At 38.4% G+C, this 87,996-nt stretch carries 87 protein-coding genes, 3 tRNA genes, 1 other RNA gene, 1 pseudogene and 1 other annotated feature (1 of these 93 cut by a window edge); of the genes and pseudogenes, 72 read left to right on the top strand and 20 right to left on the bottom strand.

The window, feature by feature from the left end:
- Nucleotides 1–385: 385 nt before the first annotated feature.
- Complete coding sequence (locus AC6UD8_RS06450; protein WP_500699768.1) at nucleotides 386–1,438, bottom strand: lactonase family protein; 1,053 nt, start codon at nucleotides 1,436–1,438, stop codon at nucleotides 386–388.
- Nucleotides 1,439–1,678: 240 nt separating this feature from the next.
- Here AC6UD8_RS06450 and AC6UD8_RS06445 point away from each other — a divergent pair, with 240 nt between their 5' ends.
- From AC6UD8_RS06445 to whiA, 4 genes are all read left to right on the top strand, one after another.
- Nucleotides 1,679–3,022: a glutamate--cysteine ligase gene (locus AC6UD8_RS06445; protein ID WP_500699769.1), complete on the top strand. Its 1,344-nt coding sequence runs from the start codon at nucleotides 1,679–1,681 to the stop codon at nucleotides 3,020–3,022.
- A gap of 94 nt (nucleotides 3,023–3,116) precedes the next feature.
- Complete coding sequence (rapZ, locus tag AC6UD8_RS06440) at nucleotides 3,117–3,998, top strand: RNase adapter RapZ (RefSeq protein ID WP_500694289.1); 882 nt, start codon at nucleotides 3,117–3,119, stop codon at nucleotides 3,996–3,998.
- On the top strand, nucleotides 3,999–5,006 hold the full coding sequence (gene mgfK, locus AC6UD8_RS06435; RefSeq protein WP_500699770.1) for a gluconeogenesis morphogenetic factor MgfK: 1,008 nt from the start codon (nucleotides 3,999–4,001) through the stop codon (nucleotides 5,004–5,006). It begins immediately after the preceding gene.
- Between the two features lie 11 nt (nucleotides 5,007–5,017).
- Nucleotides 5,018–5,953: a DNA-binding protein WhiA gene (whiA, locus tag AC6UD8_RS06430; protein ID WP_500696826.1), complete on the top strand. Its 936-nt coding sequence runs from the start codon at nucleotides 5,018–5,020 to the stop codon at nucleotides 5,951–5,953.
- Between the two features lie 67 nt (nucleotides 5,954–6,020).
- On the opposite strand, the gene clpP is transcribed toward whiA, so the two are convergent.
- The 4 genes from clpP to AC6UD8_RS06410 all read right to left on the bottom strand — a co-directional run bounded on the left by clpP (nucleotide 6,021) and on the right by AC6UD8_RS06410 (nucleotide 9,655).
- Nucleotides 6,021–6,614 carry an ATP-dependent Clp endopeptidase proteolytic subunit ClpP gene (gene clpP / locus AC6UD8_RS06425; protein WP_500694292.1) on the bottom strand — a complete coding sequence of 198 codons (594 nt, stop codon included), beginning with the start codon at nucleotides 6,612–6,614 and terminating at the stop codon, nucleotides 6,021–6,023.
- Nucleotides 6,615–6,712: 98 nt separating this feature from the next.
- Nucleotides 6,713–8,629, bottom strand: coding sequence for an asparagine synthase (glutamine-hydrolyzing) (gene asnB / locus AC6UD8_RS06420; RefSeq protein WP_500696827.1), 1,917 nt, complete (start codon nucleotides 8,627–8,629; stop codon nucleotides 6,713–6,715).
- Between the two features lie 201 nt (nucleotides 8,630–8,830).
- Nucleotides 8,831–9,487 carry a helix-turn-helix domain-containing protein gene (locus tag AC6UD8_RS06415; RefSeq protein ID WP_500696017.1) on the bottom strand — a complete coding sequence of 219 codons (657 nt, stop codon included), beginning with the start codon at nucleotides 9,485–9,487 and terminating at the stop codon, nucleotides 8,831–8,833.
- Nucleotides 9,488–9,583: 96 nt separating this feature from the next.
- A tRNA-Arg gene (locus AC6UD8_RS06410) sits at nucleotides 9,584–9,655 on the bottom strand.
- Nucleotides 9,656–9,891: 236 nt separating this feature from the next.
- On the opposite strand from AC6UD8_RS06410, the gene gap reads away from it, so the two are divergent.
- The 12 genes from gap (at nucleotide 9,892) to AC6UD8_RS06350 (ending at nucleotide 21,542) form a co-directional block, all read left to right on the top strand.
- Nucleotides 9,892–10,896, top strand: coding sequence for a type I glyceraldehyde-3-phosphate dehydrogenase (gap, locus tag AC6UD8_RS06405; protein WP_500696018.1), 1,005 nt, complete (start codon nucleotides 9,892–9,894; stop codon nucleotides 10,894–10,896).
- 89 nt (nucleotides 10,897–10,985) lie between these two features.
- Nucleotides 10,986–12,203 carry a phosphoglycerate kinase gene (locus AC6UD8_RS06400; protein ID WP_500694296.1) on the top strand — a complete coding sequence of 406 codons (1,218 nt, stop codon included), beginning with the start codon at nucleotides 10,986–10,988 and terminating at the stop codon, nucleotides 12,201–12,203.
- 113 nt (nucleotides 12,204–12,316) lie between these two features.
- Nucleotides 12,317–13,084, top strand: coding sequence for a triose-phosphate isomerase (gene tpiA, locus AC6UD8_RS06395; RefSeq protein WP_500694419.1), 768 nt, complete (start codon nucleotides 12,317–12,319; stop codon nucleotides 13,082–13,084).
- A gap of 86 nt (nucleotides 13,085–13,170) precedes the next feature.
- A complete protein-coding gene (gene eno, locus AC6UD8_RS06390) occupies nucleotides 13,171–14,490 on the top strand; it encodes a phosphopyruvate hydratase (protein WP_500694297.1) in 1,320 nt (439 codons plus the stop codon).
- Nucleotides 14,491–14,593: 103 nt separating this feature from the next.
- Nucleotides 14,594–15,547 (top strand): LPXTG cell wall anchor domain-containing protein, encoded by a 954-nt coding sequence (locus tag AC6UD8_RS06385; protein ID WP_500699771.1) that lies wholly within the window; start codon nucleotides 14,594–14,596, stop codon nucleotides 15,545–15,547.
- 86 nt (nucleotides 15,548–15,633) lie between these two features.
- Nucleotides 15,634–15,870, top strand: coding sequence for a preprotein translocase subunit SecG (gene secG, locus AC6UD8_RS06380; RefSeq protein ID WP_500694299.1), 237 nt, complete (start codon nucleotides 15,634–15,636; stop codon nucleotides 15,868–15,870).
- A gap of 116 nt (nucleotides 15,871–15,986) precedes the next feature.
- Nucleotides 15,987–18,326 (top strand): ribonuclease R, encoded by a 2,340-nt coding sequence (gene rnr, locus AC6UD8_RS06375; RefSeq protein ID WP_500694300.1) that lies wholly within the window; start codon nucleotides 15,987–15,989, stop codon nucleotides 18,324–18,326.
- 11 nt (nucleotides 18,327–18,337) lie between these two features.
- Entirely contained in the window at nucleotides 18,338–18,811 is a 474-nt protein-coding gene (gene smpB / locus AC6UD8_RS06370; RefSeq protein WP_500694301.1) for an SsrA-binding protein SmpB, read from the top strand.
- 82 nt (nucleotides 18,812–18,893) lie between these two features.
- Nucleotides 18,894–19,595, top strand: coding sequence for a uracil-DNA glycosylase (locus tag AC6UD8_RS06365; protein WP_500699772.1), 702 nt, complete (start codon nucleotides 18,894–18,896; stop codon nucleotides 19,593–19,595).
- A 2-nt stretch (nucleotides 19,596–19,597) separates the two neighbouring features.
- Nucleotides 19,598–20,572, top strand: coding sequence for a phosphate acetyltransferase (pta, locus tag AC6UD8_RS06360; RefSeq protein WP_500699773.1), 975 nt, complete (start codon nucleotides 19,598–19,600; stop codon nucleotides 20,570–20,572).
- Nucleotides 20,573–20,587: 15 nt separating this feature from the next.
- The gene (gene tsaE, locus AC6UD8_RS06355) at nucleotides 20,588–21,067 is read left to right on the top strand and encodes a tRNA (adenosine(37)-N6)-threonylcarbamoyltransferase complex ATPase subunit type 1 TsaE (RefSeq protein WP_500699774.1); all 480 of its coding nucleotides are present in this window, start codon (nucleotides 20,588–20,590) and stop codon (nucleotides 21,065–21,067) included.
- Nucleotides 21,054–21,542, top strand: coding sequence for a GNAT family N-acetyltransferase (locus tag AC6UD8_RS06350; RefSeq protein WP_500699775.1), 489 nt, complete (start codon nucleotides 21,054–21,056; stop codon nucleotides 21,540–21,542). Before tsaE ends, AC6UD8_RS06350 begins: the two co-directional genes overlap by 14 nt.
- Before the next feature lie 18 nt (nucleotides 21,543–21,560).
- Here AC6UD8_RS06350 and AC6UD8_RS06345 read toward each other — a convergent pair whose 3' ends face one another.
- Both AC6UD8_RS06345 and AC6UD8_RS06340 read right to left on the bottom strand, forming a co-directional pair.
- Nucleotides 21,561–22,094, bottom strand: coding sequence for a 3'-5' exonuclease (locus tag AC6UD8_RS06345; protein WP_500694306.1), 534 nt, complete (start codon nucleotides 22,092–22,094; stop codon nucleotides 21,561–21,563).
- A gap of 14 nt (nucleotides 22,095–22,108) precedes the next feature.
- Complete coding sequence (locus tag AC6UD8_RS06340) at nucleotides 22,109–22,879, bottom strand: exodeoxyribonuclease III (protein WP_500699776.1); 771 nt, start codon at nucleotides 22,877–22,879, stop codon at nucleotides 22,109–22,111.
- A 100-nt stretch (nucleotides 22,880–22,979) separates the two neighbouring features.
- Between AC6UD8_RS06340 and murB the strand changes: the two genes are divergently transcribed.
- The gene (murB, locus tag AC6UD8_RS06335; RefSeq protein WP_500699777.1) at nucleotides 22,980–23,879 is read left to right on the top strand and encodes a UDP-N-acetylmuramate dehydrogenase; all 900 of its coding nucleotides are present in this window, start codon (nucleotides 22,980–22,982) and stop codon (nucleotides 23,877–23,879) included.
- Nucleotides 23,880–23,894: 15 nt separating this feature from the next.
- Nucleotides 23,895–26,006: a cation:proton antiporter gene (locus tag AC6UD8_RS06330; protein ID WP_500699778.1), complete on the top strand. Its 2,112-nt coding sequence runs from the start codon at nucleotides 23,895–23,897 to the stop codon at nucleotides 26,004–26,006.
- A 37-nt stretch (nucleotides 26,007–26,043) separates the two neighbouring features.
- On the opposite strand, the gene AC6UD8_RS06325 is transcribed toward AC6UD8_RS06330, so the two are convergent.
- A complete protein-coding gene (locus AC6UD8_RS06325; RefSeq protein ID WP_500694310.1) occupies nucleotides 26,044–26,694 on the bottom strand; it encodes a DUF1361 domain-containing protein in 651 nt (216 codons plus the stop codon).
- Between the two features lie 167 nt (nucleotides 26,695–26,861).
- Between AC6UD8_RS06325 and cdaA the strand changes: the two genes are divergently transcribed.
- From cdaA to AC6UD8_RS06265, 12 genes are all read left to right on the top strand, one after another.
- Entirely contained in the window at nucleotides 26,862–27,710 is an 849-nt protein-coding gene (cdaA, locus tag AC6UD8_RS06320; RefSeq protein WP_500694311.1) for a diadenylate cyclase CdaA, read from the top strand.
- Nucleotides 27,711–27,712: 2 nt separating this feature from the next.
- Nucleotides 27,713–28,684 carry a CdaR family protein gene (locus AC6UD8_RS06315; RefSeq protein ID WP_500694312.1) on the top strand — a complete coding sequence of 324 codons (972 nt, stop codon included), beginning with the start codon at nucleotides 27,713–27,715 and terminating at the stop codon, nucleotides 28,682–28,684.
- A 17-nt stretch (nucleotides 28,685–28,701) separates the two neighbouring features.
- Entirely contained in the window at nucleotides 28,702–30,054 is a 1,353-nt protein-coding gene (glmM, locus tag AC6UD8_RS06310) for a phosphoglucosamine mutase (protein ID WP_500694313.1), read from the top strand.
- Nucleotides 30,055–30,255: 201 nt separating this feature from the next.
- Entirely contained in the window at nucleotides 30,256–32,073 is a 1,818-nt protein-coding gene (gene glmS / locus AC6UD8_RS06305) for a glutamine--fructose-6-phosphate transaminase (isomerizing) (protein WP_500699779.1), read from the top strand.
- 145 nt (nucleotides 32,074–32,218) lie between these two features.
- A complete protein-coding gene (locus AC6UD8_RS06300) occupies nucleotides 32,219–33,364 on the top strand; it encodes an ABC transporter ATP-binding protein (RefSeq protein ID WP_500699780.1) in 1,146 nt (381 codons plus the stop codon).
- A 57-nt stretch (nucleotides 33,365–33,421) separates the two neighbouring features.
- Nucleotides 33,422–33,736: a hypothetical protein gene (locus AC6UD8_RS06295; RefSeq protein ID WP_500696028.1), complete on the top strand. Its 315-nt coding sequence runs from the start codon at nucleotides 33,422–33,424 to the stop codon at nucleotides 33,734–33,736.
- Between the two features lie 102 nt (nucleotides 33,737–33,838).
- On the top strand, nucleotides 33,839–34,882 hold the full coding sequence (locus AC6UD8_RS06290) for a lactonase family protein (RefSeq protein ID WP_500699781.1): 1,044 nt from the start codon (nucleotides 33,839–33,841) through the stop codon (nucleotides 34,880–34,882).
- 95 nt (nucleotides 34,883–34,977) lie between these two features.
- Nucleotides 34,978–35,805, top strand: coding sequence for an HAD-IIB family hydrolase (locus AC6UD8_RS06285; protein ID WP_500699782.1), 828 nt, complete (start codon nucleotides 34,978–34,980; stop codon nucleotides 35,803–35,805).
- A gap of 50 nt (nucleotides 35,806–35,855) precedes the next feature.
- Complete coding sequence (locus tag AC6UD8_RS06280; RefSeq protein ID WP_500694319.1) at nucleotides 35,856–36,104, top strand: hypothetical protein; 249 nt, start codon at nucleotides 35,856–35,858, stop codon at nucleotides 36,102–36,104.
- An 87-nt stretch (nucleotides 36,105–36,191) separates the two neighbouring features.
- A complete protein-coding gene (locus tag AC6UD8_RS06275; protein WP_500699783.1) occupies nucleotides 36,192–36,512 on the top strand; it encodes an ArsR/SmtB family transcription factor in 321 nt (106 codons plus the stop codon).
- Nucleotides 36,502–37,104 (top strand): cation efflux transmembrane domain-containing protein, encoded by a 603-nt coding sequence (locus AC6UD8_RS06270; protein WP_500699784.1) that lies wholly within the window; start codon nucleotides 36,502–36,504, stop codon nucleotides 37,102–37,104. Before AC6UD8_RS06275 ends, AC6UD8_RS06270 begins: the two co-directional genes overlap by 11 nt.
- An 81-nt stretch (nucleotides 37,105–37,185) precedes the next feature.
- Nucleotides 37,186–38,526: a dihydrolipoyl dehydrogenase family protein gene (locus tag AC6UD8_RS06265; RefSeq protein WP_500699785.1), complete on the top strand. Its 1,341-nt coding sequence runs from the start codon at nucleotides 37,186–37,188 to the stop codon at nucleotides 38,524–38,526.
- A 58-nt stretch (nucleotides 38,527–38,584) separates the two neighbouring features.
- Here the strand turns inward: AC6UD8_RS06265 and AC6UD8_RS06260 are convergent, their stop codons facing one another.
- Entirely contained in the window at nucleotides 38,585–39,466 is an 882-nt protein-coding gene (locus AC6UD8_RS06260) for a 3-hydroxyacyl-CoA dehydrogenase (RefSeq protein ID WP_500696034.1), read from the bottom strand.
- A gap of 157 nt (nucleotides 39,467–39,623) precedes the next feature.
- On the opposite strand from AC6UD8_RS06260, the gene AC6UD8_RS06255 reads away from it, so the two are divergent.
- The 9 genes from AC6UD8_RS06255 (at nucleotide 39,624) to AC6UD8_RS06215 (ending at nucleotide 47,903) form a co-directional block, all read left to right on the top strand.
- On the top strand, nucleotides 39,624–40,151 hold the full coding sequence (locus AC6UD8_RS06255) for a GNAT family N-acetyltransferase (RefSeq protein WP_500699845.1): 528 nt from the start codon (nucleotides 39,624–39,626) through the stop codon (nucleotides 40,149–40,151).
- Nucleotides 40,152–40,186: 35 nt separating this feature from the next.
- Entirely contained in the window at nucleotides 40,187–40,942 is a 756-nt protein-coding gene (locus AC6UD8_RS06250) for a sulfite exporter TauE/SafE family protein (RefSeq protein ID WP_500699786.1), read from the top strand.
- Between the two features lie 25 nt (nucleotides 40,943–40,967).
- Nucleotides 40,968–41,714, top strand: coding sequence for a sulfite exporter TauE/SafE family protein (locus tag AC6UD8_RS06245; protein WP_500696847.1), 747 nt, complete (start codon nucleotides 40,968–40,970; stop codon nucleotides 41,712–41,714).
- A gap of 23 nt (nucleotides 41,715–41,737) precedes the next feature.
- Nucleotides 41,738–42,487, top strand: coding sequence for a sulfite exporter TauE/SafE family protein (locus AC6UD8_RS06240; protein WP_500699787.1), 750 nt, complete (start codon nucleotides 41,738–41,740; stop codon nucleotides 42,485–42,487).
- Between the two features lie 46 nt (nucleotides 42,488–42,533).
- Nucleotides 42,534–42,742, top strand: a binding site (T-box leader).
- Nucleotides 42,743–42,785: 43 nt separating this feature from the next.
- Nucleotides 42,786–44,183, top strand: a complete 1,398-nt coding sequence (asnS, locus tag AC6UD8_RS06235) for an asparagine--tRNA ligase (RefSeq protein WP_500699788.1) — start codon at nucleotides 42,786–42,788, stop codon at nucleotides 44,181–44,183.
- Nucleotides 44,184–44,303: 120 nt separating this feature from the next.
- The gene (locus AC6UD8_RS06230; RefSeq protein WP_500699789.1) at nucleotides 44,304–45,704 is read left to right on the top strand and encodes a DHA2 family efflux MFS transporter permease subunit; all 1,401 of its coding nucleotides are present in this window, start codon (nucleotides 44,304–44,306) and stop codon (nucleotides 45,702–45,704) included.
- Between the two features lie 207 nt (nucleotides 45,705–45,911).
- Nucleotides 45,912–46,415: a C40 family peptidase gene (locus AC6UD8_RS06225; protein WP_500699790.1), complete on the top strand. Its 504-nt coding sequence runs from the start codon at nucleotides 45,912–45,914 to the stop codon at nucleotides 46,413–46,415.
- Nucleotides 46,416–46,493: 78 nt separating this feature from the next.
- Nucleotides 46,494–47,078: a YdeI/OmpD-associated family protein gene (locus AC6UD8_RS06220; protein WP_500699791.1), complete on the top strand. Its 585-nt coding sequence runs from the start codon at nucleotides 46,494–46,496 to the stop codon at nucleotides 47,076–47,078.
- Between the two features lie 165 nt (nucleotides 47,079–47,243).
- The gene (locus AC6UD8_RS06215; protein WP_500699792.1) at nucleotides 47,244–47,903 is read left to right on the top strand and encodes a hypothetical protein; all 660 of its coding nucleotides are present in this window, start codon (nucleotides 47,244–47,246) and stop codon (nucleotides 47,901–47,903) included.
- Nucleotides 47,904–47,958: 55 nt separating this feature from the next.
- On the opposite strand, the gene ssrA is transcribed toward AC6UD8_RS06215, so the two are convergent.
- Together ssrA and AC6UD8_RS06205 are read right to left on the bottom strand one after the other, a co-directional pair.
- Nucleotides 47,959–48,326: a transfer-messenger RNA gene (ssrA, locus tag AC6UD8_RS06210) on the bottom strand.
- A gap of 49 nt (nucleotides 48,327–48,375) precedes the next feature.
- Nucleotides 48,376–49,149 (bottom strand): Cof-type HAD-IIB family hydrolase, encoded by a 774-nt coding sequence (locus tag AC6UD8_RS06205; RefSeq protein ID WP_500699793.1) that lies wholly within the window; start codon nucleotides 49,147–49,149, stop codon nucleotides 48,376–48,378.
- 117 nt (nucleotides 49,150–49,266) lie between these two features.
- On the opposite strand from AC6UD8_RS06205, the gene AC6UD8_RS06200 reads away from it, so the two are divergent.
- The 3 genes from AC6UD8_RS06200 (at nucleotide 49,267) to AC6UD8_RS06190 (ending at nucleotide 53,525) form a co-directional block, all read left to right on the top strand.
- Nucleotides 49,267–50,436, top strand: a complete 1,170-nt coding sequence (locus tag AC6UD8_RS06200; RefSeq protein ID WP_500699794.1) for a class I SAM-dependent methyltransferase — start codon at nucleotides 49,267–49,269, stop codon at nucleotides 50,434–50,436.
- Nucleotides 50,437–50,533: 97 nt separating this feature from the next.
- Nucleotides 50,534–51,898 carry a glucose-6-phosphate isomerase gene (locus AC6UD8_RS06195; protein ID WP_500699795.1) on the top strand — a complete coding sequence of 455 codons (1,365 nt, stop codon included), beginning with the start codon at nucleotides 50,534–50,536 and terminating at the stop codon, nucleotides 51,896–51,898.
- A 61-nt stretch (nucleotides 51,899–51,959) separates the two neighbouring features.
- Complete coding sequence (locus AC6UD8_RS06190; protein ID WP_500699796.1) at nucleotides 51,960–53,525, top strand: RNA-directed DNA polymerase; 1,566 nt, start codon at nucleotides 51,960–51,962, stop codon at nucleotides 53,523–53,525.
- 81 nt (nucleotides 53,526–53,606) lie between these two features.
- Here AC6UD8_RS06190 and AC6UD8_RS06185 read toward each other — a convergent pair whose 3' ends face one another.
- Together AC6UD8_RS06185 and AC6UD8_RS06180 are read right to left on the bottom strand one after the other, a co-directional pair.
- The gene (locus AC6UD8_RS06185) at nucleotides 53,607–53,921 is read right to left on the bottom strand and encodes a hypothetical protein (protein WP_500699797.1); all 315 of its coding nucleotides are present in this window, start codon (nucleotides 53,919–53,921) and stop codon (nucleotides 53,607–53,609) included.
- 115 nt (nucleotides 53,922–54,036) lie between these two features.
- On the bottom strand, nucleotides 54,037–56,097 hold the full coding sequence (locus AC6UD8_RS06180; protein WP_500699798.1) for an NlpC/P60 family protein: 2,061 nt from the start codon (nucleotides 56,095–56,097) through the stop codon (nucleotides 54,037–54,039).
- Between the two features lie 366 nt (nucleotides 56,098–56,463).
- Here AC6UD8_RS06180 and AC6UD8_RS06175 point away from each other — a divergent pair.
- The 3 genes and pseudogenes from AC6UD8_RS06175 to AC6UD8_RS06165 all read left to right on the top strand — a co-directional run.
- Nucleotides 56,464–56,613: pseudogene (locus AC6UD8_RS06175) on the top strand (MerR family transcriptional regulator); the annotation flags it as partial.
- Between the two features lie 300 nt (nucleotides 56,614–56,913).
- Entirely contained in the window at nucleotides 56,914–57,408 is a 495-nt protein-coding gene (locus AC6UD8_RS06170; protein WP_500696048.1) for a DnaJ domain-containing protein, read from the top strand.
- Nucleotides 57,409–57,539: 131 nt separating this feature from the next.
- Nucleotides 57,540–58,007 carry a DUF2798 domain-containing protein gene (locus tag AC6UD8_RS06165; RefSeq protein WP_500699799.1) on the top strand — a complete coding sequence of 156 codons (468 nt, stop codon included), beginning with the start codon at nucleotides 57,540–57,542 and terminating at the stop codon, nucleotides 58,005–58,007.
- 63 nt (nucleotides 58,008–58,070) lie between these two features.
- Here AC6UD8_RS06165 and AC6UD8_RS06160 read toward each other — a convergent pair.
- Nucleotides 58,071–58,143, bottom strand: a tRNA-Gln gene (locus AC6UD8_RS06160).
- A gap of 117 nt (nucleotides 58,144–58,260) precedes the next feature.
- Between AC6UD8_RS06160 and AC6UD8_RS06155 the strand changes: the two genes are divergently transcribed.
- From AC6UD8_RS06155 to AC6UD8_RS06145, 3 genes are all read left to right on the top strand, one after another.
- Nucleotides 58,261–58,334, top strand: a tRNA-Glu gene (locus AC6UD8_RS06155).
- 93 nt (nucleotides 58,335–58,427) lie between these two features.
- On the top strand, nucleotides 58,428–59,450 hold the full coding sequence (locus tag AC6UD8_RS06150) for a linear amide C-N hydrolase (RefSeq protein ID WP_500699800.1): 1,023 nt from the start codon (nucleotides 58,428–58,430) through the stop codon (nucleotides 59,448–59,450).
- Between the two features lie 74 nt (nucleotides 59,451–59,524).
- Nucleotides 59,525–60,529, top strand: coding sequence for a serine hydrolase domain-containing protein (locus AC6UD8_RS06145; protein ID WP_500699801.1), 1,005 nt, complete (start codon nucleotides 59,525–59,527; stop codon nucleotides 60,527–60,529).
- A 45-nt stretch (nucleotides 60,530–60,574) separates the two neighbouring features.
- Here AC6UD8_RS06145 and AC6UD8_RS06140 read toward each other — a convergent pair whose 3' ends face one another.
- A complete protein-coding gene (locus tag AC6UD8_RS06140; RefSeq protein WP_500699802.1) occupies nucleotides 60,575–62,965 on the bottom strand; it encodes a Xaa-Pro dipeptidyl-peptidase in 2,391 nt (796 codons plus the stop codon).
- Nucleotides 62,966–63,088: 123 nt separating this feature from the next.
- On the opposite strand from AC6UD8_RS06140, the gene AC6UD8_RS06135 reads away from it, so the two are divergent.
- Nucleotides 63,089–63,445: a DUF1516 family protein gene (locus tag AC6UD8_RS06135; RefSeq protein WP_500699803.1), complete on the top strand. Its 357-nt coding sequence runs from the start codon at nucleotides 63,089–63,091 to the stop codon at nucleotides 63,443–63,445.
- Between the two features lie 39 nt (nucleotides 63,446–63,484).
- Here the strand turns inward: AC6UD8_RS06135 and AC6UD8_RS06130 are convergent, their stop codons facing one another.
- Together AC6UD8_RS06130 and AC6UD8_RS06125 are read right to left on the bottom strand one after the other, a co-directional pair.
- Entirely contained in the window at nucleotides 63,485–64,189 is a 705-nt protein-coding gene (locus AC6UD8_RS06130; RefSeq protein WP_500699804.1) for a type 1 glutamine amidotransferase, read from the bottom strand.
- A complete protein-coding gene (locus AC6UD8_RS06125) occupies nucleotides 64,189–65,541 on the bottom strand; it encodes a MurT ligase domain-containing protein (protein WP_500694345.1) in 1,353 nt (450 codons plus the stop codon). Before AC6UD8_RS06125 ends, AC6UD8_RS06130 begins: the two co-directional genes overlap by 1 nt.
- Before the next feature lie 230 nt (nucleotides 65,542–65,771).
- Between AC6UD8_RS06125 and AC6UD8_RS06120 the strand changes: the two genes are divergently transcribed.
- The 23 genes from AC6UD8_RS06120 (at nucleotide 65,772) to AC6UD8_RS06010 (ending at nucleotide 85,414) form a co-directional block, all read left to right on the top strand.
- Complete coding sequence (locus AC6UD8_RS06120) at nucleotides 65,772–66,344, top strand: thymidine kinase (RefSeq protein ID WP_500694424.1); 573 nt, start codon at nucleotides 65,772–65,774, stop codon at nucleotides 66,342–66,344.
- Nucleotides 66,345–66,364: 20 nt separating this feature from the next.
- Nucleotides 66,365–67,453, top strand: coding sequence for a peptide chain release factor 1 (prfA, locus tag AC6UD8_RS06115; protein ID WP_500694425.1), 1,089 nt, complete (start codon nucleotides 66,365–66,367; stop codon nucleotides 67,451–67,453).
- Entirely contained in the window at nucleotides 67,437–68,288 is an 852-nt protein-coding gene (prmC, locus tag AC6UD8_RS06110) for a peptide chain release factor N(5)-glutamine methyltransferase (RefSeq protein WP_500699805.1), read from the top strand. The genes prfA and prmC overlap by 17 nt, the downstream gene beginning before the upstream one ends.
- Before the next feature lie 15 nt (nucleotides 68,289–68,303).
- Nucleotides 68,304–69,317, top strand: a complete 1,014-nt coding sequence (locus tag AC6UD8_RS06105) for an L-threonylcarbamoyladenylate synthase (protein WP_500699806.1) — start codon at nucleotides 68,304–68,306, stop codon at nucleotides 69,315–69,317.
- Between the two features lie 36 nt (nucleotides 69,318–69,353).
- Nucleotides 69,354–70,598, top strand: coding sequence for a serine hydroxymethyltransferase (gene glyA / locus AC6UD8_RS06100; protein ID WP_500699807.1), 1,245 nt, complete (start codon nucleotides 69,354–69,356; stop codon nucleotides 70,596–70,598).
- Between the two features lie 71 nt (nucleotides 70,599–70,669).
- Nucleotides 70,670–71,302: a uracil phosphoribosyltransferase gene (gene upp / locus AC6UD8_RS06095; RefSeq protein ID WP_500694349.1), complete on the top strand. Its 633-nt coding sequence runs from the start codon at nucleotides 70,670–70,672 to the stop codon at nucleotides 71,300–71,302.
- A gap of 298 nt (nucleotides 71,303–71,600) precedes the next feature.
- On the top strand, nucleotides 71,601–72,311 hold the full coding sequence (gene atpB / locus AC6UD8_RS06090; protein WP_500694350.1) for a F0F1 ATP synthase subunit A: 711 nt from the start codon (nucleotides 71,601–71,603) through the stop codon (nucleotides 72,309–72,311).
- A 20-nt stretch (nucleotides 72,312–72,331) separates the two neighbouring features.
- Nucleotides 72,332–72,544, top strand: coding sequence for a F0F1 ATP synthase subunit C (gene atpE / locus AC6UD8_RS06085; RefSeq protein WP_010021947.1), 213 nt, complete (start codon nucleotides 72,332–72,334; stop codon nucleotides 72,542–72,544).
- Between the two features lie 41 nt (nucleotides 72,545–72,585).
- Entirely contained in the window at nucleotides 72,586–73,104 is a 519-nt protein-coding gene (atpF, locus tag AC6UD8_RS06080; protein WP_500694351.1) for a F0F1 ATP synthase subunit B, read from the top strand.
- Nucleotides 73,091–73,633, top strand: a complete 543-nt coding sequence (gene atpH, locus AC6UD8_RS06075; protein ID WP_500694352.1) for an ATP synthase F1 subunit delta — start codon at nucleotides 73,091–73,093, stop codon at nucleotides 73,631–73,633. The genes atpF and atpH overlap by 14 nt, the downstream gene beginning before the upstream one ends.
- A gap of 36 nt (nucleotides 73,634–73,669) precedes the next feature.
- Nucleotides 73,670–75,205, top strand: coding sequence for a F0F1 ATP synthase subunit alpha (gene atpA, locus AC6UD8_RS06070; RefSeq protein WP_500694353.1), 1,536 nt, complete (start codon nucleotides 73,670–73,672; stop codon nucleotides 75,203–75,205).
- A 22-nt stretch (nucleotides 75,206–75,227) separates the two neighbouring features.
- Entirely contained in the window at nucleotides 75,228–76,154 is a 927-nt protein-coding gene (locus AC6UD8_RS06065; RefSeq protein WP_500694354.1) for a F0F1 ATP synthase subunit gamma, read from the top strand.
- Between the two features lie 23 nt (nucleotides 76,155–76,177).
- The gene (gene atpD / locus AC6UD8_RS06060) at nucleotides 76,178–77,602 is read left to right on the top strand and encodes a F0F1 ATP synthase subunit beta (protein WP_500694355.1); all 1,425 of its coding nucleotides are present in this window, start codon (nucleotides 76,178–76,180) and stop codon (nucleotides 77,600–77,602) included.
- A 13-nt stretch (nucleotides 77,603–77,615) separates the two neighbouring features.
- Nucleotides 77,616–78,044: a F0F1 ATP synthase subunit epsilon gene (locus tag AC6UD8_RS06055; RefSeq protein ID WP_500694356.1), complete on the top strand. Its 429-nt coding sequence runs from the start codon at nucleotides 77,616–77,618 to the stop codon at nucleotides 78,042–78,044.
- A 125-nt stretch (nucleotides 78,045–78,169) separates the two neighbouring features.
- A complete protein-coding gene (locus AC6UD8_RS06050) occupies nucleotides 78,170–78,400 on the top strand; it encodes a DUF1146 family protein (protein ID WP_500694357.1) in 231 nt (76 codons plus the stop codon).
- Between the two features lie 21 nt (nucleotides 78,401–78,421).
- Complete coding sequence (gene murA, locus AC6UD8_RS06045; protein ID WP_500694358.1) at nucleotides 78,422–79,714, top strand: UDP-N-acetylglucosamine 1-carboxyvinyltransferase; 1,293 nt, start codon at nucleotides 78,422–78,424, stop codon at nucleotides 79,712–79,714.
- 106 nt (nucleotides 79,715–79,820) lie between these two features.
- Nucleotides 79,821–80,834: a rod shape-determining protein gene (locus AC6UD8_RS06040; protein ID WP_500694359.1), complete on the top strand. Its 1,014-nt coding sequence runs from the start codon at nucleotides 79,821–79,823 to the stop codon at nucleotides 80,832–80,834.
- 13 nt (nucleotides 80,835–80,847) lie between these two features.
- A complete protein-coding gene (gene yidD, locus AC6UD8_RS06035) occupies nucleotides 80,848–81,123 on the top strand; it encodes a membrane protein insertion efficiency factor YidD (protein WP_500699808.1) in 276 nt (91 codons plus the stop codon).
- Nucleotides 81,124–81,165: 42 nt separating this feature from the next.
- On the top strand, nucleotides 81,166–81,381 hold the full coding sequence (locus AC6UD8_RS06030) for a DUF2969 family protein (protein WP_500696062.1): 216 nt from the start codon (nucleotides 81,166–81,168) through the stop codon (nucleotides 81,379–81,381).
- Between the two features lie 31 nt (nucleotides 81,382–81,412).
- Nucleotides 81,413–82,609 carry an FtsW/RodA/SpoVE family cell cycle protein gene (locus AC6UD8_RS06025; protein WP_500699809.1) on the top strand — a complete coding sequence of 399 codons (1,197 nt, stop codon included), beginning with the start codon at nucleotides 81,413–81,415 and terminating at the stop codon, nucleotides 82,607–82,609.
- A gap of 102 nt (nucleotides 82,610–82,711) precedes the next feature.
- Nucleotides 82,712–83,848: a D-alanine--D-alanine ligase family protein gene (locus AC6UD8_RS06020; RefSeq protein WP_500699810.1), complete on the top strand. Its 1,137-nt coding sequence runs from the start codon at nucleotides 82,712–82,714 to the stop codon at nucleotides 83,846–83,848.
- An 80-nt stretch (nucleotides 83,849–83,928) separates the two neighbouring features.
- A complete protein-coding gene (locus tag AC6UD8_RS06015; RefSeq protein ID WP_500696064.1) occupies nucleotides 83,929–84,507 on the top strand; it encodes a DNA-3-methyladenine glycosylase I in 579 nt (192 codons plus the stop codon).
- 37 nt (nucleotides 84,508–84,544) lie between these two features.
- Entirely contained in the window at nucleotides 84,545–85,414 is an 870-nt protein-coding gene (locus AC6UD8_RS06010) for a helix-turn-helix domain-containing protein (RefSeq protein WP_500696065.1), read from the top strand.
- A 20-nt stretch (nucleotides 85,415–85,434) separates the two neighbouring features.
- On the opposite strand, the gene AC6UD8_RS06005 is transcribed toward AC6UD8_RS06010, so the two are convergent.
- The 3 genes from AC6UD8_RS06005 to AC6UD8_RS05995 all read right to left on the bottom strand — a co-directional run.
- Nucleotides 85,435–85,926: a universal stress protein gene (locus tag AC6UD8_RS06005; protein WP_500699812.1), complete on the bottom strand. Its 492-nt coding sequence runs from the start codon at nucleotides 85,924–85,926 to the stop codon at nucleotides 85,435–85,437.
- Nucleotides 85,927–86,285: 359 nt separating this feature from the next.
- Nucleotides 86,286–87,569 (bottom strand): replication-associated recombination protein A, encoded by a 1,284-nt coding sequence (locus AC6UD8_RS06000; protein ID WP_500699813.1) that lies wholly within the window; start codon nucleotides 87,567–87,569, stop codon nucleotides 86,286–86,288.
- Nucleotides 87,570–87,583: 14 nt separating this feature from the next.
- Nucleotides 87,584–87,996 carry the 3' portion of a YueI family protein gene (locus AC6UD8_RS05995; protein ID WP_500699814.1) on the bottom strand. 46 nt of this gene lie beyond the right edge of the window, so 413 of the gene's 459 nt are visible here — the last part of the coding sequence; its start codon lies off the right edge, out of view — the gene reads right to left on this strand; the stop codon is at nucleotides 87,584–87,586.

The following is an 87,996-nucleotide window of genomic DNA, read 5'->3' as shown; positions in this document are numbered from 1 at the left end:
CTGTCACTTCTCAGTTTCTTTGGCTTAGGGAAATGGTTTAAAGACCGAAAAGAAACCAAGTAAGTTTGTGATTTAAAGATTAAGCGAGATTAATAAGTTTAAAGGCTAACATCCATTTTGGGTGTTAGCCTTTTTATAAATTCATACTTTCAAGGACTCATACCGATATTTAATCTGTGTGAGTCTTTTTTCTTACCGGAAATGTGTTTGGTATTAAACCATTTACCATATTTCTGAAATGTTTGCTTTAATGTTAAAAGAATATTTAGTCATAATAAAAAGCTCCAAATCAGTTAGTTTTTACCTAACCATTTTGGAGCCTATTAATGTCTAAAAATTACAGAGCACTTCATAAATTAATAAAATGTTTTTTAATGACAAATTATTAGTCAACGTTTTCACGTCGAACCACACAGGTACCTTCAGGAACTTCGAAATCTTTTTGAATCAAAGTTAATTTTCCGGTATCGGCGTCTCGTGAGTAAAGAGTAGCATTGTCACTGTTTTGGTTAGCAACGATAAACATTGATTCATCGGCACTAAAGTTAAAGTCGCGAGGGAACTCACCTTCACTTGAAATCAATTGAATTCGTTTTAAATCACCATTTGGTTTAATCTTAAAGACCGCAATTGAATCGTTACCACGGTTTGAGACATAGACAAAGCGGTTGTCCTTTGAAACTTTGATTCCAGCAGCACCGTTGTGACTTTCCCAATCGTCAGGAATGGTTGAAACAATTTGTTGAACCGTGAATAATCCAGCCTCTTCGTTGTAGTCAATCACAGCAACTTTACTGCTTAGTTCACCAACAAGGTAACCCTTGCCAGTTCCTGGAACAAAAGTAATGTTTCGTGGTCCAAAGCCAGGGTGAGCGTTGACTTCGCTGACTAAGTTTAATTTACCTTGATCAGAAACATCATAGAGGTAGACGCGGTCAAGACCAAGGTCACACACTACCAGTCGATTATCAGGAGTTAGATTGGCATAATGAGGGTGTGGCCCGTCGGCCTGCTCAGGAAGTGGCCCAGGAATTCCATTATCTTGGGCACGATCGGTAAGCTTTAAAGTGCCATCTGCTTGGATTTTGTAAACGCTGGCGTGTCCCATGTGGTAGTTGGCGGTAAAGACAAATTGGCGTCTTTCGTCAATGGAAACAAAGGCGGCTGAAGTACCTTTTTCGATGCATTCCTGCATTTCTTTAGCTGGGATGGTTTTACCATCGAAAGTTGCTACTCCACCACGGAGTTCTGGTTCGTCCATATTACGATCAACGGCGTAGATCTTGTGGGCTTTTGACTCGGCAAGATATGTAGGACTCCCAATCTCGGCTACTAATTGAGTGTTTTGTAATCTTTTTTTGTCGGTATCTAACTCGATTTGGTAGATCCCCTGGCTAGCATTAATGGTGTAAGTTCCAATTAAATATTTTTCAATCATGATCTCAATTCCCTCCTAATATATACAGTTTCATTTTGCCACAAAAGTGATCCTTTTGCAGTCGAAATGTATTTTTATTTATTCAAGTTTCAAATTTTATGGATGGTAAAAGTAGTAATCGTGACGGAAATGAAATTAGTTTAGTAAATTCTATTGACGTGTCACATGAGCGGTGTAAACTATTGGAAATTTCACCTATCAACTAATCGTGAAATTATCAACAGGTTTGGAGGGATGAAAATGGGAAGTAAAGCAAAATTTGTTAACTCACCAAACGAACTTTTTGCTGGTTCGTTTGGCATCGAGATCGAGGAGGAACGGGTTGATCTGAATCGTGACAGTCTCTCTCGCTATGCTCACAGACGTGAACTAGGTGATCGACGAGGGAAAACCCACTTTCAGACTGACTTTGCTGAGTGTATGGAAGAATTAGTTACGGATAAACACACGACCACCAAAGGAGTGCTCCTACAAATGCGATCACTTCAGTCTATTCTTCATGGAACACTAGAACCAAGTGAGATTATTTGGCCGATGTCGATGCCACCCAAACTTGATGAAGATGATGTTAATTTTGTAAGAAAGACGTTTAAGCGTTTTTGGATGGATGATTATCGCAAATGGCTCGTGAGACGCTACGGAATTTTTCGTCAAATCATGTGTGGCATTCATTTTAACTATTCACCCAGTGCTCAAATTATTGAGATTTTTCAACGAAATTATTCTATTGATAGTCAGAAAGGGGCACAGTCAGAGCTGTTGTTTCAAATTGCTCAACAATTGGTAGGATATCGTTGGCTTTTAACGTACCTTTTTGGGGCAAGCCCGCTATCAGAAAATCCAGAAGATCACTTATTCGGTGCTGAAAAAAAGATTGTCCCAGTCCGTTCTTTACGTTCCAGTCAATACGGATACGAAAACTTGGATAATATCCATGTTTCTTACGCTAGTTTGAGTCAATACGTAAACAACTTGCAGCATGAGGTTAATTCCCACAAATTATTTTCCGAGAGCGAGTTTTATGGTCCGGTGCGTTTAAAGACTAAAGATGGGATTAATTCTGTTAAGGAAGAGGGATTCGACTATCTTGAACTTCGGACCCTTGATCTTGATCCATTTGACTTTTTAGAGATTAATTTAAAAACTTTAAATTTCATCCATCTTATAATAGTTGACGGGATTGTTAATCCTCAGAAATGGACTAACGAAAGTTTAAATGAAGCAAAAGATCAAAATAATCGGGTCGCTTTACAATATCCAACTGCTCCGTTACCACCATCTTTACAGAGTAAGACTTATCAGGTCTTGGATCAGCTTGATGAATTAATTGAACATGCTCCTAATGATTTAAAACCAGAGCTAGCTCAAGCTAATAAGGCCGCTAGAAATAAAGTTGATAATCCAAACTTGACACCATCCGCAAAACTAATGAAATATGCTGAGAATCGCTCATTAATGAATTTTGGAATTCAGCGCGGTGAGCAACTAAAAAAAGAGTATGAAAATCAGAGCCTTGAGGATGCTTTTCCTGGGGTTCAACCAGATACAGTTAATCAATATATTGAGAAACAAAAGGGAGTTTAATGAGTATTCATTAACTCTCTTTTTTGAATCATCCTGAGACTATATAAATGACACACCCGGTATGTTATACTTATAAGAGTTTGGAGGCATCAAAATGGCAGATAACGAACAATTTGTGATTATCACGGGCATGAGTGGAGCAGGTAAGACACTGGCCATGCAAACATGTGAAGATTTAGGGTACTTTTGCGTTGATAATATCCCACCTTCTTTAATTCCGAAGTTCATGGAATTGGTTCACACTTCTAGTGAAATTAAGAAGGTTGCTTTAGTAATTGATTTAAGGGCCCCAGCCTCATACCACGAAATTGTTGATACTTTGGTTAATATGTCTAACGACAAAGACACTGAGGATCAGGTGATTTTTCTCGATGCCTCTGACGAAAAATTAGTGTCTCGATATAAAGAAAGCCGGAGAACCCATCCCTTAGCACGAAAAGGGCGGGTAGTTGATGGAATTGAAAAAGAACGAAAATTAATGAAAAGGGTCAAAGACTCTGCTGATCTTGTAATTAATACAAGTGATTTGACCCCACAGGAATTACGTGAGGAAATCATTCATAAGTTTAAGCTCTCTCATTCAGAGCCATTTCACGTTGAATTAATGTCATTTGGATTTAAATATGGGCTTCCAATCGATGCTGACATTATTTTGGATGTGCGTTTTTTAAAGAATCCATTTTATGTGGTTAAGTTAAGAAGTAAGACTGGAAAAGATCAAGATGTTTATGACTACGTTATGAACCAAGATGAAGCTAATGAATTTTATGAAAAAGTCTTTGACCTCGTTAAATTTACGTTACCTAAATTTAAAAAAGAAGGAAAATCGACTGTCACCATGGCAATCGGTTGTACTGGCGGTCAACATCGTTCGGTTGCAATGGTTGAACGATTGGCTAAGGATATCAAGGATCAACTTGGATATCCAGTTAATGTCACCCATAGAGACATTAACCGTCACAAAGGGGTTAAATAAATGATCGATAAAGTAGGTAAAAGAATCGGACGTCCTAAAATGGTTGTAATTGGCGGAGGAACCGGTTTACCTGTAATTTTAAAAAGTTTAAAAAAGCGTGATGTTGATATTACCGCCGTTGTTACGGTGGCTGATGATGGAGGATCATCAGGGATCCTTAGAAACTACATTAATGTTTTGCCACCGGGAGATATTCGCAATGTTATAGTGGCACTTTCGACGTTGCCTCAGATTGATTTGGATATCTTTCAGTATCGCTTTGAATCTTCCGACAAGTTTCTTGCTGGGCATGCCATTGGCAATTTAGTAATTGCGGCGCTTTCTGAAATGAGTGGCGGCTTTTTTGATGCCATCCAAAAGTTGACCGACATTATGAAGGTCGACGGGCATGTGTATCCGGTGTGTGATGAAAGTTTAGAACTACACGCTGAGTTTTCCGACGGGACGACCATGTCTGGAGAATCTGAAATTACCAATTCTGACAAAATGATTAAAAAAGTGTGGGTTGAATCTACTGATGGCAATAAGAAGCCAGAGGCAGTTCCAAGTGTGATCAATGCGATCATGAACGCTGACCAAATTGTTTTGGGACCGGGGAGCTTGTTTACTAGTATCTTACCAAATCTGATGGTTGATAATGTTGGTAAAGCGGTCACTGAGACCGATGCGGAAGTTGTTTATATCTGTAATATCATGACCCAAAAGGGTGAAACCGATAATTTCACTGACGCTGATCATGTCCGGGTTTTAAATCGTCATTTGAAAACTAATTTTATCGATACCGTTTTGGTTAACAATAAAAAAGTCCCAGCGAGTTATATTGATCATCAACGCTGGGGTGATGAAGCTCAACCAGTGAAATCTGATTTTAAGGGTTTAAAGAAACAAGGTTGTCGGGTAATCTCTTCTGATTTTCTTGAATTAAGAGACCACGGAGCTTTTCATAATGGACTATTAGTGTCCGACGAACTTATTCGTTTATTAGGACAACCTAAAATTCGCCATTAGGGGATGATTAGATGTCATATGCTAGTGACGTCAAAAAAGAATTAACTAACCTAGAAGTCCATCGAGCTAACGCAAAAGCGGAACTGATGGCATTGATTCGAATGAATGGAACACTTAAAATATCCGAAAAACACCTGGTGTTAGATGTTCAGTCCGAAAATCCAGCAATTGCTAGACGACTGTATCAACTTTTACTTCAGTTTTATCACGTTGAAGGAGAAGTTCTGGTTCGAAAAAAGATGAAACTAAAAAAGAACAATCTATACGTGGTGCGTTTGAATCATCATGTAAGAGCAATCTTGGATGATTTGGGCATTTTGGATGGAAACAAGATTATTGAACGGGTGCCATTAGAGTTACTTAAAGATGATGGGCAGGTTCGTTCTTACTTACGTGGTGCATTCCTAGCGGGGGGATCCGTTAATAATCCAGAAACATCTCGGTATCACCTTGAAATTTATTCAACGTATGAGAATCATAACGAAATGATTGCGGAGATGATGAATCGTTATCATTTGGGCGCTAAAACGACTACGAGACGAAGCGGATGTATTGCGTACCTGAAAGAAGCTGAAAAGATTGCGGATTTTCTGCAACTAATTGGGGCCACTAATTCTATGTTAAAATTTGAGGACATTCGAATTGTTAGAGACATGCGGAATTCCGTTAACCGACTCGTAAACTGTGAAAATGCCAATATGAATAAGGTAGCCAACGCATCAACTAAGCAAATTGAAAACATTCAGTTTATAAAGGAAACCGTGGGGCTTAAAAAGTTGCCACCAAAGCTTCGAGACGTTGCCGAGGTTCGCATGAAGCATCAAGAAGTGAGTTTAAAGGAGTTAGGTGATTTGGTTCCAGGAGGACCGATTTCTAAGTCCGGCGTGAATCATCGGTTACGCAAGATTAATGAGTTTGCAACTCAATTACGTTCCGATAATGCCTAATGAAACGAACAAAAAAGCAGCAATTAGAATAATTCTAATTGCTGCTTTTGTTATAAACAGGAACTAATTATTTTTTGTCAGAACTGTTTTTCATGATACCGTCAATCAAACCGTAATCAACTGCTTCGTCAGCGGTAAGATAATTGTCTCGTTCAGTATCACGGTTAACTCTTTCAAGGGGTTGACCGGAATTTTCGGCAAGTAATTCATTAATCATCTTACGGGCACGCAAAATTTCTTTTGCGGCGATTTCGATTTCAGTTTGTTGACCTTGAGCACCACCAGATGGTTGGTGAATCATGATTTGAGCATGTGGCAATGCAAAGCGCTTCCCTTTGGCACCAGATGAAGCCAAGACACTGGCCATTGATGCTGCCATCCCCATTACGATGGTTTGAACATCGGCGTGGATGAAGTTCATCGTATCGTAGATTGCCATTCCAGAAGTGATAACACCACCTGGTGAGTTGATGTACAAGTAGATATCTTTGTCAGAGTCTTGAGCATCCAAGAACAATAGTTGAGCAATAATTGCGTTAGCCATATCATCCTGGATTTCACCGGATAACATAATGATTCGGTCTTTTAGAAGACGTGAGTAAATGTCATATGCACGTTCACCTTGTGGTGAGTTTTCGATGACAGTTGGAACTAAATTCATATCCATACTCCTCCTTTGATAATTTCAAATTATATCAAGTTATAGAAATCATTCTACATTAAAGGTCAATAAAGGTCAAAAACTTTGCTTGATGATAATTATGCAATTGATTCACGTGAGTATTTGTGTAAATCAACTTCTTTATTGTAGTTCATCTTGGTGTCTTCTGGGAAGTAAACACCATACCAAAGAATGAAAGTGTAGATGGTAAAGATCTTTTGCATGCTGGATTTACCTTCCATGTGTTCTTTCAGGATGCGGTCTAATTCGTCCACATTAAAGAACTTTTGGGCAATATCGGAATGAAATGCTGTTTCGATTTTATCATGGTATTTGGGTTCTTTGATCCATTGTGCGATTGGGGATGGGAAACCTAATTTTTCTTTGTCGGCAACAACCTTCGGTACTTGTGAGGAAGCTGCCTTTCGAAAGGCCACCTTAGTGATTGGATTGCCGTCTTTATCAAATGAAATTCGGGTCTTAGTTGGCATCGTTTTGGCGAATTCTGCTACGTCTTTGTCAACTAGTGGAGTTCGAACTTCAAGACTGTTAGCCATGCTCATCCGGTCAGCCTTTTGCAGGATATCAAAGGGTAACCAGGTGTTAATGTCAAAGTACTGTTCCTGCGTTACTTCGTCCTTGCCAGCCACTTCATCAAAGATATGCTTAGTGTACTGACCAGTATCGAAGTTAAGTGATTTATCTTTTAAGACGCGCTCACGATCGTGTTCGTCAAACACGTAGTTAACCCGATAGTATCGTTCATACAACGGTTGAGCACCACGGATTAAGAAACGACGACCGTGAAAACGTGGGAGTGATGAGGCGATTTTACCGAGAGCGGTTCTAACAAACTTTGGTACCATCTTTTGGTACTTCTCAAAGGTAAAAGCTTCAAGGTACGTATTGTATCCGCCAAAGAATTCATCAGCACCTTCACCGGATAATGAAACAATTAGGTCTTTTCTAGCACTATGTGACAGGTAGTAAAGTTGTGGAGCAGAAGGATTAGACAGTGGTTCGTCCATGTAGTACATCATAGTAGGAAGGAAATCGAAGTAATCCTCACCATCAATTGTGGTGGCCGTGTTCTTTTGTCCAATTTCTTTCGCAAACTTAGTTGACCATTTTAATTCACTGTACTTAGAACCGTTAAACCCAAGTGAAAATGATTGCATGGGTTTAATCTTAGCGGCTTCATTGAGCACATAACTGGAATCGACACCGCTTGAGAGAAAACTACCCAAAGGAACGTCAGACGCCATGTGTGCCTTAACACTGTCATCAACTAATCCTTCGATCTTTTTAGCGTCCCCATCAATGGTTTGCGAATTATCAATGTGATCGTAGTTGTACTTGTAGTATGTGTCAGTGGTAGTTTTACCATCTTTATAGATGAAATACTGTCCTGGCATCACCTTATAAACGTTTTTAAACATTGTTTCTGCTGATGGGATGAATTCAAAACTTAAGTGAACTGGTAATAATTTGGTATTCAGTTCCTTTTTAAAATTAGGGTTTGCCAAAAAGGCTTTGATTTCGGATCCCCACATGAAGTTCGTCCCATCATCATAGTAGTAGAGTGGTTTGATACCAAAGTGGTCTCGAGCTCCGAAGACCTGGTGTTTCTTTGAATCGTAGATTGTAAATGCAAACATTCCGCGAAGCTTTGAAAGTAATTTTTTCGGACCCCATGCTTCGTATCCGCGAATTAAAACTTCTGAATCACAGTCAGTATCAAATTTTTGACCTACTGCAATTAATTCTTTTTGTAAATCTTTATAATTATAAATCTCACCATTAAAGGTTAAAACGTCGGTATCATTATCACCAAACATTGGTTGATGACCATTGGCTAAGTCAATGATTGATAAACGACGAAAACCCATTGATATTTCATCATTTTGGAAGAAACCATCATCATCTGGTCCACGGTGTTTAATTCTTTTAGCCATGCTTTTGATAGTATCCTTCGGGATATTATTTTGGTTAATATAACCAGTAAATCCACACATAGTATCCTCTCCTTTTCAATTGCTTATTAAATTGATTATTTCTGCTAACCAAACTCCATTAACTATCTTAAGTTGTTCGCACACAAAAGGCTAGCTATGTATGGCTAGTCTCAATAAAATATTAATAAATTTGTCTATTTAACGGTTACATTATGGGTTACATTGCTTACAGAACAGCCCTGGTTAGCCGGAACTGTCTAATTAATTTTTAGACGAACGCTTAACCGTCATCCGCTTTAACGGAAACAAGATTCCAAGAATCAAGCCAATACTTAATGTAAATGAAAACATAATTATACCAATAATGGTTCCGACTTTCATCATTAAATCATGACTAAGCATGGCATCAAGATTGATAACACAACCAATTATAAAGATTACTACCCATAATATCGGAGATAAAATCTCGACCTTTTTCATTAAAGGTTTGTCTTGTGTAATGGTTTTCCAGTTCTTCTCATAGAGAATAATGATGCAAATGTCAATCACGAAGAGGGGGATTAACCAAAGGTCACGTAAATTAAAGGGCAAAATAAATAATATTATCCCAATTACGAGTAAGACCAGCTCAAAAAAGTAAGCATACTTTGAGATATAACCATACCGTTTTATCCGGATCATCTTTTGTCTAAAACTTAATTTTGGTTTGTGGTTATTTTCAGGGTTGTGACCGGTCAGGTTACTGACTGGAACTTGATAAAGGGTAGCAAGGTTGCTTATCGCATTTTGATCAGGCTTACTTCTACCATTTTCCCACGCTGAAATGGTTTTTCTTGAAACGTTAATTTTATTGGCAACTTCTGCTTGAGTTAATTGATTTTGTTTTCGATACTTTTTAAGGTTTGCGTTTAATTTCATATATAAGTTCCTACAGTTCGACTTAACCTCTATTATAACGGTAATGGTCAATTGAAAGAAATTAAAAGCAGTGAGCGAGACTCTCTCACTGCTTTATGCGCATGGACGGAATCGAACCGTCATCTCAAGAACCGGAATCTTACGTGCTATCCATTACACTACACGCGCAACACAATATTAAATATAGTAGATTAGAGGAAAAAACTCAAGATAATAATGGTTTTTAATTACAAATGGGGTTTGTTTTTGCTATACTATTTTTGGTAATGAATTTCGAATTCATTGTCACAATTTTATCGCTTGTAGCTTGTCATTTGGTGTTTTTAATCACTGACATGATTTGGCAAAAGTGTTAAGATGTGAATGTATTAAAATTTGATTATTCCAAAAGGAGGAAGCATATTATGACTACAAAAATTGGTCTTAATGGTTTCGGAAGAATTGGTCGTCTAGCATTCAGACGTATCCTTGAATTGAATTCAAGTGATATCGAAGTTGTAGCAATTAATGATTTAACTACCCCTTCAATGTTAGCTTACCTACTAAAATATGACTCAGTTCATGGTCGCTTTGACGGTGACGTTTCAGCTACTGAAGATGCAATTATCGTTAATGGTACTCGTATCCCAGTTTATGCAGAACGTGACGCAAAGAACATTCCTTGGGTTAAAAATGATGGTGTTGACTTCGTACTTGAATGTACCGGTTTCTACACATCAAAAGAAAAAGCACAAGCTCATCTTGACGCTGGTGCAAAGCGTGTCTTGATTTCAGCACCTGCTGGTCAAATGACTACTGTTGTTCCTGGTGTTAACATGGATGATTTGACTTCAGAAGACAAGATCGTTTCTGCTGGTTCATGTACCACTAGTTGTTTAGCACCTATGGCTTACTGGTTGAACAAAGACTTTGGCGTTAAGTTAGGTACTATGACTACTGTCCATGCTTACACTGCTTCACAAGCACTTCAAGATGGTCCACGTAGCGCTAAGTTACAAAACAACCGTGCTGCAGCTATTAACACTGTACCTCACTCAAGTGGTGCTGCTAAAGCTATCGGTTTGGTTATTCCAGAACTTGATGGTGTCCTTAAAGGTCACGCACAACGTGTTGCCGTAGCTGATGGTTCATTAACTGAATTAGTAGCTGTCTTAGACAAGAACGTTACTGCTGAAGAAGTTAACGATGCTATGAAGAGTCATGCAAACGATGCCTTTGGTTACGCTGATGACTACATGGTTTCAACCGACGTTATCGATGACTCACACGGATCAGTATTTGATCCAGGTCAAACTGAAATCACCCAAAGTGGTGACACTCAATTAGTTAAGACTGTTGCTTGGTACGATAACGAATGGGGCTTCACTTGCAACATGGTTCGTACCTTGTTGAAATTTGCTACTCTATAATTTTAGATTGCAACTTTGAAAAGGCGGAGGAGGGAAATCTCTTCCGTCTTTTCCTTTATAAAATATAACTAACACTGGAGGCAATCACGATGGCAAAAGTAATCGTTGATGATTTAGATGTTCAAGGTAAAAAAGTTCTGATGCGTGTTGATTTTAACGTTCCAATTAAGGACGGTAAAATTGGTGATGACAACAGAATCGTTGCTGCTCTTCCAACAATCAAGTACGTAATTGATCATGGTGGTAAAGCAATCTTATTCTCTCATTTAGGCAGAATTAAAACAGAAGATGATAAACCCGGTTTATCACTTCGCCCAGTTGCAGAAAAATTAGCTGAATTGCTTGGCAAACCAGTTACATTTGTTCCTGTTACTGAAGGTCCGCAGCTTGAAGAGGCAATTGACAACATGTCTGACGGCCAAGTCCTTTTGGTACAAAATACTCGTTATGAAGATGTTGTTAATGGTAAGAATGTTAAACGTGAATCTGGTAATGACCCTAAGTTAGGGGAATACTGGGCTTCACTTGGTGATGAATTCATTAATGATGCGTTTGGAACTGCTCATAGAGAACATGCTTCAAACGTTGGGATCGCTAAAGCAATGGAAAAGGCTGGTAAGCCAGTTGCTGCCGGATACTTAATGGAAAAAGAAATTAAGTTTTTAGGTAACGCTGTTGATAATCCAAAGCATCCATTTATCGCAATTCTTGGTGGTGCTAAAGTTTCTGACAAAATTGGTGTGATCGATCACTTATTGGACAAGGCTGATAAGATTATTATCGGTGGTGGAATGACCTATACATTCTATGCCGCTAAGGGAATCCCAGTTGGTAATTCACTTGTTGAAAAAGATAAGATTGATGTTGCTAAAGATATCCTTAAAAAAGGTGGCGACAAGATCGTCTTACCTGTTGACTCAGTAGTAGCCGACAAGTTTTCAAATGATGCAAAGGCTGAAGTCGTTGATGGTGGAATTCCAGACGGCATGATGGGTCTTGACATTGGTCCTAAGAGTATTAAATTATTCGAAGACGTTTTAAAGGACGCCAAGACCGTTGTTTGGAACGGACCAATGGGTGTTTTTGAATTTCCTAAGTTTGCTAAGGGAACCTTGGCAATTGGTAAATTCTTGGGTACATTAACTGATGCTACTACCATCGTTGGTGGTGGAGACTCAACCGCTGCTGTTAAGGAATTAGGTGTGGCTGATAAGCTTACCCATATCTCAACTGGTGGGGGAGCTTCGCTTGAATATCTTGAAGGTAAGACTCTTCCAGGGATTGCATCAATTTCTGATAAAAAGTAATTTAAAAGTCACCGATTTAATCGGTGACTTTTTTGTTTGTATCAATTTTCTAGCTTATTGCTTCTCTTTCGGCTAAAATGTAGGTAAAGATGAATTATGAGAGGAGAAGTATCATGCGTATTCCCTTTATTGGTGGGAACTGGAAAATGAACTTGTCTTTAGATGAAGCAGTTCAATTTGTGATTGATATCAAAGATAAAATACCAGATCCTAAAAACGTTGAAACGGCTCTTGCAGCTTCACCGTTGTTTCTTGAATCAATGCTTAAAGCCAACGGATCGAGTCCATTGCACGTAACAGCTGAAAATTGCTTTTACAAAAATGAGGGTGCTTATACTGGGGAAGTTAGTCCTAAAGCTCTCAGTCAGATGGGAATCCCGTACGTGATCGTTGGTCATTCTGAAAGACGTCGTTACTTTAACGAGACTAATGACATCATTAATAAGAAGGTTCATGCGGTTTTAAATAACAATATGAAGCCGATATTATGTTGTGATGAAACGATGGGACGACTTGAGACTGGTGATCGAATCCACTGGGTAGTTAACCAGGTTACAGCTGGTTTAAAGGGTGTTTCCGAAAAAGACGCTTTAAAGGTCGTTATTGCCTATGAACCAAGTTGGGCAATCGGGACAGGTCATAGTGCTTCAACTACCGAAGCGGAAGAGGGATGTTACCTAATTAGACAAACTTTAGCTGACATTTACTCGGATGATATTGCTAACCAGATTCGAATCTTATATGGTGGAAGTGTGGACCCAAATAACATCATCTCGCTTATGAAACAAATTGATATTGACGGGATTTTAGCCGGTAAAAGTAGTCTTGAACCAAAGGAATTTTTGGAGCTTGCGAATTACCAAGATTTGCAAAATAATTAGTTATTATGATTGCAAGTTAAAGCCTAAACTAATAGAATTAAGTTGACCTTTAAATATAGGTAACAAATTCACTAAGGAGAGATAACATGTCAATTATTTCTGATATTTATGCTCGCGAAGTATTGGATTCACGTGGAAATCCAACTGTTGAAGCTGAAGTTTACACAGAAGACGGTGCAATGGGCCGTGGAATCGTCCCATCTGGTGCCTCAACTGGTGAACACGAAGCCGTAGAACTTCGTGACGGAGACAAAAATAGATATATGGGTAAGGGTGTTACTAAAGCTGTTAGCAACGTTAATAACATTATTGCCAAACAAATCGTTGGTTTCGATGTAACTGATCAATTAGGTATTGACCAAGCTATGATCAAACTTGATGGCACTCCAAATAAGGCTAAGTTAGGTGCTAACGCAATCTTAGCCGTTTCAATTGCTGCTGCTAGAGCTGCAGCTGACGAACTTGGCGTTCCATTATATAACTACTTAGGTGGTTTCGATGCACATGTTCTTCCAACTCCAATGATGAACGTTATCAATGGTGGTAAGCATGCTAACAACAAGGTTGATTTCCAAGAATTCATGATTATGCCAATTGGTGCAAAATCATTTAGAGAAGCTGTTCGAATGGGATCAGAAACATTCCATAACTTGAAAGCAATCTTAGCAGAACGTGGATACTCAACTGCTGTTGGTGATGAAGGTGGATTTGCACCTGATTTGAAGAATAACGAAGAGCCATTTGAAATCTTAGTTGAAGCAATCAAGCGTGCTGGGTACAAGCCAGGTAAGGACATTTCAATTGCCTTTGACTGTGCCGCTTCAGAATTCTACAATGCCGACACTAAGAAGTACAACTTGGTTGGTGACGGTAAATCATACAATGCTGATGAATTCATCACTTTGCTTGACAGCATCGTCGAAAAATACCCAATCATTTCAATCGAAGACCCATTGGATGAAAACGAATGGGAAGATTGGCAAATGGCTACTAAGCGCTTAGGTAAGAAAGTTCAAATCGTTGGTGATGATTTGTTCGTTACTAACACTGAGTACTTGTCAAAGGGTATCAAGATGAACGTTGCTAACTCAATCTTGATTAAACTTAACCAAATCGGTACTTTAACTGAAACTGTTAATGCCGTTAACATGGCTAAGGAAGCTAGTTACACTGCAATTATTTCTCACCGTTCTGGTGAAACTGAAGATACCACTATTTCAGACTTAGTTGTTGCTTTAAACACTGGCCAAATCAAGACTGGTTCAATGAGTCGTGGTGAAAGAATTGCTAAGTACAATCAATTGATGAGAATTGAAGATCAATTAGGATCAGTTGCTGTGTACAAGGGAATTAACTCATTCTACAACTTGAGTCCAGAAGCAAAAGAAGCAATCATCAAAAAATAATTGATTTAAAAAACATCTTCGTTATGAAGGTGTTTTTTTATACATAAATTTAGTGAGTTCGTAAACCTTCCTCGTATTTAATCACAGAAAGAGGAGGAGAAACATGAATATTACAAAACAATTTTCATTATTTTTAGCATTAATTGCAATTACAGTTGGATTATCACTGAGGATTTTTACTCCAAATGTGAGGGCAAGCGAATACACCATTACTGCTCATAAACATTGGGTAAATAAGGACGGAGAAAAGGATTCATCGTATGCCTTTGACATTGCCAGAGTGAACGTCAAAAATCGAGCTGATATCAAGGCGCCACTAATTCCTGGGTTTCATTTAGATAAAAGTATTCCACCAATCTATGTGGGAAGCGACGTGGTCGTTTTTAACTACAACAAAGACGAAGATTTGCCGATTCCGTCACCTCACATTCCGATTAAACCAATTCCAAGTAACGATCATCCAGATACTGGTGGAACAGTTCCATCCAATGATCATAAGCACGATCGTCCCGTTGAACCGGCTGATAATCGTAAACCAATCGTACCAGCTGAACCGACCAAAAAAACCGCTCATTCTCAAGATCTGCCAGATAAACAACCTCATGAATCAGGTAGAATCGCCCCAGATAAAAAGATAGCTGGGAATCACAGTGAGCCAATGGCAAAACGTATCAGTCAGAGTAGTAAGAAGCAGAAAGATCAGCATGAACCCACGAAGAAGGTACTTGAAAATGGGATGAATCCAGTGTTGTTACGTGGTAAAAAAAGATCTGGGCGTTGTCCTGTTCAAATGCCAAATGAAAACGGAATTAGCAAGTATAATCGACGTAATTTCACTCATCACGCTCCGTATCTAGATGCGAACCACGATCCAATGGCAACGGTTCACGTGAGAAGAAGTAAACATGGGGTAAACAGAACACATACGAATCGCCAACCTGCTAAAAGGTTACCTCAAACCGGGGAACGCACCAGCAAACTTCTTTCACTGATTGGAATGGTAATTTTGCTGTTCAGTTCGATTTTGTATATTAGGACCAATCGAACTGAGAAATAATGATGGACTGGAAATAACTCCTAGTTTATGCTAAACTAATTAAAGTATTGATAAGCCTGTTTAGCTGATGGGTAGGAGGCATTTTTTTGAATAATCTTTTGATGATATTATTATGGATCGTTAGTATTCTCATTATTGGTGCAGTTTTAATGCAACCTTCTAAAAATAATGATGCAATGTCATCACTCTCTGGTGGTGCAAACGATTCTTCCTCTGAGTCCAAGCCGAGGGGCTTTGAGGCATTTATGCAAAAAGTGACTGTGGTACTAGGAATCTTTTTCTTTGGTATCGCATTAATTCTAATGTGGATTTCATCACATTAATAAAAAACCTCCTGTTAAACAGGGGGTTTTTGCATTTAAAGCGGATTACTAGCGTTTATTAAAGAATGAGATTTATAATTGACGTATAAGTCAATTGGATTGTAGAGGAAAATATATTGCAAGATAATAAGTTAAAAAATGAAATTGAGCAGGAGTTACAATCACATCCTGATCAAAGTTATAGTGTCGAAAAATTAGCTGATGATTTGAATTATCATGGATCATCAGCTTTCAAATTAATCGTTTCAGAGCTCGCTTCACTGGAACGAGACCGTGCCGTTGTGGTTACTGAAAATGGTGATTTTAAGGTTAATCCAAGTGAGTTGAAACTAGAGGGGATTTTCCACTCTAATCCAAAGGGATTTGGCTTTGTTAGATATGATGATGAATTACCTGATGCCTTTATCGCACCTGATGAAACGATGCATGCGATGAACCTGGATAAGGTTGAGATTCAGATTACTAAGCCAGGTGAAAAAGATTCTGATCGGGGACCACAAGCTAAAGTGGTTAGTATTTTAGAACACCATTACACTCATGTGGTTGGTGAATTTCGTAAGACTGATGATGATCATGGTTATCTTGGTCAGGTTGTTTTAAAAGACAAAAAATTAGCAGGATTCAAGTTCTACGTGGTAGATGCTGGTCTTCATCCTACTCCAGGAGAAGTGGTTACTGCTGATATTACGGAATATCCAAGTAACGAGCATCCAGATTACATGGTTGGAATTGTGAAACAAGTAATTGGAAGTGTTGATGACCCTGGAATTGATATTTTACAGGTTGTCTATGCTCATGATGTTCCTTCCCAATTTCCAGAAGATGTTCTAGAAGAAGCAGATGCTATTCCGGACCATGTTTTGCCTGAGGAAACCAAAGGACGAGAAGATATTACCGATCAGACGTTAGTTACCATTGATGGAGAATCATCCAAAGATTTGGATGATGCCGTCACGGCATGGAAATTACCAAATGGCAATTATCATTTAGGGGTCCACATCGCTGACGTTAGTCACTACGTTAAACAAGGAACACTACTTGATCGTGAGGCGTATAAACGTGGAACCTCAGTTTATTTAACCGACCGAGTTATTCCAATGCTGCCTCGCCGTCTATCAAACGGGATTTGTTCGTTAAACGAGGGACAATTACGGTTATGTTTAAGCTGTGATATGGAAATTAATCCCCAAGGGAAAGTTGTCAAAAAGCGGATTCATCCGAGTGTTATGAAGTCGAAAGCTCGAATGACATATACAGCTGTCAATAATATTCTTGAATCACATGATAAGAAAACGAGAGAAGAATACCATGATTTAGTACCAATGTTTGAAACCATGGCTGAGTTACACCGAATTTTATACAAGCAAAGAAAGCGTCGTGGGGCGATCGACTTTGATGATGACGAAGCAGAAATCATCATGAACAAAGAAGGTAAACCCGTTGATATTAAACTTAGAACGAGAGGTTTAGCCGAACGAATGATTGAATCATTCATGTTGGCTGCAAACGAAACTGTTGCTGAAACTTACTATCGACTTAAAGTTCCGTTCATTTATCGTGTCCATGAGACGCCAGATCCAACGCGAGTTAAGGACTTCTTTGAATTCCTAACTGCCTTTGGAATTGAAGTAAAAGCTGACCCCGATCATTTAACTCCCAAGACTTTACAGAACATTTTAAGTAAAGTACACGGACTTCCTGAAGAAACAATGGTATCAGTAATGATGCTTAGAAGTTTACAACAGGCCAAATATAGTGATAAGTGTGTGGGACACTTTGGATTAGGTGCCAAATACTACACCCATTTCACTTCACCAATTCGACGTTATCCTGATTTGTTTGTCCATCGTTTAGTTCATTATTATGAAGATAATGGGATTAATGATGTTACCAAGCAAACCTATGCTGACCAGGTTGGAGAAGTTGCGGTTCACTGTTCAGAAACTGAGCGTCGCGGTGTTGACACCGAAAGAGACGTTGATTCGATGATGAAGGCTGAGTACATGACTCAACATATTGGTGAGGAATACGATGCAGTTGTATCTTCAGTGATGAAGTTCGGAATGTTCGTTGAACTTCCAAACACCGTTGAAGGTCTTATTCATATCAGCAAGATGAATGATGATTACTATGAGTACGTTGAAAAGTACTTGGCGCTTGTTGGTAGAAATACCAGAAGAACTTATAAGATTGGACAAACATTACGGGTTAAATGTGTTGCGGCCGACGTTGATCAGATGACCGTTGACTTTGAGATCGTTAAACCAGAAGATGCTCCATTGAGTGAACTTCTCCCAAAACAGGAACATAAAAATGATAAGCACCATCACAGTGGCAAACATTCTGATGGGAAAAATCGTCGTCAGAGTTATAAGAATCAAGATCGTAGAAAGAACGGTAAAAAAGGTCATTCGTTTAAAATCAGAACCAAACCATCTAATAGTCGCAAAAAATAGGGGATGGGAACATGGCTAGAAAAAAGCATCAACCAACTGAAAAGAACGTAATGGCAACTAACCGAAAGGCCCGACATGATTACTTTATTTCTGATACTTATGAAGCTGGCATCTCACTAACGGGAACTGAGATTAAATCAGTTAGAGAACGCCGTATGAATCTAAAGGACGGATTCGTGCAGGTGAGAAACGGACAAGCTTATTTGATGAATGTCCACATCAGTGAGTATGCGCAAGGAAACCAGTTTAATCATGATCCATTGCGTAATCGAAAGTTGTTGTTGCATAAAAAAGAGATCAAAAAACTTGGTGAAGCGACTTTGACTAAGGGAATTACCATTGTTCCCTTAAAAGTTTATTTAAAACATGGCTACGCTAAGGTGCTGATTGGGGTTGCTAAGGGGAAGCGTGAATATGATAAACGTGAAACCATAAAGCAACGTGATACCCAACGGCAAATTGATCGCGTTATGAAACATTATTAATTAAAAGAGAGTGCTATTGCACTCTCTTTTTGCTTGCCTAAAAATTCACATTTTATGGTAGAATAAATTGGAGGTGTTAATAGTGAAACCGTTTATTCATAACGACTGGTGGCCGATTCTGGAGCCAGAATTTGAGAAACCATATTATCAAAAGTTAAGGCGTTTTTTGGTTGAAGAGTATAATAACAAGACGATTTATCCAGAAATGCACCATATTTTTCAGGCATTTGAATGGACCCCATTTAGTAAGGTGAAAGTCGTTATTCTGGGACAAGATCCATATCATGGTCCTAATCAAGCCAATGGTCTTAGCTTTTCGGTAATGCCAGGCGTAGCTGTTCCACCATCTTTAAAGAATATTTATAAGGAATTACAAAGTGATTTGGGAATTAAACCAGTTAATCACGGTTATCTAAAGAGTTGGGCTGAGCAAGGGGTATTGTTGTTAAACTCCGTTTTGACCGTTCAAGATGGAGTGGCTTTTTCTCATCGTGGCAAAGGATGGGAAAGACTCACTGATTATGCTATTGAACAATTGTCAAAGCGTCCTGAACCAGTTGTCTTCATCTTATGGGGAAGGGCTGCTAGGGATAAGATTAAGTTGATTAATACTGACACTAATATTGTGATTCAATCGGCTCATCCCAGTCCCCTTTCTGCGAATCGAGGTTTTTTTGGTTCAAAACCGTTTTCAAAGACGAATGAAGCACTAAAAGCCATGGGTGAGACGCCGATTAACTGGAAATTACCGGAACACGTCGCTGCCACTAATAAGGAGAGTTAATTATGGACCTTTTTGATAGTTTGAAAGCAAAGATTAACGATAAAAACATTAAGTTAGTATTCCCTGAAGGGGAAGATCCAAGAATTATTGAAGCAACTAGTCGGCTTAAAAAAGATAATTTGGTTGAACCAACGTTATTGGGTGATCCCCACAAAATCAAACAAGTTGCTAAAGAAAACGGAAATGATTTGGACGGAATTACCATCATTGATATCAAAAACGTTGACTCTGACACGTTCAACGAGATGGTTAGATCACTTGTTGCACGGCGTAATGGCAAAACGGATGAAAAAACAGCTCAGCAATGGTTGAAAGATCCGAATTATTTTGGCACGATGATGGTATACATGGGAACCGTTGACGGAATGGTGTCCGGTGCGGCTCACCCGACTGGTGATACGGTTCGTCCTGCACTTCAGATTATTAAAACTAAACCAGGTGTGAAGTTGATTAGTGGTGCTTTTGTCATGCAAAAGGGGGACACACGTTACTTGTTTGCAGATTGTGCCATTAACATTGAACTTGATGATCAACAACTTGGTGAAGTTGCCGTTGAAAGTGCACATACAGCCCGGTTGTTTGATATCGATCCCAAAGTTGCCTTACTTAGTTTTTCAACCAAGGGTTCAGCTAAGGGACCAGAAGTCGATAAAGTTCAAAGTGCAACCAAGATTGCCCAAAAGTTAGATCCAGATACTCCAATTGATGGGGAACTCCAATTTGATGCTGCGGTTGTTCCCGCGGTTGCAAAGAGTAAGGCACCGGGTTCAAACGTTGCTGGTCAGGCAACCGTTTTTGTCTTTCCAGAGCTTCAGTCAGGAAACATTGGTTACAAGATTGCCCAGCGTTTAGGTGGATTTGAAGCCATTGGGCCAATTCTTCAGGGATTGAATCAACCAGTTTCTGATTTGTCGAGGGGATGCAATGCTGAAGATGTTTACAAGGTAGCCATTATCACGGCTACTCAAGCACTTTAATTTGAGGCGATTGAATTGATTAAATTTAAGGTTGATAGTCCCGATCAAACTGAAAAATTAGGCGAAGAACTCGCCCCGGATTTAAAAGCTGGAGACGTTATTTTACTCGATGGCGACCTTGGTGCGGGAAAGACTACCTTCACAAAAGGACTTGGGAAAGGTCTCGGAATTAAGCGAAACATCAAAAGTCCGACTTTTACCATTATTCGGGAATACAAAAATGGACGGTTGCCCCTTTATCACATGGACGTTTATCGTCTTGAAGAGGGAGGAGCCGACGAATTAGGTCTGAATGAATATTTTAACGGTGATGGAGTCAGCGTCGTTGAATGGTCCAAGTTTGCGGAGGAAGAACTTCCCGACCAGTATTTGAGAATCAGATTTACTAGAAATGATGATCTGGGGGATAACGATCGGACAATTGAAATGACTGCTAAGGGACAGCATTTTGATTCAATTTTAAAGTCAGGAGACTTAGTGCTTGGCAAAGGATAATGAAGAAATTACGATTCGTGCTGCTAAATCGGACGATTCCGAAGAACTAATCGAGCTAATGAAACGATTAAGTCAAGAATCTAGTAACTTTACGACGGATGTTCAGATTGATCAATTGACCGCTGAAACCGAAGCAGATGCCATTGACGCGGTGAATGCCACTGGGACTAACATCATTTTAGTGGCAGTTGCTGGGACGAAATTAATTGGAGTCTTGAGTGTTAGTCAGGTTGACGAGACTGCTGGGGAACTTGGTGTCGCCGTTTTAGCTGATTATCAGGACATTGGACTTGGAACCCATCTGATTCAGGAAGCCATTGACTGGGTGGCCACTTTTAGTCACCTTAATGAATTGCGATTAACAGTATTAAAGTCCAATGTAGGGGCTTTTCGATTGTACAAAAAATTAGGATTTATCACTAGTGATCAAAACGATCATGTTATTGAAATGAAAATGAACGTAAAAAAAGACTGAGAAAATATCTCAGTCTTTTTATATTAACTTAACGAACGGTTTAACAGCGTTTTTGCCAAACTGCTGGTATTCATAAATCAAGATGTTAGCACACGCTAAGCTGTCATCTAATGCATTATGATGGTGTTTTAATTCAATTCCTAAGTTCTCACTAACCGTGTTCAACTTATGGTTAACAAATCCAGGGTAAAACTTTTTGGAAGTCTTAACGGTATCAAGAGTCTGATAGTGTGGTTTTGATAAACCATACCTTTCCAGACTCTTTTTTAATACACTATTATCAAAATTATTGTTGTGGGCAATCACCAGCTTATTTCTATCAAAGAGGGGGCTAATTTGATCCCACACCTCTGGAAAGGTTGGTGAGTCAATTACATCTTTTTCATGAATACCATGAACATTGATATTGCGCCAGTTAAACTCACATTCGGGGTTAATTAATGAGTAAAACTCATCAACGACTTCGTTATTTCTTACTACCGTTAATGCGACCGAACAAGCACTGGCTCGTTGGCCCGCAGCAGTTTCAAAGTCAATTGCCGCAAAATTCATTTAACAATTCTCCTCTAATTAATCTTAAGTCCATCAGTAATTAATTGGATCGGAGCATGATCTGAGCCGGTTACCTCACCAAGAATGTTTGACTCGGCAACGTCATCTTGAATTGAGTTAGAAACCAAGAAATAATCCATTCTCCAACCACGATTTTGGGCTCGCTCGTCGTAACGGTAACTCCACCAAGTATAGGCACCACTTTGGTAAGGGTGAAGTGCTCTAAAGGTATCTACAAATCCAGAAGCTAATAATCGACCAAAATCGTCACGTTCCTGTTGGGTGTAGCCAGCCTTGTGGTGATCTTCTTCTGGGTCATCAATGTCAATTGGTTGATAAGCAACACTCATATCGCCGCCAATCACGACCGGCTTTCTTTCAGCAAGTTTACTTACAAAGGTAATAAATTTTTGGTCCCAATCAAGACGGTAGTCGAGTCTTTGCAGCTCTTCGCCTGAATTGGGTACGTAGGTATTAATTAAATAAAAGTCAGGATATTCGAGTGTCAAACAACGGCCCTCGGTGTCAGTGTCACTTCCATCAACACCATAAAACACGTTATCAGCTTTATGCTTTGTGAAAGTAGTTACGCCTGAGTAGCCGGGGCGTTCCGCTGAGTCCCAGTACTGGTAATAGTCACCTGGTACTTCTAAAGCAATATCATTTTCGTGAACTCGAGTTTCTTGAACATTAAAAAAGTCAGCATCAGTTTCATTAAAAAATTCGTAAAAATTCTTTTTAACTGCTGAACGTAAACCATTTACGTTCCATGAGATAAAATTCATTGTATCCCCTCCTTTAATGCCAGTATAGCACGATCAGAAGTGTTTAAATAATGATAACGTGCTAGAATGTAATATGGACAATTAGAAAGGAAAATGACGAATGACTGAAGATTTAACAAAAAAATTCAAGGATATTAAAATTTTAAAAGATGAACCACTTTCCAAGTATTCTTGGACTAAAACTGGTGGGAAAGCTGATTTTCTTGCATTTCCTTCATCATTTAAAGAAACCGAAGAATTATTAAATTATACAAATGAAATTAAAATGCCGTTTACTGTGCTGGGAAATGCCAGTAATCTAATCGTACGAGATGGTGGAATTCGTGGGTTAACCATGATTTTGACCCAAATGAATAACATTAGAACTGAAGATCATCGGGTAATTGCCGAGGCTGGGGCTGCTTACATTGATGCAACTAAGGCTGCTCAAAAAGCCGGTTTGACTGGATTAGAGTTTGCTGCTGGGATTCCTGGCAGTGTCGGTGGCGGAGTGTTTATGAATGCCGGTGCTTATGGGGGAGAGACCCAATATGCACTTGAATCAGCCACGGTTTTGACGCGTAAGGGTGAGATTATTGTTTTAAACAACGACCAGTTAGACTTTGGTTATCGTCATAGTAGTATTCAAGACTATGGGGACGTTGTTTTGGAAGCGACCTTTAAACTTGAACCCGGGAATAAACGTGAGATTCAAAACGAGATGGATCATTTGAACTACCTGAGAAGATCAAAGCAACCCTTAGAATGGCCTTCATGTGGGAGTGTTTTCAAGCGTCCTAAAGGATACTTTGCCGGAAAGCTGATCCACGATGCTGGACTACAGGGATATCGCTCTGGCGGAGCTGAAGTGTCAAAAAAACACGCCGGATTTATCATTAACGTTGGTGGTGCCACCGCTACTGATTATTTGAATGTGATTAAGCACGTTCAGGAAACCGTGTATAAAGATAATGGGGTTCACCTTGAAACTGAGGTTCGAATTATTGGTGAGCCAAAATAGGAGGAAACATAGCTTATGGTAATAGTTGAAGCAGTCATCACATTAATAGTTTTAGTCCTGCTTTCTAGCATTATCTCTCACTATGTCACTAAGATTCCAGTTAGTTTGATTCAAATTTTGCTTGGTTTAGGATTAGCACTATTCTTTAAATTCAAAATTGATTTAAACACGGACTGGTTTTTATTGCTGTTCATCGCACCATTGCTATTTAATGATGGTCGTGACTTTCCAAAACGAGAACTTTGGGAATTACGTGGTCCCATTTTTGAAAATGCCATCTGGTTGGTGTTCATTACAACCATTATTGGCGGTTATTTCGTTAATTTGCTGGTACCATCAATGCCACTGGCAGCCTGTTTTGCTCTAATTGCGATTTTGTCTCCAACCGATCCAATTGCCGTTCAGTCCATCTCAAAGCGTGTTCATCTTCCAAGTAATATTTTGCATCTAGTATCAGGTGAGAGCTTGATTAACGATGCTAGTGGACTAATTGCGTTTAAATATGCGATTGCTGCAGTTGTCACCGGTTACTTTTCTTTGGAACACGCTGCGGTTGATTTTGTTTATACCGCACTAGTGGGTTTGATCATTGGAATTGTTGGAATGTCTTTAATTATTGTTCTTCGTAATTTGTTATTAAAGGTACACTTCAATGACGTGATTTTTAACGTCGTCCTGCACATCTTGACACCGTTTATTATTTATGTAATTGCTGAAGATCTTCTTCATGCTTCAGGAGTTATTGCGGTGGTTGCCGCTGGGATTATTGATCACTTACAGACTAACGTTACCAATACCAAGTCACCAGAAGTCAACTTGTTGACCAATCGTACTTGGGATGTCATTGTTTACTGTTTAAACGGGATTGTGTTTTTAATCTTAGGTATTGAATTACCGGTTGCTACTAGGGTGGTCATCAATGGATCGGAATATCGAACTTTAGCTTCGTTTGGGATTGCTTTTGCCGTTTGGGTGGCTCTTTTGGTAATTCGAGTGGTCTGGATTTTAGGATACGAATTCTTTTCGTACTACATTACTAAACGGTCCAATAAGAAGCCCAGTTTGTCGGTTGCGCTATTGGCTGGAATTTCCGGGGTTCGTGGTGCCATTACCATGGCAGGAATTCTTTCGGTTCCCGCATTCTTATCGAATGGAAAGGAGTTTCCCGACCGTTCTTTGATGCTTTTTATTGCCGCAATGGTTATCGTGATCAGTTTAGTTGCGGCTACCATTATCTTGCCAATCATTTCCCCAGATGCTAGTTCACTTCAGACCCGAGCCTCATTGATTGATAAGGATGAAGATGATGATGAGACGGAAGATGAAGAAGATGAGCAGGAGGGCTATATTTCGGAAGATGCTGCTCGGATTTACATCGTAAAGAGTGCCATTGTCAGTCTTGAAAATAATAAGACCAATGATAATGAACGAGCGGTATATGATATTGTTTTGGATTATCAGGTTGAGTTACGAAAACTTTTAAGAAAGACGAGAGACGATAGTGCAGAAAGTACGTCTCTCAATGAAGAACTTAGTTTGAGACGAGTTGCTTTAAAAGGAAAACGTGACGCGGTTAAAGATTTGTATCGTGAACAACAAATCTCAAAAGATACTTACTGGATTGCAAATCGAAGGATTAATCGTGAGGAACGTCGAATGTTTGCAAATGGTTACGACGGCTATCGAAAAAACCACTGGTACTATCCGGGATGGTTTTCATCGATTCTTCATTCCATTAAAACCTGGCAGGTAAGTGAATCAGAAAGTAAAAAGACCAAGAGTGAATTACGCCTTGTTACGATTGTTGGTGATCAGGCCGCCATTGATGCTATTTCAGACTTTTTAAGTCGAAGCGATATTAATGGTCAGGACTTTGACTCACAAATTGTTCACTTTATTGTCACTTTCTATCAGAGTCAGATTGAACGGGCCAATTCATACGATGATCCCGACGAAGATGATGAAGTCTTTGAGTATCAGTTATTAAGATTGCGGTCGGTTGCACTGGAAGCAGAACGTCGCGCTGTGGAACAATTGATTAATAATAAAAAAGTTAGTCACGCGATGGGGCTTCACTTGCGTCAGGACATTAATTATAAGGAAACGCTAATGTTGAATGATAACTAAAAAATCCTCCACTTATTGATAAGTGGGGGATTTTATATTATTCCTTATTATTACTGATAATGGAATAAATCCAGTAGATCATTAACTGTAGAACGGTCATCAAAAATACGAATACGACCATGTGCATATTCCACATGTTTAAAAATGGTCGAATGTACATCCTAGGTGAAAGGATGAGGTAAATTGTGTGGACTCGCATAAACCGTCCAATGAATAGTCCGATGGAACTTGCAACCGTTAGAATCACAATTGTAACGAAGTTAGAAAAATTACCGGATAAATGAATTTTAACGTCAATGGCCTTAGCAACGTGGACTAAACTCCAGAAACCGATAAAGGCACAGCTTAATGCACTGATCATCAGACATGTGTATAAAAACCAGACGTGCGGATCAAGTCGAAGTAATCCATTGGCTTCATCAGGATGTAGCCAAGCGAGATGAAGTAGGTCGGTCAGAATGTAAGGTGAATTGGGATAGAACAATAACCACAGAAGTGATAGGATCCAGAACACGAAACTATTTTGGTGTGGTTTGTTACCGATGTGGAAACTAAGTTCAATTGGGATGTATCCTAAAAGGGTGTTGAGCGCTAAAAAACCGAAGCGTGTATCACGTAGAAACATGAATAAAAGCACGATCCACCCGATGAAAAATATTCTAACTTGCCATCTTTTATTTTGTGACATTATAATTTGACCCCTTTTCTTCTATATATAAATTAAACCCCAAATTAGCAAAAAAAACTAGAAATTTAACCATAGAATTTAATTTTTTTAACATTTGGAATTAGTTAACTGCCTTTATTTCAGCAATAATTCAGTGATATAATAATATACAAATTGGAGGTCGTTCTATGGGGATTGATTGGAGTAGCTTATTTACATTACATAACCTAAGCAACTTAATTGATATATTGGTTGTCTGGCTCGTGATATACGAGTTAATCATGCTTCTTCGTGGCACTCGGGCAGTGCAACTTTTTCGCGGCATTATTGTAATTATTATCGCTAAAATTGCCAGTTGGTATTTAGGACTGACGATGGTATCTTGGATTCTTGATCAAATTATCAATTGGGGAGTTATTGGATGCATTATCATCTTCCAACCTGAAATTAGACGCGGACTTGAAAAATTAGGACGCGGATCACTATTTAGAGCAACCCAGAATCAGGATGAAAAAGCCAAAAAAATGATTAATGCTTTAGATGGAGCAATTCAATACATGTCCAAGCGTCGAATTGGAGCGTTAATCACCATTCAAATGCATACCGGGCTAGAAGAATACATTGAGACCGGGATTAAGCTTGATGCTGACATTTCAAGTCAGTTATTAATTAACATTTTTATTCCCAATACGCCTCTTCATGACGGAGCGGTCATCATTAAGGATGATAAGATTGCTGCAGCGGCTGCCTACTTACCGTTATCGCAGAGTAATTTGATCCCTAAGGAATTGGGGACTCGTCATCGTGCGGCGGTTGGAATCTCGGAAGTTTCCGATGCTTTAACGATTGTTATCTCAGAAGAAACGGGAGAAGTTTCAATTACTAGAAACAATGAGCTTCTTCGTGGGATGACTCAGGAGGATTACCTGAAATACCTGAGAAGTCAGTTGATTCCTCGTGATCGACAAGAGCAACATCCAACGATTGTGACTCGTGCGATTAGTTTCTTTCAGAAGCATTTCGGAGGTGACAAGTAGCCATGAAAAAATCTTTTCGGAGTAAATTATTCTATGCTATCTTGGCACTAGTCTTTACAATTGCATTGTTTTTCTATGTTCATGATGGCAAAAATGATATGGGTCTCACTAACAGTACCAGTAATTCGACTAAAAGCACCCAGATGGCAGCTAATAAAACCAAGACACTGTCAGTTCCATTACAGCTCAACGTAAACTCAGACAAGTATTTTGTAATTGGTTATCCAGAAAAAGTTAACGTCCAGTTGTCAGGACCGTCGGCGTTAGTCACTACAACCGCTAATACCCAGAACTTTAAGGTGTACGCTAACCTTAGTAATTTGGGGCCCGGAGAACACATCGTTAAATTACAACAGCAGGGTCTAAATTCTGACATTAAGAGTAAGATTAAACCTGCTCGCATTAAAGTTAACATTCAACCACGCCGGACCGTTAAGTTCCCCGTAAAAGCTGTCTACGACAAGAAAAACATTGCTTCTGGTTATAAGGCCGGAAAGCCGTCGTTAGACGTCAGTTCTGCAAAAGTGACTGGACCGAGTGATCAAATTAATCGAATTGATTCAGTAGTTGCTAAAACTAACTTGAAGCCTAACACCAAGCGTGATATAAAACAGGATGCGGTGATTGAGGCTTTAGACAAAAAAGGAAAGACCATCAACGTTATTATTACCCCATCAACAAGTTCGGTTGATTTACCGGTTTCAGCGGGTGATAATAAGAGAGTACCAGTCAAGGTTAATTTAGTTAATAAGCAGGCAAGTAAGACCTATGACGTTAAGTGTGATCCATCTGATGTGTTATTGTTAGGTGATAAAGACACGATTGATGGGATTAATTCGGTTAATGCCGACGTTGATGTCGAAAACATGTCTGGTGATAATACTAAGACGGTTTCACTTGATGCGGGTAACTCCAAAGTAAGTGGCTTGGATCCGGAAACGGTTAAAGTACAGATTAACGCAAAGAATAAATAATAAAGTGAGGACTATATATGAAATATTTTGGAACAGATGGAATTAGAGGAGTTGCGAATAAAGACTTAACCCCAGAATTGGCCTTTCGGGCTGGTCGTGCAGGTGGTTATGCTCTGACTAAGCACAGTGTTCAAGATCATCAGCCGCGTGTCTTGGTATCAAGAGATACACGAATTTCTGGACAGATGTTGGAAGATGCTTTGGTAGCTGGAATGTTGTCTGTTGGAATTGAGGTGGTTCAACTCGGAGTTGTCACTACCCCCGGAGTAGCATACTTGGTTAGAGATCAAAGTGCTGATGCCGGAGTTATGATTACGGCTTCACATAATCCCGCTGAGTTCAATGGAATTAAATTCTTTGGCGGTGACGGATATAAATTGTCCGATGACATCGAGGCTGACATCGAGAAGATTCTTGAAAGTGATACTGATGACTTACCACGTCCCTCAGCAAAGGGATTAGGCACTTCAGCAGAGTACACCGAAGCATCGCAAAAGTATCTTCACTTTCTGTCCCAAACGATTCCAGATGAATTAAGTGGGATTAAGGTGTCAGTTGATGCCGCAAATGGGGCTACCAGCAACTTGGTTCCCCGCCTTTACGCTGACCTTGGCCTTGACTTTAAAACAATGGCGACCTCACCTAATGGACTAAATATTAATGATAACGTCGGTTCCACTCACCCAGAACAGTTGCAAAAAATGGTTGTTGAAAATGGTTCCCAGTTAGGAATTGCCTTTGATGGTGATGGTGATCGGTGCATTGCTGTCGATGAAAAGGGAAACATCGTTGATGGTGATAAGATTATGTACATCTGTGGTAAGTATATGGATGCTAATGGTCGATTAAAGCATGACACCATTGTTACGACAGTGATGAGTAACCTCGGAATGTACAAAGCCATGGAAGCCAACGGCTTAAATAGTGTGAAAACTAAAGTTGGAGATCGATACGTTGTTGAGTCAATGAAAGCCAATGGTTACAATCTAGGTGGCGAACAATCTGGTCACATTGTGTTTTTGGATTTTAATACCACTGGAGATGGGATGCTAACCAGTCTGCAATTAATGCATATTATGAAAGAAACCGGTAAACCGCTTTCCGAATTAGCAGACGAAGTGAAAAAATATCCTCAAAGTCTTGTTAACGTGAAGGTTTCTGACAAAAAGCACGCGATGGATCATGACAATGTTAAAAAGGCCATTGATGATGTTGAAGATGAAATGAATGGGAATGGTCGTGTCTTGGTTCGACCAAGTGGGACTGAGCCGCTGCTAAGAGTTATGGTGGAAGCTCCGACTCAAAAAGAAAGTGATAAGTATGCGAACAAAATTGCCGACGTTGTTAGAGACGACATGGGAATTGAATAAAGCAATCACGAATTAATAAAAGAGTTAACGTTTGTTAACTCTTTTATTATGCTTAAATTTTTATTAAATTTCGTTCATCGGTGCTATACCAATTCTAACTTATATTTGACAAACACTTGTGAAACCATTATTATCAAAGATGTTAAGTATATAAATAAAATTTAAATACATCTATACCAATTTTAAAGAGAGGTCATTCCCATGTGCGGAATCGTTGGAGTTACAGGCAATAAGAATGCGACATCCATTTTAGTTAATGGATTAGAAAAATTACAATATCGAGGATATGATTCAGCCGGAATCTTTGTGGAAGGAAAAGACCACAAAGATTATTTAGTGAAAACAACTGGAAGTATCGACGATTTAAAGAAAAAAATTGGACCAGAGGTTCAGGGAACTGCCGGAATTGGGCACACTCGTTGGGCCACTCATGGTGGAGTGAACATTGAAAATGCTCATCCACAATTCTCAGATGACAACCGGTTCTATCTGGTTCACAATGGTGTGATCGAAAACTATGAACAACTGAAGAAAGAATACTTATCAGACGTTAAGTTTCATAGTCAAACTGATACCGAAGTGGCGGTTCAATTGGTTGATAAGTTTGTGACTGAAGACAAAATGAGTACAAAGGATGCCTTCATTAAGATGCTTTCACTCCTTAAGAATTCTTCATATGCTTTCATTTTAATGGATAAAGAAGATCCAGATACTTTATATGCAGCCAAAAACAAAAGCCCCATGTTGATTGGATTATGTGACGGTTTCAACGTAGTATGTTCTGATTCAATTGCTATGTTAGACGTTACTGATACTTTTCTTGAGGTGGTTGATGGTGACGTTGCGATTGTAAAGCCTGATAAGGTAACCATCCTTGATGAAAACCGTAAGCCAGTAGAGCGTCATCAGTTCAAGGTAACCATTGATCCAAGTGCGTCTGATAAGGGGACTTATCCTTACTACATGCTTAAAGAGATTGATGAACAACCCAATGTCATGAGAAAATTAGTTAAAGAGTACTTTGATGCAGATGGAAACATGAACGTTGGTTGTGGCGTAATGGATACCATCCTTGATTCAGATCGAATCTATATCGTGGGTGCTGGTACCAGTTATCATGCTGGATTAGTCGGTAAAGATTTGATGGAGAAGTACACTGGAATTCCAACTGAAGTGCACGTCTCATCCGAGTTTGCTTACGAAGATCCATTGCTTTCTAAGAAACCATTCTTTATCTTTTTGACTCAAAGTGGGGAGACCGCTGACAGTCGGGAAGTTTTAGTGAACGTTAACAAGCATCATTTTCCTAGTTTAACCATTACTAATGTTGCTAATTCGACATTGTCACGCGAAGCAACTTACACGATGTTGCTTAATGCTGGTCCAGAAATTTCAGTTGCTTCAACTAAAGCATATACTGCTCAAATTGCAATCCAAGCCATTTTGGCAAAGGCCGTTGGTATGCGGGGTAATCGTCAGGTCGCAAAAGATTTTGATTTAGCACGACAATTGGGTTTGGTTGCGACTGGGATGCAGTCAATTGTTGAAGAAAAAGATAAGATTGATGAAATTGCTAAGAAATATTTCGTTGATGCTAAACAGGCCTTTTACATCGGCCGTGGGGTTGATTACACTGTTTCCCTTGAAGCAGCGTTGAAGTTAAAAGAAATTTCTTATGTCCATGCGGAAGGCTTTGCTTCTGGTGAACTTAAGCACGGAACGATTGCATTGATTGAAAGGGGCACTCCAGTGATTGGTATTATCACCCAGAAGAAGACCGCTGGATTAACTCGTAGTAATCTGGAAGAAACTGCAGCTCGTGGTGCCAGTGCTTTGACGATCGTGCGACAAAGTCTAGCTCAAGATGGTGATACGTTTGTGATCCCGGACGTTGATGAGTTGTTAACACCGCTGCTTAGTGTCATTCCAGCTCAACTAATTGCTTATTACACTAGTTTGAACAAGGGATTGAACGTTGATCGTCCAAGAAACCTTGCTAAAAGTGTTACAGTTGAATAATGTTTTTAAGAGCTACCATTCTTGGTAGCTCTTTTATTATGTTGTTGAAGCATCGTTGAGTACTGAACTTTCTTTACATTTTAGTAATTTTCTCGTATTATTTTATTATCGTGTCAGTTGTAATTTTGAATTTAGGAAGTAAACCATGACTGAAAAAAATTATAAAATTAAAGTACAAGATGTCACCAAAGAGTATGACATGTTCAAGACTCAATCTGACAAATTAAAGTCGTTTTTCTCATTATCAAAGAAAAATAAAACCCCACATTTTTGGTCTTTGATGGGAATTTCATTTACCGTTCAGCCTGGTGAAGCATTGGGAATTATTGGTGTAAATGGTTCGGGAAAGTCGACCATTTCTAACATTATTTCCGGCATTATTCCGCAAACGACCGGCCAAGTTGATGTGCGCGGAGACACTTCGATTGTTGCGATTAACGCTGGATTGAGAAAGAATTTAACTGGCCGTGAAAACATCCGAATGAAGTCATTGATGCAGGGACTTACAAACCACCAAATTGATGACATGATGGATGATATCATTGCCTTTGCTGATATTGGTGATTTTGTTGATCAACCAGTAAAAGACTATTCTAGTGGTATGAGGTCCCGACTTGGCTTTGCCATTGCCGTTCACATTAAGCCAGACATTTTGATTATTGATGAAGCCTTGTCCGTTGGTGACGATACCTTCTACCAAAAATGTGTTGATAAGATTGATGAATTTAAAGAAGAAGGTAAGACCATCATCTTTGTATCTCATTCACTAAAGCAGGTGCGTTTGTTGTGTGATCGAGTTGCTTGGATTAACTACGGGAAGCTACGGAAAATTGGTCCGATGGAAGAAGTCGTCTCCGAATACCAGAAGTTCATCAAGTGGTTTAAATCGTTAAGCAAAAAAGAGAAAAAACAGTTCCAGAAAAAAGAAAAGACCATTCAGAAGAATTTTGATATTGATAAGTATCAAAAGGAAATTACTAATGAGTATGCTGAGGATCACCCGAATGATCCTAATCCAGCACGAACCATCCATAAGCGGTTCTATAGTGAAGTTATTCAAGAAAAGATGCCATTGACCACTAAGATTATGACGTGGGCGGTTTTCTTTGCCATGATTTTCTTTTGCTTGGTAAATGTATCTGGTCATCCAACGATGGCGGTTGTTAGACATCCAAGTTATATCATTCACCCAAGTAAGAAGATGAGGTACCAGAAGAAGAATGGTAAATCAGTAATGGTCACCAAGCATGAATACAAACAACTTGAGAAACATGCCTGGGGACAACGATAAAAATTTTGCTATTATTCAAAGTGAATAATAGCATTTTTGTTTAGGAGGAAGATTTAGATGGCAATGAAGAGTCATGAAACATTTACATTGATTGAGGAAATTACGCGATTAGATGGTTCTAAGTACCTTGAAATCAGCAACATGGTGCAGAACGGACGAGCTGAGCTTGCTGCAGAACGAAAAATGATTAAACAGGTTCGAATCCTTCAACTAAACATTCCTCACTCCGTTCATGTCATTAATTACGAGAACTATGTTAACCAGAATTATGTGATGCCAAAGGAAAACTTTGACCACTTTGAGGAGTGGAAACGAACCCCAGCAATGGATCATGAAGTCCAGATGATTTTAAAAGAGAACCATATTGGTTAAATCAATTGGCTAATCTTTTTGTGAATTAAATCATTAATATTTGTTATCACCAACCACCAAATATGGCATAATGAGTATGAATAATATTTGGAGGTGTTGATGATGACTGAAAAATTTTTAATTGGAACTTATACCCAAAAAACTAGTAAGGGCGTTTATCAAATTGAATTAAACAAAGACAAAAAACAGCTGGAAAATGCTCAGCTAATTGCGCAAATTAGCTGTCCAACCTATGTTGTTGAGTCTGATGACCATAAAATTTATGCGATTGATCGTAATCAAGATGAATCGGAAACACGTGGTGGGATTGCTGTTTTTGATAGCAGCACCATGCCAGCTAAATTAATGCAAGAAGACATTGAAGTGGGTCCCTCACCAGCCTACATTACTGTAGACGAAGGACGTAAGATGGTCTATACAGCAAATTATCATACTGGTAATGTCATTGCGTATCACATTGAAAGTGACGGGACTGTCAAAGAATCACAGCGAATCCATGACGATGGAATGACCGGTCCACTACCAGAACAACAAAGTGGTCCTCATCCACACTATGCCGATCTAACTCCTGATGATCGCTTAGTGATTTGTGACCTGGGATTGGATCGAGTTTATTTGTATGATGTTTCTGACGCGGGTGAGATTACTCCTGTTAGTGAGATTCAGTTGTCACCTGGATTTGGTCCAAGACACATTGCTTTTGCTGAATCGACGGGAAAGGCTTACTTAATTGGTGAACTAAGTAGTAAGATTGCAGTTCTTGATTATAATGAAGAAGCTGGCATCTTTACCGTCCAACAGGTTGTTAAAACTATTCCCAATGACTACAAAGATGCTAATGGTGGAGCTGCAATTCGAATAACTAACGATGAGAAGTTTGTGTATGTTTCTAATCGTGGCAATGATTCGATTGCTGTTTTTAAGGTCCTAGATGATGGTGACTTAGAGCGAATTCAAGTAATTTCAACTGAAGGGGAATTTCCGCGTGATTTTAACTTTAATTCAGATCAATCCTTTCTAATTGCTGTAAATCAAAACACTAATAACGCAACCTTGTACGAGCGAAATCATGAGAATGGTAAGTTGTCTGTCATTCAAAAGGATTTTGCGGTACCAGAGGGAACCTGTGTTGCTCCTCGAAAATAGTTAATTTAATGAAAAGTTAATGCTTTTATAGCGTTAACTTTTTTCATTCCCTTAACAAATTGATATAATTAATTTAAATAGGTGGGGTGGAGATTTTGATTAAATTAATTGTGACAGATATGAACAAAACCTTTTTAAATGAAGCTAATCGATATGATGAGATTAAGTTTTTAAAAACGTTTCAAAAGATGAAACACCAAAACGTTAATTTTGCCGTCGCTAGTGGCGGACCGAATGATAAATTACAAAGCCTGTTTATTGATTATCGGGACCAAATGGATTTTATTTCTCAAAATGGTTCAGTAATTTATCGTGGGAATGATTTAGTCCATGCCGAATCGCTGAATGATGATCAGATTAAACAGACCTTAAAGATGCTTTATGATGATTTTGGCCCTGACATTGTCGGGGTTAACGTATCTGGGCTTAAGCATACTTATGTAGATAAAAGGCTACCCGAAAAAATGTATCAGCTGATGAAACAATACTACAGTAATACGGTCCGTTTGAATGATTTGGCTAACATCACAAGTGAGAACACTGATGATCAATTAGTAAAAGTTGGTGTGACGTTTAAGCAAGGTGCAAACGTGATGCGAAAAGTTCATGAAATGCGACAGATGCTTCCAGATAATCTTGAGAGTTTGAACTCTGGCTTTAATACCGACCTAATTGGTGTAAAGGGGATCGACAAAGCAACTGGCGTGCGCTATTTGATGAAAAAATATGATGCCAATCCTGAAGAGGTTGTCACATTTGGGGATAATGAGAATGATTTAGGAATGTTGGATTTAACCCCGAATAGTTATGCTATGAAGAATGGCATTCGGGAGGCAAAGGACGCCGCTGGTCACGTTACTGAGTTTGATAATAACGATGATGGTGTTCTAAGGACAATTGATACCATTTTAAATAATCAGTAGTTTCATTTAGTAAGGTAATGACAGTACAAATATACGTGAGGCGATTAAAAATGAATAACGAAGAATTAAATAACATTGTTGAAGGACGTTTGGATAAGTACTTTGAAAAATATCCAAGTACTCCTGATGTTGAGATGTACAAGATTGAGTTGAAACGTTCAATCGTAAAAGATGCCTTAGCTAAGATTTCAGATGAAGTTACGATTAACGATGCAATTAACCAGGCTTTTTCTGACTTTGGTGACATTGATCACGCTATTAATCAAATTGTTTTTAAAAGTCATGGAATCAAGGATTAAAATGAATTAGCCGTTGTGGCTTTTTTTATTAGGATACATATGATAATGTATTCATATGAAATAAATTACATATATAAGGAGAAAATCATGGATTCTAAGATTAATCCCAAAAAATTAGAAGAAGCTCATGAGTTATTTAAAATTTTGAGTAATCCGGCTCGGATTCAAATGTTAGTGTTGTTAGAAAATCACTTACTCAACGTTGGTGAGATTAGTGAGGAACTTGGGCTTGAACAATCAGCTACTTCTCATCAATTGGCAATGCTTAAAAAGCATCAATTGGTAAGTAGCGAACGGAAGGGTAAGTCAAATTATTATCGCCTGGATGATCCTCATATTATGGACATTGTAAATGAAGGACTAGCTCATTCGGATCACGTGGTAAGGGGTGTCAAACATGGAAACTAAAAACGTGGTTGGATATGGAATGATAATTGAGATGGTTGCGATTGCTTGGATGATAGTAGAATTTTCGGTTGGCTTAAAGGCCGGGATCGATGCCCACTCAATTGTATTAATTGCGTTTGGTCTTGATAGTTTGATGGAGATTATTGCTGGATTTGTTTTACTATTTCGTTTGGAAATTGAGTTTAAAGGGAGTTCAAAAATTGACATTAATCGAGTGGATAAGGTTGCCACGAAGATCGTTAGCATCATTTTGCTCCTTCTGTGTGTCTATATTCTAGTTACTTCTGGATATAATTTGTTTCAGCATGAAGGTGCTGATGGCAGTCTGATGGGGATCATCATTTCTATTTTGTCTCTTATTATCATGCCAATGATTGCCTATGCTAAGTATTGGATTGGGAAAGTAATTGGTTCTAACGCTTTAATTCAGGATGCCATGTGTAGTGTTACGTGTACTTATCTTGCCGGGACGGTGCTTATCGGAGTTTTGCTTAATTATTTTTTCTATATTTGGTGGATCGATTCAGCAGCAGCAATTCTAATTGTTTTCCTTATTGGTAAAGAGGCATTAGAATGTCTTGTGGAGAGCTAATCTTGACAAGTGCAATTATAGAACTATAATAATAATTGTATAAAGTTTAGTTGTACAAAACTAAAAGGTGAGGTGTTAAGTATGAGTGAAAACAATTATCAATTTGATGTATTGTATTTAGGAAGTGGACATGGTGCTTTTAACGGTGCTATTCCATTGGCCCTAAAGGGTAAAAAAGCTGGCATTATTGAAGTTGGCAAGATTGGTGGAACTTGTCCTAACCGTGGATGTAACGCTAAGATTGCTTTAGACTTCCCAGTTAAGATGAAAAAAGACGTTGATAACTTCCAAGGACACGGCTTAGATGGAACTACTAAGATCAATTGGGCCGATAACGTTAAGCATGAAAAAGAAGTCATCAGTCAATTACCTGGTGGAATCGAACAGGGTCTAAAGAGTGTTGGCATCGATGTGATCCATGGGTATGGAAAGATCGTTGATGCGCACACCATCGACGTTGACGGTACCAAGTACACTGCTGATAAACTTGTTGTAGCAACTGGAGCTCATTATCACAAGATTGATATTCCCGGTGCTGAGTTGGCATACGATGGAACTGATTTCTTGAACTTAGAAAAACAACCAGAACACATGACCGTTATCGGTGGTGGATACATTGCCATTGAATTTGCTACAATCGCAGCAAATGCTGGAACTAAGGTAACCATCCTATTGCACCATGACAAGGCTTTAAGAAAGTTTTATCAACCATTTGTTGAGTCATTACTTAAAGATCTTGAATCTCAAGGAGTTCAAATCATTCGAAACGTTGATCCTGAATCAATCGAAAAATCAGGTGATGGTTTTGTAGTCAAGACTAACAAAGACGACATTGACTCTGATTGGGTTCTTGACGCAACTGGCCGTGATCCGAACGTTGAAGGATTCGGTCTTAAAGAAGTTGGCGTTGATTACGATAAGAACGGAATCAAAGTTGATGATCATCTTCAAACTTCAGTTGACAGCATTTACGCTGCTGGCGATGTTCTTGATAAACAAGTTGGTAAGTTAACTCCAACCGCTATTTTTGAGTCAATGTACCTTACCAAGTTATTTACTGGTGCTACTACTGATCCAATTAAGTATCCAGCTGTTCCAAGTGCAGTTTTCTCATCACCACGAATTGCTGAGATCGGTGTTAGTGTTGACGAAGCTAAGGCCAACCCTGATAAGTATGATGTTAAAGAATCAGACCTTGCCACTGATTGGTTCAGATTTGCAATGCAGGAGAACAAAGGTAAGACCATTTCAATCACCGACAAACAAGGTTACCTAGTAGGTGCTACTGAAATCAGTTCTGAAGCTGATAACGTTATTAGTACTTTGGCACCATTTGTTGAGTATCACATCTCACCAGAAAAGATGAGCGAATTGATCCCATTGTTCCCAACACTTGGTTCTGAGACTTTGAATCATCTATAAAATTAAAAATCTATAAAATAAAAAGTTCGCCAAATGGCGAACTTTTTTTTATCTAATTCTATTTAAGAAATTCTGGTTTTCTGAAATCAGGATCTGGATAAGTGTAAAAGCCCTTACCGGATTCAAGACCAATGTTACCTTGGTCAATCATATCCTTGAATTTTTCGGAAGCTTTTTTAACTTCTGGGTTAGTTGACATCTTAGTGATATCATACATGGTTTTCATCCCAATAATGTCCATAATAGCGAATGGACCAAGTGGTGCACCAGTTCCAATCATCCATGCCTTATCGATCGTTTCAGGATCAGAAACGCCATTGTTCCAGAGGACTAAAGCATCTGATAGAAATGGTACTAACAGTGAGTTCAATAGGTAACCAGGTTGTTCCTTGTTAACTAGGATTGGAACCATTCCGATTTCGCGTGAAAACTGTTCCATCTCTTTTGGAAGATCCTTATTAGTTTTAGATTGTGACATGATTTCAGCGGTATTGTTTTTCCAAATTGAGTTAGCGAAGTGGTAACCCAAATACTTGTCAGGGCGACCAGTAGTATCAGCAAACTGTGATGGTAGTAAAGTCGAAGTGTTAGTGACGATAACAGTATCTGGATCAGCTAAATCGTTGAACTTTTTGTAAAAGTCATTTTTAACATCTGGATCCTCAGAAAGAGCCTCGATAACTAAGTCAGCACCCTTAAGAGCGGCCTTTAAATCAGTGGTGTAATGGAGATGTTCCTCTGCGTTCTTGACCTGTTCATCGGTAGCTCCAATGTCTTTTTTTACTGCTTTTTCCCAACGAGCTACTCGCGCCTTAGCACGATCGAGTGAGCCGTCTGAACGGCCCCAAATAGTAGTGTTTTTTCCGTGAAAAGCCGACATGAAAGCAATTTGTGAGCCTAAGGTGCCTCCACCGACAATGACAACGTTATTGAATGTCATGGTGATTTCCTCCTATATATTTACTTATTATCCACTTCTATTTTATGCTAGTGAAAGCGCTTAAGCAACCTTCTTTATCTGTTATAAATGACAATGGTTGCAAGCCAGAGTAAATTAGTTAAAATATTAACTAAATTGTTAATGGAGGTTCAAAATGATGAGTGAGATTAGAAGGGTAACGATTGATGATATTAGTGCTTTACGAGCCATTAGTCGGGAAACGTTTGCCGAGACGTTTGGAACCGAAAATAAACCTGAAAATTTAAATCAATACTTGGATAATGCTTACGATCCGGAAAAATTAAAGAATGAAATTTCTGATCCTAATTCTCAATTTTATTTTGCCTACGTTGATGGAAAGTTAGCTGGTTATCTAAAGTTAAACGTTGATGATGCTCAATCTGAAGAAATGGGTCCGCATCTCTTAGAAGTAGAACGAATTTATTTGAAAAAAGAATTTAAACGTCACGGTCTAGGAACCGAATTGATTGATTTGGCTGTTAATGAGGCGCAGAAAAAAGGGAAAGGAAAGGTTTGGCTTGGTGTGTGGGAACATAATAATGCTGGACTGAAGTTTTATCAAAAAATGGGATTTAAGCCGGTAGGGGATCATGTATTTCAACTTGGCGAGAGTGCTCAGCGTGATTTGATAATGGAGAAGCCAATTAGTGGTAACATTAAGTAAGTAGTTAATAATCTTAATTGGGAAAGTTGGTTCTTTTGTTGTTATTTAATGGCATTTTTCTTTTAATTGCTAGCATCATTGCCGGAACGTTGAGTAGTGTCGTTGGCATGGCAAGTGTGATTCTTTATCCGGCGCTTTTGTTTGTTGGATTACCACCAATTATGGCAAACGTCACGATCACGGTGGGAATTATTTTTAGCGGAACAAGTGCCGTCTTGTCATCAAGACGAGAGCTCAAAGGACAGGGTTCGGTCACTCTTCACGTTATGCTATTTGCGGTCATTGGTGCGGTTATTGGATCAATTATCCTGTTACATAGTTCCAATAAGAGCTTTCAAGATGTTGCTCCCTTTGTCATCTTACTGTCCGGAGTTTTAATGTTAATTCCAAAACGACAGTCAACGTTTGCTTCTGAAAGTATTTCAAAAACAGCGAGTGCAATTGCCGCGATTGCCATTGTGATTGTCGGGATTTACGTTGGCTACTTCGGTGCCGGCGGCGGAGTGTTAATGGCTGCCATTTTGATTCGAATTATCGATGCACCATACGCCATTTGCAATGCGGTCCGAAATGTGACGACTTTAACCATGAACGCAGTATCAGCTGTCATCTTTATTTTTACGACACCAATTAGTTGGAGTGCTTTAGTGGTGCTTGCCATTGGGCTGTTTATTGGTGGGTACATTGGTCCCATTATTGTCAGAGTGATTCCATCAGCTGTAATGAAATACACGGTTGCGATCGGTGCGATTATCCTGGCTGCTTTCTTAGCATATCAGGCATATTTTTAAAAAAGATGAATGTAGGGAAAATATTATGTGGAATTTAATTTTTTTAGTAGTGGCAGGAGTTGTTAGCGGGGTGCTTGAAAGTACGGTTGGACTGGCCAGTTTAGTTGCTTATCCAGCGATGCTTCTGGCAGGATTTGCACCGATCGTTGCAAACGTCACCAACACGGTTGGCTTTGCCTTTAGTGATTCAAGTGCCATTTTAGCGTCCCAAAAAGAACTTAAGGGACAAAGTAAAGTCATCTTTAAAGTCACCATCTGTGCTGGAATTGGGACCATTATTGGTTCTTTAATTTTACTTAACAGTTCGAATAAAAGTTTTGAAAATGTTGCCCCAATCATCATTATGATTTCGGGAGTTTTGATGTTGCTACCAAAGAGTCAAAAACAATTATCTGAGACGCATATGACCGTATGGGGAAAGATAATTACCGCCATTGCACTTCTTTTTGTTGGGATGTATTTAGGTTACTTTGGTGCTGGCGGAGGAGTCATGTTGATTGCGATTTTACTTCGAGCCGTTAATCAACCCTATGCTGTTTGTAATGCAATCCGAAATTTTGTTTCTTTAATTTTGAACTGGATTTCGGCCATCATATTTATGTTTACAATGCCAATCAATTGGGTGGCTTTGATTGCCATCACAGTTGGGTTACTAGTAGGTGGATATATTGGGCCGTCAGTCGTACGTCATATTCCATCCAATGTTATGAAGTATGGGGTTGGGATCGGTGCCATTGTATTAGCGATTTGTTTAGGAATTAAGACTTATTAATAAAACAAGGAGAAAGTGGAAGTTTGATTTTAAAGTATTTCTTATTGATTTTTGCTGGGATTTTAAGCGGAATTATGGGAACCGCTGTGGGACTTGCTAGCGTTATTTCATATCCAGCAATGTTGGCTTCCGGACTATCACCAATCGTTTCCAGTGTGACTAACATCGTTGGTTTTGCGTTTAGTAACATGAGCGCAGTGGCTTCATCTCAAAGAGAATTAAAGGGTCAAGGTAAGACCATTTTAAAAGTGGTTATTTTTGCTGGAATTGGGTCTGCACTCGGTTCCCTGATTCTTCTTCGTAGTTCCAACAAAAGTTTTGCAGATATTGCACCAGTTGTCATCATGTTGTCTGGGATTTTGATCATGCTACCGAAGAGTCAAAAGCAGTTAATGAAAACCCATTTGGGATTATGGAGTAAGACCATTACCGCCATTGCACTGACGTTGGTTGGAATGTACTTAGGTTATTTTGGTGCTGGTGGTGGAATTTTGATCATGGCGATTTTAATGCGAGCCTTAAATGAGTCATATGCCGTGGATAATGCCATTCGAAATGTGATGTCACTAGTTATGAATTGGATCTCGGCTTTGATCTTTATTTTTACAATTCAGATTAACTGGCCAGTTCTGATTACGCTAACGATTGGATTGATGATTGGCGGATACATTGGACCAGCCATCGTACGTCTCATCCCATCCAATATCATGAAGTACGGGGTCGGAATCTTGGCAATTTTATTGGCCATTTATTTAGGAATTAAAACTTACTAATCATGTTGCAACCAGCCTGTGATTATGGTACTTTTAAATCAAATAAGATATGACAATAAAGAGGACGAGTACCATTAATTTCTTTTATAGCGAGTCGAAGTTGGTGAGAGTTCGATAAAGAGTTAATGGGGAAAACACCTTGAGTTTTAAAGCTTGAACGAAGTAGGGCTAACGGTCTCAATCCGTTATCATTGTGTGAGTTGGTTTATGTTACATAAACAATATGGGTGGTACCGCGATGACCTCGTCCCTTTTTGAGATGAGGTCTTTTTTATTGTCTAAAAAGGAGTTGTTAAGTATGAAAGAACAAAACGTTTTAGCAAAAGATTTGTACACTAAGAAACACGATTTTGGTGATGAATCAGTAGTTTTAGAGGGATGGATTCGAACCATTCGTAATTCTAAAAAAATTGCCTTTATCGAAATCAACGACGGTTCATACATTAAGAATGTTCAGGTAATTGTCAAGAGTGATCTAGATAACTTTGATGACATCATCAAACTGCCGATTAGTTCAACTCTGAAAGTAATTGGAAAATTCGTGGACACTCCGGACGCCCCACAGCCATTTGAAATTCATGCGGAGCAAGTTAAGATTGAGGGTGTTTCTGATCTAGACTATCCACTGCAAAAGAAGAAGCAATCACTCGAGTACCTTCGTTCTATTGCACATTTACGTCCTCGAACCAATACTTTTTACGCTGTTTTCAAGATTCGTTCGATGGCAGCCTTTGCGATTCATGAATACATGCAAAAACACGGCTTTGTCTATGTAAACACTCCGATTGTTACTAGTAGTGACACTGAGGGTGCTGGTGAGATGTTTCAGATCACTAGTTTAGATCAAAATGACCTGCCAAAGGATGAGAATGGTAAAGTCGATTACTCAAAGGATTTCTTTGGTCAAGAGACGAACTTAACCGTTAGTGGACAATTACCAGTCGAGGCATTTGCTTTGGCATTTAGAAACGTATATACCTTTGGCCCAACTTTTAGAGCTGAAAATTCGCATACTAAACGCCACGCTGCCGAATTTTGGATGATTGAACCAGAAATGGCCTTTGCTGATCTTGATGACATTATTAAGACGTCTGAGGACATGTTAAAGTATGTTATTAATTATTTACTTGAAAATGCTGCAGAGGACCTCCAGTTCTTAAATGATAACGTCGACGACAACTTACTTAAGTTGCTTCAAACTACTGTGAACGAGAAGTTTGCGCGGATCACGTATACTGATGCCATTGACTTACTTGAAAAAGCCGACGTTGAGTTTAAATATCCGGTTAAGTGGGGGATTGATTTAAAGGCTGAACACGAACGTTATCTATCCGAAAAAGTGTTTGGCAAACCCGTGTTTGTAACTGATTATCCACGTAATATCAAGGCCTTCTATATGCGTGATAACGACGATGGTAAGACGGTTGCTGCTTCAGACCTTCTGGTTCCAAGAATTGGTGAACTAGTTGGAGGAAGCCAACGAGAAGAGCGTGAGCAAGAATTGGCTGACAAAATGGATGAATTTCATTTATCAAAGGATGAGTACGAGTGGTACCTCGAATTACGTAAATACGGTGGCACTAAGCACTCTGGCTTTGGAATTGGCTTCGAACGATTACTGATGTATGTCACTGGGATGGATAATATTCGCGATGTTATCCCTTATCCAAGAACCCAAGGTAGTATTAAATTTTAGACTAAAATGAGCCCATGAGAAATCATGAGCTTTTTGTTATCTTTTGTAACAATTCAAATGAAAAAATGATAGTCTATAAATAGTTATTAAATTAGTACAAATCGAAAAGGAGCGCTTTATATGGCAAAAAGTAATGGACTTAGTAGATTAGAAAGATTTTGGTTTATTACCATCATGTTAATCGGTACTTTCACCATGTCGATTAGTCAGTCATCACTATCGACGGCTTATCCCACATTGATGAAGTACTTTGATATTTCAGCATCAACCGTTCAATGGTTAACAACTGGCTTTATGATCATCATGTGTATCATGATGCCGATTAGTCCTTGGCTTTTGAACAACATGAGTTTTAAGAAACTCTTTATGGGAGTTTTACTGATGTTTGATCTAGGGACGTTAATCATTTTAATTAGCAATAGTTTTGCGTGGGTGCTGATTGGAAGAGCATTAGAAGCAATTGCCGTTGGAATTTTGTTTCCATCGTATCAAACGGTATTACTAAATATCACGCCGGAAGATGATCGAGGAACGATCATGGGAGTTGCTGGATTGGTCATGGGTTCAGCTCTGGCGTGTGGACCAATCATTTCCGGAATCGTTTTGAAGTTTACTACATGGCGTGGCTTGTTTGATGTCTTCATTGTGATTATCACTGCTGTATTCCTGATTTCATTCTTTGTGATGAAAGACGTTATGCCACGAATTAAATCAAAGTTAGATTGGCTTTCGATCATCTATTCATTTGGTTTGATTGGGATCTTGTACGTAATTAGTGAAATTGCTAAACCAAACAATAACTATGGAATACTTTTACTCATCCTGGTTATTAGTATCGTTTTGATTGCGTTGTTTGTTTTCCGTCAGTTTAGAATCAGCAATCCACTATTGAATCTAAACGTGTTAAAGACGTTTAACTATGATTTGGCGGTACTCTTAACCGGATTCTCATACATTTCATTGATTGTAGTTACCATTATCTTCCCGTTGTACTATCAACAGGTATTGGGAGTATCACCATTCATTTCCGGGATGGCACTAGTTCCTGGAGCTGTTTTCTTAAGTATCTTGAACCCAATCACGGGTACGATTGTTGATAAAATTGGATTTAAGCCAGTTATGTTAACAGGAATGTTGATGATTGTGCTGGGCTGGGCCATTTTAGCCTTTTTCCCAATTTACAATATTTGGGGCATGATGGTTCTGGCAATGCTAATTGAGGGTGGAAATGCCTTTGTCATGATGCCTGCGGTTACGCTTGGGGCCGATTCACTGCCGGAAGATTTGATTTCTTATGGAACGGCTTTAATTACGACGGTCAGACAGGTACTTGGGTCAACTGGAGTTGCGGTTGCTACGATTGTATTAGTGAGAGCAACTGGATTCTTCAAACTTAGCATGCCGGCAATGCCAGCTCAGGTTAATGGATTCCACATGGTTTACTGGGTCTTCTTGGTAATTGCGGTTATCGGACTACTGCTTGCGGTTATGATTAGAACGCCAAAAAAAGATCAAAAATAAATTAAAAACGTATTTTAGGTGGAAATCAAATGATTTCCATCTTTTTTTGCTTAAAAGTAAACTAATTTCACAAAGTAGCGCTTAAATTACTGAAATTAATGGATTTGCAATCGTGATGTAATCATTTGGTATTAATCCTAACCTATCATAGAAAGTGTAGGATGATTGTAAAATAATGCACAATAAATTAATAAAAGAGCTGGTAAGATGTTCAAAGGATTAATCAGAAGTGTAACAGTAGCGATTGCGTCGTTAGGTTTATTTGGTGTCGTAAACATCGCCACTAACCAAAATCAAGTATCCGCAAGTAAAGCCCATTTTTCAAACGTTAAGCGGGTTGCGACTAGTGAGCTTGGTAAATCATATTCGTACGGTGCAGTCGGACCCAACAGTTTTGATTGCTCTGGCTTTACTCAGTATGTCATGAAAAATGGTGCTAATCGTAATATTGTAAGAACAGCACAGGCTCAATACGATGCTTATAAGCATGTTAGAAAGAGTAAAATCAAAAAAGGTGACTTAGTCTTCTTTGGTTCAAGTAAAAGTGACATTTACCACGTTGGGATTGCTTTAAACAAACACCAAATGATTGATGCACAAAATCGTGGAGTGGTGATTGAGCCAATTCACGCCCCGTGGTGGCATTTAGTGGGTGTTTCGCGTCCAGTTTCATTTACTAAGAAAACAGTTCAAAGTCCCGTTAGGTTTTAATGAGCCTGACGGCTTTTTTTGACTTCTCCAACTTTGCTGATTACTATGTAGGCAAATGTTGAAGGGAGTGCATTTCAAGTGCTAAGAAAAGACGAGCCATTTTTACCAATCACATCAAGAAGGGAACTTCGGGACTGGTTTGCTGAAAATTGCAAGAGAGAAAATTGTCTGTGGGTTCCAGTCAGCATGAGCAAAACCAGTGAAGAAAAGATGTTTTATTTGGATATCGTCGAAGAGGCACTGTGTTTTGGCTGGGTCGATGGTTTGCATAAAAGTTCGGATGAAACGGGACTAGCACAACGATTGACTCCTCGAAAGGAAAACAGTAACTGGACCGAGCTCAACAAGGAGCGGGCTCGAAGACTAATTAAACTAGGTTTAATGACTGAAGAAGGTAAACGAGTGTTACCAGATTTGTCTCCTAAATCGTTTAAGATTATTCAGCCCGTTAAACGTGCTTTAAAACGTGATCCGAAAGTATGGGATAACTTTAACCAGTTTCCCGATTTGTACCAACGAGTTCGCGTTGATGGTGTTCAGTCCCGGTTGAAATTTAGTAAACCCCAATCATATAAACATCGGTTGCATAAGCTAGTAAAGAAGACGAGAGCCAATGAGATGTATGGTGGTTGGTGTGATGATGGAAGATTGTTGCATTATTAAGTTTTATTAGATTCAATGTTTACATCTGGCATTTGTATCTGAATTTAAACTTAATTATTGTTTCATAAGAAGAATGACTAGTTCAATTTTTGTATTAAGTATTAATTAATCCTGATATACTTGTTTTATTAAATATTTTAGATAATCAGTGAGGAATTAATTCAAATGGCTAAAAAATATTTCATCAGTGGGACACGTACCAGTCATACGTATCAGTTTTATAAGGAACGCAGAAATGATCCAAGTTGGCGGGAAGATTACTTAGAGGTTAAATCAAAACGAAGACGTAATTTTCTGATGAAATTAGTTTCAGGGGTTGTGATTGTATTGATTGGGTTCTTTCTGTTTAACCATTATGCTGGTGCTTTAATAAATAGAATACAAAATGAGTTTAGACGGAATCCTTCATCAATAATTTCAAATCGAACTTCCAATCAACATAATTCAGCACAAATAACTCCTAATTCTTCTCAAGCAGAAACAGGAGCAACTCCAGCAAATAGTAACAATAATCAGGCTGAAAATGATGTTAAGCAAACAAGCACTTTGACAGAGCCAATTGCTAAACAAATATTAGAGAAAGAAACACCTTATTTCCAAAATACGACTACTAATAAAATTAGTTATTGGAATTATGGTGGTAAACTATCTGGAGATCAGACGGGATATTGGTTTATAACTCAAAACGCTACTAGTGATATTGGATTAGAGGGGACCGTTAAAGATAATGGGGACGGAACTGCTCACATATCAGAAAACGTTGTTTCAAAAGCAACCGGTCCACATTCTTCAAATTTAGAAAAAGATGTGACAATTCCACGTTAAGCTTATAAAACACAAAAAAGCGAACCAATCAATTTAATGACTGGTTCGCTTTTAATTATGGAGGCGGCGGGATTTGAACCCGCGTCCGAGCATATTGCCTCCTGAACGTCTACATTCGTAGGCTAATCATTTGAAATTCACTGTACAATCCGCAATTAGTCAATGCTAGCATGCAACAGCTAATCTGATTAATCTCTTCATACTACTTCAGATGGGAGCAGTAAGCGTATCCTATTAAAGGTAGGACCTAGGACTGATCCATAGGAAAAATCAGCTAGATCTACGTCAAGCGCTTATTAGGCAGCTACGGCGTAAGAATTGTTATTATTTTTTGCAGTTATAATTAAACTGAGCGATTTGACGCATCGTCGTACGGAATGCAATTCAGGCTCAAACTATACCCGTCGAATCCATAACGCCCCCGACAGACACATTACTACTATACCATGATATCTGCCTAATTTACAGTAATTTAGATCAGGTTAAAATGCTTCAGTCCGTTGACAATTCCGTGGTCGGTATTTTTAGTGGTAATGAATTCACCATGTGGTTTAACGTTTGGAAGTCCATTACCCATTACGACCGGATGATCAACGTAGTCTAACATTGGGATGTCGTTATTACCGTCTCCAAACGCGTATGTTGGGATTCCAGTTAGTCCAGCAGTGTTTATTAATTGCTTGATTCCAGTAGCCTTAGAAACGTTATGAACGACCACATCAATTGAATAGGGCGAGTTACGGTAAAAGGTTAGGACATCTCCAAAGTTTTCTACGTAGTCAGTATCCAGATCAGTGTTGGTAACCACCATCATGTTAATAGGATTTTCGTGCCAATACTTTTTTGTGACAATGGTTGGAAGTGGAGCATGGACGTGTTCAAAGGCTTTAACTGCCAATTCATCGTGATTGGTAATGGCACCACGTTTTTGGTTCAGTAAAACTAATGTATTATCGTGTTTTTTAACAAAGCTATACAAACGATCAATGATTTTGGGGTTGATTGTATTAGAAAAGACTTCTTGGTTTCTTAACATTCCAAAATCACCGTTTGCGGCTACCACGGAATCAATCTTGGTTTTCTCTAACGTATCTCTGATTTCAAAAAGATTCCTTCCGGTTGAGATTACCGGAAGGCCACCGTGTTTTCTGATTTCATCCATTGCGTTTGCAACTTCATCGTTCACCTTTGAATTTTCATCAAACAAGGTCCTATCTAAGTCAAAAAATACTAAATATTTATACATAATCGAATCTCCTTTGCTTATTATTTTAACATATGACCTACTTTGCAATCCTACTAATTAATCGTGATTACATGTACAATGAGATAGGAAGCGATTTTTAGAGGAGAATAAAATAATATGAAAAAAGTTGAAATAACCGGTAAAGCCGTCAAAAAGTTTGAGGGCGGTTATCCACAAATTAGTGAAAAAGATTTAGTTAACGAAGCGGATTTTAGCAACGGCGAGGTCGTGGCTTTAACTAAGGGTGATCATTTCGTTGCCAGTGCGTACTTTGGCAAACAAGCTGGGGGAATCGGTTGGATTTTGGATCGCAAGGAAAATCAATCTATCGACGATCGTTTCTTTGTTCATTTATTTAGTCAGGCCTTCAGTAAAAGGATCTTACTTCAAAATGAAGGCATTGATATTCATCGCCTGTTTAACGGACAGGGAGACGGTTTGGCCGGAATTACGATTGACAGCTACGATGGTCAAGACGTGATTACTTGGGAAAATGCTGGAATTTACCAATTGCGAAATCAGTTGATTCCAATCATTGTTAATCAATTGGGGAGTTACCAGAATTTATACGAGTATCAGCAGTTTGAACATGGTTCTGAAGTCAAGTCAGTTGAAAATGCTAGTCCCGATCCAGTAGGCTCGGCCAATGTCTTGGAGGGTGAAGTAACGTATCCAATTAGTTTACAGAACGCCAAAACGACAGGATTAGACATCATTTATCGCGATGTAAGACAGGACGTTTTTGATCAATCACAAGATAAAGTTGGTCTAAATCTATTTTATGAGGGAACCGGAGTTGCTAGTGCCATGATTGGTGGTGGTAGCGTTAAGACCGTTAATGTTGATGATAGTAATCGTGCTAAATCTCAATTGATTAATGAAATTGATGCTAATGGATACGTGATCGGTGCCCAAGAGGTCAGAAAAATGAGTGTCTTTGGGTATTTAGACTATGCGCAAAAGCATGATTTGAAGTTTGACTTAATCACCGTTAACGTGCCTGTCTTTGTTAGAGATAAAAAGAATCGGTTTGAGATTAAGCGTGACTTACAAGATCTCGTTAGTGCGGTAAGTCAAGTTGCTAGTAAGGATGCGTCCGTCTTCTTTACCACAGATACCAATAAAATGAATTCGAAAAAGTTTCGGTCTGAAATCTCGGATGCATTTGCCGCAAACGGTGTTAACGTTAATTTTGGAAAAACTTACTCTAACCCAAATGATTTTCCGATTGACCATGATTATGAACGTGAGGGATCGTTTAAAGGGATCAATGTGCGGATTAAATAAGAACTAATATAATAAAATTAACAGAGCAAAAACAGCATTATGTAATTAATTTTTGTTGTATAATGTAAGCGATATTATAGAAAGTGGGGATAGTGTAATGGCTTATTTGAAATTTGATGATTCTAAGTTAAGCAAGTTTGTACATCCGGATGAGTTGCCTGAGATTCAAGCGATGGTAACTGCAGCGGATAAAGAGTTAAGGGATGGCACTGGTGCTGGAAATGATTTCCGGGATTGGTTAGATCTTCCAGAAAATTATGACAAAGATGAGTTCGCAAGAATTCAAAAAGCGGCTGACAAAATCAAGTCTGATTCAAAGGTTTTAGTTGTAATTGGAATTGGTGGTTCATACTTAGGTGCTAAGATGGCCGTTGATTTTCTGAATGGTACTTTTTACAACTCTGAACCTGATGACAAACGTCGTGGTGTCAAGGTTGTCTTTGCGGGTAATTCACTCAGTGCTCCATACATTCATGATTTATTGAACTACATCGGTGACGATGACTTTTCAATTAACATCATTTCTAAGTCTGGAACAACCACTGAACCAGCAATTGCTTTCCGAATTTTCAAGGAAAAGTTAGTTAAAAAGTATGGTGAAGATGAAGCTAACAAACGAATCTATGCTACTACTGATGCTCATCGGGGTGCTTTGAAACAAGAGGCCGACGCTAACGGCTACGAAACCTTTGTAATTCCAGATGGTGTTGGTGGACGTTACTCAGTTCTTACCCCAGTTGGTTTATTACCAATTGCTGCTACCGGTGCTGACATTAGTCAATTAATGAAGGGTGCACTTGATTCTTCTAAGGAATACACCAATCCAGATGTTAATAAAAACGATGCCTATCGTTACGCTGCGTTGAGAAATATCCTTTACAGAAAGGGTTATACCACTGAATTACTCGAAAACTACGAACCAAACATGAGAATGTTCTCAGAATGGTGGAAGCAGTTAATGGGTGAGTCAGAAGGAAAAGACCAAAAGGGAATTTATCCATCATCAGCTAACTTTACAACTGATCTTCATTCATTAGGTCAATACATTCAAGAGGGACTCCGTGATCTGATTGAAACGGTTGTTAAATTAGATAAGCCTGATGACGATATTGCGATTCCCAAGGAAGAGTCAAACCTTGATGGTCTTAAATACCTTCAAGATGACACGGTTAACGAAGTTAATACCAAAGCCTATGAAGGGGTTGTTTTAGCTCATACCGATGGTGGGGTTCCAGTTATGACCGTTCATATTCCTGATCAATCAGAATATTCACTCGGTTACTTGATTTACTTCTTTGAAGTTGCGGTTGCTATTTCTGGTTACCTAAATGGCATTAATCCATTCAATCAACCAGGCGTTGAAGCATACAAGAATAATATGTACGCACTATTAGGTAAACCTGGTTACGAAGAATTAACCAAGAAACTGGATGCAGAATTAAAAAAAGAAAACGATAACTAGATAGATAAAAAGAACGAATTCGGTTGTCCGAATTCGTTCTTTTTGTTAATAGGAGAATGAATTGATAGATAATCAAAGCAAAGTTCCTAAAAGTTTATTAGAAATGGATAAAGATGAAGCAAGAAGATACTTTCTTAAGGAAACAAGTTATGTTCCAATTCAACTGCCATCTTATTTTAAATTTAATGAGGTATTAGAAAATGCTGACAAGTTACTTAGGAATCACAACAATGATATTGGTAACATTTCAAAAGAAAGAGATTCTCTTTCACATGAATCTCATGTTAATTATTCATTATTGATGAATAAGGATGGGATGTATGCATGGAGAAAACTACAGATTGTACATCCAGTTGCCTATGTGGACTTAGTTAATATTATAATAAGTAATTGGGAAGAAATAATTAATAAATTTAAAGAATTTGAAGATAATAAAAAGATTAGTTGTATTAGTATTCCCATAGAATCTAAAACCAATAAAACTGACAAAGCTGAGACCATAACTAATTGGTGGAAAAATATAGAACAGAGTTCTATAGAATATGCCCTAAAGTATAAATATTGTATAAAAACTGATATTGTTACTTGTTATGATTCTATTTATACACATAGTATTCCGTGGGCGTTACAGGGTAAAGAAAATGCTAAAAACAATAGAAATAGTGGCGTAGGAAACAGAATAGATGAAGCAATAAGACATATGCAGTATGGACAGACCAATGGTATACCTCAAGGTGGTGAATTATTTAATTTTATAGCTGAAATTGTCTTAGGGTATGCGGATAGTGAATTATCTTCTTGTATAAAAGATAGATTCGGTCAGGATTTGGTAGATTATAAAATAATAAGATATCGAGATGATTATAGGATTTTTGTTAATTCAAGGGAAGATGGAGAAAAGATAATTAAAATGCTAGCTGATGTTTTATCTGAATTAAATTTTCATCTTAACTCTAAAAAAACTAGTTTTTCATCTGACATTATCGGAACTTCTATAAAAAAGGATAAATTATATTGGACACAACAAAGACCACTTATTCAAGTTAAAAAGTTTAATAAACAATTAGTTTATCAAATGACTTTACAAAAACATTTATGGCAAATATACGAATTAGCAACGAAATTTCCTAACTCAGGAAGTGTGACAGTATCTTTAAATGAATTTATTCAACGATTATCTAATGAATTAAAAATAGATGATTATAATCAATTGATTAGTATTTTGGTTAATATAATGCTGATATCGCCCAAATCAATGCCACAAGAAGCTGCTGCTATAAGTCGGATTCTTGAGATAGAATCAAATTCAGATAAAACATCAAATTTCAGTAAAGAAAATAAAACAAATAAAATAGTGAAAGATATTATCAAAAAACTAGATGATATTCCTAATACAGGATTTGTTGATATATGGCTACAGAGGCTTAGTATACAAGCAGAAAAGAAAGATAATTTTAATGATCCTTTGTGTAAAAAGGCTGAAGGTTTTCAAAAAAATATTTGGAACTCTGATTGGCTAAGAGATGGATTTGATGAAAATTCAATTGTGGATAAAAAAGGGATCAAAGAATTAAGCTTTGCAATATCAAAGAATGAAGTAAATTTGTTTAATAATTATCCGTATTAATAAAAATAGTGTTTAATCTATTTGAATAGATTAAACACTATTTTTATTTAAAAACATGCTTTTATAAACTATTAAATCTAGTTATTCCCATTTTCCTTCAAGAGTACGTAGCTTCTTAATTAAGCGTTGTTGTGCTCTTTCAAGATCATTCATTTGATCATCAACGTGACGGTTTTTGTCCATTCCACGTTTATCATCTCGAGTCGGCTTAGCAACCTTAGTATCACGTAAGTTATTGGTCTGATTTTCATTTTCAATCAACTCTTTCACAACGTCCATTCGTTCGTTGTAGTTAGCTAGTAAATCAGCATTGAATTTATCTGAGTTTTCTTTTTGGAACTTTTCTTGATCCTTGATTAATTTTTTAAGTTCTTTTTCTTTTGAGTGTGCGTCCATATTGTCATACCTCCAATATAAAAAGAATAGCACTAATGCTGTTTCAATAGCAATCTAATTTTATAAATAAAAATGGTCTTCCGATTAATCGGAAGACCATTTATTAGTTTAGATATTATTTGTCAGTATCTTTACGTCTGAAACCAAGTACTGCGGCAAGAGCAACCATGATAGAACCAATGGCACTCATAAGTAGTGTACTTGCTTGACCAGTTTGTGGCAAGATGTGACCATTCTTTTGGTCATTGTTTTTAACTGCAGAAGCTTGACCGTTATCCTTAGTAGCAATGTGTGAAGTTGTCTTATCATCATTGTTTACCTTAGCAGCAGTTTCTTTATTTGAAGCATTCTTGTCAGAAACTTCTTTGTTTGAAACAACCTTAGCGGAAGTCTTCTTGTTAAGAGCTGCCTTTTGGTCAGTTGACTTCTTTGAAGCGTTCAAATCAACTGTGTTCTTCTTAGCAGTAGTGTCATTTGACAAGTTACTTACTTGTTCTTTAGGTGCTGCTGGAGTTTGTTGAACATTTTGTTGAACGTTAGGAGTCGTCTTTGAAGTTTTAACAGTCTCGTTAGTGTTGGCACTAGTATTTGATGATGCCTTTGTTGGTTGAACATTCAAGTTAACCGTCTTAGTGTTATTTTGTGATACAACACTAGTAGTTTGTTGTTTGCCATTTGAAGCAGTTGGAGTTGGTGTAACACTAGCTGATTTCTTAACATTGTTCAATTGAGTAGTAGGGACATTAGCTCTCAAGTTGTAAGTGTATGCTCTGTTATTAGCAGGTCTTGCAGCTGGAGTGCTTACGTTTTGTTGAACGTAGTTAACTCTTGGAGTATATGAATTGTTGTTAGTGTTTTGGCTTGGTGTGTAAGTACTTGCGCTTCCACCGTTAAATCCGTTAACACGTCCGAATAATACGGTACCAGGGAAGTAGCTTAGTGAATCGTTGTAAATAACACCACGGTTTTGAGCATCAAGCATTAAACCGTTACCTAAGTAAATTCCAACGTGGTAAAGATCTCCACCGTTAGAGAAGAATACTAAATCACCTTTTTGAGCCTGGCTACGTGAAATGTGTTGTGTAGCAGGGTATTGACTGTAAGTAGTTCTTGGAAGACTGTATCCAGCCTTGCCAAATACGTATTGAACGAATCCAGAGCAATCAAATCCAGCTGGTGTACTGCCACCCCAAACATATGGAGTTCCAACATATTGTCTACCAATGTTAACTACTTGATCGGCATTAGTATTTTGAGCTCTAAAGCTGACATTTTGAACTCTAAAGTTAGTTGCGGCTGCACGAGCAGCACTTAATTGAACGTTTGAGTAAGAATGAGCTGCTGGGGTAACATTGTTGTTTTGAGTGTTAGTCTTAACAGTTTCAGTCTTAGCTGATTGTGCAGGGGTAGTAGTGTTAGCATCAGCTTGTTTTGCATTGTTGTTTGAAACGGGTGCTTGCTTAGCAGGTGATTGTTGAGTAGTTTCAGATTTAGTAGCTGGGGTTACATTATTTTCAGCTTTTTCAGTATTTACTGATTGTGCTTGTGTAGTAGCTTCGGCTTTAACTGAATCATTGTTAGTAGTCTTTTGGTCAGCGTTGTTGTTTTGCTTGTTATCTGCTTTAGCAGAAACAGCGTTGTCTAAATTATTAACGTTAACATCAGTTTTAGCTGATTGTGCAGGAGTAACAGCTTCTGCAACCTTGTTTTCAATCTTGTTTGGTGTAACAGTTGATGTTTGGTTATCGTTTTTAACGGCATCATTGTTAGCATCATTTTGATTGTTTTGGTTGTTTTCAGCTACTTGATTATTATCAGTAGTTGCTGATTGATCGTTAGTAGTTGTAGCTTTTGTTGCATCATTAGTGGTGTTGTTTACATCATTGTTTGAAGCAACATTAGTTTGAGTAGTGGCATCTTTAGTAGCATTAGCATCGTTTGTTTGATTATCAACGTTAGTGTTAACTTTGGCTGCGCTCTTAGATGAGTCATTTTTAATAGTGCCGTTATCTTTCTTGGCACTTTGAGTAGCTTGTGCGTTATTTCCTAAGGCGTCAGCGTTAACAACGCTGCTGGTAGTTAGAAGGCCACCGGCAACCATCGTAGTTGCAAGGGCAGCAAACATCCATCTCTTACCAGCTTTGTACATTTTATAGTGTAATTTATCATTATTCATATATTTAATTTCCTCCTTTGGAATATATAAACAATAACATCAAAACTATGTGAAAAAAAGAGTTAAACTCAAGCGTAACTATAATGATATAGTGCGAAACATTCAGGAAATAGTTTGTTAAACTAGTAATGTTTCAGTAACATTGTCGTAATATGACTGTGCTACTTACAAAATATGACTAAACGGCTTGACTACGACGTTATGTGACAGTTAGTAATGATTTATATGGAGGCAGTATTCATGCACAAAATAAAAGATTTAGCTGTCATGACGGGCATTACAGCTCGTATCCTTTAATACTATGGGTGAATAGATTTGTTGATCGTTGAACGAGATTTAGAATCTAGTTATTGAAGATATAATTTTACTGATGTTTTAAGACTACAGTTGATTTTGTTTTACAAAAGTTTTGGTTTTGACTTAAAAGAAATTAAAAAAATTATGAACAATCAAGATTTTAGTTTTCACAATAAAGTACTGATTCAAGGGATGTTTTGTCTGAAAAGACCCAATTAATGAAAAGTATTTGAATTTTTTTGCTGTTAATTTATTAAAATAATCATTAAGGAATAAAAATACTTATTATAAAAAATACTTATTATAATGGAAGAAAAATCTACAAATTACACAAAAATCAATTTTAAAAATATTATGATAGTAGGATTGGAACTGGTGCCACAGAAATTTTGGCTCAATCAATTCAAAAATATGCAAAGTAATGACCCTAACCCCAAAGACGTTTTATTAAACACTGATTAACCGAATTGTTCAATGTTTGGTAGAATTAGTGTAAATACATTTAAGAGGGGGATTATGATGGCATATGGAAACTTAGACTATTATTATGCAATATTAGGATTACCCACAACAGCAGACAAACAAGAAGTTGACCGAGCTTATCGCAAATTGGCTAAGAAGTATCATCCTGATGTTAATCATTCTCCTGATGCTGCCTCCAAGTTCAAAGAAATTACCAGTGCGTATGAAATTATTAAAGAAAATAATTATAGTTCTGGATCATATGCAGGATCAAGTCAGTCTAGTTATGAATCACATTCTAATGAGTCTAACGCTAACAATGATTCTTATCAGCAAAACACTAATTATAATTATTCTAATTACCAGCAACAAAATCAAAATCATGAACCTCATCATTTCACTGAAGCTGACATTGGTAAGGTAATTTTCTGGATTGCAATCGCAATTTCGATTGCGACGGTAGTGATTGTCATTAAGGTCTTACCCCTTAGTATTACTTATGCGGTTTTGATTGTGTGTGGAATTTTGTATTACTTCTATCAGAAAAAGTGATTAATTATAAAGATCGAGCATAAAATGTTTGGTCTTTATTTTTATTAATTAAGTTTTTAGTGTAATAAAAACTTACATGAAAAAATTCTTTGTGGTAGATTAATCATTGCTGAAAAATTAGGAGGTTAAGTATGCCAAAGGATTTTAAGGAAGAATTATTGTTTACTGGATTAATGGCAGGTATGATGGTGATCGTGATGGAAGCCTATAACATTGCACTCGGGAGTGGGGTTGATTCCACTTTTGTTAAAAGTGTGTTAATGGGTTATCCATTTGCGTTAGTTATTGCGGCTATTTGTGATTTACTTTTTGTGGGACCACTTGCAAAAGGAATCTTTTTCAAATTTATTTTTACTGAAAAAATGGAAGAGAAGCCACTTTTGATTTCTTTAGGAATTTCAATTTTGATGGTTTTAGGAATGGTAACTTGCATGTCAATTTTCGGAATTGTAGTTGAAGGCGGATTTTCTAGTCTTAATCTAGCAACGTTTGGGATGACATGGATTAGAAACTTGATTTTGGCTCTGCCATTACAACTTCTGATCGTTGGACCAATTGCTAGAATGGTTTTGGGTAAAGTTCAAGAAATCAGGAATTAGAATCAATTCAATACTAAAAGAACCATTTCAATAGTTATTGAAATGGTTCTTTTAGTATTATAGTTGAGTATACTGGGCTCGAACCAGTAAATTGCGGATTCAGAGTCCGCTGCCTTACCAATTTGGCGAATACTCAATAATTGAACAACTAATATACTACAATTCTTTATGGACAGTTGTCAACAGAAAATTTTGCATTACTTTGTTGACAGACCGGTTTAAATTGGGTAAACTATGTAATTGTTCAGTTTATTGCCCGTTGGTCAAACTGGTTTAAGACGTCGCCCTCTCAAGGCGGAGCTATGAGTTCAAGTCTCATACGGGTAATTCAAATATGATAATGCCCTCAAACATAATTATGTTTGAGGGCATTTTTTATAAATAAAATTTTTTATAAATAAATATGAGGAGGATTTGGATATGTGTACTTCAATTATTATTAAATCTACGGATGGTCATCCGTTTTGGGGCCGTACGATGGACTTTATGGTTTCACTTTTTGATTCTCATAACGAAAAAGCGGCTGTCTCAACTAAAATCGTAAATATTCCCGCAAATCAGATAATTCAGTCAAAATTAAAAAACTGGCGTAGCAAGTATGCAGTTATGGGGATTGGACCTGACGAAGGGAGTCTTCTGTTTGATGGGATCAATGAAAAGGGAATCACCGGAGATCTCCAGGTTCTTCTGGAAACCACTCATGGAAGTGAAACAGATTTAAAAGCTCGTAATCTAACACCAGTTTTTGGTGAGGAATTTGGGACATATGTTTTAACTCAATGTGCGACGCTTGATGACATCAGAAGACTCGCTAAGACCACTGGATTGATTGATAAAGCTTATGTTTTTCATGGAAAAGCTGGCAAGCTTCATCTTCATTACACCTTTTCTGATGAAAACGGGAATTCCATTGTGCTTGAAGCAACGGACAATGGTGTATTTAAAATATACGATAGTATTGGGGTGATGACCAATAGTCCACGATATTCATTTCATACTACTAACCTCAGAAATTACGTTTCGTTAAATGCTTATAATCAGAAGCCGACTAAGATTGGTGGAAAATTACCGGTTAATCCAATCGAAGGTGGTACTGGATATGGAATGTTTGGGCTTCCAGGAGATTATTCTTCACCATCGCGGTTTATTCGGGCAACTTTTATCTCTAAAAACATTGATGAGTTTTCAGATGATGAAGGAATAAGCACTTTATACAATTGCTTTAAGCCATTCATCGTTCCAAAGGGTATCAGTCGAAATCCTGATTTTCCGCAACAGTGTGATTTTACTCAGTATTGGGTTGGTTATGATGTTAAGAACAGGACCTTGTATTTACAAACACCAAGCTGTCCGACGATGACCCGTGCTACTCTTGATCCTAACCGCACTGAAATTGAGAAATTTGACGTTGATCAGACGTGGAAAGTTAATGAGCTTCAGTAAATTCAATTTGGAGGCAATTTGCTCTCTTAATTTTTAGAGAAATTGGTATAATTGAGGTTATTAGGAGAATAAAAATGAATTTTTCAAAGACAAAAGCTAAAATAAAAAAAATGATTGAAAGCCAGAGTATTCCAGGAGCGGCATTTTCGTTTATCACTGGGATGAACGTTGAAAGTGATGAAATGGGATTGAAGCAAGTGGAGCCAACGAAAGAAGTCGTTGGACCAAACGACGTTTACGATATTGCTTCTTTGACTAAAGTTGTCGGGACCCTGCCGGTTATCATGCGATTACTTCAAGATGGGCGAATTCACTTGGATGATTCTGTTTCCGACTATTTACCAGAATGGAAGTATCCGGAGGTTACAATTCGTCACTTGTTGACTCATACGTCCGGGATTGAAGGGTACATTCCCAATCGAAATCTGATGAACATCAATCAGCTTCGTGAGGCTCTTTTAGGTCTTCATGTGGGCAATAATTTTAACAAGCAAATGAAATACGAAGACGTGAACTATATTTTCTTAGGATGGATTGCTGGGTTGGTAATGGGAATTCCTATTCAACCACTGATTACGCAAATGGTCCTAAAACCACTTGGTTTAAATGACACGACTTTTCACCCAGAAGTGCAACGTTCTGTTCCCACTACATACAATGAAGAAACCCGTACTAATTTGCAGGGTGAAGTTCATGACCCGAAGGCGCAAATCTTGGGCGATGATTGTGGTTCAGCTGGGATGTTTAGTACTTTAAATGACTTGTCTCGTTTTGCCCAGTGGATGCTTCAGGTTAATAGTCGTAGTAGCATCTTTAATAATGAGACGTTTGATGAATTGTATACCGATCAGACGCCGATGGAAGATGGCACCCGGTCATTTGGATGGGCTTTAGCTGATTACGAAGGCCATCCATACATTTGGCAGTCTGGTTATACAGGGGTGGTAATTGTACTCAATCGGGACCAGAAGAGTGGTTTTGTCTTTTTGTCTAATCGGGTTCACCCCCACTTAAGTGATCATTTCATGGAAGATCGAAATGACTTAATTAACACCTATCTTTACGAATTATTTAATTAGATAAAAAAACACGTTTACCTTATTTTTAAGGCAAACGTGTTTTTCTTATTTATGAGGAACTTTAAGATAACTGTTTTCTAGATCAATGGTGTACTCAATCTCTTGGTTCCCACGCTGAGTCATCTGAAAGTCAGTTCCGTATAGTACTAGTCCAAGCTTTCTGCCAGCTGGAAGGTGATAGAAGGTTGGTTGTAACGTTAAGTCAACATCATAAAATTGGTTTGGGACCAATTGATCGTTTTGATAAGCGGAATGGCGATTCTGAAGGTTCATATGTCCAAACGAGATCATTTTATTTGGTGTTGAATGCTTATTTAAGGTGAATTCCCGTAGATCATCCGTGTACCATCTGTGCCCTAGTAGAATTCCCTTGGGCTCAAGAATGGTAGGGGTAACATTTAATCTTTTAGCATCCCCGTAATCAACCAATTGAGCTGACAGGATTCCGACGTTCTTAGACGTGGCAATACGCAGGTGAAGAATACTAAATCCCGAAATGATTTGCTCTTCACTAAGAGGTAAAGTCTTAAAGATCAAACGGTGTCCCTTTAACGGACTGTTTGGATCAAGTAAATCTTTTTCCCACCGTGTTGGATGAGAACAGTATGCCTTAAATCGCGACAAATCCAACTGATCTTGGTATTTAAGTTGGCCTTTGTTTGAAGTTTTGCTTAGTTTTTCATCATTTAAGTAGTATTTTTTACTATGATTATCAAGCCAGTTATTCTTTTTGTTCCACGTTTCCGGCTTGACGTTGTCTTGTACAATCATATTTGGAATTTTATTCATTACATCGTTTTCAATCCCATATAACTCATGTGAAATCCACATGTTGACGATATCGTTGAAATCAAACGAACGAAAGGCGTTGATGTAAATGTGTTGACCTTGGTGAAGGATAATCTTTTGATTGATTGGAAGAGACTTGATTCCTTGCCATAGTTTAGCTGCGTTGACTGGTTTAACATTCCAATCGTTCAGGCCCTGCACAAGCAAGACATCGGCTTTAATGTTTTTAACGTTGTTTCGGTAGTTTCTTTTGTCCCAAAATTCGTTGTAATTCCCGGTAGTAAGGTCCATCTGTTTTTGCATAATTGATAAGTAGCGATCAAAGAAAGGACGGATCTGGAAATTATCACCAGGATTGAGACTTCTACTGAATGTCTCGGCCGCTAAAACGTCAGCGTCTTCTCCCTGAAATCCACCCGGAGCCATTACCAGACCATTTTCACGATAATAGTCGTACCAAGAAGAGATGGCGGCTTCTGAAATAATGGTTTTAAGGCCGTTCACTCCAGTGGTTGCTGCAGCATTGGCAAGGGTTCCTAGGTATGATCGTCCGGTCATTGCTACGTTACCATTGGACCAGTCAGCTTTGATCTCGATGTTGTCCATTCGGTTGGTGAATGCTCGCCGTTTATGATTAAGCCATTCAATTACTGCAACTGTTGAATCTGTTTGTTCGGGGGAACCACACGTCTGAATTCCGTCAGAATCTTTGGTTCCAATACCAGCTGAATAAACTACTGCATATCCCCGCATTAAGAAGTAGTCATTTAAGGTATAACCCGGCTTTGCAACGTGTCCCTCAATGGCTTCATCGGAAAAACCCTTTGGTGTTCTAGTACTAAATTTTTGGGGTTGTTCTTCATACATAATGTCAGAATAAATGGTATCATCTGGTTCCTTTCGAATAATTGGTTTGTTTACATCATGAGTGATTTGGTCTCCAAGCGCATCGTTTGTCCCTTGGTAGTACGGACTAGCCGTATAAAGAGTTCCTAGCTTGAAGCTAGTTTGGGGACGAGTAATCTCAACTTTGATTAGATCAGCTTTTCCGTCCTTATCAGAATCAGTGTCGGTTTCAACGTAGACTGTCTCATAAATGAGGTCTTCTGGTTCAAAAATGGCCTGCGCTTTGCCATTAAAGAAGAGGGGCTTATCTTTTGGAAATCCCTTAAAGAATCCCTGGTTTGCTAAGTGATCAAGGTATGTTTGACCAGTCTTGTTATGAGTGGTTAGTAGAAGGTACCAAGCTTGAAGTAAGTCGTCTATGTCCCACTGATCAGGTTTATTGAAGTACTCCAAGTTAATTTTTTTCATTGCTTTCAGTGGTTCATCAACCTGAAAGTCGACGTCTGCTTGAAATTCAAGCAGTTGGAGGGCCACTAGATAGAAAACCCGTTGGTTGACTTCACCATTATTTTGCAAATAATCACCAAGTCGTTTATCTGGAGTCGCTAGTCGATTATTCAATTGCTCCATTTGACCACTTTTATTGTTTACGTTAATAAGCGTTTTACTAAGTAATTTCAAAAATGCTTCTGAAACGGTTTTAGAATTTTCGATTTCGGTTGGATTAAAGCCAACTTGGACTAACTCCCGTTTGGCGGTGTTAAGGTTAACTGGTATTTGTGCAAACTGATTATTTTTCATGTTATCCACCACTCCCTCTTTTCAGTAATTATGCCATAACCAAAGAACGGTGTTAACGAATTATGACTAAAAGTCCTTATGGATTGTGTATAATGGAGTTAATCTAAATGGGGAAGTGTTATTATGCTAATTTGGATTCATTTATTAACGTGGTTGGGTCTTTTTATTGTGGTTTGTATCGCTCTTTTTTCGAACTGGCATTTTAAAGTCATGACGATGATTGCCAGACTCTGTTATGTGATTTTAATTATTTCAGGAATTTTTCTGATCCCATTTGCATGGGGACGTGATCCAGTCTTGACGATTATCAAGGTTGTTTGCGCGTTACTATTGATTGGTCTGATTGAGATGGCGTTTGCTTTTAAATCACAACAGAAACTTTCAGGATGGTTTTTGTGGATGACCGTGATTGCAATTATAGTGGTGGCAATTCTTGGATTGCTTCTAGCAGGTGGTCGACCGTTTATTCATTTTATGTAAAAAAGAAGCACTACCAATTTAATTGGTAGTGCTTTAATTTTAGAATGATTCAACTTTTACTTTTTTCGTATCATCTGAAAAATCAGTATCGGGATACTTCCTTTCAAGGGCATTAAACATCATACGCTTAGCCAAGTTACCGTTTCGGGCTAAAATAGGGCCATGAAAGTAGGTACAGACGGTGTTTTTGTAAATGGCACCTTCTGTACCATCCTTGCCGTTGTTGCCATGTCCCTTAATGACTTTTCCCAGTGCTCGTTCACTTGGTCCTAAGTAGGTCACTCCAGCGTGGTTTTCAAAGCCATGGTATTTTTCCTTGGTTTGTTCGTTTTGAATTTCAATGTTTCCAATGAAACGATTGTCCTTCATTGCATCCGTGTAGTGATCAAGGGCACCAATGCCAGGAAGCTTTTCGCCATTAGCTGCAACGTAGTAGTTTCCAAGTAACTGGAAGCCACCACAAATTGCAATAACAGGCTTGCCTTGTTCAATGAAACGTTTAATTTCATCTTTCTTGGTTTGAATGTCTTTTGAAACAATGGTTTGTTCAAAGTCTTGTCCACCACCGAAAACCATGAAATCATAATCGTCAGCGTTGAACCCTTCTTCTAAACTAACAACGTTTGAGGTGACCTCAACGCCAATCTGTTTAGCGTAATATCGTAACGACAAAATGTTCCCAATATCACCGTAAGTATTCATTAAGTCACCATATAAGTGAGCCACTCGAATGGTTTTTGTCATTAGTCCATTCCTCCTTTAATGAATCCCTTTTGTGCTAGTAAGTGTCTGAATTGAAGCATAGCCGTGTAAGTGGCCAAAACGTAAACCTTTTTAGTGGGGAGCTGTTTAATTTGTTCTAAGACTTTTTCAATGTTTGGTTCAATGATGTGATTGTCGTCATGAACCCCAGCAACCTTTAGCCTGAAAGTAATGTCTTTGTATCGTTCACCACCTGAAATGAATTTTTTAATGTTCATCTTTGGTAGACGTTCAAAGTCGCCATCCCAGATCCAACTCGTGTCAATTCCGTCAGCATAGTTAGCATTTTCAAGAAAGACAAACGAAAATGGTTCTTTTTCATGAGAAATCATATCAATGACTTGGTTAAGTCCAACTGGATTTTTAACTAACACAATGGTTACTTCCTTGTCACCAACTTTGATTTCTTCTTGTCGGCCAAAGAGTCGTTTGTTGGTTTCAAAAGCGTGTTTAATTTGATCAGGACGAACTCCCATTTGTCGACCGGCCGCATAAGCAGCTAGGGCATTGTAAATATTGTACGTCCCACCGACGTCAATCGAATACTGATTTCCATCAATGTCGAAGGTCGAACTAGTAGGGGTTTCGTCCACCACTTTGGTGACTTTGTAATCTAGTTCTGGGCGATGGAAACCGCAGTTGGGGCAGAAATAGTCACCTAAATTTCCGTAAGTGATGTAATGGTAGTGCATAATGTGTGAACAAACGGGACAAAGGACCCCATCCGTGTTGGGAGCTGCCTTGATGTCTTTATCAGCTGGTTGATCTTGAAAGCCATAGAACACTTGTTGATTTGGCATTTTTTTAGAGTTAAAAATGGCGGAATCACCGTTTGCAACCACTAAGGCCTCTGGAGCTAGTAAGATCCCATTTAAGATTTTTTGGTAGGTAGTGTAAATCTCACCATAACGATCCAGTTGGTCACGGAAGATATTAGTCAAAACAAACATCTTTGGTTTGATGGCCTTAACAACCGGTTTTACGTTGGCCTCGTCAACTTCTAAGACTGCAATTGGATTTTCACCATATTTGGGATGCTTTGCTTGTAAAAAGGTTGAGACAATTCCCTGAGTCATGTTAGATCCAGTTGGATTAGTCAGAATTTGATCATATTCTTCCTTTAGGACTTGAACGATCAGTGCGGTAGTCAAAGTTTTACCGTTCGTTCCTGACACAATAATCACATCGTAATTTTTACCCAGCGTCTTTAAAATATTGGGATCAATTGCAGTGGTTATTTTTCCTGGTAATGAGCTACCACGGTGCAAAAAATTATGCAGGAACCAGTAAGATGACTTACCAGCCATGGTGGCAATTCTACTCTGAAATGACATAATGAGTTCTCCCTTAGAAATGATTAGTTTTGCACAATTAAAATAATTCTATCATAAAATTACGCTTATAAGTAAGAATAGTAACTAATTTAAGAAAAAGCAATTATTCAAATGGTAGAACAAATTTTGAATTTGGATGCGAAAAAGTGGTAAATTCGATATAATGAAAAAGTTAGTGAAAATAGAGAAAAGGTGATAGCTTGGCACAACTATTCTTTCGTTACGGAGCAATGAACAGTGGAAAATCAATCGAAATTATTAAAGTCGCTTATAACTATGAGGAACAGGGTAAATCAGTTATTTTGATGACAAGTGGTGTTGATACCAGGGAAAAGAAGGGGACCATTGCTTCTCGGATTGGGTTCACCCGTAAGGCCCTTTCAATTAATTCCGATTCAAACGTATTTAAAATGGTAAAAGATGAAATTGAAAAGCGCGATGAACCCATTAGTTGTGTGCTAGTTGATGAAGCCCAGTTTTTAAATAAGCATCACATCTTCGAATTAACCGAAGTGGTTGATCAATTACATATTCCGGTCATGGCATTTGGACTTAAAAACGATTTTCAAAATAAATTGTTTGAGGGATCGAAGTATTTACTATTGTATGCGGATAAGATTGAAGAAATGAAAACGATTTGTTGGTTTTGTGAAAAGAAAGCCATTATGAACCTAAGAGTCCATGATGGGAAGCCCGTTTACGAGGGCGAGCAGATCTTTATGGGTGGTAACGAGTCATATTATCCTGTTTGTCGTTATCATTATTTCAATCCTCCGATTGAAGCACAAAAGAATAAGGAGTAATAAGAATGGCTGAAGCCGATATGGATAAAATTTTTGATAAATTACAATCCGTTTCTGACAGATATGATGAATTAAACGAACTAATCAGTGATCCAGAAGTGATTGCTGACACCCAAAAATTCATGAAACTCTCAAAAGAAGAGGGCAGTCTCAGAGAAACGGTTGAAACTTACAATAAGTATAAAAAGATTAGTAAACAATTAGATGATGATGAGACTATGTTAAGAGAAAAACTTGATAGCGAAATGGAAGACATGGTCAAATCCGAGATTAGTGATTTAAAGGATCAGAAAACACAACTTGAAGATCAAATGAAGTTGTTGTTGATTCCAAAGGATCCTAATGACGAGAAAAATATTATCATGGAAATTCGTGGAGCAGCTGGTGGAGATGAGGCCAGTTTGTTTGCAGCGGACTTGTATAACATGTACACCAAGTATGCTGAACGTCAGGGATGGAAGATTGAAGTGATCGATGAAACTGATACTGAAGTTGGTGGTTTTAAAGAGATTGTTTTAATGATCACTGGTGATAAAGTCTATTCCAAGTTAAAGTACGAAAATGGTGCTCACCGAGTACAACGAATTCCTTCCACAGAATCGGCTGGACGAGTTCACACTTCCACAGCTACCGTTGGTGTAATGCCTGAGGAAGAAGATGTGGACATTGACATTGATCCAGGCGATATTCGAACGGATGTCTATCGCTCCTCTGGTGCTGGTGGTCAACATATTAACAAAACTTCATCAGCCGTCCGAATGACCCACCTCCCAACTGGGATTGTGGTTGCAATGCAAGATGAGCGTTCTCAACAACAAAACCGTGCTAAGGCAATGCGAGTTTTGAAAGCGCGTGTCTATGACTACTACAAACAAAAAGAACAGAATGAGTACGATGAGAAACGGAAAGATGCCATTGGAACGGGTGATCGTTCTGAACGAATCCGGACTTACAACTACCCCCAAAATCGAGTTACCGACCATCGCATTGGATTAACCTTGAACAAGTTAGACAAAATCATGGATGGTGATTTAGATGATATTATTGATGCATTAATTGTTTCTGATCAAGCTAAAAAGCTGGAGAAATTGAATGACTCAGAAGCTTAAAAATAACGCAACTGTTTTTGAAGCCCTTAAATGGGCTTCTTTGCGTCTGGAGCAAGAAAATTTGGATCCTGATCAAGGACGCCAGGTGATGAGGTCTTTGATGGGATGGAATTTGACGGATTTGCTGATGAATTATCGGTTTAATTTGTCTGATGATCAGGAAGCTAAATTTATTGAAATGATAGAACGGGTTCTAAATCATGAGCCACTGCAATATGTAATTGGAACTGCCAATTTTTATGGATACACTTTTCAAGTTAATCCCAGTGTTTTGATTCCAAGACCTGAAACGGAAGAATTAGTGGAGTGGATCTTAAATGATTACGATGATCATCCTATTAACGTATTGGATGTTGGAACTGGTAGTGGTGCCATTGCGGTTTCATTAAAAAAGCAACGCCCAAGTTGGAAAATAACTGGTTCTGATATTTCACTTAATGCATTAAAAATTGCTCAAAAAAATGCAACGTCAAATCACACCGAAATTAATTTTGTTCAGAGTGACCTATTTGGCGCTTTTAGTGAACAAAAATTTGACCTGATTGTCTCTAATCCACCATATGTGGGTCAAAATGAGATTAAGTATATGGATGAAAGTGTCTTAAAATATGAACCACGTCAGGCTTTATTTGCTGATAATGATGGGCTTTCAATCTATCAGAGAATTTCGCGTGATGTTGATGCTCATTTAGAGAGGGATGGCTCTCTTTATTTAGAAATTGGCTTTAGACAGGGAGATCCGGTTCAAAAGATTTTGATGAATGATAATAAAAGGCGGTCGGTTCGTCTCCGAAAGGACATGGCAATGCGTGATCGAATGATTAAAATGAAATAAAGGAGAATTTTTAAAATGGATACAAAGATATTTACGCCGGATCAGATTGATGCGGCCGCAGAAGAACTTAAGAAGGGGAACCTCGTTTCTTTTCCCACCGAAACAGTTTACGGACTAGGGGCCGATGCTACTAATGTCTCAGCGGTTAAAAAGGTTTATAAAGCTAAGGGACGTCCAAGTGATAACCCATTAATCGTTCACGTTGCTGATGTTGAGACGGTTGAGAAGTATGCTCAACCGTTAGACGAAGAAGTAAAAAGATTAATGAAAACGTTTTGGCCAGGTCCATTGACAATCATCTTAAAGTTAAAAAGGGGTGCACTTGCTAAAGAAGTTACTGGTGGACTTGATACCGCTGCTTTTCGAAATCCTGATAAACAGTCAACTCTAAATTTGATTAAGGCCGCTGGTGTTCCATTAGTAGGTCCATCAGCAAATACGTCTGGCAAACCCAGTCCGACCCTTGCAAAGCACGTTTATCATGATTTAAATGGTAAAATTGCGGGGATTTTAGACGACGGTGCTACTGACTTTGGGGTTGAATCGACAGTTATTGATATGTCAACGGGGAAGCCAGCAATCTTGCGTCCTGGTGCAGTTACCGTTGACCAGATTGAAAAAGTCGTAGGCCCAGTTGACGATGCCGTTCATCATGTTAGTGCGGATCAGGTTCCAAAGGCTCCTGGAATGAAGTACCGTCATTATGCCCCAGATGCTCAGGTTCAAATTGTTGACCATAAAGATGACTGGAAGCGAGCGGCTGATTGGATTAAAAAACAAGATGGGACTGTGGGAGTTATGGCAACTGACGATGTAATTGATGCAGTTGACTGGCCAAACAATGCAGAAATTTACAGTCTTGGAAGTGATATTAATACGGCCAGTCATTTACTATTTGCCGGACTTCGTCAATTTGATTTAGAAGATGGCGTTGACAATATTTTGACACAGGGATTTACCCCAATTGAATTAGGGGAGGCTTACATGAACCGCTTAAACAAATCCGCAGGACAAAAGCACTTTGAATAGTATACTTAATTCAAATAGTGAAATGAGGTAGATATCATGTCAGACAAAGAGTATGAAAAGATGGATCCTGAACTTTGGGATGCCATTCACGGTGAAAAAAAGCGTCAAGAGGACACAATTGAGTTGATTGCATCCGAGAACATTGCTTCAAAGGGTGTTAGAGCCGCCCAGGGCTCCGTTTTAACCAATAAATATGCGGAAGGCTATCCTGGTCATCGTTATTACGGTGGCTGTGAGTATGTTGATAAAGTGGAGACGCTGGCCATTGAACGAGCAAAAAAGTTATTTGGTGCTGAGTATGTAAACGTGCAACCTCATTCCGGCTCTCAAGCTAATCAGGCTTCATATGCCGCTTTCTTAAAGCCGGGAGATAAGATCCTTGGAATGGACCTAAATGCCGGTGGACACTTGTCACATGGTGCTAAGGTCAACTTTTCTGGTAAGATTTATCAGTCGTTCACTTATGGCGTTAATCCAGAGACTGAGCAACTTGATTACGATCATATTCAAACAATTGCAGAGGAAGTAAAACCGCAAATTATCGTAGCTGGTGCATCTGCCTATAGTCGAATCATTGATTGGCAGAAATTTAGAGAGATTGCTGATAGTGTGGGAGCCTACTTAATGGTAGATATGGCTCACATTGCTGGTCTGGTTGCAACCGGATTACATCCTAGTCCAGTAGGAATTGCCGATGTAGTGACAACTACGACTCATAAAACCTTGCGTGGTCCTCGTGGTGGAATGATTTTAAGCCAAAATAAGTACGCCAAAAAGATTAAATCAGCCGTTTTTCCTGGTACCCAAGGTGGTCCTTTAGAACAAGTAATTGCTGCTAAGGCAGTTGCCTTTCATGAAGATTTACAACCCGATTTTGTTACTTATTCCAAGCAAATTCTTAAAAATGCGAATGCCATGGCTGACGAGTTCAATAATTCCGAACATTTACGAGTAGTTTCTGGTGGAACTGATAATCATTTAATGACCGTTGATCTGACCGATACCGGTTTAAATGGTAAACAAGCTCAAGACATGTTGGATTCATTAATGATTACCACTAACAAGGAAGCAATTCCAAATGAAAAGTTGAAACCAACTTTAACTAGTGGACTACGAATTGGGACTCCCGCGATCACTTCAAGAGGGTTTGATGAGAATGATTCAAAGAAAGTTGCTGATTTAATTATTAAAGCCATTGACAATTACGATCAACCCGATGTTTTGGCTCAAATCAAGAGTGACGTATCCAAATTGTGTAAAGAAAACCCAATTACACGATAAGGAGCTAGAAATTTTTTGGTATTCCTTGTGTTATAATAGGTATAAATATAATACGAAGAGGAGAGTGCGTTATGGGCGAGTTTCACGTAATGGATCATCCGTTGATCCAACATAAATTAAGCATTATTAGAGATAAGAATTGTGGGACACGTGAGTTTAGAGAAGTCGTTAATGAAATTGCTAGTTTGATGGTTTTTGAAGTTGCTCGTGATATGCCACTTAAAGACGTTGAAGTTGAGACACCTGAAGGAACTGCGCACGCTAAGAAATTAGCTGGTAAAAAAGTTGCTGTTGTTCCGATTCTGAGGGCTGGAATTGGAATGGTTGATGGAGTACTTGATCTAATTCCTACAGCCAAAGTTGGTCATATCGGGATGTATCGTGATGAAAAAACCTTTCAGCCTCACGAGTACTTTTTAAAGTTGCCGAGTGATATTGGTGAGAGACAAATCTTTGTGGTTGATCCAATGCTTGCTACGGGTGGATCGGCAATTATGGCGCTTGATGCATTAAAAAAACACGGCGCTAATCCCAAGAACATTAAGTTTGTTTGTTTAGTTGCCGCTCCTGAAGGAGTTAAAGCGGTGCAAAAGGCTGAACCTGAAGTTGACATTTATGCCGCTGCACTTGACGATCATCTTGATCATGGATACATCGTTCCTGGTTTGGGTGATGCTGGTGACCGTTTGTTTGGAACAAAATAAAAATAATAATTTTAAGTGAGAGTTAGTGAACTCCCACTTTTTTGTTAGATTGCTTTACGTAAAGGCCGGGTTTAAGTTTTACCAATTTCAATTGTGAAGTAATTGTTATAAAGACTATAAAATTAGAATTTTTGGTGCTTTATAGCTTTGAAATTTGCCTGAAATGGTGGTATTATTTCATCAGATTTGAATAAGTGAGCTTTTGACTTGTTTGAATATAGAATCGCAATTATTCAACTACTTTTTATGGCACGTTTTTTATTGCGAGTGATAATAGTTGCGAAAAGAGGTGATATCTGTGGAGCCAACTCGTACTTTTCAATTTTTAGGTCTTACTTTCAACGTCAGCAATATGATTTCTGGTGTGATTGTGGCTGTTGTTTTGTTCGCTTTTATATTCGTCTGCTCGAGAAACCTGCAGTTGAAACCAAAGGGGAAACAGAATTTATTGGAGTACATGATTGATTTTACAAATGGAATTATAAAGTCAACGATTGGTAATGATGCGCCTAAGAATTATGGACTATGGGCATTTACGCTATTCTATTTCATCTTAATAGCTAACTTACTTGGTTTGTTCTTGCATATTCAGGTAGGTAATATTGTCTATGTCAAGAGTCCTACGGCCGATCCAATCGTCGCTTTGACGTTCTCATTAATGTCTCTGACATTTGCTATGTATTGTGGTGTTGAGAAACTAGGTTATAAGGGACACTTTAAGGGATTCTTACAACCTGTCTTCTTGTTCCTACCGATCAACCTGCTTGAGGAGCTTACGAACTTCTTAACACTTGGAATTCGTGTTTATGGGAATATCTTTGCTGGTGAATTGTTGGCCGGGATAATTGCTAATTTAGCATTTTCAAATGGATTGTGGCTGATTCCAGTCGCTGCCCCACTTGAGTTAGCATGGCAAGGATTCTCAGTGTTTATTGGCTGTATTCAAGCCTATGTATTTGTAACATTATCATCTGTATATGTTTCTCAAAAATTATCAATTGAGGAATAAGAAAATAGGAGGATTATATTATGGGAGCTATTGCTGCTGGAATCGCAATGTGTGGTGCCGCTATTGGTGCCGGAATTGGTGACGGTTTAATTATTTCCAAGATGCTTGAAGGTATGGCACGCCAACCAGAATTATCAGGAACACTTAGAACTAATATGTTCATTGGTGTTGCCTTAGTTGAAGTTATGCCCATCTTGGCCTTTGTTGTTGCCTTCTTGGTTATGAACAAATAGAGAAAACATTTTCTTAGTTTAGAAAAAGGAGGTGTCAATAGATGTATACACATTTAGTTATTGCGGCTGGATTCAATGTTGGTGATATGCTGTTTTATGCCATCTTGTTCTTACTCTTGATGTGGATTGTTAAGATTTTCGCATGGAAACCCGTCACAAAGATGATGCAAGATCGTGCAACTAAAATTGCCAACGATATTGATTCTGCTGAACAATCACGTAACGATGCTGCTAAGTTAGCCAAAGAACGTGCCGATGCATTACAAAACTCGCATGACGAAGCAACTAAAATCGTTAGTGATGCTGAACAAGCTGGTCAAAAACGTCGCGACACAATTATTTCCGATGCTCAAGATGATGCTAAAACCTTAAAGGATAAAGCTCATAAAGATATCGAACAAGAACGTGAAGACGCTTTAGCAAGTACTAAAGATGATGTGGCAGATTTATCTATTGAGATTGCTTCCAAAATCATTAAAAAGAACTTAAATGCTGATGATCAAAAAGCATTAATCGATTCTTATATTGAAGGGCTAGGTAATCCAAATGAGTCTAGATAAGGTTACGCTTGCCAAAAGATATTCTAATGCGCTCTTTCAAGTACTAGAAGAACATGATGAGTTAGAAACTGGGAACGCTGATTTAATGGCGATTAAAGACATTTTTCAAAGTGACCCTGGTTTATCTATCGCATTAGCAGGGCCAGTACTTGATCTTAAGCAAAAAGATTCGATCATTAATTCTTTGATTGATGGTGCAACTTCTCAGTACGTCAAGAATTTTGTAAAGATGGTCTATGACTATGGGCGTATTAATGATATGGTCGCGATTATTGATGAATTTGGCAAATTATATGATAAGAAGCAAGGAATCGTGCGTGCTAGCGTAGTTACAGCAGTTCCAATGAATGACGAAGAGAAAGACAAGTTAACCAAGACATTTGCCAAAAGGGTTGGTGCTAAAACAGTTGACTTATCTGCGAAAGTAGACAGTAGTATTATTGGCGGTGCGATTTTGTCGTCAGATAACGTTGTTTACGACGGAAGTGTTCGTACTAAAATTAAAGAAGTACGGAATTTGCTCTCTTAGTCGATAAGATATCTATATTGAAGAGGTGAAACTTTTATGAGCATTAAGGCTGAAGAAATTAGTGCCCTAATTAAAAAACAATTAGATGGCTACAAAGACGAACTTAACGTCGACGAGACTGGTGTCGTTACCTATGTTGGTGACGGTGTTGCTCGTGCATATGGTCTAGATAATGCTTTATCCGGTGAATTACTGGAGTTCCAAAATGGTGTTTATGGAATGGTGCAAAACCTCGAAAGCAACGAAGTTGGTATCGTTGTTTTAGGTGACTTTACAGGTATTCGTGAAGGTGACAGTGTTAAAAGAACCGGAAGAATCATGGAAGTTCCTGTTGGAGACAATATGGTTGGACGAGTTGTGAACTCATTAGGCCAACCAATTGATGGTAAAGGTGAGATCAAGACCGATCAAACTGCTCCAATTGAGAAAAAAGCACCTGGAATCATGCAACGTCAAAGTGTTAAACAACCACTACAAACTGGGATCAAGTCAATTGATGCCTTGGTTCCAATTGGTAGAGGCCAACGTGAGTTGATCATTGGTGATCGAAAGACTGGTAAGACTTCAATTGCGATTGATACAATCTTGAACCAAAAAGATCAAGATATGATTTGTATCTACGTTTCAATTGGACAAAAAGATTCAACTGTTAGACAACAAGTAAACACCCTCCAAAAGTACGGTGCGATGGATTACACAATCGTCATGTCAGCTGGTCCATCTGAACCTGCTCCCTTGCTTTACATTGCACCATATGCTGGTGCAACCATGGGTGAGTATTTCATGGACAAGGGTAAAGATGTTTTGATTGTTTTCGATGACTTAACGAAACAAGCTAATGCTTATCGTGAACTTTCCTTAATTTTGAGACGTCCACCTGGCCGTGAAGCTTATCCTGGTGATATTTTCTACACCCACTCACGTTTACTTGAACGTGCTGCTAAGTTGAGTGACAAGATGGGTGGCGGTTCGATGACCGCTCTTCCAATTGTTGAGACGCAAGCAGGGGATGTTTCCGCTTATATTCCAACCAACGTAATTTCAATTACTGATGGTCAGATCTTTTTAAACTCTGACATGTTCTATTCTGGAGACCGTCCAGCCGTTGATGCTGGTACTTCAGTTTCTCGTGTTGGTGGAGATGCCCAAATTAAGGCAATGAAAAAGGTTGCTGGTACATTACGTTTGGATCTTGCTTCATATCATGAACTTGAATCGTTTGCTCAATTCGGTTCTGATCTTGATGAAGCTACTAAAGCTAAGCTGGATCGTGGATCTAGAACGGTGGAAGTCTTAAAGCAACCACTTCATTCGCCACTACCAGTTGAAAAACAAGTTTTGATCTTGTATTGCTTAACTCATGGCTACCTAGATAAAATTGCCGTTGATGATGTTTTAAGATTTCAGGATGAGATCTTCAAATTCTTTGATACAAATTATCCTGACCTACTTGAAAGCATTAAGAAAACTGGTGATCTTCCAGATGAAAAGAAGCTAAACAGTGCAATCCAAGAATTTGCAAGCACCTTTAAGCCTTCAGCTAAAGGTGACAGTATAGTTAATAGTAATTAACTTGAAGGGAGGATAACAACTAATGGCTGAATCGATGAATGATGTAAAGCACAGAATCGCATCGACCAAGAGTACACGTCAGATTACCGAGGCGATGCAGATGGTTTCAACGGTTAAGTTGAACAGAATTCAGGCACATACAGAGAACTATAATCAGTATGTATCTAAGGTTAAGTCTGTAATCGCTCATCTGGCTCAGTCCGATTTGTTAGAGGATAATAAACCTTCAAGTCAAGATTCAAAAAATGCTAAGAAAAAGACCGCCTATATTGTAATTTCATCTGATCGTGGAATGGTTGGAAGCTACAATAGTAATGTAATCAGAGGTGCCAATGAGTTTATTGAAAAGCACACTCCAAATACTGATGATTATATGATTTTAGCAATTGGTGGTAATGGTGCAGACTTCTATAAGAAGCGTGGAGCAAACGTTGCATACGAAAATCGCACCGTTTCAGATGTTCCTACTTATACCGAAGTTCAAGGGATCGTTAAGACCATTACCTCCATGTATAATGATGGAATTTATACTGATTTGTACATTTGTTATAATCACTTCGTTAACCGAATTTCCTCTGATTTTAGGGCTGAAAAGCTTCTTCCCATGGATAAAGAGTCAATTCAATCATCTATGGATGATAAGAATAGTGGTCAAGCTGGATCTGATGTCAAAGTTAAAAACTTGATTGAAGATTATGATATTGAGCCATCCGCTAAGGCTGTGCTTGGTGTTGTAATTCCTCAATATGCTGAAAGTTTAATGTATGGAGCAATCTTGGATGCCAAGACAGCTGAACATGCTTCCAGTTCAACCGCAATGAAATCAGCCACTGATAATGCCGATGATTTGATTTCATCACTTGAACTCAAGTATAACCGGGCACGACAGGCAGCTATCACTACTGAAATTACAGAAATTACTGGTGGTCAAGAAGCATTGAACCATTAATAGATGGGAGGAATTAAAGCATAATGAATACTACTGGTAAAGTACAACAAGTTATCGGGCCAGTTGTTGATGTTAAATTTCCCCTAGACGGTGATTTACCAGAAATTAATACTGCTTTGAACGTTAAAAAGGGTGACAACAAGCAATTAGTTGTTGAAGTTGCTCTTGAGTTAGGTGACGGAGTGGTACGTACCATCGCTATGGACGGAACCGATGGTTTACGTCGTGGGATGGATGTTGAAAATACTGGTGCTCCAATTGAAGTACCAGTAGGTAATGATACTCTAGGTCGAGTATTTAATGTTTTAGGTCAGCCAATTGATGGTGGACCAGAATTTGGTCCTGATCAAACGAGATGGGCCATTCACAGACAACCACCTAAGTACGATGAGTTAAACCCATCGACTGAAGTTCTTGAAACTGGAATTAAAGTTATTGATTTATTAGCTCCATATATTCGTGGAGGTAAAGTTGGATTATTCGGTGGTGCCGGTGTTGGTAAGACCGTTTTGATTCAAGAATTAATTCATAACATTGCTCAGGGTCATAACGGTATTTCCGTTTTCACTGGTGTTGGTGAAAGAACCCGTGAAGGTAATGATATGTACTTTGAAATGAAAGGATCGGGTGTGTTAAAGCATACTGCCATGGTGTATGGTCAGATGAATGAGCCACCTGGTGCTCGTATGCGTGTGGCATTGACGGGTCTTACACTTGCTGAGTACTTTAGAGATGCTGAAGGTGATGATGTTCTTTTATTCATTGATAACATCTTTAGATTTACCCAAGCTGGTACGGAAGTTTCAGCTCTGTTAGGACGTATTCCATCAGCCGTAGGTTATCAGCCTACTCTAGCTACTGAAATGGGACAACTTCAAGAACGAATCACATCAACTAAAAAGGGTGCGATCACTTCAATTCAAGCTGTTTACGTTCCAGCCGATGATTATACCGATCCTGCTCCTGCAACAACGTTTGCCCATTTGGATGCTACCACTAACCTTGAGCGTTCATTAACGCAACAAGGTATTTATCCTGCCGTTGATCCATTGGCATCAACATCATCTGCCCTTTCTCCAGAAATCGTTGGACAAGAACACTTTGACGTTGCAAGTCAAGTTCAACACGTTCTTCAGCGATATCGTGAATTACAAGATATCATTTCAATTCTAGGAATGGATGAATTATCCGACGAAGAAAAGACGATTGTTGGTCGTGCTCGTCGTATTCAATTCTTCTTATCACAAAGTTTCACCGTTGCCGAACAGTTTACGGGTCTTCCAGGTAAGTATGTATCCGTTAAGGATACTATCGCCGGCTTCAAGGGAATTCTTGAAGGTAAGTACGATGATATTCCTGAAGACTGTTTCAGAAACTGTGGTGGAATTGATGATGTCGTTGCAAACTACAACAAACTGAAAGAACAAAAAGCAAGTCAAAGCAAATAGGAGGCTGATCTAATTGGCTGATAATAAATCGTCAGTATTAACCGTTAGTATCGTTACTCCTGATGGCGAGGTTTATTCCAATGATCAAGTCACCATGGCTATCATTGAAACAATGATGGGTGACCTTGGAATTTTAGCTAACCATGTTCCAGTGATTGCTTCTTTAAAAATTGGTGAAACGAGGTTTAAGTTTAACGGAAATGACATGGATACCGTTGCGGTCAATGGTGGATTTGCCGAATTTTCCAATAATACTTTAACCATCGTTGCTGATAGTGCTGAACGTAAAGGTGACATTGATGTATCGAGAGCTACTCATGCCCGAGAGCGTGCAGAACAGAAGATTAAAGATGCTCAATCTAAGAACGATACGGATGCATTGAAACGTGCACAAGTTGCTTTACAAAGAGCTGTTAATAGAATTAATGTTGCACAACATTAATTAAAAAAGAGGAATTTTTTAGTTCCTCTTTTTTGTTACAATTTTTTACATGGACCTCCGATTTACGACAATTGAATGATTTTATGATAGTATATAGTAAGAATGAATATTAGGAGTATCGCGTAATGAATCCATTTGGAGTTGAATCTTTAATAACAATAATTAGTCAGCTATTCTTTATTGCATTAGCTTTTTGGTCTATACAAGGAATTCACTTTGAACGGTTTTTACCAATTCAAGAACGACAGGGGAAGGTCTTGATTGTCCTCCTTTCGATCGTAATTGGTTTTATATGCAGTTCGTTCTTTATGTCATTCATTGATAACTTAAAAAATTTAACAGTACTATTTAAATAATACGTAATAGGAGAGAGTACCATGGAAAAAATTGTTGTGCATGGCGGAAACAAACTTAATGGTCGAGTTCACATTGAGGGTGCAAAAAATGCCGTTTTACCGATTCTAGCTGCTACTATTCTTGCAAGTGATGGCGAGACTGTTTTAACCAACTGTCCCATGTTGTCCGATGTGTTTACTATGAATGAAGTTTTAAAACATTTGGGTATTCAAGTTGATTTTGATAAAAGTAAGAATAAAATTACAGTGGATGCTTCTGGAAAAATTTCACCAGAAGCTCCGTACGAATATGTTTCAAAAATGAGAGCCTCAATTGTTGTGATGGGTCCACTTTTAGCTCGTTTAGGTCAAGCAAAAGTTGCTTTACCAGGAGGATGTGCAATTGGAAGTCGTCCCATTGACTTACATTTGCGTGGCTTTGAAGCCTTAGGTGCTCACATTGAACAACATGATGGTTACGTAGAAGCATCTGCTCCTAACGGACTTACTGGAACCGATATTTATTTCGATTTTCCAAGTGTTGGTGCTACTCAAAATGTAATGATGGCCGCTACCCTTGCAAAGGGAACTACCAAGATTCAAAACGTTGCCCGTGAACCTGAGATTGTTGACTTACAAAAAGTATTGAACAAAATGGGAGCAAAAGTTTCTGGAGCAGGCACTGATACGATTACAATTACCGGAGTACCAAGTGTTCATGGTGCTAGTCATGAAGTGGTTCAAGATCGAATTGAAGCTGGGACTTTTATGGTTGCCGCAGCGCTTACTGAAGGAAATCTTTTAATTGAAAACGGGATTACCGAACATAACTTACCATTAATTTCCAAAATGAAACAGATGGGGGTTAAAGTTGAACAAGAACGCGATGGTGTTCGTGTCATTGGACCCGCAAAATTAAAACCAGTTAACGTTAAGACTGCCCCATATCCAGGCTTTCCTACTGACATGCAGCCTCAAATGACAGTATTGCAGTTAAGGGCCGATGGTGTCAGCAAGCTAACGGAAACTGTTTTTGAAAATCGGTTTATGCACATGGAAGAATTACGCAGAATGGGTGCTAAGTTCGACATTAATGGCGAAACAGTCACCATGTATGGACCAACCCATTTTGAGGGTGCTAAAGTTGCTGCGACTGATCTTAGAGCCGCAGCTGCCTTGATTTTAGCTGGTCTAGTTGCTGATGGTTATACGGAAGTTACTAATCTGAAGTATCTTGATCGTGGCTACTACGAATTTCACAAGAAACTGCAAAAACTTGGCGCAGAAGTTGAGCGAATCCCAATTAAAGAAAGCGACGCAATTGCTAATGACTAACTTGATCGTTAGAAAAATTTAGATAATTTCGTATGTGATAATTCTCTTTTGCTATTCTGGATATGCTATAATTTAGTTAAACGATGTTACGGAAGGAAGTATTTTTATGGCACAAGATATTGGGATTGACTTAGGAACTGCTAACGTTCTTATATACGTTACGGGGAAGGGTATTGTTCTTAATGAACCATCTGTAGTTGCCGTTGATACTAAAACAAATAAGGTATTGGCGGTCGGTTCTGAAGCTTACCAAATGGTAGGTAGAACTCCTGGAAACATTAAAGCCATTAGACCTTTAAAAGACGGAGTTATTTCTGATTTTGATATTACTCAAGAAATGCTTTCGTATTTTATCAGTAAATTAAGCGTTAAGGGCGTTGTTTCTAAACCACAGACGATGATCTGTGCTCCTACAAACATCACTAACATTGAACGAAAAGCAATTATCCAAGCAGCGGAACGCGCAGCTGGTGGCGAAGTTTTCATTGAAGAAGAGCCTAAAGTAGCTGCCGTAGGTGCTGGTATGGATATCTACCAGCCTCATGGTAGCATGGTAATCGATATGGGTGGTGGAACCTCAGACATTGCGGTTCTTTCACTCGGTGATATCGTAGCCAGTAAATCACTTAAAATTGCTGGAGATGTGATGAACGTTGATATCGTTAACTTCTTGAAACAAGAACATAACCTTATTATCGGTGAACACACCGCTGAACGAATTAAAATGCAGATTGGAACGGCAGACGTTTCCACCCAAGATGTTAAAGAGATGGAGGTTAGAGGTCGTGACTCAGTTAGTGGGATGCCTAAATCGGTAACCATTACTAGTCAGGAAGTTGCGAGAGCTATTAGTGGTTCAATTAACTCCATTGTGTCAGGTGCAAAGGCAGTCTTAGAGACAATTCCACCAGAAATTTCAGCTGATATTATTGATCGAGGAGTAATGTTAACCGGTGGTGGTGCACTTCTTAAAGACATTGATACTGTAATTTCAAATGCGTTAACGGTTCCGGTTTATATTTCTGAAGATCCTTTAGATAACGTTGCAAAAGGTGCTGGTGAAATGCTTGAGCATATGAGTAGCAATAAAAAGAGTCGTGGATTTTTCAGTAGAAAATAATTGAGAGAAAAAATTGAAACGAATATTTATATCTTTAATTAAGTTTTACCAGCGTTTTATTTCACCATTGTTTCCGCCTAGTTGTCGGTACTCACCAACCTGTTCGCATTATACGCTCGAAGCGATCAATCGCTTTGGAGCATTGAAAGGGACACTGATGGGGTTTACACGAATTTTGAGGTGTAATCCACTGGTTAAGGGTGGATACGATCCAGTTCCCAAGAAGTTTTCATTGGGAAGAAATAAAAAAGCTGAGGAAGATTATCGTCGCTCAATGAAGCTAAAATAGTTGATTTTATCAACTATTTTTTATTCTAGGAGGTTTTTAAGCGTGGCTCGAAAAGAAAAACGAATCGGTGTTAATATTATTGATGATCCAGAAGAAAACGCGTTGAAATTGGTGCAAATTGGCGGTCATACCGTGGGCACCATTGAAGAAAAGAACGGGAAGTCAATTTGTGTGGTTGGTGACAAAACTTTCCATGAAAACAGCGAAGAAGATGCTGTTGCTGAGGTAATAAGAGAGTATAATTTGCACCAAAGATAAGTATGATTTATGAAAAAAAGGAGTTCTAATCGTGTTTAATAGGTCGGAAAGTACAGACGAGAATCGAATCGATTGGGGAATCATTTTTTGTGTACTGATGCTTGCTTTGGTGGGCATAGGGTCGATCTTTGTAGCTGCCAGTCATGATACAAGTCAAACAAGTGTCGTAAGGGCGGTTGTTTCGCAATTAGTGTGGTACGCAATTGGTGCAATTGCCATCGTTGTGATTATGCAATTTGATTCCGAACAGTTATGGAAATTAGCACCTTATGCGTATTGGTTTGGGATCTTTCTTTTAGTTGCTGTTTTGTTCTTGTATAGTCGTTCCTATGCGGCACAAACTGGTGCTAAAAGTTGGTTTCAGTTAGGGCCACTGACATTTCAACCATCTGAAATCATGAAACCTGCATATATTTTGATGTTGGCTAAAGTCATTGCTTCTCACAATAATGAACATCCAATTCATGAAACTCGAAGTGATTGGGCGTTACTTGGTAAAATGATTCTATGGACGATTCCAATTGTGATTTTACTAAAGTTGCAAAATGACTTTGGAACTACCATTGTGTTCATTGCCATCCTGGCGGGGATGATGATTGTATCCGGTGTTACGTGGAAAATACTGGCGCCAATCTTTGGTGTTACAGGTGGTCTTGGTGCCATTGCACTGACACTTGCCATTACTAAAGAGGGCCGAATGTTACTTGGTCATTTTGGCTTTAAGTCTTATCAATTCGCTCGAATTGATACTTGGTTGCATCCTGAGTCAGATACGAGTAACCAAGGATTTCAACTATGGCAAAGTATGAAAGCAGTTGGATCAGGAGGTCTTACTGGAACGGGATTCAATGTTTCAAAAGTTTACGTTCCTGTTCGTGAGTCTGATATGATCTTTTCCGTGATGGGAGAGAACTTTGGATTCATTGGTGGGGTATTATTGATTCTTCTTTATTTCTTATTGATTTATGAAATGATCAAGGTTACTTTTGAGACTAAAAATGTTTTCTATGCCTATATTTCTAGTGGAGTTATTATGATGATTTTATTCCATGTTTTTGAAAACATTGGAATGAGCATTGGGTTGCTGCCAATGACTGGAATTCCGCTCCCATTTGTGAGCCAGGGAGGTTCTGCCTTAATTGGTAACATGATAGGAATTGGGTTGATAATGTCAATGCAATACCATAACAAGAGTTCAATGTTTAGTACAGATAAGAATTTCTCATAAAGCATGAAAGCATGTTCATTCATGCTTTTTTATTTGGGATTATTTACCGGTTAATTTTTGTGTTATAATTAAGGTTCTATTATAAACGACAGAGGTGCGAATATGACTAAAAATAAGAAGCACGTCGCGTTATTATTTGGTGGTAATTCATCAGAACACGACGTCTCAAAAAGATCCGCGCATAATATTTATGATGCGATGGACAAGGATAAGTATGAAGTCAGCTTATTCCTAATTACTAAGGATGGAATCGTCTTGAGCGATGATGCTTCACATCGTGTATTTGATGGTGAAGATGAAACGGATGTGGAAAAAGATGAGATTTTAAATCTCGACATGAATAATCCGCTAGCTCCCATTATTAATTTCGATAGCGCTAAAGATATTGACGTTTTCTTTCCCATTATTCACGGAAACTTAGGGGAAGATGGAACCATTCAAGGGCTATTACGTCTAATGAATAAGCCCTACGTTGGAAGTGGAATCTTAGCTTCTGCAATGTCTTATGATAAGGATATTACTAAGAAAATCCTAGATGAAGCAGGCATTAACAATACCAAATACGTCTTATTGACTCCAGATAATCGTAAAGATTGGAATTATGCTAAATTATCTAAAAAGCTCGGTTCATTAATGTTTATCAAACCAGCCAATCAAGGTTCTTCCATCGGTATTCATCAGGTGCATAATCAAGAGGAATTGGATAGCGGACTAGAAGATGCTTTTCGTTATGACAACAAAATTTTGATTGAGGAAGCAATTGAGGGACCAGAAGAAGTCGAAATTTCTATTTTAGGAAATGAAAATCCCATGGCATCAAAACTAGGGGCAATTAAAGTTCCAGCAGATGACAAATTCTATACCTATGACAACAAGTTCGTGGATGCCAGTCAGGTCCAATTTACCATTCCAGTTGAATTGCCAGATGGTGTCGATGATCAAATCACGAACATGGCATTAGACGCTTATAAGGCCCTTGGATTAAAGGGAATGGCACGAATTGATTTTCTTGTTTCAAAGGATTTTAAGCCGTATTTGAGTGAAGTTAACACATTACCGGGCTTTACCAATATTTCTTTGTATCCGCAACTTTGGGAAGCTTCTGGAATTAGTTATACCGAATTAATCGATAAATTGATTGAACTAGCTTATGCTGAATTTGACCGTCAATCTAAAATTTTGCATGACTTTAAGCCGCTTCAAAAGGGCGATCAGAAAAAAGTATATAAGGATAAATAATAAAAAAAGATTATGACATAGTCATAATCTTTTTTTATTTGAAGATTGTTCTTCGTATATACTTATAAGAGGTGATAATAATGGAAAGATGTAACTGGGCAACTAAGAGTCCACGATTAATGAATTACCATGATACGGTGTGGGGTGTTCCAGATTATGACGAAAAAGCATTATTTAGAGAACTGTCACTAGAAATAATGCAAGCAGGACTTCAGTGGAATTTAATTTTGAAGAAGTTAGATGGACTGGATAGCATTTATCATAATTTTGATTTTAACTATTTGTCTACTCACGCAGAAACCATCAAAGACACTGCAATGAGTGACAAACGTGGAATTAGAAATCGATCGAAACTTGATGCCATTTTAACCAATGCCAAGATTGTTTTTGAGTTAGAGGGAAAGGGGATTCATTTTTTTGACCAATTATGGCAGCAGGTGAATTATACCCCCGTTGATCATTTAATTATTGATGATCAAATCGATATTTCGGAAATGAAACCAATGATTAAAAAATTTAATCAGGTTTTTCAAATGTATCATTTTAAAAGAGTTGGACCCACAACACTCTATTCGTTTTTACAAGCTTCGGGGATCATTAATGATCATAACGTTAATTGTTTTAGACACGATGAAATTTTGAATCGTCAAGGGAGATGACGTGCAATTGGAAGTCATAATGCCCTCAAAAGCGCTATTGAAAAAGATTGGAGCGAGAATTAAAAAACGCCGAATTGATATTCATATGACGCAGTCGGAGCTTGCCAAAGGACTATGTACTCAGTCAACCATCAGTGCGCTTGAAAATGATGGGTGTTTTAATCAATGGGTGATTATTCCAGAAATTGTGTCCCGATTGGGATTGAACTTAGACGAAGTTTGTTCTGATGAAAAGTATTGCTATGCTAAAAAAATACTGAAGAAAGTTGAATGCATTCTACTTCACTATCATTTCAAGAAAGCTAATACGATTATTGAAACAATTAAAGTTGAGAATATTGATTCAAGAGAAATCAAAGGAAGATATTATTGTGAACGTGGTTTTGCGGAACTATTTTGTGGTTTTTCTTTAGATGAAGTAATCCTATGCTTTCATACTATGATTGACTCGTGTTCCGTCAAAACAAATTTTATTTGTACTGCATGGAGTTATTTGGGCATTGCAATCTCATATCGGAGATTGGGATGTCAAAAATTGGCTCGTAAGTATTTGGATGATGCTTTGGTGAGGATGGGGCAATTGCTACATCGAAGAGAAATGAATACAATTGATCGATATGTTGTCATTAAGTTAGGACTTGCCATTGTCACTTTCGCATTTGTAGCTAACGATAATCAACTAGTGATTTCTGAATCCAATGTTATGATATCTTACCTAAAACGCAAGTATTCCTTCTATTGTTTGAAATCATTTTATAATTTGAAATATTTGAGTTATAAACGAGAAAAACTGTTTGAAAAGGCAGAAAGCACCCAAATTAAAATCAATCTTTTGAAAGGAGTAAGAGATAGCGGGCGGATTGATAAATTATTAAAAATTGCCAAAACAAAAAATCATTCGAAATAATCATCGAATGATTTTTTGTTTTACTTAGAAACTTTTTGTTTTCCTTTTTTAGGATCAACTTTTTGATTATTTAGATTTGTTCTTACAACTAATACATCACAGACCGCCATCCTAGTGACATATTCAGTTACTGAACCAATTAGTAACCGTTCAACACCATTTAACCCGGTTGCACCGATCATGATTAAATCAATATCGAGTTTGTCGGGAATTTCCTTTGAGATGATTGTTTTCGGTGCGCCATATTCGATTGAATAATCGACTTTGTTAACGCCATCATCCTTAGCATCTCTGGCGTACTGTTCGAGTGTTTTTTTAGCGTTTTGAGTTACTTCTTCAACTACTGATGTATCAAAACTAGAGATATTTTGAAATGCTCGTGTGTCTACAACGTGGACAATGTGTAAATGAGCATCATTACGTTTGGCAACGGCAACGGCCTTTTTAAAAGCCAACTCGGATTCGTATGAACCATCAACGGGAACTAAAATATTATTGTATTCTTGTAGCATAAAAACCACCTCGATGTTTTATTTAACTTAATTCTAGTATTTTTTAATTGAAAAGTCAGATATAAAGGCTATTTATCCATGTATTGAATGATGAATAGTTCTGGAATCACAGCACACAAACACCCCGCACATAAGACTAGCAGAGTAAAAACAGTGTTATTGAAGAATATTGAAATAATTCCTAAAATTGCTACCACAATTAGAATGACACCACTAATGAGTAAGATGATGCTTAATGATGTAAACTTTTCGGGATGAAACAGTAGGAAACTTTTATGAGCATGGGTTAAAAAATAAATTCCGTTAATAATTAAAATTACGGAGAAAAATAACATTAAAACTTTGATGAGCATCGACAATTATTCCTTTCCGACATGCTTTTCAGCCTCGTTGATTTTTTCATATTGATCAGCTAGAGCTCTTTCGTATTTACCGTTCAGCTTTGGTTGGTAGTACTTGGCATTCTTAATTTTGTCAGGAAGATACTGCTGTTTAACCCAATCATTGGGATAATTATGTGGGTATTTATAACCGACGTGTCCTAGTTTTTTGGCACCCTTGAAATGGGCATCTTTTAAGTGATCAGGAATGTCTCCATAATTGCCAGTTTTTACGTCAGATAAAGCCTTATCAATCGCTGTAATTCCTGAATTTGATTTTGGTGAAAGACAAAGATCAATGATGGCATCAGATAGCGGAATCCGTCCTTCAGGGAGACCGAGTTTATCAGCAGCTTGCACTGCCGATACTGTTCTGGAAGCAGCAGCCGGATTAGCTAACCCAATGTCTTCATACGCAATTACCATTAATCTTCTTGTTAGGGAGTTTAAATCCCCTGATTCAATTAACCTCGAGGCATAGTGTAGGGCCGCGTTAACATCGGAGCCACGAATTGATTTTTGAAGTGCTGACATCACGTTGTAGTGAGCGTCGCCATTTTTATCTTGACTTAGTGCTTTCTTTTGTAAACAAGCTTCAATATCAGCCAGAGTAATGTGAATGACGCCATCTTGGTCAGGCTTAGTGGACTTGGCGGATAATTCTAGGGCGTTTAAAGCACTTCTCAAATCGCCGTTGGTACTGTGAACTAAAAAGCTCATGGCGTTATGGTCAAGTTTGATCTTTAGATTACCTAAGCCATTTTGCTTGTCCGCTAGTGCTCGCTTAACGGCTTTGGTTATGTCATCACTGGTTAATGGATGAACTTGAAATATTTCTGTTCTAGAACGAATGGCCGGACTGATATTGATATAAGGATTTTCTGTCGTTGCCCCGATTAAGATAATTTGCCCACTTTCTAGTAGTGGTAACAAAAAATCCTGCTTGGTCTTATCTAACCGATGGATTTCATCTAGTAATAACACTACCGTTCCACTCATTTTAGCTTCTTCAGCTACCGCCTGGAGGTCCTTTTTGGTATCAGTTGCTGCATTTAACATCCGAAAAGCATATTTAGTCGAACCCGCAATTGCACTTGCAATGCTGGTTTTTCCGGTGCCAGGTGGACCATATAAAATCATTGATGAAAGCATTTTAGCTTTTACCATGCGATCAATAATCTTGCCCTTGCCAACCAAATCCAGTTGGCCAACAATATCTTCAATTTTAGTGGGCCTCATTCTGTAGGCGAGGGGCTTTTGCATTCTATAGCTTCTTTCTACTTAAATAACCGTGAAAACCATGATTGGTGTTTTTTAGGTTGATCGTTGTCATGTTTGGCGTTAACCTTACTAGGATCAAAATCAATATGGTCTTTATTAATTGCATCAGGGGAAACTAAGACCACGGCATATTGATTAGGCATCGTACCATAAGTGCTGTTGTTTTTTAAAGTAAAGTTGGTGTTATTTTGACTGGCTAACTTCATGTACGGTTGTTGCTGTTCTTCAGCTATATTGCCGTTAATGAAGAGTTGATAAGTGGGGTGTTGTTTCATTTCTTTACTTAACTGATCGATTGCATCCTGGTTTTTATCTTCAGAAACCGTAATGGCGAAGTCGACCCGTTCTCGAAAAGTTCCCAAGTATTTTCGTTGCTCATCTGGGTTAATTTGAGGGGATTTTCCACTCA

The sequence above is a fragment of the Fructilactobacillus sp. X1R3C1 genome (genome assembly GCF_059901545.1).
Note: the sequence above shows the minus strand (reverse complement) of the source record. Positions and strands in the feature narration are given on the sequence as shown.

What these genes read in the sequence shown, in the direction of transcription:
- AC6UD8_RS06450 (WP_500699768.1), bottom strand. Translation starts at nt 1,438, where the DNA reads ATGATTGAAAAATATTTAATTGGAACTTACACCATTAATGCTAGCCAG.
- AC6UD8_RS06445 (WP_500699769.1), top strand. Translation starts at nt 1,679, where the DNA reads ATGGGAAGTAAAGCAAAATTTGTTAACTCACCAAACGAACTTTTTGCT.
- rapZ (WP_500694289.1), top strand. Translation starts at nt 3,117, where the DNA reads ATGGCAGATAACGAACAATTTGTGATTATCACGGGCATGAGTGGAGCA.
- mgfK (WP_500699770.1), top strand. Translation starts at nt 3,999, where the DNA reads ATGATCGATAAAGTAGGTAAAAGAATCGGACGTCCTAAAATGGTTGTA.
- whiA (WP_500696826.1), top strand. Translation starts at nt 5,018, where the DNA reads ATGTCATATGCTAGTGACGTCAAAAAAGAATTAACTAACCTAGAAGTC.
- clpP (WP_500694292.1), bottom strand. Translation starts at nt 6,614, where the DNA reads ATGAATTTAGTTCCAACTGTCATCGAAAACTCACCACAAGGTGAACGT.
- asnB (WP_500696827.1), bottom strand. Translation starts at nt 8,629, where the DNA reads ATGTGTGGATTTACTGGTTATATTAACCAAAATAATATCCCGAAGGAT.
- AC6UD8_RS06415 (WP_500696017.1), bottom strand. Translation starts at nt 9,487, where the DNA reads ATGAAATTAAACGCAAACCTTAAAAAGTATCGAAAACAAAATCAATTA.
- gap (WP_500696018.1), top strand. Translation starts at nt 9,892, where the DNA reads ATGACTACAAAAATTGGTCTTAATGGTTTCGGAAGAATTGGTCGTCTA.
- AC6UD8_RS06400 (WP_500694296.1), top strand. Translation starts at nt 10,986, where the DNA reads ATGGCAAAAGTAATCGTTGATGATTTAGATGTTCAAGGTAAAAAAGTT.
- tpiA (WP_500694419.1), top strand. Translation starts at nt 12,317, where the DNA reads ATGCGTATTCCCTTTATTGGTGGGAACTGGAAAATGAACTTGTCTTTA.
- eno (WP_500694297.1), top strand. Translation starts at nt 13,171, where the DNA reads ATGTCAATTATTTCTGATATTTATGCTCGCGAAGTATTGGATTCACGT.
- AC6UD8_RS06385 (WP_500699771.1), top strand. Translation starts at nt 14,594, where the DNA reads ATGAATATTACAAAACAATTTTCATTATTTTTAGCATTAATTGCAATT.
- smpB (WP_500694301.1), top strand. Translation starts at nt 18,338, where the DNA reads ATGGCTAGAAAAAAGCATCAACCAACTGAAAAGAACGTAATGGCAACT.
- pta (WP_500699773.1), top strand. Translation starts at nt 19,598, where the DNA reads ATGGACCTTTTTGATAGTTTGAAAGCAAAGATTAACGATAAAAACATT.
- AC6UD8_RS06345 (WP_500694306.1), bottom strand. Translation starts at nt 22,094, where the DNA reads ATGAATTTTGCGGCAATTGACTTTGAAACTGCTGCGGGCCAACGAGCC.
- AC6UD8_RS06340 (WP_500699776.1), bottom strand. Translation starts at nt 22,879, where the DNA reads ATGAATTTTATCTCATGGAACGTAAATGGTTTACGTTCAGCAGTTAAA.
- murB (WP_500699777.1), top strand. Translation starts at nt 22,980, where the DNA reads ATGACTGAAGATTTAACAAAAAAATTCAAGGATATTAAAATTTTAAAA.
- AC6UD8_RS06330 (WP_500699778.1), top strand. Translation starts at nt 23,895, where the DNA reads ATGGTAATAGTTGAAGCAGTCATCACATTAATAGTTTTAGTCCTGCTT.
- AC6UD8_RS06325 (WP_500694310.1), bottom strand. Translation starts at nt 26,694, where the DNA reads ATGTCACAAAATAAAAGATGGCAAGTTAGAATATTTTTCATCGGGTGG.
- cdaA (WP_500694311.1), top strand. Translation starts at nt 26,862, where the DNA reads ATGGGGATTGATTGGAGTAGCTTATTTACATTACATAACCTAAGCAAC.
- AC6UD8_RS06315 (WP_500694312.1), top strand. Translation starts at nt 27,713, where the DNA reads ATGAAAAAATCTTTTCGGAGTAAATTATTCTATGCTATCTTGGCACTA.
- glmM (WP_500694313.1), top strand. Translation starts at nt 28,702, where the DNA reads ATGAAATATTTTGGAACAGATGGAATTAGAGGAGTTGCGAATAAAGAC.
- glmS (WP_500699779.1), top strand. Translation starts at nt 30,256, where the DNA reads ATGTGCGGAATCGTTGGAGTTACAGGCAATAAGAATGCGACATCCATT.
- AC6UD8_RS06300 (WP_500699780.1), top strand. Translation starts at nt 32,219, where the DNA reads ATGACTGAAAAAAATTATAAAATTAAAGTACAAGATGTCACCAAAGAG.
- AC6UD8_RS06295 (WP_500696028.1), top strand. Translation starts at nt 33,422, where the DNA reads ATGGCAATGAAGAGTCATGAAACATTTACATTGATTGAGGAAATTACG.
- AC6UD8_RS06290 (WP_500699781.1), top strand. Translation starts at nt 33,839, where the DNA reads ATGACTGAAAAATTTTTAATTGGAACTTATACCCAAAAAACTAGTAAG.
- AC6UD8_RS06280 (WP_500694319.1), top strand. Translation starts at nt 35,856, where the DNA reads ATGAATAACGAAGAATTAAATAACATTGTTGAAGGACGTTTGGATAAG.
- AC6UD8_RS06275 (WP_500699783.1), top strand. Translation starts at nt 36,192, where the DNA reads ATGGATTCTAAGATTAATCCCAAAAAATTAGAAGAAGCTCATGAGTTA.
- AC6UD8_RS06270 (WP_500699784.1), top strand. Translation starts at nt 36,502, where the DNA reads ATGGAAACTAAAAACGTGGTTGGATATGGAATGATAATTGAGATGGTT.
- AC6UD8_RS06265 (WP_500699785.1), top strand. Translation starts at nt 37,186, where the DNA reads ATGAGTGAAAACAATTATCAATTTGATGTATTGTATTTAGGAAGTGGA.
- AC6UD8_RS06260 (WP_500696034.1), bottom strand. Translation starts at nt 39,466, where the DNA reads ATGACATTCAATAACGTTGTCATTGTCGGTGGAGGCACCTTAGGCTCA.
- AC6UD8_RS06255 (WP_500699845.1), top strand. Translation starts at nt 39,624, where the DNA reads ATGAGTGAGATTAGAAGGGTAACGATTGATGATATTAGTGCTTTACGA.
- AC6UD8_RS06245 (WP_500696847.1), top strand. Translation starts at nt 40,968, where the DNA reads ATGTGGAATTTAATTTTTTTAGTAGTGGCAGGAGTTGTTAGCGGGGTG.
- asnS (WP_500699788.1), top strand. Translation starts at nt 42,786, where the DNA reads ATGAAAGAACAAAACGTTTTAGCAAAAGATTTGTACACTAAGAAACAC.
- AC6UD8_RS06230 (WP_500699789.1), top strand. Translation starts at nt 44,304, where the DNA reads ATGGCAAAAAGTAATGGACTTAGTAGATTAGAAAGATTTTGGTTTATT.
- AC6UD8_RS06225 (WP_500699790.1), top strand. Translation starts at nt 45,912, where the DNA reads ATGTTCAAAGGATTAATCAGAAGTGTAACAGTAGCGATTGCGTCGTTA.
- AC6UD8_RS06215 (WP_500699792.1), top strand. Translation starts at nt 47,244, where the DNA reads ATGGCTAAAAAATATTTCATCAGTGGGACACGTACCAGTCATACGTAT.
- AC6UD8_RS06205 (WP_500699793.1), bottom strand. Translation starts at nt 49,149, where the DNA reads ATGTATAAATATTTAGTATTTTTTGACTTAGATAGGACCTTGTTTGAT.
- AC6UD8_RS06200 (WP_500699794.1), top strand. Translation starts at nt 49,267, where the DNA reads ATGAAAAAAGTTGAAATAACCGGTAAAGCCGTCAAAAAGTTTGAGGGC.
- AC6UD8_RS06195 (WP_500699795.1), top strand. Translation starts at nt 50,534, where the DNA reads ATGGCTTATTTGAAATTTGATGATTCTAAGTTAAGCAAGTTTGTACAT.
- AC6UD8_RS06185 (WP_500699797.1), bottom strand. Translation starts at nt 53,921, where the DNA reads ATGGACGCACACTCAAAAGAAAAAGAACTTAAAAAATTAATCAAGGAT.
- AC6UD8_RS06180 (WP_500699798.1), bottom strand. Translation starts at nt 56,097, where the DNA reads ATGAATAATGATAAATTACACTATAAAATGTACAAAGCTGGTAAGAGA.
- AC6UD8_RS06170 (WP_500696048.1), top strand. Translation starts at nt 56,914, where the DNA reads ATGGCATATGGAAACTTAGACTATTATTATGCAATATTAGGATTACCC.
- AC6UD8_RS06165 (WP_500699799.1), top strand. Translation starts at nt 57,540, where the DNA reads ATGCCAAAGGATTTTAAGGAAGAATTATTGTTTACTGGATTAATGGCA.
- AC6UD8_RS06150 (WP_500699800.1), top strand. Translation starts at nt 58,428, where the DNA reads ATGTGTACTTCAATTATTATTAAATCTACGGATGGTCATCCGTTTTGG.
- AC6UD8_RS06145 (WP_500699801.1), top strand. Translation starts at nt 59,525, where the DNA reads ATGAATTTTTCAAAGACAAAAGCTAAAATAAAAAAAATGATTGAAAGC.
- AC6UD8_RS06140 (WP_500699802.1), bottom strand. Translation starts at nt 62,965, where the DNA reads ATGAAAAATAATCAGTTTGCACAAATACCAGTTAACCTTAACACCGCC.
- AC6UD8_RS06135 (WP_500699803.1), top strand. Translation starts at nt 63,089, where the DNA reads ATGCTAATTTGGATTCATTTATTAACGTGGTTGGGTCTTTTTATTGTG.
- AC6UD8_RS06130 (WP_500699804.1), bottom strand. Translation starts at nt 64,189, where the DNA reads ATGACAAAAACCATTCGAGTGGCTCACTTATATGGTGACTTAATGAAT.
- AC6UD8_RS06125 (WP_500694345.1), bottom strand. Translation starts at nt 65,541, where the DNA reads ATGTCATTTCAGAGTAGAATTGCCACCATGGCTGGTAAGTCATCTTAC.
- AC6UD8_RS06120 (WP_500694424.1), top strand. Translation starts at nt 65,772, where the DNA reads ATGAACAGTGGAAAATCAATCGAAATTATTAAAGTCGCTTATAACTAT.
- prfA (WP_500694425.1), top strand. Translation starts at nt 66,365, where the DNA reads ATGGATAAAATTTTTGATAAATTACAATCCGTTTCTGACAGATATGAT.
- prmC (WP_500699805.1), top strand. Translation starts at nt 67,437, where the DNA reads ATGACTCAGAAGCTTAAAAATAACGCAACTGTTTTTGAAGCCCTTAAA.
- AC6UD8_RS06105 (WP_500699806.1), top strand. Translation starts at nt 68,304, where the DNA reads ATGGATACAAAGATATTTACGCCGGATCAGATTGATGCGGCCGCAGAA.
- glyA (WP_500699807.1), top strand. Translation starts at nt 69,354, where the DNA reads ATGTCAGACAAAGAGTATGAAAAGATGGATCCTGAACTTTGGGATGCC.
- upp (WP_500694349.1), top strand. Translation starts at nt 70,670, where the DNA reads ATGGGCGAGTTTCACGTAATGGATCATCCGTTGATCCAACATAAATTA.
- atpE (WP_010021947.1), top strand. Translation starts at nt 72,332, where the DNA reads ATGGGAGCTATTGCTGCTGGAATCGCAATGTGTGGTGCCGCTATTGGT.
- atpF (WP_500694351.1), top strand. Translation starts at nt 72,586, where the DNA reads ATGTATACACATTTAGTTATTGCGGCTGGATTCAATGTTGGTGATATG.
- atpH (WP_500694352.1), top strand. Translation starts at nt 73,091, where the DNA reads ATGAGTCTAGATAAGGTTACGCTTGCCAAAAGATATTCTAATGCGCTC.
- atpA (WP_500694353.1), top strand. Translation starts at nt 73,670, where the DNA reads ATGAGCATTAAGGCTGAAGAAATTAGTGCCCTAATTAAAAAACAATTA.
- AC6UD8_RS06065 (WP_500694354.1), top strand. Translation starts at nt 75,228, where the DNA reads ATGGCTGAATCGATGAATGATGTAAAGCACAGAATCGCATCGACCAAG.
- atpD (WP_500694355.1), top strand. Translation starts at nt 76,178, where the DNA reads ATGAATACTACTGGTAAAGTACAACAAGTTATCGGGCCAGTTGTTGAT.
- AC6UD8_RS06050 (WP_500694357.1), top strand. Translation starts at nt 78,170, where the DNA reads ATGAATCCATTTGGAGTTGAATCTTTAATAACAATAATTAGTCAGCTA.
- murA (WP_500694358.1), top strand. Translation starts at nt 78,422, where the DNA reads ATGGAAAAAATTGTTGTGCATGGCGGAAACAAACTTAATGGTCGAGTT.
- AC6UD8_RS06040 (WP_500694359.1), top strand. Translation starts at nt 79,821, where the DNA reads ATGGCACAAGATATTGGGATTGACTTAGGAACTGCTAACGTTCTTATA.
- AC6UD8_RS06020 (WP_500699810.1), top strand. Translation starts at nt 82,712, where the DNA reads ATGACTAAAAATAAGAAGCACGTCGCGTTATTATTTGGTGGTAATTCA.
- AC6UD8_RS06015 (WP_500696064.1), top strand. Translation starts at nt 83,929, where the DNA reads ATGGAAAGATGTAACTGGGCAACTAAGAGTCCACGATTAATGAATTAC.
- AC6UD8_RS06005 (WP_500699812.1), bottom strand. Translation starts at nt 85,926, where the DNA reads ATGCTACAAGAATACAATAATATTTTAGTTCCCGTTGATGGTTCATAC.
- AC6UD8_RS06000 (WP_500699813.1), bottom strand. Translation starts at nt 87,569, where the DNA reads ATGCAAAAGCCCCTCGCCTACAGAATGAGGCCCACTAAAATTGAAGAT.